This is a genomic window from Bacteroidota bacterium (genome assembly GCA_016699695.1).
Lineage (GTDB): Bacteria > Bacteroidota > Bacteroidia > Bacteroidales > UBA10428 > UBA10428.
In genome coordinates this window covers 2,306,858-2,422,200 of sequence record CP065006.1, presented here as the reverse complement: position 1 = coordinate 2,422,200, position 115,343 = coordinate 2,306,858, and the positions used below count along the sequence as shown (strand labels likewise).

The following is a 115,343-nucleotide window of genomic DNA, read 5'->3' as shown; positions in this document are numbered from 1 at the left end:
GCTGGTATTTGTTCCCAGCAAAAAAATTGCCGACCTTGTTTATGAAAAACTTCAGCCCCAGTTTCCGGAAAAAATAGGGGTTATTCATGGCAACAAATCGCAGAATTTTCGTTTTAATACCCTCGAAAAATTCGAGAAAGAAGAAATCAACATACTGGTTTCCACAGACATTATGGCCCGCGGACTGGATATAACAGATGTAAGCCATGTAATCAACATGAATATACCCGAAAATCCGGGAGATTACCTTCACCGTATTGGCCGAACCGGCCGTGTTCACAAAGCTGGAATCAGTATCTCGTTTACCGATAAGTCGGAGATGGAGTATTTGCAGCAGGCAGAGCAGTTAATGAAAAAAAGTTTGCTCATTAAAGAATTGCCTGCAGAAGTGGAAGTTGCCGAGCTATTGCTACCCGAAGAAGAACCCTCGGTATCGACGAAAAACTACATAAAGGCTCCACGCCTGAAAAGTTCGAAGGGTTCTTTTCACGAGAAAAAGCAAAAAAATAAAAAAGTCAACCTGGGTGGCCCCGGAAGAAAAAGGGTTGATAAACCCTCGAACAGAGGTGCTCAGAAACGAAAAAACAAGAAATAAGGCCCCTGGCCCATTCGAGAATAATTGAAGCATGAGCCTGGAATTGCACGATATTTTCAAAGCCTACCGCAAACATCCCCACTACCCACAGCTAGAGGAACTTCTTGGTTCAAATTCCAGCAAGCCTATCCTGTTGCAAGGATTAAGTGGATCGGCATCCACCATGCTTTTTGCAGCACTCATCGAAAATACTAGAAATTGTCAATTGGGCATTTTCGACGATAAAGATGCTGCTGCCTATTTTTATTCTGATATAAAAAGCGTTTTGCCACAACGGCAGGTATTTTTCTTTCCTTCGTCGTACAAGCGATCAGTACAATATAAACAGGCTGAAAACGGGAATATTATTCTGCGCACGAATGTCCTCAACCGATTGAATGAGTTCAACCAGAATCAGAAAGAAGCTCTCCTACTTTTTACCTACCCCGAAGCTTTGGCTGAAAAAGTTTCGAGCAAAGCTCAAATCGACGAAAACACTTTACACCTTCAGGTAGGGGAAAAAATCAGCATCGACTTTATTCACGAAGTGTTGGATGCCTATGGTTTTGAGCTGGTAGATTTTGTTTACGAACCCGGACAGTTTGCTTTGCGAGGAGGCTTGGTAGATGTTTTCTCTTATACAGCCGAGAATCCATACCGAATCGATTTTTTTGGCGATGAAGTGGAGACCATCCGCACTTTTGAGGTAGAAAGCCAGTTATCGAAAGACAGTTTTGAAAAAATATCCATTTTACCCAACCTCGAAACCCGCAGCGATGGAGAAAAAATCTCTCTCCTTGAGATATTGCCCCCTGAAACTCACATTTGGTGCAGCAACATCGACTTTATTTCCGAAAGAATTAAAGAGATCAGCAAAAACGCACAAACCAATTCCAATTCAGCCGATGCTGATACGCTCTTATCAGGCAAGGATTTTTTGCTTCAGTTAGGCAATTTTCCTACCATCGAATTAAGTAACAAGGCATACTATTCCAAATCGGAAAAATTTATTTTTAATACACGGCCACAACCTGCTTTTAAAAAGAACTTTGTATTGTTGGGCGATGACCTGAAAAATCAGCTATCGAAAGGTTATCTCACAGCTATTTGTTCCGACAACGAAAAGCAACACGAGCGGCTGAAAACTATTTTTGACGACACCCATAAAGGAATCGATTTTAAACCTTTGCACAAAGCCATTCATAGCGGTTTTATCGACGACGACCTGAAAATTTGCTGCTATACCGACCATGAAATTTTCGGTCGTTACCACAAATACCAGCTTCATGGCTACCATTCTGGCAAAGCAGCCCTCTCGCTTCGCGAATTAAAAGACCTGAAACCCGGCGACTACGTAGTGCATATCGACCATGGAATTGGCCAGTTTGGTGGCCTTGAAAGAGTAATTCAGAATGGAAAGGCACAAGAAGTCATTCGCCTTGTTTACCGCGACAACGATGTAATACAGGTGAGCATACATGCCTTGCACCGGATATCGAAATACAAGGGGCAGGATGATGCCCCACCCCGCGTGCACAAGCTGGGTTCAGGAGCCTGGCAGAAACTCAAATCGACCACCAAGAAAAAGGTAAAAGACATAGCCAAAGACCTTATTCTGCTTTATGCCCAGCGCAAAGCAAAGCAGGGCTACCGCTTTTCGAAGGATACTTTTCTGCAGGAAGAACTGGAAGCCTCTTTCATTTACGAAGATACTCCCGATCAGGAGAAAGCTACCCGTGCAGTTAAAGCTGACATGGAAAGGCTTATGCCCATGGACAGGCTGGTTTGTGGCGATGTAGGTTTTGGTAAAACAGAAATTGCCATCCGGGCAGCCTTCAAAGCGGTAACCGACAACAAGCAGGTCGCCATTCTGGTACCAACTACCATACTGGCTCTTCAACATTACAATACTTTTCGCGAAAGGCTTAAAGATTTTCCGTGTACCGTCGATTACATATGCCGTTTGAGAAAACCTTCCGACCAGAAAATAGTGCTTGAGCACACTGCCGAAGGGAAAGTCAATATTTTAATAGGTACCCACCGTTTACTGGGTAAAGACATCAAATTCAAAGACCTTGGCCTGCTCATCATCGACGAGGAACAAAAGTTTGGTGTATCGGCCAAAGAAAAACTCAAAGCCATAAAAGTTGATGTCGACACCCTTGCCCTGACAGCAACTCCCATTCCCCGTACCTTGCAGTTCTCGCTAATGGGTGCCCGCGACCTCTCGGTGATCAATACCCCGCCTCCAAACAGGCATCCGGTAATTACCGAAGTACATACTTTTCATGATGAAATTCTCATCGAAGGAATTAATTACGAAGTTTCCAGGGGTGGACAGGTATTTATCATCAATAACCGCATTCAAAATATTTATGAATTAGAAACTTACATCAGAAAGCTCTGTCCACAGGTTAAAACTGTTGTTGGGCATGGCCAAATGGAAGGTCCTCAACTTGAACAGGTAATGGTCGACTTTATCAATGGCGATTTCGATGTGCTGATAGCCACAGCCATTATTGAATCGGGGCTTGATATTCCAAACGCCAATACAATTTTTATCAACAACGCCCAGAATTTTGGACTAAGTGATCTGCACCAGCTTCGCGGCAGAGTGGGCCGTTCGAACCGAAAAGCTTTCTGCTACCTTTTGGCACCACCGGTTGCTACCTTAACCCCCGAAGCACGACGAAGGCTGAAAGCCATCGAAGAATTTACCGACCTGGGAAGTGGTTTGCATATCTCGCTTCAGGACCTCGATATAAGAGGTGCCGGAAACCTGCTGGGAGCAGAACAAAGCGGATACATAACCGACATTGGTTTCGAAACCTATAACCGTATTCTCGACGAAGCCTTACAGGAATTAAAGGAAAACGAATACAAAGATCTTTTTCAGGATGAAGTATTGCCGGAAACTACCGAAAAAACAAAATTCTCCAACGATTGTGTAATTGATACCGACCTTGAGGTATTGATACCTGAAAGCTATATTGGTAATATTGCAGAACGAATAAGGCTTTACCGCGACATTGATGCCATCAAAGACGAAGAAACTCTTGAGCGATTCAAACTTGAACTTACCGATCGCTTTGGTGCCTTGCCAAAAGCCACTGAAGAACTGCTTAAAATTGTAAGGCTCAGATGGCTTGCCATGGAGCTGGGATTCGAAAAATTAGTACTAAAAAACAAAAAACTGATTCTGTATTTCATTTCAAGCCAGGATTCAGCTTATTTCAATTCACCCGAATTTTCGGCCATACTCCAACAGGTGCAAAAGAACCCAAGCCTGTTTAGAATGAAGGAAGGGCAACAAAAACTTACCCTTAGCGTTGAGAATGTGCGTGATATCGATCATGCCATTCGGATTTTAAACACCTTATTTTTAGCCACCTAAGATATCAAATGAACCTTACCATTGACATTGGAAATACTCAAGTAAAAATTGCCCTTTTCTTAGGCAATAAAATTGTTTCATCCATGCAGATTCAAGAACTCACCAGCGAAACAATAGGAAACATATTAAAAAAATATCCCCAAACCGATAAGTGTATTTTGTCTGCCAGTGGTCTTATTCCTGAAGGTACTGTCGAAGAATTAAAAAAGCATATACCGTATTTCATGCAATTCAACCATCAAAGTGCACTGCCTTTTATTTCGAAATACGAAACACCTGCCAGCATTGGGCTTGACCGACTGGCTGCTGTGGCAGGTTGCATCGATGAGTTTAAAGATAAAAACGTATTAATCATTGATGCCGGAACTGCCATTACCTTTGAGTTTAAGAATAAGCACAACGAATATTTGGGAGGCACCATTTCTTCCGGTTTACGTATGCGCTTTAAGGCTCTGAATGCCTACACCGAAAAACTTCCCTTGCTTGAACCATTGAGCCACACTGAACTTTTTGGAAAAAATACACAAGATGCCATCGTAAGTGGAGTGGTAAACGGAATGGTATACGAAATAACAGGTGTCATCGAAAATTTTGAAAAGATTTACGATAATTTAACAGTGATACTTACCGGAGGAGATGCTCACTTCTTTGAGATTAAACTAAAAAAAACCATATTTGTGCTCCCAAATCTGGTGACTTCGGGGCTAAACACAATACTAAATTACAATGCATCAAATCGTTAGAGGGCTTGTACTCCTGTCTTTTTTATTACTATCGTACAGGGGAACAGCACAGAATTACTATAATACACCTTATACCCGTTACAGCATTGGCGATTTAACCTATTCTGGCTTTGCGGTAAATAAGGCAATGGGGGGAAGTTCTGCAGCCCTTAGGATTCAAAATCAAATCAATTACCTCAACCCGGCCTCTTATACTTCTCAGGATACCAACTCCTTTCTTTTTCAAACAGCTTTTGTAGCCCAAATAGTAAACATCCACACTGAGCAAAGCACCGACCAATCGAACAACATGAACATCGATTACCTGGCCATTGGCTTTCCGATTAATCGTTGGCTGAACCTGAGTGCTGGTTTGGTTCCATTTTCGCGTATTCAGTATAATTTCAACGATATAAGAACAATTCCCGCCGTGGGCGAATCAACTACCTTTGAATACTCCGGATTTGGCGGGTTCAATGAATTTTACCTGGGAGGAGCCCTCACCATTAAAAAAATGTTTTCGGTAGGTATTAATTTAAACTACCTTTTTGGATCGCTCGACCGCACCCAGACTTCCTACCTGACAGAAAATACCAGATCGGCTTACCTAAAAAAATCATCCAATTACATTGCCAGCGATTTTTATTCGAAAATTGGTGTTCAGTTTCATCCAAAAATTGGAGAGAAACATTCGTTCGTGTTGGGCGCTACCCTGGATGCCAAAGCCGATATCGATGTAAAAATTAAAGGAAAGACCATACGCTATAACCCTATTAGTGGAGGAAACACAGTATTTGCAGATAGCCTGGAGTTTTCGATCGACACCCCGGATGCATTGGTATTGCCCAATAAATTTACTTTCGGAGCCAGTTACCAACTCGAAGAAAGCCTTGTAATTACAGCGGAAATGATTACACAGGATTGGAGTGGCACAGATATTGTTCAATCCAGTTTTGAAGCCGGCAAATACCAAAGCTACCGCTTTGGTGCAGATTACATACCGGTTCCGCTGAGTATAAGAACGCGAGAAGAGTATTACAAACGAATTCATTATCAATTAGGAGGATATTTTACAAAAACCTATTTGTACTACAACGGAACCAATATCACCGACCAAGGAGTTACAGCAGGTTTGGGGCTACCGATAAAAAATGCCCGGAAATTATTTACAGGAACAACCTTTAATGTGGCATACCAATATGGTATGAGAGGGACAACAGATCAAGGATTAATTAAAGAGAACTATCATTTTATCACCTTTGGCTTAACATTGCACGATTTTTGGTTTCTTAAGCCAAAATACGATTAACACAAAAAGTATGAAAACCTTATTATTATTTGCAGGAATTTTGGCCCTTACATGGGGAAGTCCATCCGTTTGGGCGCAAAAAGGAAAAGACGATGGTTCGCGATTTGGACATGGCGAAGACAGCGTGAGGTGTGTGACCAATCTTTCTCTCTACCGCGAAAACGTAAAAGGCAAAAACTACGATTTGGCGATCGGTTATTGGAGAATCGTCTTTGACGAATGCCCCAAGGCATCGAAAAACATATACCTCGATGGTGCCAAAATGTATCAGGACCTTTGCGATAAAAACATCGATCAACCTAAAAAAGGAGAATTAGTAGACACCCTTATGCTTATCTACGAGCGTCGGATACAATATTATGGCGAAATCGGTAACGTACGAGGGCGCCAGGGAGCCGACTTGTTGAAATACCGACGTAACGACGATATTCAATATGTGCAACAAGGTTATGATTACCTGAAAGAATCTGTGAGCCTCGAAAAGGAGAAATCATCGAAGGCAGTATTGCCCACTATGCTTTCGGCCTCTATTTCACTTTACAAAGCAAATAAAGTGGATGCCAAACAGGTGATAGACGATTATCTGCTCATTTCGAAAATAGTGGATACCCAAATTGCAGCATCCCCTTCCGAAACCGATCTGAAAGACTTGAAAGGCACTATTGATCTGAATTTCGCTAAAGAAGGCCCCGGCGATTGTGAAACACTCATCGGAATTTTTACCGAAGAGCATAAAACAAAAAGAGAAGATGCTGATTTCTTAAGCATGCTTACTAATCTGCTTAAAGGCCGCAGCTGTACCGATTCTGATCTTTTTATGGTAGCATCGAAGGATTTATACAAACTAAAACCCTCTGCGGAGGCTGCATTGAATATTGCACTCCTATCACAAAATAAGGAGCAATACCAGGTAGCTATAAATTATTACAACGAAGCGATCTCACTCGAAACAGACAACACAAAAAAAGGCGATTATTACTTTAACCTGGCCATTGTTTACAGTAAAAGTAAACAATACAGCAATGCCCGTCAGGCGGCACTTAGTTCTGCCGAGCTAAAGCCCGGATTTGGGGAGCCCTATATACTTATCGGACAACTGTACGCCGAAAGTCGTGAACTATGCACCAGCAGCGATGCAACCAACATACCATCGGCTGTATTTTGGGTAGCAGTAGATATGTTTTACAAAGCCAAATCGGTCGATGCCACCGTTGCCGAACGTGCCGACAAGCTAATTGGTACTTACAGCAACTATTTTCCAAATAAAGAAGAAGCCTTTTTCAAAGGTGTGAACGAAGGCGACACCTATCAAATAAAAGATTGTTGGATCAATGAATCAACACGAGCAAGGTTTAACTAGAAAGTTAATAAAAAACAATTCACTATGGGTGATAGCACAGGTACTTACCTGTGTTATCACCTTTTTTGCTATTTCGTGTAAAAGCGACCTCGAAAAAGTGAATCTCTATGCCTCGGAACTCAACCTTCCGGACCAATCGGCCAGAGATCTGGAAGTAGAATATACCGATACAGGTAAGCTTCAGTTAAAATTTATAACTCCGGCTTTGAAGCGCTATTCGAATATGGAAGAACCTTATTACGAATTTCCGGAAGGCATCAGGGTGGAATTTTACAACGAAAATGCCCAACTTACCTCCGTGATCACTGCCAATTACTCGATTTATAACGAAACAACCCAGATCTGGGAAGCACGCGACAGCGTAGTGGCAAAGAATATTGAAACAGGTGAGCTGGTAGAAAGCGAACAAATGTTCTGGGATCAACCGAAACAGAAAATATACTCCCAGTTGTTTACAAAAATTACTAACGAAGACGGAATCTATTTTGGTGAAAAAGGCTTCGAAGCTGCTCAGGATCTTTCGAGCTATCGCCTGCTGGGATCATCCGGAACAGTGAGGGTACAAGATGAAGAATAACCAAAGGATCAATCGAATTATGGAGATTTTCTGGTTGATTACCGCCTTGCTAACGCTCCTTTCGGGCGTTGTCGGTTCGTTTCGCAGCGGTTTGGGTAACAATTACATTTTTTTTGTACTTTCAGCAATGTCTTTGATAATGTATATGCTTCGCCGGCATCTTCGAATAAGCAACACCAATAAACCAGGTTAAATGGGAAATACCTTTTTACTGATACTTTCGGCCTTTATGCTGGCCATTTTTTCGGGTATTGAGGTAGCATTTGGAGCGGCTAATCATTTGCAATTCGAGACCAAACCTAAAAAAGGTGAATTCAGAACTAGTATATTGCAACTGTTCACCGACAACCCAGAGCATTTTTATTTCAGCCTGGTAATTGGCCAGGTGATTTCGGTAATTGCCTTTTGCCTAAGTGCCACACGAATCTTTCAAACCTATTTTCTACCTGAACAAGCTATAGTACAAAGTATTCTTATTGTAATTCTGCTGATTTTGGTGGTGGGATCATCGATAAATCTACTTACCGAGGTAATAGTAAAACCCTTTTCCCGGCAATATGCCAATGTACTGATTAACACTTTTTCGATACCCTTGCTCTTTGTATTTACAATCTCCATTCCTTTTACCTTCCTCCTGGGAATTCTTACACAGGGTTTTCGCAAATTGCATCAGAATCAGACAGATAATACCGAAGCCTTTCAGGTGTATTTCAACAAGCCAAATCTGGTTTACCTGATGCAGCAAAACAACTCATCGGACCCAAACGAAACCGGCGAAAGTGAAAACATAAGGCTCTTTCAGAATGCATTGGATTTTAGCTCCCTAAAAATTAGAGAGTGCATGGTACCTCGCACCGAAATTGTAGCGGTAGACAAAAACGCAAGCACGGAAGAAATCAGGGAATTATTTTTTCAGACAGGTTTTTCAAAAATACTAGTTTACAATGAAACCATTGATAACATTATCGGATACGTAACCTCGAAATCGCTCTTTAATAAACAAACTAACAACACTTTTCCCCTTATCGATATCTCAATTGTGCCCGAAACCATGCCTGCCCAAAAACTGCTTACAAAGTTTATTCAGGAAAAAAAAGGGATTGCAGTTATCGTGGATGAATTTGGCGGTGTATCAGGAATGCTTACTATCGAAGACATATTAGAAGAAATATTTGGTGAAATAGAAGATGAACATGATACTACTGAATTGGTAACAAAAACCATTTCAGAAAATGAGTATATTTTTTCGGGCCGCCTCGAAATCGATTACCTTAATGAGCACTTTATGCTTCAAATTCCAGAATCGGAAGAATATGATACCCTGGCCGGATTTGTAATAAATGCTTATCAAAATATTCCTGGTCTGCACGAAGTGATCTCTATACCACCATTCGAAATAAAAATTTTGGAAGTTTCTCATACCAAAGTCGAGCTTGTGCAGCTTAAACGAATAGGGTAGCTAGTTTGCTGACATCCCAAACATCCGTGACTTCTGGCGATCCGAATTCAACCGCTTAAGTACCTAAAATCCATCTGTCTGCCGTAATTGCGATCTGCACCAGGCGGAGCGGCAATCGATTAAAATTTAACAGATTATTTTCAAAGAACATGAAACTAAACAAATGAAGCTCCCCGCAGCAAGCTGACGGGGTATCTGCAAAGGATTTTATTTTATTCGCCTCAAGAGGCGGGGTATTTAACCGCACACCCGCTTTCAGTCCCGATGTAAATCAGGATTCGACTATAAAATTTCATTTCGTGAACTCATGAAATTTAAGTCTCACGAATAAAAGATTACCTTCTGTGAATTCTGCCTCACTCCGGGTGCCTGGTAAACCCGTATGACCCTTTACGTTGGAAGGCTTAACTTAACGACCTTTGAGTAAGTACATGCATAGAATTTCTTTACAAATAGCACATTTTTTTCTTGTAAAAACCTTTTAATTGCTATATTCGTGCCTGATTTTTCAAACGTTAAAAAAGTCTATTTCAATGGCAATCATTCAAAAAATAAGAAACAAAGCCGGTCTTCTGGTAGCAGTCATAATTGGTATGGCGCTTTTGGCATTTATCCTTGGTGATATTCTAACCTCCGGCAACCTTTACCTCAATAAAAACAGGACCAATGTAGCTGTGGTGAATGGTAAAAACATCACAATAGATATTTTCCAGCAAATGATTCAGGAGCAGGAAGAGTTGGTAAAAATGCAAATGGGGGTGAACAGCCTGGACGAGCAAGCGCTCAACGAAGTGCGCCAGCGTACCTGGACCGACATGATTCAAAGTCTTTTGTTAGACCGTGAATTTCAGAAATTGGGCCTGAGTGTATCCAGCGACGAGCTATTCGATATGATCAACGGCGAGAACCCTCACCCCTTTATCATGCAGTTTTTTGCCGATCCCAATACCGGCCAGATTAACCGTATGGCCCTTTCGCAATTTCTGCAACAGGTCAATGAGCTGGAACAAGACAACACCCAAAAAATGTTTTGGCTTTACCTCGAAGACCTGATCTACAAAGAACGCAAAAACCAAAAATACAACACTCTCCTTCGTCAGGGGCTTTATACTACCAGCCTAGAAGCCACGCGTCGCAAGCAAGAGATGAACACCAGCGTAAGCATTAGTTACCTGGTGAAGCGTTACAACGAAATACCCGACTCCCTTATTGAGGTGAGTGCAGACGAAATTAAAGCCTACTACAAAGAACATAAAAACGAATTTAAGCAGCAAAAGTCGCGCGACATTCGTTACCTCGTGTGGGAGGTTGTACCCTCGGAAAAAGATTATCTGGATGCCCAGAGCTGGATAAATGAAATTAAACCCGAGTTTGAAAGTATCGAAGCAGAAAATGCTGATCAATATGCTCGGGCAAACTCCGATTTGGCTCCCGACTCGCGCAACCTTACCAGGGCAGACCTCGATTCTGCTCTTAGCAGTTTTGCCTTTTCGGCCAACGAGGGCGATGTGTATGGACCCTATTTCGAAGGTAATTACTACAAACTGGCCAAGCTGGCCAATATAGTCATTCTACCTGATTCAGTGAAAGCCAGTCATATTTTACTCACTGCCCAACAAAACAGCGATGTAGCTGCCATTCGAAAGCTTGCCGATAGTTTAAAAACTCTACTTGAAAAAGGTGCAAACATCAGCGAACTTGCCATCCGTTACTCTGCCGACGAAGCTTCGGCACAAAAAGGCGGCGACCTGGGCTGGTTTAAAGAAGGTAGCATGGTAAAACCATTCAGCGACAGCTGTTTCTACGGAAAGACAGGCCAGGTTAAATTAGTCTATACCAACTACGGAATGCACATTATCAAGATAGAAGGTCAATCGGCGCCATCGAAAAAAGTTCAGGTAAGTGTGCTTGCCCACGAAGTGCGCATCAGCGAGGCCACCGACCAGGATTACTTTGCAAAGGCCAGTGAATTTGGAGCCTTGTACAACACCAAAGAAAAGTTTGACAAAGCCCTTGCCGACCAACAACTGGTGCCTTTTTCGGCCCTGAACCTGCGCGATGATGCCAATACTGTAAACAACCTCGAAAGCTCACGGGAACTTGTGCGCTGGGCATTTTCCAGCGAAGAGGGTACAGTAACCCCAAAAGTGCTTCAGTTTGAAAATAAGTACGTAGTAGCCATACTCGACAAAGCCAGAGAAAAAGGCTTTGCACCAGTGGAAGAAGTAAAAAACTCCATTAGCAATGAAATTCGCAAACAAAAACAAGCCGATCAACTTATTGCTAAAATCGAAGAAGCAAAAAAAGGTGCCAGCGACATCAACAGCATTGCTGCTAAATTAAATACCAATGTGAATACAGCAAGCAACCTTAGGTTTACAGCCTATTCCATACCCGGAATTGGTGTAGAGCCGGAATTGCAGGCAGTAGCTACTTCCTTGGAAGCAGGCAAGCTTTCGTCCCCGATAGTAGGTAACAACGGCGTATATGTGCTCCAGGTCGACACCAAAGATGCAGCAGAAGCTGCCAGCGATGTGATGGCTGAAAAAAGCTTCCTGAACAGAAGCTATGCTGCCCGCGTAAATTACAGTTCGATGAATGTGCTTACCGAACTAGCCGGAGTGGAAGACAACCGCATCAATTTCTTCTAACGAAAATCAATAAAATATTAAAAGCCACCGTAAAAAATACGGTGGCTTTTCTATTTATGTGCTTGAATGGCAGATAAACTCAAACTTTGAACTATTGCAAATAGTTTTAATTTTACGGATATAACAATTCATTTTATTTACACGATGCGACCTGAAGTATTCTTTTTACTTTTCTTACTGAACACTCAGGTTTTTTGCCAGGATAAGACAATAGTACACGGAAGCGTTAGCGACCAACACCATCAGCAGTTACTTATTGGTGCCACGGTATACCTGTCAGGCAGCAATTATGGCAGTCTTACCAACGAAAAAGGTGTTTTCAGCCTGACCCTAAAACCCGGCATGCATAAAATAGTGGCTTCGTACCTCGGATACCGCTCCGATACAATCGAAATAGACACAAGAACCACCAGACACATCGAATTCAGGCTTCAACTTGCCAGCATTCAAGCTGAAGAAATTGTGGTGACAGCCAAAAATAAATCGGAAAATGTAACCGGTATTGAAACCGGCGAAGTAAACCTTACCATGCGCGACATTAAACAACTACCCGCCTTAATGGGCGAAGCAGATTTTATGCGCGTCATACAGCTTACCCCAGGGGTTTCGGCTGCCAACGATGGCAATTCAGGCTTTTATGTAAGGGGTGGTGGTGCCGATCAGAACCTCATACTTTTTGACAATGCCACAGTTTACAATCCTAGTCATGTGTTAGGATTCTTCTCAATATTCAATGCCAGAGCCACTTCGGGTGCCCGGCTCATAAAATCCGGTATGCCGGCAGAATATGGTGGAAGACTATCGTCGATAGTAAGTTTTACAGGCCTTGAAGGCAATACAAGTCAACATAACATTCATGGGAACATTGGTTTATTATCGACAAGCCTTTCCATCGAAGGACCCCTGGCGAATGAAAAATTTACTTATCTGCTGGCAGCCAGGCGCTCATATATCGATGAAGTATTGAAGCCTGCGTTGAGGCCTTTTGTCAACGAGGGCTCAAGTTTTTACAATTATTCGAAATACCATTTCTACGACCTTAATCTCAAGCTTAGCTTTAAACCCGGGCAAAAGGACAAAATTACACTCACAGGATATAAAGGAGCGGATAAATATAGCCTGGAAGAATACCAGCTTGATTTTAATAATAAAATGAGCTGGGGAAATGCATTTGCAACACTTAACTGGACCCATTCTTTCGACCAGAAATGGGTGCTCCATACCCATCTTTCAGTTACCGAATACAATTTTACCCTCGATGCCAGTCAGCGAAACGTAATTGTTGGCTTTTTTTCGGGTGTGAGTGATGTGAGCATGAAAATGGCACTCTCCTATGCAGGTGAGAAGGGTTAAAAAGATATTGTCTATTTTATAAAATATTACGGAATATTTATAAATTTGTAAAAGATAAACTTCCCTAGAATATATCGGTTATAGGCAAAAATCAACAATTCCAAGAGATCATCTATACCTTATTTTCAAACCATAACTAACCCATTTTTGTATGAAAAATCTAAGAATTACTATCGTTTTATTAATAATAACTCTGTTATGCTCCAATATTGCTGGTCAGGAGTATAAGAAAGAATTTAAAACTGATATAGAATCAAATTATCAAAATTTATTAAGATTAATTGATTCCAATGATTACGGTAATGCATTACAACTTCTAAAAAATATAGAGTATAGTGTTCAGATTTTACATGGATTATATTTGGACGAACAGTTATGTCCTTTAATTCTAGGAGATTATAAACTAAATCCTGATACAAGATCAAATGAAATGATTGGAAACAATATTACAATAATTAGAGAGTATATGTTGACCAACTCTGATAACAGTTTTAATGAAGATCAAAAAGTGGAATTAATAATATCAAATAATGATGATATAATAAATAAAATCGCGTTTGAGAATGCGTTTGCTTTCAATTTAATTGACGAAATGGAAAGAAAATATCTGCCAACTGAAATAAAAGGAAACAAAGCATTACTAGTGTTTGATAAAAACAAGAAATTTACAAGCCTTGCAATTGCACTTACTGAAAATACAACGGTCCGTATCACTATTACAGGTAATATTGATTCGAATTTTGCCTATGTTTTGGCAGATTTAATTAATCTTGAAAAGATTAAAATATTTCTACCATAGAATTTTGTTTTTAGGTAATGGTGCCAAAAATAGTTGGTGATTATTTGTTTTAAATTTTGTAAAATACAAGAGTAAATCTAAAGAGGACTTAGGCTCTGCTGGAGAGCAACCTGATAGCAATAAGATTTACCACGGGAATTGGGCCCTGACTAACAATCAGGGCCTTTTTATTCAATTTCTGTGATTATGGCTTAGAAAACTCTTTGGTTTTTATAGTATAAATACCATCTTATAAAGCTTTTACGATGTTCTTTGGATAGTCCTCGGTGTAGAGTTATGTGACTTTTAAGATGTCCAAAAAATGACTCTAATCCATTTGTGGATTTTGGAATTCTGTCATTGTCCAGATAATGGAACATATCAGGCAAAGCCTTCTTAATAACTGTAAATGAACGCCTAACCATTTTATGAGTGTACCAATACCTTCCAGTATCAAAGTTGTAGCTTTTTTGATCTAAGAATTCCTTATGTTTTTCATGCCAGTTGTATAAGTTGACAACCCAATTCCCCCATTGCTCTTTATTCTCAATTTTATGTAACTGGTTTATAATAGTTCTAAGTTCCATACCTGCAATACTCTTGGGGTTCATTGTAAGCCAGATACGACACATTCTTTGAACATGAATAATACACCGTTGAACGGTTACATGTTTACATACTTTACGAATCGCTTTAAGCAGTGATTTATGTCCATCGCATGTTATACTTTCTATTTGGACTCCAAGCTTTAATAGATTTTCCAGGTCTTCTTTCATTTCGTCATACCATTCCCCATCAGTTAATCGATACAACTGTGTGAATTTTATCGTGTTATCTCTGTAAAGAACCAAACAAAGATCTTTACTGAAGTAGGTTCCATCTATCAATAAATTAACCTTCTCTGATGGCTTAACTGCATATACAGGGGATTGTGAGAGATAATAAGAAAACATTCGCTTAAGCGTCCGCTCAGAGTATCCACTGGATTTGCTTATCTGTGGTATCGTTTGTCGTCCAATAACCCAATGCTGAAACCAAACTTTTTGATTTGTTTTCTTTGTAAATAGACTAGCATTAGTGAATAATATACCGCAAAATTGACATTTAAAACGTTGTTTTCCTTGCTGGGTTCCCCATTTGATTACATTCAAACTTTGACATGCCCAACAACGCTTTTTTTTGATGTTTTCATAAATATAAAAGAGTTAACTGAAACAACTTTCAATTAACTCTTTTGTATCTCAATAGTGACAAGGAATAAAAAACTTTTTACCAACTATTTTTGGCCTCTATATCTGTTTTTACAACAAATTCCTTAAGTCAACAATTTTTGCAATTACACTATCCCTTTGTAATTGATTCCTGTCTACAATTTAATAGTGCAACTTAGTTCTACTTTAACAGATTAAACAAAACCCTTGTAAACATTGATATTTCAAGGAAATTCAGTATCTTCAATGCACAGAAAAACAGGCTTATCGTTCCGAAAAATGTTTAATACAACGTAAAAATAATAATCGATATGGAAAAACACTGACCTCTGTAATAGAGCGAGTTAGTGTTCACCTTAATGATTATCAGCATGTATTTTGTAATTCAACAAAGAAGTTCTTTGACAAAGCACAGCAATATTCATTAGGAATAATACAAAGTCAGATGCGCAATATTGAAAGAATAAGCGAAGATTTGGGAGCTAACTACCATCAAATGCAGCACTTTATAACTGAGTCTAACTGGGATCATCGAGTTTTGATAAATCAAGTAGCCCAGGAAGTAAGCCAGGTTTTACCCAAAAGAAAACTTACAGGATTGATTATTGATGAAAGTGGTTGGGTAAAAAAAGGCGACCATAGCGTAGGCGTTGGACATCAATATTGTGGGAATGTAGGGAAACTATCAAATAGTCAGGTTGCGGTATTTGCTTGTTTAAGTAATGGGGATTTTGCATCAATGGTTGATGCCCGACTATACCTTCCCAAGGCTTGGTGTGACGACAAGACAAGATGCGAAAAAGCAGGCGTTCCTGTAAAGCACCGAACATTTAAAACTAAGCTCGAACTGGCATTAGAAATTATTCGCCAGCAAGTAACCAATGGCATCATCTTCGATTTTATTGGAGGCGATGGTTATTATGGTAACGATGTGGATTTTGCCAGCAGCATAGATTTGCTTGGTTATCTGTACATGCTGGATATCCATAAAGACCAAAAAATATATTTGGAACGTCCTGACTTGGCTATTCCCGAGCGAAAAAGCAATAAGGGTCGTGAACCCAAGAAATTAAAAGCAACTACAGACGAATTAAGTGTATCAAAATATTTACAGACTTTAAATGACGAAAATTGGCAGCGTATTAGTGTTCGTAATACAGCCAAAGGAGTTCTTGTAGCTGACTATCATTTTATAAAGCTTTGGATAATCAATAACAGTAAAATGCAAGTAGAGCAAAGGTTACTGGTTATCCGTAAAACGAAAACCAAAGAAGGCAAGGACGAAATAAAATATTCTTTTACCAATGCTAATCTTGAACAATACACTAAGAAAGCTATAGCCTATATGCAAGCACAACGGTACTTTGTAGAACATTGCATAAAAGAATCAAAACAGATACTCGGGCTAGACCAGTTTCAGACACGAAAATGGCTTGCATGGCAACACCAGGTTGCATTAAACTTTTTGGTCTCGTCATTTATTTTAAAAGAAAAATTGCATTGCTTTGATGATTTACCTTTACTATCGGCTCGTGATATTAAAGAATTTATCACTTTTAAACTTTATAAACAGATGACCGAAGAACAAATGATTGATAGAATTTATGACCGGCATTTAAAACGACAGCGTGATATAAATTACTCATATTCAAAATTGTAAATCTGTTAAAGTAGAATTAGGTCAAAATATAGTTAATGATAAGTTCATTGCGGTTGCCGAAAAGCAATTATAGAGTAGGCGTCTTACCAAATCTTATATTTTATGAAAAGTAAACTTTTATTTTTAGCGCTAGCTTGTTCTATAGTCAGCGCAAATTGGGTTCTTGCCCAAAAACCAGATCCAATTGACACTTACATGCAGCAATCAGCAACTGCTTCAGTAAGTGCAGTTCCAAATCCCCCAACTAACCTAATAGGCACTGGCAAACAGGTCGGGGGGCAATCTTCTAGTCCATATGATATTAAATTTACTTGGACAGATAACGCAACGAATGAAACTGGGTATGTTTTTCAAAGATTTTTTACAGGGATATATTGGAATTTTGGTTGTGAAACAGGGCCAAATATCACAGTAAAGGATCATACTCTTTCCTTCCTTCCCCAAGTTACAGAACAATTCAGATTGTTTTCATATACTGGCGAAAAGAGAAATAGATCGCCCTACGCAATTTGTGTTGTGGAAATGCTTAGAGCTGATCTAAGCCTATCCAATGTTACAATAAGTAAAACCACTGCAAATGCAGGTGAAACAATAACTGCAACCTGTCAGGTGAATAATATTGGAACCTATGGTGCTAATTCATCCACTTTAAAAATTTATATTGTAACAGCTAGTGGGGATATAGAATTAGCGTCAATACCAATTCAGGCATTAGCTGTTGGGGCAAATTCAGGAATAAAAAACTCGACTATTACCATACCGTCTAATCTTATGGGTAATAATATCATTAGGTTTGTAGCAGATGCAAATAACAGTGTGCTGGAATTACCCGCTTCTAATAATACTATGGATAAATCAATAACAATTATAAATAAAGATCTAACAATTATTTCACCAAAAATTTCAAAATCTACAATTAATGGAAGTGAAGTAGTAGTTGCATCGTGCAGTGTTAAGAATATTGGAACACAAGCTGCACCTGCATCAACTCTAAAATATTATATTTCAACCACTTCCAATGGTACAACAACGGAATTAAACTCTAGTTCAGTTGGGTCACTTGCAGCAGGGGCAACAAGCTCACATTCAGCAAATATCTCAATTCCTTCAACGTATCCTGATGGCGAATACTATATTGTTTTTTATGCCAACGCAACGGGGGCTTTTCCTGAAAATACTAGCAACAATATATCATCAGTTAAGATAAACTATATCGGCCCAAAACCTGATTTGGCCTTCTCAAGTAATCCAGATTTTAATAACGTTCTTAATGATGCACAAGGGGTACCTATGGTTCCAATAAATACAAATGTTCAAATTAAAAACTATGTAAAAAACAATGGTCCAGGATTGATGAATGATTATTGGGATATTGATTTCTTATTTTCTACTAATACCACCTATGAAGCTGCATCTGATATAGTTATGGGTGGAAGTACTCATTCTCCAATTGGAAATGTAAATGCTACTCAAGAAGTTATTGATAATCTCGCAATTCCTGAATATGGTAATAATGGAACAAAGCTACCTCTAACTTACTACTACATCTTAGGGATTTTGGATCTTCTTGATTATGTCACAGAGCAAAATGCAAATAACAACATAATTTATACTAAAGTACTTCTATATGATCCCTTCAAAACAGCACCCCAACTAAAAGCCGCTAAAGACGAAAATGAGGGTATTGTTGCTTATCCTAATCCAAGTAAGGGGTTGTACACTATTGAATTTGATAACCCTGAATTTTATCAATTAACTGTATCTAATTTATTAGGTCAGATAATTATATCAAAAAATTTAGACGAAAACTCTTATAAGACAGAAATTGATTTAAGTTTGTTTGAAAATGGACAATACATTCTTAGATTGTTTGGTAAAGAATCTGGAAAATCTCTTATTATTGTTAAGCAATAGCTTGTAAATATCAAGAAACTGTCTCAAATATCTGAGGCAGTTTCTTAATTTACTAAGCTACACAAATGCTGCTTTTTAGCCTAACAACTCCTTTACTTTTTGCGAAATTTCTTTGCCATCGGCTTTGCCAGCCAGTTCCTTGCTAGCCACGCCCATTACCTTACCCAGATCCTGGAGGGTTTTTGCGCCTGTTTTTTCGATAATAGCTTTCAGGGCCGTGGTCAGTTCTGCTTCGCTTAGTTTGGCCGGAAGGTATTTTTGTAACACAGCAATCTCCCCCATCTCCTTGTCGAAAAGGTCAGCACGTCCCTGTTCCTTGTAAATTGTGGCGGAATCCTGACGTTGTTTCACCAGTTTCTGAACAATTTTAAGTTCTTCGTCAGAACTTAGCTTCGTTGCAGCACCCTGGGCTGTGCCTGCAAGCAGAAAGGCCGATTTGATAGCCCGAAGCGCTTCGAGGGTAACTTTATCTTTGGCCTTCATGGCCTCCTGAATGTCGTGTGTAAGTATTTCGGAGATGCTCATTTTTAAATTCTTTTAAATGGTTTCATTTAAACACATGCTGCAGAAAAAGTTTCGGCAGAAAAATCAGTCCACCGTATCGTGCAAATAGCGGTTGTTGCTGCTCAGCTTAACGCCTCCTTCTTCCGGATCGTCGATGAGTGAGAATTTCGAAATATTCGACTCCGTTGAAGGTTTCCTGTCTTCGATTTGTATGCGCTTACGTATATAGGCAGGCTGGTTTTCTAGGTCGTCGATATTCAGCTGACGCTCGCGGTGATTCAGTTTCAACTCCTGCATCTGCTCGTAATTGCGTTTAATGCTTTTTACCCGGTTTGCCGCCTTGCGTGCCTCGGGAGATAGTTCAGGTTCTACCCTCTGAGGGCTTGATGAATAACTTTCGGAAGAAAGGTCGAATTCAATGGTTCGTTGCGAAACTATATTCGTTTGAGCCGAGCGTGTCTGTTTCACTTCTCTCACCTCGAAACCAGTTTGGTTTTGAGCCCTGATCTGTTCTTCCTGGGTAAATTGCTTTTCGAGCGGAACCCGGTCGAGTTGCTTTTTGCGGGTATAAAGCTCGGGTATGCTGCTTGTTTCGAAGCCGGTGGCAATAAGGGTAACGCAAAGTGCATCGCCGAGTTTCTCGTCCATGCCATTGCCCCAAATCAGGTCGGCATTGTCACCCGCGCAAGACTGGATGTAATCGGTAATCTGGCCAATTTCGTCCATGGTAGCCTCATTGGCCCCCGAAGTAATATTGATTAATAGGTTACGCGCTCCGGCAATGTTGTTGTCGTTGAGCAAGGGCGAATTCATGGCTTCTTTTACGGCCTCAATAGCCCTGTCGGGCCCGCTGGCCTGCGCCGAACCAAGAATAGCCACGCCTGAGTTGGACATCACCGTTTCCACATCGGCAAAATCCACATTGATATAACCATGCACAGTAATAATTTCGGCAATTCCCTTTGCTGCCACTGCCAAAACATCGTCGGCACGCGAAAAAGCTTCGGAAACACGAAGGTCGCCATACATTTCCCTTATCTTTTCGTTATTGATAATTAAAAGTGAATCGACATGCTTTTCTATTTCCGCAATGCCTTCCATGGCCTGACTAATACGGCGCTGACCTTCGTTGCGGAAAGGAATGGTTACTATGGCTACTGTCAATATACCCAGTTCTTTGGCTGCCTTGGCAATTACAGGGGCTGCGCCAGTTCCGGTGCCTCCGCCCATTCCGGCGGTAATAAACACCATTTTGGTATTGTTCGAAAGCACATCGATTACATCGTCGAGGTTCTCAATGGCCGCCTCACGGCCAATGGAAGGTTTGTTACCAGCGCCCCGGCCTTCGGTAAGCGAAGACCCAAGTTGAATTTTAACCGGCACACCACTGTTGGCAAGGGCCTGGGCATCGGTATTGCAGATAACAAAATCTACATCTTTAATACCCTTGCGGTACATATGGTTCACCGCATTGCTCCCACCGCCACCCACACCAAATACCTTGATGATCGAGGAACGGTTTACCGGCAGTTCGAATTGTAATAAATCTTCCATGGCATTTAATTTTTTGGTACTGTCAGCACAATGTCTTTTGGCAAGTTAAGGTCGTTACTAGAGGCTCAGGAATTCATAGCATTTAATCCATGCTGGCGCCTTTTTCTTCAAATATGTCGTTAAAGCTTCTTTTAATTACATCCATGATGCGCGATGGTTTTTGCCGCTCTTCCGTTTGGGTTACTTCGAATTCTACCACCTCGGGTTGTTCCTCTACCAATTTTTGCTTCATGTTTTGCTCTTTCTGTTCTTTCACCGGCTGGTTCCTTCCTACTTCAATGCCCTTTAGCAGCAAACCTATGGCCGTAGAATACATTGGGTGATTGATGGATTCGAGATGGCTGGAAGCAAGATGTTCGTTCGGGTAACCGATACGCACGTCCATACCGGTGCGGAATTTTACTAATTGCGGAAGGTGTTTCAGCATGGCGCCCCCTCCGGTAATTACAATACCTGCACTTAGTTTGTCCATACAGCCCGAGCTTTCGATTTCGAACATTACCGCATCGATAATCTCTTCCATACGCGATTGAATGATGTAAGCAAGGCTTTTAAAGGATATTTCCTTTGGGTCGCGACCGCTGATGCCCGGAATGGTGACTACTTTGTCTTCGGGAGCCAGGTCGCCCAATGCCATTCCAAACTGGGTTTTAAGCGATTCGGCCTGACGGCTCAATATCGAACAGCCTTCTTTGATATCGTTAGTAACCACATTACCCCCGAAAGGCACCACGGCTGTATGCCGAATGGCATCGTCGTAATAAACCGCTACGTCGGTAGTACCACCTCCAATGTCGACAAGGGCTACTCCTGCTTCCTTTTCATCGTCGGTAAGCACGGCAGCCGAGGATGCCAGTGGTTCGAGAATAAGCTGTTCAACCTTCAAGCCGACTCTGTTTACACACTTTTCAATATTTTTAGCAGAGGCTACTTCTCCTATCACAATATGAAAATTTGCTTCGATGCGCCTGCCCGACATTCCCACAGGGTTTTTTACACCGGTTTCGTTGTCGACAATAAAATTCTGCGGAAGCACATGAATAATTTCTTCGCCCGGTTCAAGTGGAATCTTTTGCATGTCGGCAATAAGGGTCTCGATATCGGCACGGGTTATTTCGTCGCGCTCAGAGCCCAGGTTGAGGTGATTTCTGTTTTTTACGCTTTTAATATGTTGCCCGGCAATGCCTACAAACACATTCGAAAATACAATGCCCGATTGCTTTTGTACCTCTGAAACCGATTCGCGAATGGCGTTTACCGTTTCGTCGATGTTCTGAACTACTCCGCGTTTCACACCTGTAGAAGCAGCTTTGCTGATTCCCAGTATTTCGAGTTTTTTGTTCTCGTTAAGTTTTCCGACCAATGAAACTATTTTGGTAGTTCCGATGTCAATGGCTGCAATGTAAGTTGTTTCCTGCCTCATGGTTGTATGGTGTTTTTTGAACAAACAATCTGATCTTTAAATTTTAAGTTGATATAGAGGTATTGGTTCCAGCCAACCTGGTTGAGCCCCTCTTTGTAAAAAATCTGAAGCTTATCAAACTTTGCTTCATAGTCCTGCAGAGGCCCCAGTAAAATAATATGGGGGCCTACTCTGGGGATAAGCTCATACTCCTTGTTTCGGTTCACATATAACTGCACAATTTGTGCATTCCAGAAAGTATTATTCTGAATGAAATTTGACAATTCGAATAATTCGCGAAGGGTTTTGGCCGATTGCTCAAAATCAGAGTCAAAAATATTGTTAAGCCGCCCTGTTTCAAAGGGGGTTTTTATATATCCGTTGGCCACCAGCAGATGGGGTGTAAATCTTGCTGATGTTGAAAGAACAGTACCTTCACAATCGATGTAATAATGCATGCCTTTGCTATCGATGATTCTTAATACAGGCTCCCGCTGGTTGATTTCGATTGTTAAGCTGCCCGTGCTCGTAGTATAAACTTTACATTCGTGGATGAGAGAATTGGTAAGTATAATTTTTTCGATAGTATCGGTATTAACTTCTTCAATTGGTAATCCCAATACCTTGTGCAGTTTGCGTTCAAGCATTAAAGTAATGTCGCGACCCGCAACAAATTTATTTTGGGCGCTATCGGAAACCACAACTTTTATCTCACCACAAAGCACATTTTCGCGGCGGGAAGAAACAAATCCCGATATGAGAATAAAATAGGCCAAAAGGCCCGTCCACACGGCTATTTTCCTAAACTTTTTCATTTTCAGCCAGATAGTGTGCAATTTCTATTATAAACTGATCGATATCGCCGGCTCCTGCTGTGAGAAGTACCTCAATATTTAGCTCTTTTAAGGTAGAAAGCAAGTTTATTTTTGAACAACGATGCCTGGCCTCAAGGTTCACGCGATTAAAAATGATGTCGGAAGTAACTCCTGGAATGGGTTTTTCGCGGGCCGGGTATATGTCCATCAAAATCAACTCATCGACCTTTGACAGGCTTTCGGCAAATTCTGCTGCAAAATCGCGTGTACGGGAAAACAAGTGGGGTTGAAATACAGCGGTAATCTTTTTACCCGGAAACCAATCGCGCAAGGAAGAAATCACCGCATCCAACTCACGGGGATGGTGTGCATAGTCGTCGATATAAACTACCTTTTCACTCTGATACTGCACATCGAAACGCCTTACCACGCCGCGCATACGAGGCAATGCTCCAATAAGTTTATCAGGGGTGGCGCCAAGCACGCAACTCACAGCCATGGCAGCAATAGCATTTTCGATGTTGGTTTTACCAGGCACTTCAAGTTGCAGGTTTTGAACCCTGAAAAAAGGTGTATTCAATGTAAAACAATAGGCCCCTTTTTCCTTGCGTATATTACTGGCATAAAAATCAGACGACGCATCGTCGAGTGAATAGGTAAAGTACGACAGACCTTCAGGCACCTTCAATTTAACTTTATTATTCAAAACAACGGTTCCGCCCTGCCGAACCTGATTCACCAACAATTGAAAGGTATGCTGAATTTCCTCCAGCCCGGAGTAAATATCGAGATGATCGGCATCGATTGTAGTGATAAGCAAAAACTGGGGAAATAGCTGCAGAAAAGAGCGGTCGAATTCATCAGCCTCCGCTACTACATATTCCGATTTATTGAGTACTAAGTTTGAATTAAAATTTTTCGAAATTCCCCCTAAAAAGGCATTGCAGCCTATTCCCGTTTCATTGAGTAAAAAACTGGTAAACGTAGTTACTGATGTTTTTCCATGCGTTCCGGCAATGGCTATGCCAGTTTGAGAGTTAAAAATCTGACCAAGTACCTGAGCCCTTTTTAATATCGTAAATCCTTTATCCTTAAAAAATTTCCATTCAAGGTGATTTTCTGGAACAGCTGGTGTGAGTACCACCAAGGTTTTTTCCAGCTCGCGAAAAGCTTGAGGAATCAAGTTCGGATTGTCATCGTAATGAATTTCCATACCCATACTTTCCAGCTGCCTGGTCAGTTCAGTAGCAGTAAGGTCGTATCCACCTACAGCAACTCCCTGAGCATTAAAATAGCGGGCCAGAGCGCTCATTCCAATGCCTCCGATACCTAAAAAATACACCCTATGAAAAGAGCCAATATCCATCTATTAAACTTTAATCAAACTAAGCAATTCATCAACAATGGTCTCGGTAGCTTTTGGCCTGGCCAGTTTTAAAGCATTTGAGCCTAACTGCTCCAGGCGGGCAGTATCTTTTATTGTCTGCAGGGCAGTTGGTATCAAATCATTCACTGCCTTGTTGTCGGGCACCATCAGGGCAGCACCTGCATGCACAAGTGCCATGGCATTTTTAGTCTGATGGTCTTCTGCCACGTTCGGTGAAGGTACCAGCAACGAAGGCTTTCCTACCAAACAAAGCTCTGACAAACTGATGGCCCCGGCACGGCTCACAATCAAATCGGCAACATTGTAGGCGAGATCCATGCGGCTTACAAAATCCATTACATGTATATTCTTCAAGTTTTTTGCATCAAGCTGTGTTTTGATATTTTCGTAGTAATACTTCCCTGTTTGCCAGATAACCTCAACGGCTTCTTCGCCTAGTTTGTCGGTTGCAGCTAAAAGTGCTTCGTTAATTGTTCTGGCGCCCAAACTCCCTCCCATGATAAACAATACTGGATTTGTGGTTTGAATACCAAAATGCACTAGTGCCTCCCTCTTAAGATCCTGGTTGATGGGCATTGGACGCACCGGATTTCCGGTGAGAATTATTTTTTCCTTTGGAAAAAACCGCTCCATTTGATCGTATGCAACACATATTTTCTTTGCACGCCTCGAAAGTATTTTATTGGTAACCCCGGCATAGGAATTCTGCTCCTGCAAAAGACAGGGTACACCCAAAGAAGATGCTGCTTTAATAACCGGAGCTGAGGCATAACCTCCAACACCAACAGCCACATCGGGTTTAAACTCCTTCACAATAAGGCGAGCCCTACGTAAACTTTTAAAATAATCGCGAAGCACATAAAAATTTGCGAAGGTAAGCTTTCGTATAAGTCCCCTCACCGGCAAACCAATGATTTTATAACCAGCCGCAGGAACGCGCTCCATTTCCATACGGTTATCGGCTCCTACAAAAAGGAATTCGGTATCAGGCAAACGTCTTTTTAGTTCGTTGGCAATAGACAAAGCCGGAAATATGTGACCTCCGGTTCCTCCTCCACTTATTAATATCTTAAGTTTTCTGCTCATCGGGTATATTTTCATTAGTTGCTTCAGTAGATGCTTCAGTTTCGGCTTTAGGAATGGCATCGGTGCTGCGGCTCACGCTCAATATCATGCCGAGTGCTGCTGCGGTAAATAATATGGAAGTTCCACCCATCGATATAAATGGAAGAGGCTGTCCGGTAACTGGAAACACCCCCACTGCAACAGCCATATTCACCATGGCCTGCAGCACAAGTATCATGCTCAGGCCAAAGGCAAGAAATGCCTGAAAGGTTCGGGAACTCCGGCTTACAATTACCCCGGCCCTGTAGAGAAGGTAGAGGTAGAGAAAGATGACGAAGAAGCCAAAAATAACACCCCCTTCCTCCACAATGATTGCAAAAATAAAATCGGAATAGGGATGGGGTAAAAAGTTACGCTGCACGCTATTACCAGGGCCTTTTCCGAGTATTCCTCCGGTGGCGATGGCTATCTTCGATTGTTCGGCCTGGTAGTTGTCTCCTTCTTCCTGATCCACAAAATTGACAATTCTGTTTTTCCAGGTACCCCATCTTCCCTCCCAATCGGAATTCAAGGCCAGGAAAATAAGCCCCACTATTGCTGCAACGCCAATACCCGTAACCAGGGCCAGGTAAATGGTTCTTACACGGCCCACAAACATCAGAATCATGGAGACGGCAAACAACAAAACGGCAGTAGAAAGGTTAGCCGGCATAATAAGTCCGCATACCACAAAGACCGGGATTATTAAAGGCAGAAACCCTTTTTTATAGGTCTTTATTGTATCCTGCTTGAGCGATAGCAGACGCGCCAGATACATGATTAGAGCTATCTTGGCAAGGTCGGAGGTTTGAAATGTCAAGCCTGTTCCGGGCAGGGTTAACCATCGCGAGGCCTGGTTGAGACTGGTACCAAAAACCAAAGTTATGCCCAACAACGGAATTGAAATATAAAAGAAAAGCTGCGAAAGACGGGAAAAAACCTGGTAAGGCACCAAGTGTAAAAAATAGATTATCAGGAATCCCAGAAACAAAAACGAGACATGCTTAAACAGGTAATAAGCCACATTGCCGGCTCTGTATTTATAGGCCAAAGTGCCTGTAGAGCTGTATACTGCCAGTATGGATATCAGACTCAGCGCAAACACAACCCCCCAGATAACCGGATCGCCTTTAAAATATTTCTTTAATGTTTCTTGCATTCCCTATTTCAGTTATGAAGTATCCTTTTAAAGCTCTCTCACACATTCTTTAAACTGGCTGCCCCGGTCTTCGTAGCTTTTAAATAAATCGAAACTGGCACAAGCCGGCGAGAGTAATACCGTATCGTCCTTCTCTCCAAGTTTATAGGCCTTATTAACAGCCTCTTTCATCGAGCCTGCATCGACAATTATTTCAATTACCCCATCGAAAGCACTGTGAATTTTGGTGTTGTCTACTCCAAGACAAACAATGGCTTTCACCTTTTCTTTCACCAAAGGCAGGAGTTCCGAATAATCATTTCCTTTATCCACGCCACCCACAATCCACACGGTGGGAGTAGTCATGCATTCGAGGGCATACCAGGTCGAATTGACGTTGGTGGCTTTCGAATCGTTGATGAACTCAATACCGTGCACCTTGATAAAACGCTCCAGACGATGTTCAACACCTTTAAAATCCTGGAGACATTCTCGTATAACTTCCTTCTTTATATCCAAAACCCTAGATGCAATGCTGGCAGCCATAGAGTTATAAATATTATGACGGCCTTTAAGCGATAATTCATCAAGGGGTACAGACATCGTATCTTCGTTGACCGAAATCACCATATTTCCGTCTTCTACATGTGCACCTTCCTTTACAACTTTTGTTTGCGAAAATTCGAGTTGTTTGGCACGCAACACTATTTTCTCCAACTCGGAGATGGTAAGCTCATCGTCGGAGCAGTAAATAAAATAATCGTCTTCGGAAAGGTTTTGAGTGATTTTGAATTTGGAATCGATGTAGTTCTGCATGTTATAGCCATAGCGGTCGAGGTGATCGGGGGTAATATTGAGCAGAATAGAAATATCGGGTTTGAACTCGAACATACCATCGAGCTGGAAACTGCTTAATTCAAGCACATAATAATCGTACGATTTGGTAGCCACCTGAAATGCAAAGCTTTTGCCGACATTGCCGGCCATTCCGCAATTCAATCCGGCTCTGCGCAACATGTGGTGCAAGAGGTTGGTAGTGGTAGTCTTACCATTGCTTCCGGTGATGCAAATCTTTTTGGCGCTGGTGTAACGTCCGGCAAATTCTATTTCAGAAATCACAGGTATGTTTTTCTTTTTAAGAGCCAGAACAATATCGGCCTTGTCTGAAATACCCGGGCTTTTTATAACCTCATCGGCACTTAAAATCAAGCGATCGGTATGTTGCTCTTCTTCCCATTCTATCTCGTAGTTAAACAAGATTTCCTTGTAATGTGGTTTGATTTTTCCCAAATCGGAAACAAAAACATCAAACCCCTGTTTTTTAGCCAGTACAGCAGAACCTGTTCCGCTCTCTCCGGCACCGAGAATGACAATGCGCTTTTCCATAGACTACCTTATTTTAAGTGTTACTATTGTTATTACTGCAAGTAGAATACTCACGATCCAAAAACGAGTCACGATTTTGGGTTCGGGATATCCTTTTTTCTGAAAATGGTGATGCAGAGGCGACATGAGAAAAATTCTCCGACCCTCGCCATATTTATTTTTTGTGTATTTAAACCAGCTCACCTGCATCATAACCGAAATTGTTTCGACCAGAAAGATGCCGGCGAGTATGGGAATAAGCAATTCTTTGCGGATAAGAATGGCAAAAACGGCTACAATGCCTCCAATGGCAAGACTGCCTGTGTCGCCCATAAATACCTGTGCCGGGTAAGAGTTATACCAGAGAAAACCCACCATAGCGCCAATAAATGCACTGATATACACCACCAACTCACCAGAGTGGGGTATATACATGATGTTGAGGTAATCGGCAATGATGGTATTGCCCGAAACATACGCCAGGATACCAAGCGTTGTGCCGATAATGGCAGAGGTACCTGCAGCTAGTCCGTCAAGGCCATCGGTAAGATTGGCCCCATTGGAAACGGCAGTAAGGATAAAAATCACCGCCAAAATAAATACTATCCATACAAAAGGCCTGCCCTTCTCGCCAAGAAATCCTATGATACGTGCATAATCGAATTCATTATTCTTTAAAAAGGGAACATTAACCTTGGTCGATTTCACATCGCGCGTAAGGGCTACTATTTGATTTACTTCCGTACCGGTACCTTCTACCACCTGCATTACCGACCTGCCATCGGGATGAATTACTTTTTCCCGAATCACTACATCTTCGTGCAGATACATGGTTAACCCCACTACAACTCCCAACACAACCTGGCCGAGAAGCTTAAATTTTCCGCGTAAGCCAATTTTATTTTTCTTAAATACTTTGATGTAATCGTCGAGAAATCCCACAAACCCAAGCCATATGGTAGTAATGAGCATCAGCACCACATAGACGTTCGTTAAATCGCCAAACAACAAAACAGGAATAAGAATCGAGGTAAGAATAATAATACCTCCCATGGTAGGAGTACCTTTCTTCTGCATCTGACCCTCCAGGCCCAGGTTGCGAATAGTTTCACCAATCTGCTTACGCTGAAGAAAATATATAATGCGCTTACCCACCACGAGCGAAAGTATCAGTGAAGTGATAATCGCCAGGGATGCCCTAAAGGAAATATATTGAAACAAGCCGGCTCCGGGAAATTCAAACTGATGTAAATAATCAAATAAAGCGTAAAGCATATTAAGCGTTTTTGTGTGGAATGTTCGACATAAAAATCTCTGAAATCACCTCCTGGTCACTGAAATGTATTTTTACCCCCATGATTTCCTGGTAATTTTCGTGGCCTTTCCCAGCTACCAGGAGAATATCTCCTGGGCGTGCCATCATGCAGGCAGCCCTGATGGCTTCGCGTCGATCTAATATCGACAAGACTTTAAAGTGCAAGGAACTTTCGACACCGGCCATCATATCGTCGATGATAGATTGGGGGTTTTCGTTCCTCGGATTGTCTGAAGTAAGAATGAGCCTGTCACTTTCGCGGACAGCGATTTTTGCCATTACCGGACGCTTGGTTTTGTCGCGGTTTCCTCCGGCACCTACCACGGTAATAAGCTGCTCATTACCTTTGCGTATGCTGTTAATGGTAGAAAGCACATTGAGTAAGGCATCAGGAGTATGGGCATAGTCCACAATGGCTGTAACTCCATGCTTTGACCGAAGGTACTGGAATCTACCTTCCACTGTTTTTAAAGCACTGAGGTGGGGAAGAATTTCCAAATCACCTTCGAGCAGCAGCGAAGCTGCACCATAAATGGCAAGCAGGTTGCTGACATTAAACTGCCCGATAAGCTGTGTCCAAACTTCAGATTGGTTCAGCAGTATTTTAGTGCCATCGAAATGGCTCTCGAGTATTTTTGCCTTGAAGTCAGATACATGGTTTATGGAATAAGTGAGAACCCTGGCCCGTGTATTCTGTACCATTACCCTTCCGTGTTTATCGTCGATATTTACCAGCGCGAAAGCATCGGAAGGAAGTTCGTCAAAGAATTGTTTTTTGGCTTTAATATAGGCATCGAAGGTTTTATGGTAGTCGAGGTGATCGTGCGTGATGTTTGAAAAAATACCTCCCCGGAATTGCAGCCCGGCAATACGCCGTTGGTCGATGGCATGTGAACTAACCTCCATAAAAGCATACTTACAGCCTGCATCGACCATATCTGCCAAAAGCTTATTCAGGCTCACGGCATCAGGTGTGGTATGCGTTGAATCCAATGCTACCTCACCAATGAGGTTACGCACCGTAGAGAGTAAACCCGATTGATAGCCAAGTTTGGTAAAGAGCTGATAAAGTAGTGTAGCTATTGAGGTCTTCCCGTTGGTACCAGTAACACCTACTAATTCTAACTTCGAAGAAGGATTGCCATAAAAATTGGAGGCCAGATGTCCAATAGCCGCATGCGAATCTTTCACTTTTAAAAAACATACACCTTCTGGCGATTCTTCCGGTAACTGCTCGCACACAATGCAATCGACACCTTTTTCAATTACTTCAGGTATATAAATATGGCCGTCATGCGCTGTGCCCCGAAGTGCCACAAACAAATCTCCTTTGCGCACCTGCCTCGAATCGAAAACAATACGTTCCACAGGCATGTTACCATTGCCAAACAGAGCGAATTCAAAATTGGTTGCTATTTCGTTTAAGCGTTTCATCTTTTAGTTTGTAAAACTCAATTCCAATACTACCCTATCGCCTCTTCGAACCCTGGATCCTGCCGGAATAGACTGCCGGCGCACACTACCCCTGCCACGTACTTCAACTTGTAAACCCATATTCTCGAGCAGGTAAAGTGCATCGCGCAAACCCATTGCAACTGTATTGGGCATCAGATTATTGGCAAGCCTAAGATTATTCAGCCTTATGGCATCATCTACTTTTTGAGTGCTTATCCAGTCGCCTGTTTCCTTACCCGTTTTAGATTTGATATCCAGTTTTTTGAGTGCCAGGAGGGTATAATCTTTATATCCATTCTTTGAATAAGGAAGCTCCACACTATCTGCTTTTTCTTCGTTCACTGCTACTTGAAGGTCCAAACTGGTGGCATACACCTTATTGGCTATTTCAAGAAAAACAGGACCTGCCACTCGGTTACCGTAATACACATTTTTCGATGGGGCATTTACCACCACAATGCAGGAATAACGGGGCGCATTCGCAGGGAAGTAACCCACAAACGAGGCCTGATAGCTCCGTTTGTCGCCCTTGTAACCAAATTGCTTATCGTACAATTGAGTAGTACCCGTTTTCCCTGCAATTTTAAAATTCGATGCTTTCAGATTTGTTGCTGTTCCATGTTCGACAACGCCTTCAAGCATCTTTCGGGCCTTTTTAAGGGTGGAACGGGAACAGATAGAAGGATTGATCACTTCGACAGGAAACCTTTTTTCCACACTACCTCTTCGTTGAATTTCGCTCACGAAGCGTGGCTTAACCATTTTACCATCGTTGGCAATGGCGTTGTAATAAGTAAGTATTTGCAGGGGAGTAAGCTTGAGTTCGTAGCCATAAGACATTTGCGCCAGCGATACACCCGACCAGAGCTTGTCGCCAGGATAATTTATTTGGGGCATCCCTTCTCCTCTGATGTCGATATTCAGCGGGTCGTTTAACCCGAGGTTATAAATCTTATCGACAAAACGAGCAGGCTTTTTGCCATAAGCTCCAGTAATTATTTTGGCCATACCCACATTCGACGATTTTTCAAAAACCTCCTGCACTGTAATCTTGCCATATCCGCCGGTTTCATGACTTTCGTCGCGAATAGTAATGTCGTAATGTTCAAATATCCCGTTGCCTGTATTGATGGTATCTTCCAGATCGATATACCCATCTTCAATGGCAGCCAGTAAAGCAGGTAATTTGAAAGTCGACCCCGGTTCGGTGCTGGCACCAATGGCGTAGTTGTAAACTTCGAGGTATTGATTGTCGACCTTTTTCATATTCACCATTGCCTTTATATCGCCTGTGTTTACTTCCATCACCACCACGCAACCGTAACCTGCATCGTGGGCCACCAATTGCGATAAAAGCGCCCGGTGTGCCACATCCTGTAAATCGACATTGATAGTAGAAACCACATTGCTGCCATCTTTGGGATCAATTTCGCCATCGTCATCAACGGGCATCCATACCCCGCCAGAAAGCTTTTGCATTGTTTTTACACCTTCCACACCACCCAAAAATTCATCATAAGCACCCTCGATGCCGACAATATTTCCCATTTCGCCCTGCGAAGTATATCCTATGGTGCGCAGGGCAAGATTCCCATGCGGATTAATGCGGCGGCTGCGTTCGACAAACATGATACCCCCCTTGTTTCGGCCCAGGCGGAAAATAGGAAAGGTTTTCATTTCTTTCAGTTGAAGGTAGTTTACACTTGCTTTGAGCAGGTAATATCGTTCGCCGTTGCGACGGGCGGTAGTAAACTCCCTGCGATAGGCTGCGGCCGATTTGTCCTTAAACAGGCGCGACATACAATAAGCTAGTGAGTCAATACCTTCGTTGAACACTTCGCGTTTAAGACCAGCGGCTTTAAAATCAATCCTCACCTCATAATAAGGAACCGAACTGGCCAGAAGTCGCATATCGGAAGCATATATATCGCCTCGGTGTGCAGGAATAATAAAATTCTTAATGCGGGTTTCTTCAGCTTTAGCTCTAAGTTCCGGTCCTTCGATAAACTGAAGAAAAAGTAACTTGGAGGCAAGCAAAACTGCAAATGCCAGAATCCCCAGGTACACCAGGCCAATTCGCCACAATATGTCGCGTTTGATAGACATTCTTTAATCTGCTTCAATTTTATAAGGTGGACGGGTAGGCTGTTTCAAACCAAGTCCCCGTTCCTGCACCATATCTTCTACATTCGATGCTTTGCTCAGATTCATTAATTCGGCAGCGGTAGTCAATTGCTCGGCCCTTAAGTTTTTAATCTCTTCCCTTTCCTTTAAAAGCTTGCGGTACATTCGCTCGGCATGGTAATGGTTGCCGATATAAAAAATAGCCAGCATTACCAAAAAAAGAATAAAAGGCAATTGAGAAACAAGGGTTTTACCCGTAAGCAAGGAACCATCGAGCATATTTTTCAGGCTAAGGCTCTTTACTTCGTTTTGTTCGACCGAAGAAGCTACAAACTCAACTTTCGATGACTTTTTCCCGAGCATCTCACTTAATTTTTTTCGGCAATTCGCAATTTGGCACTGCGAGCCCTGTTATTTGTTCTAATCTCTTCTTCACCAGGAACAATTACTTTTTTATTCAATGCCCTGAATACTTCCTTCTTATTGCCATATAAATCAATAGACTCGTCTTTTTCAAAAGATCCGTCACGAATAAAATCCTTTACCAACCTGTCTTCGAGCGAATGATAACTGATAACGACCAATCGTCCGCCTGGTTTTAATACATCCCGAGCCTGAAGGAGCAGACTTTTCAGGTTATCCATTTCGCGGTTAACTTCAATTCGAAGGGCCTGATAGACTTTTGCCAAAAACTGGTTTTCGGCCTGTCGGGGCATGGAGCTTGACAAGGCTTCCAGAAGATCGCGGGTTTGTTCGATAGGTTTCTGATTCCGATAACTGATGAGCTCATTGGCCAATTTGGCTGGATGATTCAGTTCACCATACTCCCTAAAGATTTTGGCCAGCTGCTCGAACGTATAGGTATTCAGTAAATCGAAAGCCGAAAAAGCTGCCTGCTGGTTCATTCGCATATCCACTGGGGCATCGAAACGATAAGAAAATCCCCGGTCGGCCTTATCAAAATGGTGGGACGAAACACCCAGATCTGCCAATAAACCATCGATTGCATCAATTTCGAAATAGTCGAGGAAATTTTTCAGATAACTGAAATTATGGTGTGCAAACAAAAACCTGTCGTCGTCGATCAGATTCTGTTTGGCATCGGTATCCTGGTCAAAGCCAACAAGCTTGCCACCTTTAAGTCTCTTTAATATCTCGCGGGAGTGACCACCCCCTCCGAAAGTTGCATCGACATAAATCCCATCGGGTTTTATGTTTAACCCATCCACACTCTCCTGCAACAGTACGGGTTGGTGATAGTCTGTCATTCTTCTGCTTCGTCTACAAATCCATCCAATAGTTTTTCGGCCATGTTGGCAAAATCGTCGTCGCTTAATTCAATCGCATCATATTTGCCTTTGGCCCATAATTCAATCTTTCCTGGCTGTCCTGCTAAAACCACATCTTTATCGATTCCTACCTCATCTAATAATCGCTTAGGTATTAAAAGCCGGTTACTTGAATCGGCAATGGCCTCGGCCACACCTTTAAAAAACACCCTTAAAAAAGTATTGTGTTCTTTTTTATATGGATTCAATTTTTTTCGCAGGCTTTTTACCTGACGGTCCCACTCCTCGAATGGGTAAAGCACCAGACAACCTTCGAACACATCCTTTTTAATAATAAACTTCGCAGGCTGACCTTCCTCCATTTGCTTGCACAAAGCAGCAGGCAGCATGAGCCGCCCCTTTGCATCGAGCTTACAAATATGGTCGCCAACAAATGTGATCATAGCACAAATAAATTTTGGTAAAACTACAACAAAAATTCCCACATTTTACCATTATTACCCACTTTTTACCACTTTTGTTGAAAACTTCTTTGTAATTGTGAATAAGGAAAAAATCCGTTTTTAATCCATTGACTTACAGTATCAATTCAAATAATTATAAATTAGCATCTGAACCAAGACGGTATTAATCGAATGAACCCATCAACGAATCAAAGCATACAACAGGTCGACATCAAAAAAATATTTTATGAAAAAAACCCTCGTCTGGCTCGCCTTCTACCGGGGTTTATTTACACTTACCTGAGGCGGATAGCCCACGAAGACTTTATCAATAAACTACTTAGGGAATATGGTCATTTGAAAGGGTTGGACTTTGCCAATGCGATGATAAAGGAATTTAATGTACACATTGTGACTGAAGGCGAAGAAAACCTCCCAAAAGAGGGAAGGTTTATTTTCGTATCGAATCACCCTCTGGGAGGTTTCGACGGACAGATAATTATGCATCTTGTGGCCAGGCATTATGGAGGGTTCAAGTTCTTAGTAAACGACATACTCATGAACCTTCGAAATCTAAGTACAGTTTTTATCCCCATCAACAAACACGGAAGACAAGGCATAGAGCTTGCTGAAAGAATTGACGCGACTTTCCGTTCCAACGACCAGATTCTTACCTTTCCGGCAGGTTATGTGAGTCGTCGGGTTAAAGGTCAAATTGTGGACCTCGAATGGCAAAAAAGTTTTATTACCAAGGCACGGCAATACCAGCGCGATGTAATACCCATTCATATGGGAGGTCGAAACTCCGAATTCTTTTACAGACTTGGCACCATACGCAAAAAACTTAGTATAAAAGCCAACATCGAAATGCTTTACCTGATCGATGAAACATACAAACATCGTAACAAAACCATAGTGGTAAAATTTGGGCAACCAATTCCCTGGCAAACTTTCGACCATTCGAAAAAACCAATCGAATGGGCCCGTTGGGTCAAAGAAAAAGTTTACCTTCTCGATGGCGTAAGAACTATTCCTCTGTAGACAGCCTATGCAGGCTGCGAAATATTTTATAAATTTGTGGGATTACTCTGAATAGAACAAATATGAAAGAGCTCATACAGCCGGTGGATAAAAAACTAATCGAAAAAGAACTTACCCCTGATAAGTTCCTGCGCGATACAAACAATGCAGGAAATGAGCTATATGTGATTACCCACCAGGATTCGCCTCACATTTTAAGGGAAATTGGCAGACTGCGTGAATTAACCTTTCGTAAAGCCGGAGGCGGAACAGGGCTTGAGATTGATTTGGACGAATACGATACAAATGATAATCCATACAGGCAATTAATTGTCTGGGACCCCCAGGAGAAAGAAATTCTCGGTGGCTACCGTTTTCATTTTGGCGGATTAATGAGCAGGGACGAAAATGGTAAGGTAAAGATTGCCACTGCAAAACTTTTTCATTTCAGCGATAATTTTTTATACGATTACCTTCCATATACCATCGAGTTAGGACGTTCGTTTGTTCAGCCTACCTACCAATCGACACAGATGGGTAAAAAAAGTATGTTTGCCCTCGACAACCTTTGGGACGGCCTTGGTGCCATTTTAATTAACAACCCCGACTACAAGTATTTCTTCGGAAAGGTAACCATGTATACCGATTTTGAACCCGAAGCGCGCAATCTGATACTTTACTACCTGATAAAACATTACTCTGACCACGAAAACCTGATGAGACCATTCCACCCGCTCGATACCAGGATGGATAGACAGAAGATGGCTTCGATACTCACAGCAGACAACCCGAAAGACGACATGAAAATTCTGTCTTACGAAGTGAGATCAAGAGGTGAAAAAATTCCCCCATTAATCAATGCCTATATCAATCTTTCTCCAAGCCTAAGAACCTTTGGCACCATATTAAACGAGCATTTTGGGTGTGTGGAAGAAACCGCCATTCTGATTACCTGCGCGGATATGTACCCTTCCAAAATTGAAAGACACATCAAATCTTATAAGCCAAAAGCAAAAACTGACTGGCAAAATGGACTAGACCATTTGGACTGAGATGCTACAGTCTGACATACTATTTTTCCTACTAGCTTCTTTTGCAATAAGAATAGTTAATACGCCCTTACATTTCGACCCTCGATAAAATTGATAAAGGATCGGTTAACTACTTTATTGCCTCCCGGTGTAGGATAGTTTCCGGTAAAATACCAGTCGCCTGTGTGATCGGGGCAGGCTTCATGCAGACCTTCAATGGTTTGATATACGATTTTAACCTCAGCACTAATATCTTTGGTTGTAAGCATTTGTGCAATCTTTTCCGAAATCTGTTCATCGGTAAAAGGCTCATAAATTTCCTTTACGTAATTTTTAATCTCCTCTTTGGGTGATTCTTCCTGAGCCTTCGATTTTTTGTATACGTCGTTGATAATATGCTCCAGACCCTTTTCTTTAAGCAATTCAATGGCAGCCCTGAAAGCAACAAAGTCGTTCAGTTTTGCCATGTCGATGCCATAACAGTCGGGATAACGGATTTGTGGCGAGGATGAAACAATAACAATGCGTTTGGGCTTTAAACGGTCGAGAATACGAATAATGCTGTATTTTAATGTGGTGCCACGCACAATGGAATCGTCAATTACAACCAGGTTGTCGACATTTTTCACAATGGTTTTGTAGGTTACATCGTACACATGGCCTACCAGATCATCGCGACCCTCGTCCTGCGAAATAAAGGTGCGTAACTTAATGTCCTTAATGGCTACCTTTTCAACCCTTGGCTTAAGCGAAATGATTTTATCGATTACTTCTTCTGTAATGGTTTGTCCGCAATTAAGCAGGTTGCGTTTTGCATCGTGCTGCATACTGAGTTCCACACCATGCACCATTCCGTAAAAAGCTGTTTCGGCTGTATTGGGAATAAAAGAAAAGACCGTATTCTCGAAATCGCCTTCAACTGCCTTTTTAATGGCAGGAGTAAGCAACTGCCCAAGTTTTTTACGTTCGCGATATATATCTTTGTCGCTACCCCGGGAAAAATAAATACGTTCGAAAGAACAGGACCGACGCTCAAATGGCCCACGGATTTGCTCCAGGTCAACCGATCCGTCTTTTTTCACAATTAATGCACTTCCTGCAGCGAGTTCCTGAATATCTTCTACCGGCAGGTTCATCACGGTTTGAATGACTGGTCTTTCTGAAGCTGCTACCACTATCTCATCATCGTAATAATAAAAAGCGGGGCGTATAGCCCAGGGGTCGCGCATTACAAAGGCGTCGCCATGGCCAATGGCACCCATAATGACATAACCTCCATCCCATTTCTTGCTCGACTCCTGCAAGATATTTCGGATGCTCATTTGGGATTCTATTTCACGCGATATCTCCTGATTACTAAGGCCCTGACGCTTAAAAATATTGAAAAGCTTTTGGTTTTCAGCATCCAAAAAGTGCCCTACATTTTCGAGCATGGTAACTGTATCAATTTTTCCACGGGGATGCTGGCCCAAATCTACCAGGTGATTGAACATCTCGTCGACATTGGTAAGGTTAAAATTACCTGCCAGCATAAGTGTGCGTGAGCGCCAGTTATTTTGACGCACCACAGGGTGGGCATTTTCAATGTTGTTAAGGCCATAGGTTCCATAGCGCAAATGCCCCATAAGCACTTCAGAGGCAAAAGGCAGATGACTTTTAACCCAGGAAATATCTTTTAGCAGTCCCGGTGATTTTTCTTCGGCTTCGGTGAAACTGGCTTTAATGCCCTGAAAAATATCTTGTATTGCAGAAGCCTTTACAGACCGTAAACGATTAAGGTACTCGTAACCAGGTTCAACATCAAGCTTAATGGCAGCAACTCCTGCACCATCCTGACCCCGGTTATGCTGCTTTTCCATTAAAAGGTACAGCTTATTCAGGCCATAACGCCAGGTACCGTATTTCAGTTGATAATATTCTAAAGGTTTTCGTAAACGAATAAATGCGATCCCACATTCGTGCTTAATGTCGTCAGTCATTCAAATTTAATTTTGGATAATTGATTTGTGTCTGTACCAAAAAAGCTTCGGTAAACTGCAATTCTATCTGCTTGCGGAATTTTAATGCTTCCGACTCGCTTCTAAAATCCCCCACATAAATCTTGTAGTTCGGATAAACAAACTTGGGATAAACCGGCACCTCGCTAAAGGCGTAGGAGAATTTGGCCATCACCTGATCGTATTCTGATTTTGCTTTAGGCCCTGAATTTGAATAGATACGAATACGGTAACCTGTAATTCCCTGTAGCTGACTTTTGGTATATTGATGACTTTCTATAAGGCTTTTAATAGCCTCGCTTTGCACTATTATCACTTTTGCTTCCGTCAATGATCTGTCAGTTACCTTATCGATTAGACTTTCTGATTGGGCAAAGGAAACTGTGCACTGTAAAAAGAAAAAGAGGATTAAGAAGAGTTTGAAAAAAAGGGTCACTATGTAAGCTTTTGTCGTGCAAAATTAAGCTTTTTTTTACACAGAAAGGTTTGAAATATCACTTCGCTGAAAAAATGCGTATTTATGCGCAGCCTGCTTTGGGGAACAAACTGCTGGTCAGATTGATAAAAAAATACAAGTTGAGTGACCTATAGCGTAATGCGCTTGGTTTCTTTAATATCTATGGTCCGCTTAACCAGAAATGACTTTGCAGTAATGGTACCTTCGATTCGGATTTCAGCCTTTTGTCCCTGTTTCATATTCATCATAATAAATGCAGCGCCCAGAATATTTGCCAGACGAATTTTAATCGGAAGTTCGTATTCTTTCGCAACATTCCGCTCAATTGCCAAACCCTCGTCCATAATTATTTTACCGATGTAATTCCCATTCAGAAATACCTTCAGGTCGATATCGGAAAAGATAATTTTATGATGCGTAGGATTGTCAACAGGTACTTTTATATGCAATTTAAGGTGGTTGTCTTCAAAACCCTCTAACTTAAACTCGGAAGGATCGCCTATGGAAATTTTCTCGAAATTTCCACATGAAGTCATAAAAACAGCCAATAGTACAACCAGCGAAAGACGAGAAAGAGATACAAAGAATGTGTTTTGCATGGATTATTAATTTTCCGGGGTGTGTTCAAAATACGTTCCAAAATAAAGCATTCTCTTCTCAGTATAAAAGCGCTATGTGCAAATTCTCTGCATTATTATTTATAATTATTCTTGATTACAACACGAATTAGCGCTACAAAAGAATTCTTTTTAATTTTATTGACAATTGAAAATTCATGAAATTATGAAAGTTAGAAAAGCACAAATCGATGATTTTTTCGCCGGAAAACATATAGCCATAGCCGGAGTATCACGTAACCCGAAAAAATTTGGTCATGAAGTGTTCAAAGAATTATTAAAAAATGGATATGACATCCTTCCTATTAATCCAAATGCAGAAAAAATTAATGGTCACCATTGCTATGCATCTGTAGAAACATTGCCTGCGGATGTAGATAGTTTGCTGATAGTTACGCCAAAATTCGAAACTGACCAGGTGCTGCGCAGTGCCCTCAATAAAGGGATAAAGAATATTTGGGTGCAGCAAATGTCTCATACCGATAGCACCTTAAAAATTGCCGAAGAATTTGAGAAAGAGATCATACATAACAAATGCATTTTCATGTTTGCAGAACCGGTGAAGGGAGCACATAAAATTCACCGTGTGATTATGAAACTTTTTGGTCAGTTGCCGGGATAATCTGCTTATTCGGACAAAAATGCCTTGCTTTTTTTTGTAACAAGACTAAACCATAAAGTTTAATTCTGGCGAATAAAGATCAAGCTTTCATCATTGTCCGTAAAGTCTCCATCGCCATTCTCATCGGTGCCACACACAAGTGTATTGCCATTTAGTTCGAAATGAAATGACTCCCAAAACTCAAACAGGTCGTAAAATTCATCGCCCGGAGAATACCACATGACAGAATCGTAAAACTCATTCGACATAAGATCAACAAGCTGAGAACCAAATTGATTGGGTGAAGGAAAAAGATAATCATTATCCACAGTAAAAGTACCCTTCGCAGCGGCAGCTACGGTAAAAACATTTTCTACCGGATAATCCACTTGCCAGTAAAATTCAAAGGTGCCATTGAGTTCATCGTTTTTACTAAAAACCCACCAAAGTTGTTCGGTAGGTATTTCGCCTTCGCGAAGTGTTTCATTCAACCAGCTACCAACAAGCTTGTCGGGAATCTGGTTGTGAGGATCCTCAGCTTCCTTTTTATCGCAAGACAACACAATAAAAAGACACAAAATGAAAGCAACAAATAACTGTTTCTTCATGGTTATGGTCTTTTTTGTTTGGTTAGATAAAGGTACAACGCATGCAAACTGAAGTCAACGAAATGCATTGAATTAAGAGTTTAAAGAATGAACTAATTGAAGAGTCTGTTTTTATGATTTTTGCAAAGAATAATTAAAAAAATAGACTCGAATGCATCATCTTTTGATAACGAATTAGTTTATAAGCATCTGGCTGATAATAATTTTTTGTATTTTGGCGATGAAATAACAAATAGACATGGAAGAACCAACGAAAAAATCTACTCCTTCAACAGAAAAGAAACCTGTCAAGAAAGCAACCCCGACAGCGAAAAAACCAGCCACAGCAGCCAAACCTGCAACATCGAAAGCAATTAAGACTGCCAAGCCAGCCCCAGCAAAAGCTAAAAAGCCAGCAACAAAAAAGGCTGTTACCCCAAAAGCAACTGCCAGCAAAGTATCATCAGCAAAAAAGTCGGCTGTAAGCAAGGCAGCAAGTTCGCCTTCAGAAAAGAAAATGATTGCCGCTAAAAAACCTGCTGCCAAGAAAAGCACAGCTCCAATTTCAGCAGCCAGTAAAACAAAGACTCAAGCACCTGCTCCAGAAGTAAAAAAGAAGGAAGAAAAAGTAATCACAGCAAGCTTAAAGGTCGAAAAGATTAACAAGAAAATTGAAAAAGCTAAAAAGAAAGATGCCGGAAAAAGCGTGCTGTCCCAATTGAAAGAAAAGTTGGAAAAAGCCCTTAAAAAATTGAAAAGACGCGAGGAAAAACTCAATAAAAATTAATTCCTGCTTTTTATTTTTCATCCCATCTGGCCAGGGATCTGCTATTCGAAAAAAAGTAAATTAAAAAGAGAATTTCATTCTCTGCTTTAAAATGCTTTTTGTCTGGTTTTTAGCGTACATTTTCTTTCTATCTTCGTGGCAATTTTAAATAAAACAGAAAATGTACAGAACTCATACTTGTGGCGAACTAAGCCTTTCTGATGTAGGAATAGTAGTTACATTAAGCGGATGGGTGCAGCGTTCGCGCGATTTGGGCGGAATGACCTTTGTGGATCTACGCGACCGATATGGTATCACCCAGCTTGCCTTTAACCTCGAAACCAATGCCAGCCTTTGCGAACAGGCCCGAAAACTTGGCCGCGAATTTGTAATTCAAGCCACCGGCAAAGTAGAGGAACGGCAAAGCAAAAATTTAAAAATTTCTACTGGCGAAATTGAAATTGTTGTGCAGGAATTAAAGGTGCTGAACAAATCGGAAGTGCCTCCCTTTACCATCGAAAACGACACAGACGGTGGTGAAGAAATACGAATGAAATACCGCTACATCGACCTACGTCGCGAATCGATGCGTAAAGCCCTGGAACTTAGGTCGAAAATGGCTATTGAAACCAGAAACTATCTGAGTGCAGAAAAATTTATCGAGGTAGAAACTCCGGTGCTTATTAAATCAACGCCTGAAGGAGCACGCGACTTTGTGGTTCCTTCGCGGATGAACAACGGACAGTTTTACGCGCTGCCTCAATCACCTCAAACCTTTAAGCAATTGCTGATGGTGGCCGGTTTCGACCGCTATTTTCAGATAGTAAAATGCTTTCGCGACGAAGACCTGCGCGCCGACCGCCAACCCGAGTTTACTCAAATCGACTGCGAAATGGCTTTTGTAGAGCAGGACGATATACTCAATACTTTTGAAGGACTTATCAGGCACCTTTTCAGAAGCGTACAACACGAAGAATTTGAAGGCCCCTTCCCAAGGATAAGTTATGCCTATGCCATGGAAAACTATGGCAATGACAAACCTGATATACGTTTCGGAATGAAACTGAAAGAAATCAGCGCACTCGTAAAAGGCAAAGGTTTCCAGGTATTTGACGGAGCAGAATACGTAGGTGGACTTTGCGCAGAGGGTTGTGCTGCCTACACACGCAAACAACTCGATGAGCTAACTGCCTTCGTAACCAAGCCACAAGTAGGCGCCAAAGGTCTGGTTTGGGTAAAATACAACGAAGATGGTAGTCTGAAATCGACAGCGGATAAATTTTATACCGAAGATGACCTGAAACAGTGGGCCAAATTCTTTGATGCTAAACCCGGTGACCTGATGCTTATTCTGGCCGGAGTCAAAGAAAAAACCCTGAATGCACTCAGCGAGTTACGCCTCGAAATGGGAAATCAGCTTGGCCTGCGCAATAAAAACACCTATGCCCCATTGTGGGTTCTCGACTTTCCTTTGCTTGAATGGGACGAAGAAACCAAGCGTTTTCACGCCAAACACCATCCGTTTACGTCTCCAAAAAACGAAGACATAAAACTGATGGAAACTAATCCGGCTGCAGTAAGGGCGAACGCCTACGACATGGTAATTAATGGAGTGGAAGTTGGAGGCGGATCCATTCGTATACACGACCGCCTGCTTCAGAAGCAAATGTTTAAGCTATTAGGCTTTACCGACGAGGATGCTCAGAATCAATTTGGCTTTTTAATGAATGCCTTTACGTTTGGTGCCCCTCCGCACGGAGGTATTGCCTTTGGTTTCGACCGCCTAGTTTCGCTATTCGCCGGTCTCGATTCGATACGCGATGTAATTGCATTTCCGAAAAATAATTCAGGCCGCGACATTATGATCGATACACCCTCAGAAATTGGTAAAGAAGCTCTCGACGAACTATCGCTTCAAGTAGTAAAAAAGAAATAGGAAATAATAATCCATTACCAATCCGGGTGACTGAAAAAAATCTTGTCATCCGGATTTCTTTATATCAGAGAGTATTGAATTTAATAAATAACATATTTTATTCGGCGAACATAAATACTCATTTAGACCTTCTTTTTCTTTATCCAGCAAGTTTATTTTTACTGTATTCTGGCCACTACTTACATTAGGCGAATAAAATCTACCCACTATGAAAAAAGTAATTCTATTTGGCCTATTACTATCAGCTTTATATTTAGGCCTAAATGCCCAGGACGAATTAAAACAAACCATTCGCGGAACAGTGACAGATGCAGTTACCGGTTTTCCCCTGATTGGAGCGAACGTAATAATCGGGAACGCCACTGAACCAATAGGCACGACTACAGACATGAATGGCCAGTTCGAATTGAAGAACATAGCCATAGGACGCCACAACATTGAAGTCAGTTACATCGGTTACCAAAGCCAGTTAATCAATAACCTGCTGCTTACATCAGCTAAAGAATCTGTGGTGACTGTTCAACTCCACGAAAATGCCATTGAAGTAGAAGAGGTTGTGGTAATTGCCGGAAAACGCAAAGACGAAACGCAAAACGAAATGGCCATGGTAAGTGCCCGTACTTTTTCGGTCGAAGAAACAGAACGTTTTGCCGGAAGCCTGGGAGACCCTGCACGCATGGTAGCCAACTATGCCGGGGTAATGACCCAGAACGATTCGCGCAACGACATTATCATCCGCGGCAACTCGCCCAGTGGGGTTTTATGGCGGATGGAAGGTATTGAAATTGCCAATCCAAACCATTTTGGTGCTCAGGGTACTACAGGAGGCCCCGTAAGCATGGTGAACAATAACCTGCTGACCAACTCCGATTTTTTAACCGGGGCCTTTCCGGCAGAATATGGCAATGCCTTGGCCGGAGCATTTGATTTGAACCTACGCTCTGGAAACAACCAGGTCCATGAATTCCTAGGGCAGGTAGGCTTTAACGGTTTCGAACTGGGGGCCGAAGGACCCATAAATATTGGAAAGGGAAAAGTAAAACCATCGTACCTTGCAAACTTCCGTTACTCCACCATGGAGGCTATGAATATGTTAGGCTTTAGTTTTGGTACAGGGGCCGCTATACCCGATTACAAAGATTTTACCATGCTCATAGATATTCCGGGAACAAAATTGGGCCGGTTTAAGGTATTCACCCTTTGGGGCGACAGCTTTATCGACCTGGGTAGAGACCTAAGCGACAGCGTAAGCAACTCGTATAACCTGAGAGGAATGGCTACTGATTTCGGTTCGGGCCTTTGGGTAAGCGGACTCAGCAACACCTATTATGTAAATAAAGATATCAGGCTGAAAACTACAGTTTCTTACCAGACAACCTACTCCAAAGCCAAAGTCGATTCAGCGCATTACGATACTGAATCATTCACGAATTACTTTGGTTCAGAAGAAACTGAAGGAAAACTAAGCTTTTCGACCCAGTTCAGGCATAAATTAAATGCCAAAAACAATTACAGCATAGGATTTATTGGCGACTATTATACTATAAATTACATCGACAGTGTATTGCTTTACGACGAATCGAGGTTTATCGAAACCCTCAATATCGATGACAAGTTGCAGTTATACAGGGCTTATGGACAGTGGCAACACAATTTTAGCAACAACTTTACAGCTTACCTGGGGCTGCATACCCAATACTTGCCGCTGAATGACGAAGTGACCCTTGAACCAAGAGCCTCGGTGCGTTGGAATTTTACGAGAAATCAAAGCATAAATGCTGGCATTGGAAAGCACAGCCAGATGCAAAGCCGATCGACCTACTTTGTTCAATCTGAGAACCTACAAACAGGAGAGTACTATTTAACCAACACCAACCTGAAGTTCTCGAAAAGTAACCACTATGTGTTAGGGTATAATAACTTGCTTACACCAGATTTCAGAATAAAACTTGAAACCTATTACCAGGAGTTATACGATATACCTGTGAAGGAAAACTTCCCGGAATTTTCGACACTCAATACTGGTGATAATTTTGGTGGGCCTGCCGAAGATAGCCTTGTAAACGAAGGTACTGGGCGCAATTATGGATTGGAATTGACAGTGGAAAAATTTCTGAGTCGTGGATTTTATACCCTCTTTACTGCTTCGGTATTCGACTCGAAATACCAGGGCTACGATAAAGTTTGGCGAAACACTGCATTTAACGGAAAATACGTTTTTAACCTTTTAGGTGGCTATGAGTACAAGATAAGCAAACGCGGAACATTTACTTTCGACCTAAAAACTGTGTGGGCAGGCGGGAAACGTTATGTGCCTGTAGATTTGGAAGAATCGGAATTGATGGGAGAAGATGTGCGCAATTGGACAAAAGCCTACGAGAACAAATTCGACGACTATTTCCGCACCGATCTTCGGTTTGGATTTAGACTGAACGGAAAAAAGCTAAGCCAGGAGTGGGCCATAGATTTGCAGAATGTATTTAATTATCAGAGCGTATTTATGGAATTTTACGACCCCAATGAGAATGAGATTTATTATGTATATCAGCAAGGTTTTCTTCCAATGTTTCTCTATCGCATTAACTTTTAAACTAATTTGTCGGTTAAATGGCATTTGGTAAAAAGAACCCTATGGTAATATTGATCCGCTTTTAAAGTATGAAAAAAGAGAAACTGAAATACCCACTTTTTATTATCCCATTAGTGGGTATTCTCATTTGCCTTATTTTTCCGAACCACCACGAGCAAGAAAATAAATCTCAGCTTTATGTAATGCTTCACTCTGTAATTATTACTTCCGGCATTTGGGCTGGCGTGTTAAGCATTGTAATTTTTCTATGGAAAAAATACCCCTGGGAACGTTACCCTTTAAAGCACCTGATTATTGAAATTATTCTTGTACTGATTTATACTAATAGCTTTGCCATAGGTCTTTTTTACATAGAACGTGCGTTAGGTATTCTTAAAGAGGTAGAAAATTTATATAGAGATATCATATTCACCAACCTCATCACTTTTCTGATTACGGCTATACACGAGGCGATAGAGTTTTACTCGCAATGGAAAATACACTTTTCGAAATCGGTTAAGCTCGAAAAAGACAACATCGAAGCACGATACGAATCGCTAAAATCGCAGGTTAACCCGCATTTTTTGTTCAACAGCCTCAACAGTATCAGTCACCTGGTGCATGAAAATCAGCCTGCCGTGGATTATATCCAGAACCTCTCTGACTTTCTGCGCTACACATTAAAAAGTCGCGATACAGAGTTGGTGTTGGTGCGTCACGAAAGCGAAATGCTTGAAAAATACCTTCAGCTGCAAAAGGTTCGCTTTGGTGAGAACTTAAAAATCGAAATGGATGTGCCTGAAAAGTATTTTCACTATGCGTTGCCGCCACTGGTACTCCAAATGCTTATCGAAAACAGCCTGAAGCACAACATCATTTCAAAAGAAGATCCCTTGATTATTAAGGTGCAGGCCAGAAATCAGGTAATAATTGTTGAAAACAACCTGCAGCGCAAAAATCCTGAATTTTCAACCGGACAGGGTATTAAAAATATCATCGAGCGCTACCGCTTTTTTACCGAAAGGGAAGTGGAAATAATCGAAACTCCCTCTATATTTAGGGTAATAATTCCCTTGTTGCTTGTCGAATTATGATTACAACCCTTATTATTGAAGATGAACAACCAGCAGCCCTTCGATTGGAGAAGCTACTCAAGGAAATTAGTACCGACATAGAAATTGTTGATAGGTTAGACAGCGTAAAAGCATCGGTAAGCTGGTTAAAAACGCATACACATCCCGACCTGGTAATGCTGGATATTCAATTGGCCGATGGAATAAGCTTCGACATTTTTAAGCAAATACAATTGGATAGCTTTGTAATCTTCACCACTGCCTATGACGAGTTTGCCATAAAAGCATTTGAATTGAACAGCATCGATTACCTTCTAAAACCCATCGATAAATCGAAGCTGGAAGCAAGTTTGAAAAAGTTTGAAAGAATGCGGTTGGTTTCGCCGGTAATTTCGATGGATGCCTTGATCAATACACTCTCGTCGAGAATTACACAATTTAAGAAACGTTTCGCGGTAAGTGTGGCAAACAAAATTAAATCGATCGAAACAGCTGAAATAAGCTTCTTTCAATCATCCGAAAAAAGTACTTTTCTGAATACCCGCGAAGGCAGGAGCTTTGCCATTGACTATTCGCTGGAAAAGCTTGAAGAACTCCTGAATCCTGAAGAGTTTTTCCGGATTAACAGGCAAACCATGGTGGCATTTCGTGCTATTGAGAAAATGAATATCCTTTCGAAAAGTCGCATCCAACTTTACCTCGAAGGTTCCAAAGAAGAATTTTTGGTAAGTACAGCGAAATCGCACACATTCAGGCTTTGGTTAGATAAATAAGCCCCACAATCTTTACTCTGGTTAAAACGAATACCCCACTAACAGCGATATTTCTCTTCCTTTGTAAGGCAACACATCGTAATTTCCATCGTACCAGGTTGTTGCCACATTCAGCCTTTCGTTGAGTAGGTCATGCACGCTCAGTTGAAGTTTTAACCCGGGCAACAGGTTGTTCACTACAAGGCCGGCACCAAAAATGACCTGTGCATCGATTTCTTTGCTGGTTCCATTTCCATTGTAAGCCCATTTTTCGCTAGTATACATGGCGTTGGCACTAGCGGCAATTTTGGGGGTAATTTGGAAAGTATGGTTCGTATAGAGTTTTATATCTGGTACCGATAGAAGTTCAAGCCGCGTAGGGTACCCTGACTGATTGTCGGGTGTGATGTAAGTATCTCCTCCTTTCGGATCCTCGTAACTGTAGGCATAAGGATTATTATGGGAAAAGAAAAAAGGTGAGATATGTGAATAATTGAGCAAACCACGGTACTTTTTTCCCTGGTAACGTGCTTCGAATTCTAACCCACCAGTACTGATTTTACCACCGTTATCGGAATACAAATCGCCATTGAGGTAATTGTATCTGAATTCAATGATGCTATCGACCCACTGGTGATAGGCATTTATTTGCAGCATTAATTTACTAAAAAGTTTAATCCCCACTTCTGCTTCAAGAATCTGGGTTGTTTCAGCACCTACACCAGAGCCAATGCGGGAAAACATATTGGTATCCGGATTTATTCCATAGCGGCTAAAAGCATTGTTACCCACCTGGGGTGCACGAAAAGCACTGCTGTATAGCATTTTGGCATTGATGGTTTTACCAGAAAGAGTTACCCCTGCTTTTGGGTTAAAGCGAGAACCATACAATTCGTTGATATCGTATCGCATGCCGGCTACAAAAAAGAGTTTGTAGAGCTCGAGCGATAACTTCTGTTTTACCTGGGCAAAAAAGGCTCCGTTGGAAATCAGAATCTGGTCTTTCCCCTCCTCGTTGATTGACTTGCGTAAAAAATCTACCGGATTGGACGGGACGGGCCTGATAATTTTTGAATAATCGCCAGCATATTCTCCTCCGGCAATAATTTCGGTACCATTCGATTGATACAAGCCATAAAGTGTAGGTTTGAATCGCTGTGTTACTACTTCTTCCCGCACCACATCGCGTTTATAAGGAAAACTGTAATGATAATTCAACACAGGTACCAATTGTAATTTCTGTCCTACATGAAACGCGTGCTTTAATTCAATTCCAATGGTTGAATAGGTGTATTCCACTTTGCGTGCAGCTGTGCCCTCTTCGATGCTTTTGTAAATGCGGTCAGTGTCAGAAGAATCTGCCATAAGCGTATCAACCGAGAATTTTCGCACCTGCTTGTTTTTATATTGGTTCAAAACAAACTTAAACTCAGTATTGTTTCTGAATACTGCGCTTCCTGTAAGGTTTACCGAGGATAAACCAGCCGATGCTTCATTGTGCAAAAAAGTGGCGTTATCGCCTATATAAGAAGCCATGGCATCGCTGCGACGCGCTTTCCCAGCAAAACCCAGTAAAGAAAGTTCTGTATCGCCCACCTTTTTAGCAGCAGAAAAACCTAAATCGTAGTGTCCATATGTAGAAGGCAGCCAGCCTGCGCGTGCAGCAACAGTGAGTCCATCTTTTTGATTTTTGACATGGGTAACAATATTGATCACAGCCAACTCGGCAGTACCTCCATACATTACCGAACCGGGCCCGCGGATAATTTCGATGCGTTCCACCAGATGCACCGGTAACTCGTTGCCTAATACAAAGGAGCCAAAATACAAATCGGACAATTGCAATCCGTCTATCATAATCAGAGTGCGGCCTTCGAAGCCATACAAGCCGCGGCTGGTAAAAGTGGTATAATCGTCATCTTTTGCAATATTCATTCCGGGCACCATATTTAGCACATCCACCAGGTCGCGACAGTGATTGTCTTCTATATCCTGCCTGGTAATTATGGTAAGTATGCTGGCAGATTCGGAGCTCTTTTCGGGATTTTTGGAAGCTACCGAAACCTGAATGTTCAACAGCTCTTCAAGTGTTAGGTTAAAAAGGGTATCCATATCTTGTGAGCGGACAGTTGGAACTATTGAAAACAAGGCTATTGCTAACAGGAGAGTTTTGAGGGGATGTATTTGGAATTCCTTGTTCATTCTTTTAAATGTGGTGAGGTTAGAATCGGTAGGCCGCTTTTCTCAGGGCTTCCAATGATTTAATAGGACTTGGTGGATTTAATTCGCCAGCCAGGAATTTGTAAATTTTCACCCTTATTTCCAGCGCGGTGCGCGTATCGTAAGTTGAATACAACCAATAAAATCAATTTGCTCATTCCATTCAGAATAGATTAGCTTAAGTTATTAATTATCATCGAATATAACAAAAGGTTAAAGAGTGGAACTGCTATTTTTATCCGGACAGTAAGTTAAGCTAAAATGCTTAATTTAACGGATATGAGACAAAGAAGAAGATTTGATCGTGAGTTTAAACAGATGGTTATTGAACTCAGTTATAATCGGGAAGACATATCTGCACTGGCATCCGAACTGGATATAAGTGCCGATCTGATCTACCGATGGCGAAGAGAGGCAGAGCTTCATAGAGGTGCGAGCTTTCCTGGTCAGGGCAATAAGATTCTGACCGATGAGCAAAAAGAAATCGCAAGATTAAAGAAAGAGCTTCGTGATGCACAGCTAGAGCGCGACATCTTAAAAAAAGCTGTAAGCATTTTCTCCAAGAACGATGGCAAATATTCCAGTTTATAAGGTTAAATGACTCCATATTTCCCATTGAGAAGATGTGTAAAGTATTAAAAGTAAGCAGGAGTTCATATTACAGTTGGCTGATTCGTAAGCCCGGGAAGCGGGATATCGAGAACGAAGATTTATCAAATCGCATAAAAAGGATTTACGAGTTCAGCAAAAAGACCTATGGCAGCCCCAGGGTTACAATAGCACTTTTGGAAGAAGGGATCCCTGTGTCAAGACAAAGAGTAGCCCGGTTAATGAAAAAACAACATTTGCAGAGCATTATTCGTAAGAAGTGGGTTGTTACAACTGACTCCAGACATCATTACCCTGTGGTGGAAAATAAGCTCAATAGAGACTTTACGGTGACCAGAAGAGCGCAGGTGTGGGTGTCGGATATCACTTATATTAAAACCTGGCAAGGGTGGCTCTATTTGACGGTTATAATAGATCTTTATGATAGAAAAGTAATTGGTTGGGCATTTAGCAGATCTTTAAAGGCAATTCATACAACCATTCCGGCCTGGATGATGGCGGTCAGGAACCGCCCTATAACCCAGGTGCTTATTTTTCATTCTGACCGTGGTGTTCAATATGCCTGCAATGAGTTTAAAGAATTACTCGCATCCTACAAACTTGTCGAAAGAAGCATGAGCCGTAAAGGGGATTGTTGGGATAACGCTGTTGCTGAAAGTTTCTTTAAGACACTGAAAGTTGAGCTTGTTTATCAAAACAGTTTTAAAACTTTCGAAGAAGCTCAATTGTCTGTATTCGAATACATTGAGGCATGGTATAATGTAAACAGGATTCATACGACAATAAAAACATCAATAAGAAACAAAAAAGAGATTTTAATAAATCAATTAGTGGCTTAATAAAATGTCCGGAAAACTATTGCAGGATCAAAGCTACAGTGCAAAAAATACCCTAAATTCGACCCAAATTTGCAAATTGAGTGAACAATCAAACCATTCCCCGTAATGCCTACCCTGCCCTTTTTTCTGGCTTAATGTTGCTGGGGGTATCACCCATACTCATTAAGCTGGCAGATGCACCAGGCATAATAACCACTTTTTACCGTATGCTTATTGGTGCTCTGGCACTTACCCCAATCTTTCTGGTGGCCTTTTTTCGCGGTAAACTCCTCCTGCCGCGGCGAGGTATGTTGTTTGCAATACTGGCGGGCGTATTTTTAGCCACCGATATGGCATTCTGGACAAGCGGCATCATGGCCAGTAATGCTACCCTTCCTACACTTACAGGCAACCTGGCTCCTATTTGGGTTGGCATAGGCGCTATTCTTTTTTTTAAGGAAAAACAGAATGTCTGGTTCTGGGTTGGGGTAATATTGGCAGTAATTGGCGTAATGTGCCTCATCGGGAAAGACATTCTCTCTCCTGGGGCAACGCTGAAAGGTATCGTCTATGGACTATTTGCAGGTATTTTTTACAGTGGGTACCAGTTATGCACCCAACCTGGTCGAAAACACCTCAACACCCTTGCCTTTTTGTACCTCAGCACAGTAGCTACTACGGTAACTTCCTTTATTTACGCCTTGTTTTTTCAACTCGAATTTACCGGGTATTCCACCCAAACATGGGGGTACTGGCTGGCTATGGGCTTAGGAATTCAGGTTGCCGGTTGGTTCATGATTAATTATTCGCAAGGGCATTTACCGGCTTCGGTTGTATCTCCCACCCTGCTGGGCCAACCGGTAATGACAGCCATTATTGCCACTTTTATGTTAGGCGAAATTTTTTCACTCTGGCAAATTACCGGAGGCATTGTTATCGTAGGGGGAATTTACCTGGTGCATTTCACACGCGGCAAATGAAGCTCCCCGCATAAAGCTGACGGGGTATCTGTAAAGGATTTTATTTTATTCGCCTCAATAGGCGGGGTATTTACCCGCGTACCCGCTTTCAAATAAAGTGTTTACAAACCGGAGCTGAAGGATACTAATTTTTGGGTGAAACTTCTCCACGAAAGTTCTTCTTTCAATTTCCTGATATTGCTCCGGAATTTTTCGGGTTGGCCTGCCGAAAAATAATCTTTCAGCGCCTGAGCAATCAAGCCTGGTTCGCAAGCCTCGGCAATAATTCCTGTTTCGTTATGTTTCACAATTTCATGCAAGCCACCCACTTTGGTAGCAACCAGTGGCAATTCGAAATGATACGATATGGATGTAATTCCGCTTTGCGTAGCCGATCGGTAGGGCAACACACACACATCGGCTGCCGAGAAAAATACAGGCACTTCTTCGTCGCCTATGTAGCGGTTAAAGAGATATATGTTGTTTTTCAAGGATGAACTTTGAATGAGTAGCCGGTATTTTTCAAAATCATCATAAGCCTCCCCGGCAATGACAAGTTGATAGGAATCGTCGAGCTTTTCGAATGCCTGCAAGAGTACATCAAGGCCTTTGTATTTTCTGATGATTCCAAAAAATAAGAGTGTCTTTTTCCCGGATTTCAACCCAAGCAGGGACTGGGCTGCAAGCTTATCGACTTTAGCTCCGAAGTGGTCGTAAAGCGGATGTGGCAAATAGGTATAGCGGGCATCGGGTTTCAGACTAAGCAAATCGGCAGTTACCGAATGGCTCATGGACACAAAACCTTTGTTGCGTTTTAAAAAGTACTTGGTAAATGCTGTATCAAAAAACCGCTTTTCGTGTGGAATTACATTGTCGAGTATGGTAATAACTTTGCAATGTTTTTTCATGCTTCCAGCAACAAAGCCCAGCGATGGCCCAAAAAAGGACATCCAATACTTCATGATAAGCAGGTCGGGCTGAAATTTTTTAATCGCCCGTGCTGCAGAGTAATAAGAAATTGGATTGATAGTATTTAACACCCGATGGCTTTCAATTTGAATTGCCTTGTCAGCCTCGGTGACATATTGCGTTTCACCGGGGAACAAAAAACCAGGATATTGAACAGAAAAGGTAAAAGCCTTCACCTCATGCTCTTTTTCAAGTTCCTTGTAAATGGAGGCATTAAACTGGGCAATACCACCACGATAAGGGTAAAAAGTAGAAAGCAGGGCTATTTTCATATCAGGTGTTTTAACGATTCGAGAGCTTCGAAGGCTGTTTCAGGCAACAGGTCGTGCATGCAGTTTCTTTCTCGCTTGCAGGTATTGCCGTAAAAACAGTCGCAGCCAGACGAAGGCTCAACAATTACACCACGCTTATAAAGTTCAAATTCGTGCTTGTTAAAAATGTTGTTGAACAGCACCATGGGCTTCTTTAATCCGGTAGCTATGTGCATCATCATTGATACCTGGGTTACAATGGCATCGCAGTTCGAAGTAAGTGCAATAAATTCTGCGAGCGAAAAAGTACCCGGATAAAAAGCTCCTGTGGCTTCAGACAGGGAGCGGTTCTGAGAGTCTTCTGCAGGGCCTCCAAGCAACACAGGGTAATACCCAGCACGGGTCAACAAGCCAATAAACGAAATCCAATAATCTTTGGGCCACAGGCGTGTTTTCCAACGTTCGCCGCAACCGGTGTTAAGTCCTATAATCTTTTTGCTACCCGCCTGTACCTTCAACACTTCCCATTTTTGAGCATACTCCTGGTTGTAATTAAGCAGGTAAGGCTCACCCTGAAAATCCAAATGACAGATTTCAAAAATCTCTTCGAGGTAGCTTTTGGTATTTTCTTTTGATACACCATCGAAAAGACCGGTAACAATTTTATGCTGTGCGGCAGGGGTTGCGGCATCGAGATGATTGTTGTTTAAAATAAACCCATACTTTTCGCTGGCAGAAACTTCAGCAAGCAAAGCAATGGCCTCGGGGTCTTTGTCGAGGTTAATGGCAATATCGAACCGACTGTTTTTTATTTTGTAGTACGAAAGGAAATCGAAAGTATAAATTTGGTTGATTTCTTCGGTAGGCAATACATCGGAAAAATGAGTAAGCCAGGTAATGTGGCATCCGGGATAAAGCTTGCGGTATTTTACCGCCAGGGGTGTAGAACGGATTACATCGCCGATGGCACCAAGCTTGATAATGAGTATTTTTTTTGAAAAAGGAAGGTATTCGTCACAACTGTTGCAGATTTTGTTTCTCAACTTATTGGGTTGACAGGGAATATGTCCCCTGAAGTACCTGCAATCGAACTTGATAGATTCGAACATAATGGCTTGATAGTTTTATGCCGCAAAGATAATTTTATTTCTGTGCTCTCGTAAAAATTGCTGTGGTTGGTTGCAGGAGAGCCAAAAAAGAAAAACAGCACTTCAGAAAGACAACTTCCACTAAGATTTAATCCCCTATAAAGAGAATTTTTAGTGGTTGCAGATAAGGATGAAGGACCTGCCTGTTGCCCTCGACAGCCACAGGCTGGAAACCACTTTCAATGGCAGCCATCACCTGACTGAGTTTTTCCTTCGCCATCTCTTTCTGGTCGGCTGTGAGGGTAGAATCGTTGTCGATGGTTCTCAAAGCATCCTGATATTCGGGCATTCCTTTTTCTTCGAGCATGATGGCAGCATAGCTTACTACAATGGTCCAGGTAATGGAAATCCATTCGGTGAAATCGGCATAGCCATGTTTCTGGACAAGGGTATTCCCTTCTTCGTATCCCTCGAGAGAGGCCACAAAGGCATCGAAATCGTTGCTAATGCCAATCTCATAACCATGCTGTTCGAAATCTGCTTTAATGGCAGGGTAGCTCGAAATAAACTTGTCGACATCGGAACTTTTCAATTCAACTTGCGGTTCAATGCTCTTCTGCGACCAAGCCAGACTAAAAGTGGAAAGTAACAATATCCCTAGTAATATTTTTGTGTTCATGATGTAGTATGGTATTGGATTAGTTCTACCGGTGAAGATAAAAAAAATGCCGGAAGTCATCGCTTTCTGATTAAAATATAGACGGCAGTATTTGGAGATAAAAATTAAAACCTGTTTCTTTAATTTGAAATATTTCTACCACTTAAATCCTTTTATTATGGAAGCTTCAAAAGTTGACATGTTTTTAATGACCCATAGCAAATTCTTCGAAAGCTATCAAATCCCAGCCATACGAGAACGCATGCTCGCTGCAGACGATTCAAGGTTTACTATGCTGCATTCAGCAGGATTTAAAGACCCTACCATTTCAATAATTGTTTCTTTATTTGCTGGAACATTTGGTATTGACCGCTTTATTATTGGCGATACCGGACTTGGAGTCGCCAAGCTTTTAACTTGTGGGGGCCTTTATGTATGGACCATTGTAGACTGGTTTTTAATCATGGGCCGTACGCGCGAGGTGAACATGGAAAAACTTCAAACCATTTTATAAAAGTGAATGAATAGGAACAGGTTGTATTTACTGGTAATGGCTTTTGCACTGGTCGGTTACAGCCTGGTTTTTTTTCAACTTTTTTACACAAACCCAGCCCAGGAGATAAGGAGCTTGTGTTTTTTTAAGGCAGTAAGCGGACAGCCTTGTCCTGCCTGCGGTACTACACGCTCGGTAAGTTTTTTGGCGCAAGGCAACTTAACAGCTGCTTTACTCACGAATCCCTTAGGGTTTATTGCAGCTTTATTGCTGATAGTAGCACCTGTAATGGTTATTTTCGATTACTTTCAGAAAAAAGACCGATTTTTAAAACTTTATGTGAAGGCTGAGACACTACTTAAAAAACCAACAATTACAGTCCTAGCCATTGCAATGGTGCTGGCAAACTGGATCTGGAACATAGTAAAACAATTATGATAGAAATAAAGGATTACCCTTATAAACCTAACGAAGCCGAAGCCGAAAAAGCTTCGAATGCCTACCTAATGTCGCTGGTGGCTATCATTGCCGGATTGCCACTACCAATAATCAACCTTATAGCTACCCTTATTTTCTTCCTGAACAACCTTAAAAGCAGCGGCTTTGTAAAGTGGCACTGCAAGCAGGCATTGTTTTCGCAACTAGGGGTTTTTTTAATGAACAGCACGGCCATTGTATGGGGTTTGAGCATAGTTTTTAAGGATAATCCGCTTACCAACAATTACATTGCCTATGTGATTACTGTGATTATTTTTAACATTCTTGAATTAACAGGCACCATCGTTGCTGCCATATACACTCGTAAAGGCCAGCATGTAGAATGGTGGTTTTTCGGCCCGATGGTTAACATTCTTCAAAAACAATAAAGCATGAATCTGAAGACACTTAGACAGTTTGTGATTTTATTCGGAGCATTTTTTCTTATTTGGTTTGCCCTGAGTCGCATTGAATTTATTAAACCAGAAACAACTGAAAAACTATCGAAACAAAAAGAAGAAACCCTTGGCAAACTATTTATCGATCAGGTACTCTCGCAAAACGACACCTGCAGGACCGATTCAGTAGTTTATACCATACGAAACCTGATGAAACACCTGTGCCGCAGCAACAACATCGATACACAATCAATCCAACTCCATCTTATACATCACTCTGAGATAAATGCCTATGCCTTACCGGGCAGGCACATAGTATTGCATTCGGCATTGGTGCAATACTGCAACAACCCGGAAGAACTCACAGCCGTGCTTGCACATGAAGTAGCCCATATCGAAAAAAACCATGTAATGAAAAAGCTTACGCGTGAGGTAGGAATAGCCCTATTAACAGCCGTAATAAGTGGTGGAAATAACGGCGAAATAGTTGGTGAAATGGTGCATACCCTTAGCTCCAACCATTACAGCCGCGAACTCGAAAGCGAAGCCGATGCAACAGCAATAAAATACCTTGTACAAGCGGGAGTAAATCCTCTGGGCTTGTCCGATTTCTTATTCCGTCTTTCGAAAGATCAGGATCAGCTCATTTCAATACCTTGGATCAGCACGCACCCTGAATCGAACAAAAGAGTAGCTGAAATACTCGAGCTTAGCCAGACAGAGCAATACACTGAGCAAGCTATAATTGATAGTGTAGCCTGGGCTTCAATAAAAAATATGCTGGCAACGGAAACGGAATACTAACCCTGGTAAGCAAATCCTGTTCAAATTAAAAAAGGCCAATAAACAGCCTATGGAACCCGAACTGTTTTCTCATGAATATTTTATGCAGCAAGCCCTTAAAGAAGCTATGCTGGCCTACGATCGTGATGAAGTACCTGTGGGTGCTATAGTGGTAGCCAACAATCGGATTCTGGCCCGCTCACATAACCTCACCGAAACCCTGAACGATGTAACTGCCCATGCTGAAATGCAGGCCATTACCGCAGCAGCCAATGCACTGGGTAGTAAATACCTCAACGAATGCAGCCTATATGTGAGCCTCGAGCCTTGTGTGATGTGCGCCGGTGCTTTGTTCTGGGCGCAGGTTGGTGAAATTGTTTTCGGGGCTTTCGATTCCAAACGCGGATACACCCTTATAAAACAAGGCCTCCTGCATCCAAAAACAAGAGTGGTGCAAGGAATTATGGCACAAGAAAGTGAAGCGCTTTTAAAGAGGTTCTTCCAAAAAAAAAGATAAGCTGTTTTCGTTCCCGCAACAAGAAAGGCTACATAAGGCCAAGCATTTTCTCCAAGGCATGGTATTCAACTCCATGCATCAACTTTAACTGTTTTACCTCTTCGAGCGCCGATTGATCAGGCTCAGAATCCGACTGATGCAGTACTCCTGCAATCATTACGTTTTTTGGGGTGTGCTCAGTAGAAATAAATTCAAAAACTTTTGTTTTATAAGCATACGCTTCCAGAATGCGTGCCCTGATAGCATCGGTAAGCATTTCTGCCTGACGCTCCAGGAGAATACCATGCCGGCTGATGAGTGATAAAATATTGGTAGGTTTAAGCTGTTGCCTTATTTGCTTGTGACAGCATGGGGCACACAGAATAACCTTTGCTTTTGCAGAAATGCCTTTAAAAATCGCCTCATCGGTAGCGGTATCGCAAGCATGTAGTGCAATAAGCATGTGAACATCCTCCACCGGAGTGTCTTTTATAATTCCCTGCTCGAAAACAATATCCTCAAATCCACACTTCTTTGCTATTGAATTACAGGCAATCACCAGTTCTGAGCGAAACTCAACCCCTGTTACATGAGCCTCGACTTTTCGGGTATTGATAAGGTAATCGTAGAGAGCAAAAGTAAGATATCCCTTTCCGGAACCCATATCCACTACCTTGAAAGGGCCTTCAATCTGTATAGAGCGCAGCATGGTATCGACAATTTCGATGTACTTGTTTATTTGTCTGAATTTATCGTTCATGCTCGGTTTAACCTTGCCGAGTGAATCAACCAAACCAAGAGCTTCGAGGTAACCACCAGATACCGGTTCAATCATCCGCACTTTTTGTTTGTCGTGCTGAAGATTTTGAACCTGAACCGTAGGGGGTTCATTTTTTATAAGCTTCGAAGTATCGTTTTTGTATTTGACAAGGTGCCAGACTTGCTGGCTGGTTTGAAGTTCTGCCTGTATCAAACTTTTTTCGATTAAATCTTTTATGGCTTCCAAAGCCTCCTCGAAAGTATAGTTTTTGGTTAAATCGCGTGTGGGATAACGATAAACAAAACTAAGCATCAAGCCCTTTTTAATCTGAACAGGTTTTATGCTCACAGATTTTAGCTCTTCTTTCTTGTTTCGCTTGTCCGATAGATTAAGCTTAATAAAGGACATATCGGCCAAAGAAGATTGAAGATGGGCTAAAAAAGCCTGATAGTTTTTATCGTTGTCCATGCTTACTGTATAAGTAATTAATAATTCGAATAATGTAGCGTGGTAAAAGTAGCTATTCTAAAGCAGAAACATCTTGTCATATGTTTTTAATACCCTTTTTCCCATTCGCAGAGCTTCATGTGTGTTTGATTGATTATTAGACTATGGCCCTTTCATTTTCAGAATTCATTATATTTGGCAACTCAAACCCTGCAATACAATCACCTATGATCATAGATAGCAAGAAACGGGTAATCTTCATCCAGCTCCGAAGACTCTTTACACTGTTAGGCTTTATTGCTCTTGTTTTAGCCATAATATTATTAGGAAAACTTCCGAACACCTTTCTGGGACTGAACAAATACCATTGGGCCATCCTGGTTGGATTGGTCTATGGACTGGTCTTAATTATCGATTCGCTCCATGAATTCCATTATATCCATTACAACGATGAATCTAACCTGATCGTATTGCGGTATTACTCATTGGCTTATGCCAACAAGAAGAAAAATTCCATCGAAATTCCCAAAACCGAGTTTATTTCATTTACTTATAAAAGCAGCCTGCTGGGAATTAAAAAAAAGCTTATACTCCGAAGGTATTTTAAAGATATTGAGGCCAAGTACCCGGCTGTTTCTTTAAGTATTCTGTCGAAACAGGAACTTGCAGCCTTGCTCTACTCGCTAAACTCAAATTCCAAATCGCCCAAATAATTTAATACCCTTTAATGGACAAAAGTTTGCTCCATAAGGTCGCCCTTTCCCTTATACCCAATATAGGCCCTGTATTGGCGCGTAAACTGGTAGCATACCTTGGGAGTGTCGAAGCTGTTTTTACTGAAAATAAAAATCACCTGTTAAAAGTTCCGGGAATAGGAAATGGCATACTTGCGCGTTTCAATCGCGAAGCAGTATTGCAAATGGCCGAAAGAGAACTTGAATTCCTTCAGAAAAACCAGGTAAATTGTTTGTTCTACCTCGATGAGGGCTATCCGAAACGGTTAAAAGAATGCGACGATTCGCCCGTTGTGCTTTATTATAAAGGCGAAAATTGTTTCGATGCCAGGCGAATTATCAGCCTTGTAGGCACTCGCCGCGCCACACATTATGGCGAACATGCCTGCCGGCAACTGGTAACAGAGCTTGCAGTGCTTTTTCCTGAACTTGTAATTGTAAGTGGCTTTGCTTATGGCATCGACATCTGTGCCCATAAAGAAGCCTTGAATGCCGGCCTCCGAACCATCGCCGTTTTCGGGCATGGAATTGAACAAGTATATCCGTCTGCTCACAAAAAATACCTCAATCAGATTATCGGTCATGGTACCATTGTCTCAGAATTTCCTTCGCAACAAAAACCCGATCCCGGCAACTTTGTTAGCCGCAACCGTATCATTGCCGGGTTATCCGATGCCACCATTGTGGTTGAATCAGGCGAAACAGGAGGCTCTCTCTTAACGGCCGATATGGCGCTTTCGTATCACCGCGATGTATTTGCCTTTCCGGGAAGAGCCGGAGACATACTCTCCAAAGGCTGCAACAACCTTATTAAAAAAAACATGGCAGCCCTTATCGAATCGGCAAGTGATGTACTTTATTTTATGAAGTGGGATGCTGAAATGAAACCACAAGCCGTGCAGAAAAGTCTCTTTGTCACTTTAACACCCGAGGAAGAAGCGCTTGTGAAAGCATTATCGGGCCAGGATTCCCTCTCGCTCGATCAGCTTGCCCGAAACCTTGGGAAACCAGTCTCGCTGGTATCTTCCATCCTTTTAACTCTCGAATTCTCTGGCCAGATAGTATCCCTTCCCGGAAAACATTTTAAACTCGCCTGAGACACTGCCCTATTCAGCAAAAAAGAAAATGAAGAATTAGTAAGGCAAACTTTTCTACTTTTGAGAAAAAATTTTTATGCTCCGCTTTGTCGATACACACACTCATTTATACCTGCCCGATTTTGATATCGATAGAGATGCCTGCCTGAAAAATGCCCTTGATGCAGGAGTCGACAGGATGATATTGCCCAATATAGATAGCCATAGCGTTGAAGCCTTGAATCAACTAACTGAGGCTTATCCTCAAAACTTTTTTCCGCTCATGGGGCTGCATCCAACTTATGTAAAGGAAGATTATTTAAACGAACTAAATTGTATTTTCACGCATCTCGAAAGTGGCAAATACAAAGGGGTAGGAGAAATTGGATTAGACCTCTATTGGGATCAAAAATATCTGAAGGAACAAACAGATGCTTTTTTAATGCAAATAAACTACGCCATCGAAAAAAAACTTCCGGCAATAATTCATGTGCGCGATGCCTTTGACGAAACCTTTAAGGCGCTTGAAAGCCTAAAAGCAAAAAAAATCGAGGGAATCTTCCATGCTTTTACCGGCAATCTGGAACAAGCCCAAAAAGCCATCGAAATGGGCTTTCTGATTGGCATTGGGGGTATTATCAGTTTTAAAAACACCCATTTGAAAGAAGTAGTCAGGAACCTTGACCTAAATCATCTTGTACTCGAAACAGATTCTCCTTACCTTGCGCCTGTTCCATACAGAGGAAAACGTAACCAAAGTAGTTACCTGCCTCTTGTGGCAGAATGTATAGCTGAGCTAAAAGGTTTAAGGGTCGAGGAAGTAGCCTTGGTTACAACAAAAAATGCCGAAAGGATCTTTCAATTATGATTTCGATACATCCGACAATACTAATAATCTATACCGGCGGAACCATAGGCATGGTGCGCGATCTGAAAGATGGCTCGCTAAAACCCCTGCCCTTTAACCACATTATGGACGAAATTCCTGAACTGGGAAAATCGCATTTTCGTCTTTCGTCCTATACCTTCGATCCTCCGCTGGATAGTTCGAATGTGAATACCGAAACTTGGGAAAAGATAGCCACCGTAATTGAAGATAACTACAACCGATACGATGGATTTGTAGTGCTGCATGGCACCGACACCATGGCCTATTCGGCATCGGCCCTTAGTTTTATGCTCGAAAACCTGGGGAAACCGGTAGTATTTACCGGCTCTCAACTTCCCATAGGTACCCTGCGGACCGATGCAAAAGAAAATTTGATTTCAGCGGTAGAATTAGCCGGGGCCCATCAACGTGGCGAACCCTATGTGCCTGAAGTTTGTATCTACTTTCAAAGTAAATTATACAGGGGCAACCGCACTTCGAAATACAATGCCGAAGAATTCAAGGCTTTTCAGTCTTATAACCTTCCTGCTTTGGCAGAAATTGGGGTGCACATCCGCTACAACCACCATTTAATCCTAAGGTCCAAAAGCGAAGAACCCTTTCGGGTAAGTAAAAAACTGAACACCGATGTAGTTATCCTTAAATTATTCCCCGGAATACAACACAAAACGGTACGTGCACTACTCAATATCGAAGATTTAAAGGGAGTTGTGTTGGAAACATTTGGTTCTGGCAATGCCCCTACCATTGCGTGGTTGAAAGATGAACTCAGCCTGGCTATTGAAAAGGGCATTGTTGTTCTGGGGGTCACTCAATGTGCCGAAGGTACGGTAGAATGGGGAATGTATGAAACCAGCCTGGCCTTAAAAAATGCTGGTGTGATTAGCGGACGTGACAGCACCACCGAAGCAGCACTAACCAAGCTCATGTACCTGTTAGGTAAATGCAGCAGCCATGAGGAGGTTAAAACTTTGCTCAATCAATCAATACGGGGAGAAATAAGCCTTTAACAACTTGTGTTTTAAATTATTTTAGTAAATTGCGCCCCGAAAAAAAACGGGCATGGGCCCATTAAAATATTGGAGAGGTGGCCGAGTGGTCGAAGGCGCACGCCTGGAAAGTGTGTTCATGCCAAAAGCGTGACGGGGGTTCGAATCCCTTCCTCTCCGCAAACAATGAAAGGAAACTTTTGTAAGATTAGCTATTCGGGTAGGTAAAAATTAGAATACGTTCAATTTGAGGCTATAATAATTAACAACAAACTTGCCAGAAAAGCTTAATTAAATAAGCCTGCTTTGATGCTAATCTCGCAAAAACATGTATTTTTGTTACTCCCAAAAAAAAGAGCAATAGATATAATATCAATTTCAGGAATAAATTAAAACCATATCGAATAAGAGAAAAACTAATAAATTAATGTCATGAAAAAATTATTTGCATTTTTAGCTGTAATGGGGATACTTTTCTTCGGAGTATCTAACACCTTAAACGCTCAGGACGAGCCTACCACCCAGGATACAACACAAGCTGTTGAGCAAGCACCTGTTGTTGAAACAGCCCCTGTTGTGGCAGAAGAAGAAGCTGAACTTCCTGCTCCCTTGCACCAGCAATTTAAGTCTAAATTTATCCAGGGTGGTCCATTATTTATGGCTCCTATTTTGCTTTGCCTTATCTTCGGATTAGCTATTGCCATTGAAAGAATCATTTATTTGAACCTTGCTTCTACCAACACCGAAAAACTGTTGTTGAAAATCGAAGCCGCTTTGAATGAAGGTGGAATCGAAGCTGGTAAAGAAGTATGCCGCAATACCCGTGGACCAGTTGCCAGCATATTCTATCAGGGTTTGGATCGTATCGACGAAGGTCTGGAAATAGTTGAAAAATCAATTATTTCTTACGGAAGTGTTCAAATGGGTCTTTTAGAAAAAAACCTCAGCTGGATTTCTCTTTTTATTGCACTTGCCCCAATGCTTGGGTTCTTAGGTACCGTTATAGGTATGATTCTCGCATTTGACAATATTGCCGCAGCTGGCGATGTTAGTGCTACCATTGTAGCCGAAGGTATTGGTATTGCCCTTATCACAACAGTGTTTGGTCTTATTGTAGCTATGTTCCTGCAGGTTTTCTACAATTACCTTCTTGCCAAAATCGACACCTTGGTAAGCAAAATGGAAGATTCATCTATCTCACTGATGGATATTCTTGTAAAGTACAATCTCAAAAATAAATAAGCAATGCAAAAAATATCTTCGATAGTATTCTACATAATAGTAGCTATCTCGGTCGCATTAGCTCTAGCCTTTTTTTTAGGTGGCAATGTAACCGAAGGTACGGGACTTGTCACAGATGATGAACCGCGCTTTACAGCCATTGGCCTGTATTGGAGCTACTTACTGTTTGGCATAGCCATCCTATTAACTATAACTTTTGCTTTTTTCCATATTATTACACATCCAAAAGCCATTAAAGGGGCATTAATTGTATTGGTGTTAGGTGGGGCACTTGTTGCTATCTCCTATGCTTTATCAGCTGACATTTCAAGCGATATTCAAAAAATGCCAAATGAGTCCCCAGCTATTCTTAAATGGACGGGCACTGGATTGTGGGCAACCTACATTTTGGGTGGAATTGCCCTTTTGGGTATTGTTGTATCGGAAATTTACAGGGCTTTTAACTAGGCCTGAAAAATTTCAGAACTAAATTATAAATTATATGGCTAGAAGAGAAATACCGGAAATCAATGCAGGATCAATGGCAGACATCGCCTTCCTCCTCCTGATTTTCTTCCTGGTTACCACTACCATGGATACCGATTCGGGCATTGTGAGGAAATTACCTCCTATGCCGGAGACAGACAATAATGACGATATTGAAATAAAGGAGCGAAACGTATTTGTAGTGCTGGTTAACCGCGATAACCAATTATTGGTAGAAGGTCAGCTAATGCAGCTAAATGATTTACGTGAAGCCGCCAAGGAATTTATTTTAAATCCGAACAACGACCCCAATTTACCCGCGCTTGAACCAATAACCGTGGACTATTTTGGAACAGTGAATGTAACAAAAAAACACGTGATATCGCTTCAAAACGACAGGGGCACCTCCTTTAAAACCTATATCAGCGTTCAGAACGAACTGGCAGCCGCTTATAACGACCTAAGAAATGAATTAAGCTTGCGTCAGTTTGGAAAAAAATACGTTGAGCTGGACTCTGAAGATGAAAAGGAGAAGGAGATGATTGATGCCATTGAGGAAGTTTACCCAATGAAGATTTCGGAAGCAGAACCCAAAAACGTGGGAGGATAAGATTATGTTAGCAGGAAGATTTAAACAAAGAGGTAAGAACAAGGTTCAAGCCCTTTCAACTGCATCGCTGCCCGACATTGTATTTATGCTTCTTTTCTTTTTTATGGTTACTACCACCATGAAGCAAAATAATCCTTTGGTAAAAGTGCATGCACCGGTAGCAAACCAGATTAAGAAACTCGATAACAAATCGCTTGTAAGTTATATTTACATTGGTTTGCCAACTAATTCGAAATTTGGAAAACTTCCACGCATACAGCTGAATGATGCGTTTGCAGAACCTGAGCAAATACGCGAGTTCATTGCCGCCGAGCGTGAAAGACTTTCGGAAAGCGATCAGCCAAAAATGACTGTTTCGCTTAAAGTAGACCGCGATGTGGAAATGGGTATTGTTACCGATATCAAGCAGGAATTGCGCAAGGCTAGTGCTCTTAAAATCAATTATTCAACTGCAAAAGGAGACCCTCTTGCCAGAGGATATTAGCATTAATTTTTTCATTCGATATACAAAGGGCCTGTTTTAAAGGCCCTTTTTTTATTCACCTATTTGTATAGATCTACCATTCTCCTGTGGAAACAAAAAAAATGCATCTCCTTTGGAGCTGCATTTCTTTATATTTTTTGGCAATTAATATAGCGAGATTCTATATTCTCGAGGCAATCCAATCGCCTACTTCTGAAGTTTTGTGCGGCTTTTCTTTTGAAATATCCTCTGTAACCACACCTGCCTGGAGTGAAGCCTCAACGGCATTACGTACCACTTTTGCTTCATCAATAAGGTCAAGCGATTCAAGCAACATGGCAGCAGAAAGAATGGTAGCAACCGGGTTGGCAATGTTTTTGCCAGCAGCCTGAGGGTAAGAACCGTGTATGGGCTCAAACACCGAGGTATGAATACCAACCGATGCTGAGGGTAACAGTCCCAGGGAACCGGTAATTACCGAAGCTTCATCGCTAAGTATGTCGCCAAACATGTTCTCAGTAACCATTACATCAAATTTCTTAGGCCACTGAATCAGCTGCATGGCTGCATTGTCGACAAACATATAATCTACTACGATTTCCGGATAGTCTTTCTCCATAGCCTGTGCGGTTTGTCTCCACAAACGAGAGGTAGCAAGCACATTGGCTTTATCTACCACGGTGAGTCGCTTATTTCGCTGTGCTGCATAATGAAAAGCAAGCTTTAAAATGCGTTCGATTTCTTCTACTGTATAGGTGCAGGTATCGAAAGCTTTTTTCAAATCTTCTGACCGGCCTTTTTCTCCAAAATAAATACCGCCTGTAAGTTCACGCACCACCACCATGTCTGCACCTTCGACAATGTGCGTGCGTAGCGGGCTTTTCTCAATTAAGGAGGCAAAGGTAGAAACAGGACGAATGTTGGCATACAGGCCTAATTTTTTCCGCATGGCCAGCAAACCTTGTTCAGGACGAACCTTTGCAGTGGGATCGTTGTCGAAACGGGGGTGGCCGATGGCACCAAACAACACGGCATCGGAATTCATGCATACCTGATGAGTTGCTTCCGGATACGGATCGCCCAGCTCATCAATGGCAGCAGCACCAACAGGTGCATAGGTGTAAACAAACTTGTGATTGAATTTTTTTCCAACGGCATTCAATACTTTAATGGCCTGTTCCACTATTTCCGGACCAATTCCATCGCCCGGCAAGACACCAATTTTAAAATCCATTCTGTATAGTTTTATTTATTCTCAATAATATTCAACATTTTCATGGTGGCATTGATGGCCGAAACCGTCTGGTCAGAATCGAGTCCGCGTGTTCGGAACTCCTTGCCACCATTGCGCCAGGTAATAACTGTCTGAACAAGCGCATCGGTTTTACCTCCTGGTGGAATGGAAACCGCATAATCGATCAGACGAGGCATCTCTTTGTTAAGCGATGCATATATCTTTTTAAGCGCCTTCACAAAAGCATCGTATTGCCCGTCACCCACTGATGTTTCTTCGTAACTTTTCTTACCAATCTGAATTTTAAGTGTAGCTACCGGACGCAAACCATTGGCGGTAGATAAACTGTAGTTTAATATCCTGATATCGGTTTTAATGGATTCGCTGCGCAGCACATCGGAAATGATGTAGGGCAAATCTTCCTGGGTTACCGTTTCTTTCAGGTCGCCCAGTTCGATGATACGCTTTGTAACCTTTTTCATCGATTCGGCATCGAGTTCAATACCCAGTACTTCGAGGTTCTTTGCTATATTGGCCTTACCTGAGGTTTTTCCCAAGGCATAAGCGCGTGTTCGCCCGAAACGTTCGGGGAGAAGGTCATTAAAATAAAGGTTATTTTTTTTATCGCCATCGGCATGTATGCCGGCAGTTTGTGTAAACACGCTGTCGCCAATAATAGGTTTATTGGGTGGAATGCGAATGCCTGAATAGGTTTCTACCATGCGGCTCACGATATTCAGCTTCGATTCATCGACATTCATTTCGTAGTGGAAATGATCCTTCACAATGCCAATAACACTCGAAAGGGGCACATTTCCAGCACGTTCTCCCAGCCCGTTGATGGTGGCGTGAAAACAGTCTATACCAGCCTTAAGAGCGGCATACACATTGGCCGGAGCCAGGTCATAATCGTTGTGGGAGTGAAAATCGAAATTTAAATCAGGATACCTCTCTTTAATTATTTTGCAAAAGGTATAGGTTTCATCCGGATTCAATATACCAAGTGTATCGGGCAGCATAAACCTCTGAATGGGCTGATTTTTAAGCTTGTCGATCATAAAAAAAACATACTCCTGCGAATTGCGCATGCCATTCGACCAATCTTCGAGGTAGATGTTTACTCGAACGCCCTGGCTGGAAGCATAATTTATTTCTTCGATGATTTCCGCAACATGCTCTTCGGGAGTTTTAAGAAGTTGTTGGCTAACGTGCTTAAGAGAACCTTTTGTAAGAAGATTAATAACCTTACACCCTGATTCCTTAATCCAATCGATTGAAACATGATTATCGACAAAACCGAGCACTTCGATTTTCTCCAGGTCGTGATGTTTTTCAGCCCAGGCGGCAATGCGCTTTACAGCTTCCCGCTCCCCTTCCGATACTCTCGCTGAAGCAATTTCAATGCGGTCTACTTTCAGATCTTCGAGTAGAAGTTTTGCAATACTAAGTTTCTCATCGAAGGTAAAGGACACTCCCGAGGTTTGTTCCCCATCGCGGAGTGTGGTATCCATTACGGTTATTTTCATTTCGTTTCCTGCTAAAAAATATGGATAATAAACTGCCCCTTATCCCTTCGTTGTAAAGTTACTAGAACGCAGGGCAGTTTACCGCAATTTCTTAAAGGCTTACTGGTCTGTTGCGCTCAAAGGCCTCTATTTTTGATTTATTGCTAAGCAGATAATCAATGTCATCGTACCCATTCAGCAAGCATTCTTTTTTGTAAGCATTAATTTCAAAGCTTTCGGATTTCCCGGTTTCGAGTAAAACAATTTTTTGGTCCAACAGGCTCACCTCAACCTGTGTGTCTGGATCGGCCTGAACTGCATCGAAAAGCTGTTGTAAAAAACCTGCAGATACCTGAACTGGCAAAAGACCATTGTTAAGGGCATTGTTTTTAAAAATATCGGCAAAAAAGCTGGAAACAACCACCTTAAACCCGTAATCGGCAATAGCCCAAGCAGCATGTTCGCGACTCGATCCGCTGCCAAAGTTTTTTCCGGCCACTAAAATAGTGCCCGAATAGGTGGTATTGTTCAACACAAACTCTTTTACAGGCTTATTTTGTTTGTCGTACCGCCAGTCGCGAAAGAGGTTTTCTCCAAAACCATCGCGGGTGGTGGCTTTCAGAAAACGCGCCGGAATAATCTGATCGGTATCAACATTTTCAACCGGAAGGGGTACACAGCTCGATTTTATTGTGGTGAATTTCTGAGTTGACATATCTGATGTTTTATTGTAAACAATATTCTATAAAAATTCGCGAGGGTCGGTAATTTTACCACGAATAGCTGCGGCTGCTGCGGTAAGCGGACTGGCCAACAAGGTACGGGAACCTGGTCCCTGGCGGCCTTCGAAGTTCCGGTTTGAAGTAGAAACTGCATACAGTCTTTCAGGTACCTTATCGTCGTTCATGGCCAAACATGCCGAGCATCCGGGTTGACGCAATTCGAAACCCGAAGCGGCTAATACTTTATCCAAACCTTCCTCGATAGCTTGTTTTTCAACCTGCTTCGATCCGGGAACAATCCATGCCACCACGTTCGATGCCTTTTTATGGCCTTTTACAAACTCTGCAAAGGCCCGCAGGTCTTCTATACGTCCGTTGGTACAGCTACCTACAAATACATAGTCGATGGGTTTGCCAATCATGGCCGAACCTGCTTCAAAATTCATGTACTGAAGCGATTTTTGGAAAGTTGCCCGCGTAGCATCTTCGATAGAATCCAATGTAGGAATAGATTCACTAATTCCAAGACCCATTCCGGGGTTGGTTCCATAGGTAATCATTGGCTCAATGTCGCTTGCATGGTAGTTCAACTCCATGTCGAATTTGGCATCGCTGTCGGACTGAAGAGTTTGCCAATAGGCATACAATTTATCCCATTCTTCACCTTTGGGTGCAAACTCACGGCCCTTAATGTATTTAAAGGTTACTTCGTCAGGAGCGATCAGACCCCCACGGGCACCCATTTCGATACTCATGTTGCATACCGTCATTCGACCCTCCATAGAAAGGCTGCGGATGGCCGAACCGGTGTATTCGATAAAATAGCCAGTTCCACCACTTGCTGAAATTTTTGAAATAATGTACAGGATGATGTCTTTGGCTGTTACACCTTTGCCAAGATTTCCATCGACATTGATGCGCATGCGCTTTGGTTTTGGCTGCAAGATGCACTGGGTAGCCATTACCATCTCAACCTCGCTGGTTCCAATACCAAAAGCAACGCTGCCAAAGGCACCATGGGTAGCAGTGTGCGAATCGCCACACACAATAGTCATACCGGGCAGGGTAAGCCCAAGCTCCGGCCCCACTACGTGCACCACACCCTGATAAGGATGATTTAGTCCGTAATGCCTGATTCCGTGTTTTTCTGTATTACGGGCAAGGGTTTCAACCTGGGTTTTTGATAGTACATCTTTAATGGTAACATGCTGATCTTTTGTAGGTACGTTGTGGTCGGGAGTGGCCACTGTTCTTTCGGGTCTGAACACTTTAATGCCACGCGCATCGAGGCCTGCAAAGGCCTGAGGACTTGTAACTTCGTGTATCAGATGCCTGTCGATATACAACACGCTGGGGCCGCCCGCGATTTCGGATACTACGTGAGCATCCCAAACTTTGTCGAATAATGTTTTTCCCATTTTTTATTATTAAAAATTATATACTTTAATAAGTTTATATTGAAAGTCAGACGCGATTACAAATTTAGTATCTGCTAAACAATTTTATTGATCGCATCGATAAACGCTTCGACCGAAGCGGTAATAATGTCGGTATTGCCTGAAAAACCATAATAGATTTTTCCTTTGTTCTCAATTTGCACATGTACCTTACCTACATCATCGCTACCTTTGGTTATTGCCTGAACGATATATTCTTCGAGCTTAACTTTATGCATCACCATTTTTTTAACGGCTGAATAGGCAGCATCTACCGGTCCATTTCCTGCTTCAGTAGCCGAAAATTCTTCGCCGTTAATATCAAGAACCACGGTTGCCATAGGTATGGTTGAGGATCCAGCTAAAACCTGAAGATGCTTAAGCTCGATGGAGCGTTTTTCACCTATGTGTTTATTGCCCACCAAAATTTGAAGATCCTCGTCGTTCACACCCTTTTTCTTGTCGGCCAGTTCAAGAAAATCGTCGTAAATCTTGTTCAATTCTTCTGTTTCGAACTCGTAGCCTAAAAGTTGAAGACGATGTTTGAGGGCTGCCCTGCCGCTTCGGGCAGTGAGATCTATACTTGACTCGCTCACTCCTACCTCAACGGGGTCAATAATCTCGTAATTCTCGCGATTTTTCAATACCCCATCCTGATGAATGCCAGAAGAGTGGGAAAAAGCATTTTTGCCTACAATGGCCTTGTTGGGCTGCACGGGCATATTCATCAGTGACGAAACCAGGCGGCTTGTTTTATAGATCTGGCGTGTATTAATTCCTGTTTCGATTGCCAGATTCTTGCGGCTTTTTATGGACATTACAACCTCTTCGAGCGAAGTATTTCCGGCACGTTCACCAATACCATTGATAGTAACTTCAACCTGACGGGCACCATTTAAAACACCAGCCAGTGTATTGGCAGTAGCCATGCCCAAATCGTTATGACAATGGGTAGAAATAATGGCTTTATGAATATTGGGTACGTGATCGACAAGGTATTTTATTTTTTCGCCAAATTCATGTGGGAAACAATAGCCGGTGGTATCGGGGATATTCACCACCGTAGCACCTGCTTTAATAACTGCTTCGATTACCCTTGCCAGGTAAGCGTTTTCTGAGCGGCCTGCATCCTCTGCATAAAACTCTACATCTTCAACGTATTTTTTTGCATACTTCACAGCAGCAATGGCACGTTCTACAATTTCGTCTTCGTTGGAGTTAAGCTTGTACTTGATATGGTAGGGAGAAGTACCTATTCCAGTATGAATGCGACCACGTTTTGCACTCTTGAGGGCTTCGGCAGCCACATCAATGTCCTTCTCAACGGCACGGGTAAGCGCACAAATGGTTGGGTTCTTTACGGCTTTTGAAATTTCTACTACCGATTTGAAATCGCCTGGGCTTGAAATAGGAAACCCGGCTTCGATAATATCAACACCCAATAATTCAAGGGCTTTAGCCACTTCAATTTTCTCTACGGTATTCAGCTGACAACCAGGCACCTGCTCACCATCGCGTAAGGTTGTATCGAAAATGTACAGTTTCTCGCTCATTGTATTTGTTTTAGGTTCTGCTTTTGTTTTATTTCTTAAACAAGTCGGTTTCCAAAAAAACCAAACAATTAAAAGTGCAAATCTTTATAAAAGCGAGAGGGCCAAACTCTTGGAGAATGGCCCTCGTATATTTTTTCTTTTCTACATACAAACCATTCTCATCCGGGATAAATAATACCGAGAAGGAGGATAATAGAAAGTATGCTGGTCAATAATTTCATATTTCATTTTCAATGATTGCAAATTTACTGATAAAAATCAGATTTCAAAGTACCTGAGGCATAAAATTAACCTATTCTGAATTTATCTTTATTCAGAGCATTTGCATTACAGCCTTTATATAAGCTTAAGAAATCAGCGAAAAATATCGTCAAAAAGAAAATCCAAAACACGGAAAACTATTTTACAATAAGCTTGAAACCTTTCCCATGTATGTTCATAATCTCCACTGAAGGATCGGATTTAAGGTATTTACGCAATTTGGTAATATAAACATCCATGCTGCGCGCATTGAAATAATTGTCGTCGACCCAGATGGTTTTCAATGCAAAATTCCGTTCGAGTATGGCGTTTTTATTAATACAAAGAAGCTTTAAAAGATCGGACTCTTTGGTAGTGAGTTTTTGCTCCACACCATTGTGAGAGAGTACTTGTTTGTCGGAATAAAATAAGAATTCTCCAATGGCAAACTCCATCTGGCTTGTAGGTTGAAAGTGGGTCCTTCTTAAAATGGCTTCGATACGGTATACCAGTTCCTCCATGCTAAAGGGTTTGGTTATATAATCATCGGCACCGGCCTGAAATCCGCTTAGAATATCCTCCTTTTGCGACTTCGCGGTCAGAAAGAGGATGGGTATGGTGGAGTTTAGCAGGCGTACCTCTCGTGCCAAAGTAATCCCATCTTTCACAGGCATCATAATGTCGAATATGCACAAATCGTAATGCTCTTTGATAAAGCTTTTATAAGCCTTTTCGCCATTAACAAACAAATTGGCATCGTAGCCTTTGGCTATAAGGTATTCGCGCAGGAGCGACCCGAGGTTTTCATCATCTTCGGCAAGCAACAGGCTGATTTTTTCCATAGTTTTATTTATTTAAAGGAAGCCAGAACCGAAAGGTTGACCCCTGTCCGGGTTCACTTTCAAGCTCTACTCCACCTTTATGTATTTCGATTATTTTCTTCACGTAGTTAAGTCCCAGGCCAAAGCCCTTTACGTTGTGTAAATTTCCGGTAGGAACGCGATAGAACCGGTCGAAAACCTTTTTCTGATTGGCTCTGCTGATTCCAATTCCATTATCTTTTACACTTACAAAAACCTGTTGCCCTATATTACTGGTTTCAATGTAAATTTCAGGATTCGAAGGTGTAAATTTAATTGCATTGTCTATAAGATTCGAAATTACATTGCTCATGTGCACCGGGTCTACGCTTACCTGCCTATTGACAGCATGCAGTGAAGGAATAAGCAATCCTCCCTTTGCATCAATTTGCAATCGGAAGGTACCAACTACGTTTTCGATCAGATCGTGTATATCGACAGTTTTGATATTCATTTCCAATTTGCCTTTATCAATACTGGCAATTTGCAATACTTTCTCAACCTGGTGCCCGAGGCGCTTGCTTTCCTGCAGAATAATGGTCGAAATCCGGTTCAAATTTTTCGCAGCGTCGGGGATGGATGGATCTCCCAACATTTGCGAGGCAAGAGAAATGGTTGAAATGGGTGTTTTGAGTTCATGAGTCATATTATTGACAAAATCGTTTTTAATTTCCGACAAATGTTTCTGCCTGAAAATAACAAACAAGGTAAACCCAAATGTAAATACTATAAGCATCGTAAGCACACCGGATGAGATACCCATAAATGCCATGGAGCGAAAAATAAAATTTCGTTTATCGGGAAAATACACTTCAAGATAATAGCTGGCAGGCATAGGTTCATCAGGATACAATCGGACCTTATAAACCGAATGCTCGTTTAGTGGTTTGAAGCCTTCTGAAAGAAAATACATTTCATCACTACCGGTACTTAAGGCAAATTCGAAATTGGAATTAATGCCAAAATCAAGCAAAACTTCACTTAAAATGGATTCTACCTCCGTTACATCGAGCCTGGCACGTATATCTGGCGATTGATTCATAATTCGCCACAAAACGCGGTTAATGTACCTTTGTTTCTCCAGTAAAACTTTCCGATGTTGCTTGAACATTGCATCATAATCGATGCTATCACTCTTAATCGATGAAATCTGATTGTTGTCTATTGATTTATCCTCTTCGTGAGTAGCAGTCCGTTGGTTAATTTGTGCGGAATCTTTTGCAAACTGCATCCAATAGGTGGCAGAATTCTGTATACCCGCCGTGGGATAAAACTCTTTAAGCAGGTAATTGTAGGTCTCCTGCTGTGCTATTACATCTACCACCTCTGTAAGGGCAGTATGTACCATCTGGTCGAACTGATTTTCTTTTACGGCATAGGCATTTCGAATCCAGTTAATCTGAACCGTAATTAGACTAAGTAACACGAGGGTCATTACCAGGCCAAGTCCGATGATAAGGCGTTTGTTCATTTCCTACAAATGTAATAGGCTGAAAAAGAATGCCCTCATAGTTTAACAATTATTAACAGACCTTAAGGGATCTTAACACATGTTTACCCTATTTTTGAATCATCAGAAACACGGAAGGTACTGCTTCCAAACTCTGAAATTCTTTTCATAGGTTTTATTAGGTTAGGGTTAAAAAAAAGAGGGAACAATGTTCCCTCTTTTTGATTTTATCAGGCTCCTGCCGCAATCCTTTTTTGCACCACGCTTTTTAAAGACAATACCTTTTTAATCTGAAAAATAAGTTCGCTATAGCTCACAGGTTTGCTCAGATAGGCATTACACCCTGCTTGCAGGCAGGTTTCCTTGTCGTTTTCCATGGCATGTGCCGAGATGGCAATGATTGGCAAATCGGGTCGAATGTGTTTAATGTATTTAGTAGCATCAATGCCATTTAATTCGGGCATTTTAATATCCATCAATATCAGGTCGACAGACTGATTGTTTTCGGCAAGCTGAATGGCTTCGGCACCTGTGTTGGCCCGGATAATCCCAACTCCTGTAGGACGCAAGGCTTCTTTTATATAAAGAAAATTGGCATCCTCATCTTCGGCAATGAGTAGGGTTTTTGAAGCCAGGCTTATGGCTTTCCTTAAGGGTGAAGACTGTGCAACAGAAATTTCCGGTTTAGGCTTGCCTGGCAAACAAGGCAGGTAAAAATAAAAAATGGAACCTCTTCCCGGGGTAGAGCTGACAGCTAGATTTCCGCCTAACATCGATACAAGATTCTTACTAATAGCCAGTCCAAGTCCACTGCCAGCATTTTGACTAATCGGAATGCTATCAACCTGGGCATAGCGGTCAAAAATTTTCGATTGCATGGTATACGGAACTCCTATTCCTGTATCCTTCACAAAAAAATAAATCAAATTATCGCTCGAAAGCTTGTAGCCGATTTCAATAGTTCCCTTCTCGGTGAATTTAAGAGCATTGCCAATTAAGTTAGATAAAACCTGTTTTACGCGTTTAGGGTCTGTACTTATCACAAAGTCCTTTTCGTTTTCCGGAATGTATAGCAACAATTTGACTTTGTTGTCTGATTGCCTGTGAATCAAGGTTTCATAAACCTGCTTAAGGTCATAAAGCCATTCCGAAACCACCGAATCTTTATAGCTTATTTTAAGTTTCCTTGATTCAATTTTTGCCAGATCCATCACATCCTCAATAATACCCAGCAGATCGTTGCTGCTTTTTTTGAGCATATTCATGTACTCCATCCTGCTTTTCTCAGGAAGCGATACAGTGGAAAGCAACTCCGAAAAGCCTACAATGGCATTCACGGGAGTGCGGATTTCGTGCGAAATATTTGCCAGGTAATCGATGCCTTCGCTTCTGTTGGCCTTAAGCCTGTTCTTTTCTTCAATAATATCTTGTTCGCGTTTTTTCCAGGTTGTCAGATCGATAAAAGAAACTAAAATATGTGCAGATGCACGAAGCTTTCTCAAACCTATAAGCACATAATAATCCTTGTCGTCTGTAGTAAGCGATACCTCGAAATTACTTTGTTCGTACTTCGAAATTCTGAACTCGTCAATTTTGGCATGCAAGCTTTCCTTTTCGCGTATACGAATGTTGCGGTTAAGTTTGCCGGTTTCTCTTTCAAACAGCGAAGGAATAAACAGCCTGGCCTCCTTGTTGTGCTTAACTACCCTATGAAAGGTATCGACCATAATGCAAGGTAAGGGAAGACTTTCGAAAAGAGAATTATAGGTATGCGAATCGATGTAAGGAGATTGGCTCACTTCGTTGGTCTTGTTCGCACTGGCCGACCAAAGTCTGATAAATGCTACTTCTATGCAATCGAAAGACTTATCAATTTGCCTGAAAAAGGAAGTTTTTTGAGAAGTAGGCAAACTCCCTTCGCAAATCAACTCCTCGTAAGTGCCTCTGACAACTTTTAAAAAAGAAAGAAATACATGCGCTTCTATCTGGCTTTGACGACACATATTTACAACATTCCGGGCATAAGTAGTATATTCAGAACCTTCGGATTGTCTTATATTACTAATGGCATTTTCCGGTTTTAATGTCTGAAAGTCGTTAAACAACAATGCAGACAAACTGCTTACTGTTTGTTTCCATCCAAAATTAATAAGCGAGCGGCTTTCGTGCTGGGTATACTGTTTGGCAGATGAGAGAATTTTCGATATAATCCAATCCTCATTCTTCACCAAAATCTGGTTGATCTTTTGTTCGTGAATCATGGCAATGGCGGCAAAAAAGGTATTTACTAAAGATACCTTAACTACCCTCCTTTGCAAATTAGCAACGAATGATATTATTTACCCTGCCTGAATGAGATAAATCACTGCATAAATGGGCAAAAAGGCTTATCCAACAAGCAGAGAAAAATATTTGGAGAAAAGAATATTCGTAATAATTACCGAAGATATTAGCTTCTACTGTGCTGAAATTAACTTATTGAGGTTAGTAAGTGTTTCTGTGGCAATTGGCACAATAAGGCTGAACTGAGGATTAGTCTTTAAGAGAGTCAGGCATTTCTCAGAATATATTGCAGCTTCTTCGCCTGAGAAAATAAGAATATAATCGAAGTTGGCGTGAGATGCAAGCAGCACATGCTGATTTGTCTTGTTTTTCACCAATACTACTCCTGGCAGATCATCGAAAAAATACTTAAAACAAGGGAAACAAATCTGCTTTGCTTTTATTTCCTTCACAATTGGTTCAGAAAGGGCAAGTTTGATGCGTAAAGTATTATTTAACAAAAGGCTTATCTGAAACTCGGTTTCTGAGCTCACCAAACCGATGGCCAATTGTTTTGACAAGTGAGTTTCAGAAAGATAATGTTTCTTAGGCTTTGTCATATCTCAGGATTCGATGTGCATAAGCGCCTGTCGGGCTGCATTTTGTTCGGCTTCCTTTTTGCTGTTGCCTGTGCCCATACCAATTATTTTATCAAACACCATAAGGTGTGAAATAAATACAGGATGCTTACCTCCGGGAGAAGTATCTTCACGGCACGAAAAGTTAAGCTCTTTTTTATTTTTCTGGCTCCACTCGATTATTCTGCTTTTGAAATCGATTTCAGTTTCGGCAAGCTTTTTTATGTTGATATGGTAGTTGATAATTCTTTTAAGCACAAAGCGTTTTGTGCGCTTATAACCTTTATCGAGATAAATGGCTCCAATCAGAGCCTCGAGGGCATCGCCAAAAACGGCATTGTGGTTGTCGTTCGAAACTTTTGAAATGATCAGATTGCCAATGCCCATTTTAATTGAAATCCGCTTTAATGTTTCGCGGTTTACTATTTTCGAGCGTAGCTGAGTCAGAAACCCTTCATCCTTTAAAGGAAAACAATTATAAAGATGTTCGGCAATAATGCTATCGAGAATAGCATCGCCGAGAAATTCCAGACGTTCGTTGTTTAATTTTGGGTTGTTATAAACCTTTACCGCTGCCGACTTATGTACTAATGCTAGCTGATACAATTCAGGCTTTCCGGGCTTGAAACCAAGAATTTTTTTGAATTGCGCACGAGTCTTTCGATCGGGGTTAAGGATCTTTTTTTCCGATTTATTAAAAAAAAAAGCGGACAAGGCTAATTGGTGTATTTCTTATAAATAGCAGAAGTGTTGTGTCCACCAAATCCAAAAGTGTTGCAGACAGCCACATTCACTTCGCGTTTTTGAGCTTTTCCAACAGTAAGGTTCAATTTTGAATCAATCGCTGGATCAAGATTCTGAAGGTTGATTGTTGGTGGTATGATTCCGTTTTTAATGGCCAGAATAGAAGCGATAGATTCTACTGCACCTGCTGCACCAAGCAAGTGGCCAGTCTGTGATTTTGTTGCACTGATATTCAGTTTATAGGCATGTTCGCCAAAAACTTTTACAATTGCTTTTGTTTCAGCTATATCACCAAGTGGGGTTGATGTTCCATGCACGTTGATGTAATCTACATCGGTGGTTTTCAGATTGGCATCTTCGAGAGCCCTCCACATTACATTGGTAGCTCCTAAACCTTCCGGATGTGGAGCTGTAAGGTGATAGGCATCGGCGGTAAGGCCTCCACCAACTATTTCGCAATGAATGGTGGCACCACGCTTGATGGCATGCTCATATTCTTCGAGAATCAGCACTCCGGCACCTTCACCCATGACAAATCCGTCGCGCGACACATCAAAAGGACGTGAAGCGGTTTTATACTCATCGTTGTTGGTAGAAAGAGCCTGCATGGCATTAAATCCGCCTAAGCCAGGTTGATTGATCGAAGCCTCTGAACCTCCTGTGATAAACACATCGGCTTTCCCCAGACGGATGTAATTAAAGGCATCGATAATGGCATTGTTGGAAGTAGCACAGGCTGAAACAGTGGCAAAATTGGGGCCTCTGAACCCATATTTCATCGACAATTGCCCTGCGGCAATATCAATAATTAGTTTGGGGATGAAGAAAGGATTAATGCGTGGCATTTCAGGATTTTTGAAATAGCCTTCCATTTCTTCAAAGATGGTGGTAAAACCACCAATACCCGAACCAAAGATCACTCCGGCCCTGTCAAGGTCAAGTGTTTCAAGATTCAGTGCTGAATCCTTCATTGCTTCCTCGGCAGCAACCAGGGCAAACATTACAAAGAGGTCAATTTTCCTGGCTTCTTTACGGTCGAAGTGATCCTGGGGGTCAAAGTTTTTAACCTCACAAGCAAACTTAGTTTTAAAATAGGTCGAATCGAAACGGGTAATTTTATCGGCTCCGCTGGTACCTTTTACAAGGTTTTCCCAGAATTCAGAAACATTGTTTCCAATGGGTGTCAATGCACCTAATCCGGTCACTACTACTCGCTTTAACTCCATAATTTAAACTGGTTAAGTTTCTTGTTCAGCAAAAAGATTTACTTTACGTTTTCTTGAATGTAGTTGATTGCATCACCTACAGTACCAATTTTTTCAGCTTGGTCATCCGGAATTCCAATGTTGAATTCTTTTTCAAACTCCATAATCAGCTCAACTGTATCAAGCGAATCGGCACCCAGGTCGTTAGTAAAACTAGCTTCAGGGGTTACTTCACTTTCGTCAACACCAAGTTTGTCAACGATAATTGCTTTTACTCTGGAAGTAATGTCAGACATAATACTAAATTTAAATTTATACTTTGGTTCAAATTTTAAAGGTGCAAAGAAATGCAATATCTGAAAAAAAACAAACAAAAAACTGGATTTAATATTTTAAAAATGTCTTTTTTTGTATTTGAGCCTAATATTGATCATTGGCTTTTCTGGTATTAAAAAAATTGAATATGAATAAGATAGCAATCTTTGCTTCCGGATCGGGAACCAATGCAGAAAACATTGCACTTCATTTCAGAAATCACCCATCGGTTGTTGTTGATTCTATTTATTGCAACAAGCCAGATGCTTTTGTGTTACAAAGAGCAGAAAGACTAGGTATTCCGGCCTTTTTGTTTCAGCGCGAAAGCTTTTACCAGAGTAGCGATCTTTTGGAAACACTTCAGCAGAGAAAGATTGACTACCTGATTCTTGCAGGCTTTTTATGGCTGATCCCTGCTTACCTGATTCAGGCGTATCCGCAACGAATTATTAACATCCATCCGGCACTTTTACCTAAATATGGTGGCAAGGGCATGTACGGCATGCATGTACATGAGGCCGTTAAAAATTCTGGCGATAAGGAAACTGGTATCAGCATACACTTTGTGAACGAGCATTACGACGAAGGAAACATCATCTTTCAGGCCCGGTGCGCCATATCTCCAACAGATTCACCAGCCGCGATTGCTGAAAAGGTGCATCAACTCGAATATACCTATTTCCCGCAAACAATAGAAAAGGTTATTTTATCAGGTAAGTACCAACATTAGTTTTCTCTAAAATTTATTATCATGAATTTATTCGACAAAAGAAACGTTAACAGACATTGGCGCAACAACCTTATTTTGCTGTTGTGCATTCTTGTTTTGTTTTTTATAGTGCCATCGTTTCAGCTGGCCACAGAAATTCCATTCGTGTTGGCTATTTTGTATTCGCTGTTAGTTTTGAGCAGCACGTTTGCTATCGATTATGTTTCGGCAGTAAAAAAAATCCTGCTCATTATTGGGTTGGTAGTTATTATAACAATTTGGGCAGATGTGCTGACAAACTTGCAAATTATTCGCTCATTGGCTTTAATGTTGCTTATCGTGTTTTTGTTTATCATTACCATTTCCTTAATCATTCACGTTTCGGTAAGTAAGAGGGTAAATACCAACATTATTTTCTCGGCCATAAATGGTTACCTCTTGCTTGGAATTATAAGCAGTCTTGCACTATTGATCATCGATGTTTTTAATTCCAACCCTATTCTTACCAATCTAAGGCCGAATAATCTATCGGATTATGTTTACTTCAGCTTTGTTACCCTTACCACCCTTGGCTATGGAGACATGGCGCCAATCTCGCCCGCAAGCCGGGTGTTGGCTATGATGCTGGCTACCACAGGTCAGCTATACATTGCCATATTGATTGCCATGCTTGTAGGAAAGTATTTAAACGGTAATAACAAGAAAAAAAAGAAGAAGGAATCGAAGTTTTAATAAATCCCTGAAGGGTCTTATCAATTATCTAGAGAAGCGTAAAAATTTCTGAACATCAACCGGTTCTAGTGGTTCTTTAAAAGATTAAGGGTTACTACTTTTACCGAATCGAATGCACTTTTATTCTCCTCTAAAATGGGCTCTACAGGCGGTGCTTCTACTGAAAGTGGATTCACAGGATGACCATTTTTGTAGAACCTGAAGTCGAGGTGAGGGCCGGTTGAAAGACCGGTTGAACCTACATAACCAATTAAATCACCCTGCTTCACATAAATGCCTGCTTTAATACCTTTTGCAAATCCTTTTAAATGTAGGTATGCAGTAGTATACACACTGTTGTGCCTGATTTTTATCGAGTTACCCCCTCCTTTATTGTAGCCATAGTCAGCAGCAATAATTTTACCATCGCCTATGGCATATACAGGCGTTCCAGCCGGTGCGGCATAGTCTACCCCGTGATGAGGACGGTGTATTTTCAATACCGGATGAAGCCGGCTATGTGAAAACCCAGAACTGATGCGTGAAAAACGTAAAGGAGCTTTGAGGAAGGCTTTTCGCAGGCTGTTTCCTTCGAGATCGAAGTAGCTTTCGACCTGGTTCTGAACAAAGGGAACCGCATAAAAATCTTTTTCTGCATGCCTGAAATAGGCCGCATGGATTTTTCCACAACCTAACGAAATGGTATCTACAAACTCCTCATCGCATACAACACTAAAGCTATCTCCCACCTGAAGTCCGAAAAAATCGATGCTCCAGGCATAGATGTCGGAAAGATCGTTAGCCAGCATTGGATTAATATTGGCCGATGTCATCGCATTCCAGAGCGAAGTTTCAATCTTACCGCGATAATGCTGTCTTACCACGTCTACTTTTTTACGGCCATTTGTGGCCCAGACACTGTCGAAAAAGCAAACCATATTATAATCGACCAGTGTATGCTCGTACACAAAATACCGCAAGGTACGAGAGGTGTCTTTATCGAAGAAAAGCACAAACTTGTTTCCTGCGCGTACTTTTCTCAAATCGAAAGTATCGGAAGGAATGGTTAAGAGTGCCTGAAAAGCTCCCTCAGGTAAATTATAGGCTTTAAGCAAATTTCCTAAAGTCTGGTTAGGCTTGATTCTACCCTCCTCTATGTTGAAAGAGTCAAGTGAAATTCCATAAAGTGTAGGAATATCAATTACTACACTATCAGCCGGTTCACTGGCCTTCATTTTGCCAAGTGGAATACGATGGTAGGTGTAATAAATGCCAAATACAATCAGACCTACCAACACCAATAAAACAGGAATAAGAATTAAGACTCTTTTTTTCATGCAACAGTGAATTTTAGCTAAAATGGCTCAGAATTGCCAGCAATACAATAATATTTATTAACCATTTCAGGGTATCAGGTTAAAGTAAAAGCAAGTCATGCCTACTTTACTACAATGTTTATTATTTTGCGCGGAACTACTACCACTTTTACCACCTGCAAACCTTCGAGGTACTTTTGCGATCTCTCGTGTTCGAGTGTGGCTTTTTCAATGTTAGCAGGCAGCTCATCGATCGGAAATTCGAGTTTAAACCGCATTTTACCATTAAACGAAACAGGGTATTCAAAGCTATCTTCTACAAGGTAGGTTTCGTTCACCTCTGGCCATGCAGCAAAAGCGATGCTGTTGGAGTTTCCATAAAGATTCCATAACTCTTCGCTCATATGAGGGGCAAAAGGAGCCAGAATGCGAATAAAACTCTGGGCAGTATCTTTAGTTACCTTTCCTTTCTTAAGAGCCAGGTTGGTAAATATCATAAACTGAGAAATGGCCGTGTTAAATTTTAGTGCTTCAATATCCGATTCAACCTTTTTAATCGATTGATGGAGTGCTTTTAAAACCTCCCTGTCTTCTTCTCCTTCAAACAGATTGTCGAGTTCGGAGAAAAATCTGAATGCACGTTGCAGAAAATTATACACTCCCTTCACACCGGTATCGGTCCAGGGTTTGGTAGCATCGAGGGGGCCCATGAACATTTCGTATAACCGAAGGCTATCGGCACCGTAGCTGGCAACCACGTCGTCTGGATTCACAACATTTTTGAGCGATTTCGACATTTTTGCCACAATCTGATTCAACTCTTCGCCCGTTGATTTATGATAATACAAGCCTTCACGTTCTTCCACCTCATCGGAAGGCACCTTGGAACCTGCAGCAGTTTCGTAGGCAAAAGCCAGAATCATTCCCTGGTTGTAGAGCTTTTGATAAGGTTCGTCTGTTGAAACAATTCCAAGATCGAAAAGTACTTTGTGCCAGAACCGGCTGTATAATAGATGTAGCACAGCATGCTCGGCGCCGCCAATATACAGATCAACCGGCATCCAATAGTTTACAGCCTCCTGCGAAAAAGGTTCCTGGTCGTTCGCTGTATCGATGTAGCGAAGGTAATACCAGCACGATCCGGCCCATTGCGGCATGGTGTTGGTTTCGCGGCGAAACTTACCTTTTTTATCTTCTCCAAACAGCCAGGCTGTTGAATTGGCAAGAGGCGATTCGCCATTGACGCCGGGTTCAAATTTCTCCAGCTCAGGTAAAGTCACAGGCAATTCCGATTCCTCTACCAATTCAATGACACCATCTTCGTAATGTTTCACGGGAAAGGGTTCTCCCCAATAACGCTGACGGCTGAATAACCAATCGCGAATTTTATAATTCACAGCTCCCTTCCCCAATCCACTTTTCTCGAGCCATGCAGTGATGCTTGCAATTCCTTTTTCTTTGCTCAGCCCGTTTATGTTTATTCCTTTCGATGGGTTTGCCGAATTGATGTACAATCCATCTTCGGTCCAGCAGGCTTTACCGGCAAGCACTTTTTCGCGCAACTCGCTGCTGGCCGAGGCTGGATCGAGAATACAAACAACCGGCAGCTTGTAAACTCCCGCAAATTCAAAGTCGCGTGCATCATGAGCTGGCACAGCCATAATGGCTCCTGTGCCATATCCCATCAACACATAATCGGCTACCCATACCTGAATTTTTTGCCCGGTAACCGGATTAATAGCAAAACGTCCTGTAAATACTCCCGTTTTTTCTTTAGCTAATTCGGTTCTGTCCAGATCAGATTTCAGGGAAGCCTGTTGTATGTAATTTTTAACTTTAAGGATTTCGCCGGGCAGGGTAATTTTATCGAGCAATGGATGCTCCGGAGCAATTACCATATAAGTGGCCCCAAAAAGTGTGTCGGGACGGGTAGTATACACTTTGAGTTTTTCCTGCAGCCCTTCAAGTTCAAAATCGACCTCGGCACCAGTGGAACGACCAATCCAATTGCGTTGCATGTCTTTCACACCTTCAGGCCAGTCCAGATTATCGAGTCCTCTTAACAATCTTTCGGCGTAATGTGGTATGCGAAGCATCCATTGTTTGAGGTTTTTGCGCACAACTTCTTTGGTACCACATTTTTCATGCGAGCCATCGTTAAGCACCTCTTCGTTCGCACACACGATTTTGCAAGTATTGCACCACCATACTTGTGCATTGTCGTAGTAGGCCAGCCTTTTCGAATCGGTATAGGTTCTTACAGCAGATGGACCCTGGGCCTTTATTTCTTCTGGCACTGGCAGTTCGCTAATGTGCCTACCTTTCTGAAGGCTGGCATCAAACCAGGTATTGTAAAGACGCATAAAAATCCACTGTGTCCACTTAAAATACTTCGGATCGGTGGTATTGATTTCACGGTCCCAATCATAGGCCAAGCCCAATGCCTTGATTTGCCGGCGGAAATTATCGCAATTGTTGCGGGTAGTAATGGAAGGATGAGTACCGGTTTGAATGGCATATTGCTCAGCGGGAAGCCCAAACGCATCCCAACCCATGGGGTGCAATACATTAAACCCTTTCATACGTTTGTAGCGGCTTACAATGTCTGTGGCTGTATATCCTTCGGGGTGACCCACATGCAAACCACTGCCTGAAGGGTAGGGAAACATATCAAGGGCATAGAATTTCTTCGGATTGGTATAATCGTTATGGGTTTTAAATGTTTTATTCTTTTCCCAGTAATCCTGCCATTTCTTCTCAATTTCGGTAAATCGGTAATCCATGCTCTGTAATATTTATTGGTACCCTTTGCGACCAGGTTTGTTTATTTTAGCCACAAAAGTAAAAAAACTTGTTACAATCGGATAAAAAGAAAACTACCTGCTAAAGGAAAATGAAATGTACTCTTAATGTTTACGGTTGATAAGGTATACACCTGTAAGCACAACAGCCATAAAACTCAGATGTATCCAGGTAATAGTTTCACCATCCATAATACCCCAGATGATTGCAAAAACGGGGATGATATAGGTAACCGACGAGGCAAATACTGCAGAAGTGTAACGTATCAGGCTGTTCATAAACAACATCGCAAAGGCGGTTCCTACAATGCCCAAAACAGCCAGGGCTGCGAAATGATAAGGCCAGCCGGGCGACTGGAGTACAGGCCCAAAATCAGAGACCAGCAGAAAACCAAGGGCAACTGGTCCGACAAAGAAAAAAGACAAGGAAGTAATCTGAACCCCCTTGAGATGAGTGAGGTGAGTTTTCACCACATTGATGTTGATAGCGTATAAACTGGTAGCCAAGACAATAAAAAAAGCATAACTGTTGACGTTTTGTAACGAGACATTGCTTCCGGAAGCAATAAGACCTAAGGCACCCACAAAGCCCAATATAAGTCCAAGAACTTGCATCCATCGGGTTTTGGTTTGGTGAAAAAGCAAACCAACAATAAGCGTAAATACGGGAGTTAGCGAATTCAGCATACCAGCCAAAGCGCTATCGATTCGTGTTTGGGCTTTGGTAAACAGAAAAGCAGGAATAAGACTGCCAAAGAATCCAGCCACCATTAGGTATTTAACATCTTTTCTTCTGAGGGATCGAAGATGAATAATGGAAAGAGGAAGAAGCACCAGCGAGGCCAAAAATATACGAATACCGGCAGCCTGTTCGCTTGAAAAGCTTTTTAAGCCAATTTTCATGAGAATAAACGAACTACCCCAAATAAATGCCAAAAAGAGCAGAATGCTATACTGAAACCAACGTTTACTCCAGATCATGCTTTTTTTTGGTGAAGCTAATCCAGTTTTAGATAATATAAGATTACAAAAGACTAAAAAATTTCCAACTCGAAATAAAATAATGCCTTTAACCCTTTTCCTGAGGAACAAAGCACCTGCAAAACAAAATCGTACACAGTAAAACTCGAAAGTTTGCAAAAAATGCTAAATTTGCGCCCTGTTTTGGCCCCATAGTTCAATGGATAGAATTTCAGATTCCGGTTCTGACGATTTGGGTTCGAATCCCGATGGGGTCACGAAATAAAACTAAAGAGGAATTTGTTTCCTCTTTTTTCGTTTATAATCACCACATCGGGTTCATGAAGCGAAGCGGAACTAATCCCGATGGGGTCACGAAATAAAACTAAAGAGGAATTTGTTTCCTCTTTTTTCGTTTATAATCACCTCATCGGGATCATGCAGCGAAGCGAAACTAATCCCGATGGGGTCACAAAATTAAACTAAAGAGGAATTTGTTTCCTCTTTTTTCGTTTATAATCACCTCATCAGGATCATGCAGCGAAGCGGAACTAATCCCGATGGGGTCACAAAATTAAACTAAAGAGGAAATTTGTTTCCTCTTTTTTCGTTTATAATCACCTCATCGGGATCATGCAGCGAAGCGAAACTAATCCCGATGGGGTCACGAAATAAAACTAAAGAGGAAATTTGTTTCCTCTTTTTTCGTTTATAATCACCTCATCGGGATCATAAAGCGAAGCGGAACTAATCCCGATGGGGTCACAAAATTAAACTAAAGAGGAAATTGTTTCCTCTTTTTTTATGCCTTAATTTACGCGATCGTTTCCATGCTTATGGTAAAAACAATAAAGGTTTACCAATCTTTATCGGCCAGTAACATTGATTCTTCAGAAAGCCTTTTCCCCAAATAACGGTCGATAAAGTAATGCACCAGATAAATGAGCGGCGTAAGCAGAATGGCAATACCAACCTTGTAGATGTATTGCACCAGGCCTACATCAAACACTTGCTTCAGGCTCCAGTTGCCCAACACAAAAAAAGCAATAAACAAAATAAGAAAACTATCGATTAGCTGCGAAACGATTGTAGATCCTGTAGTTCTGAGCCAAAGAAAACGATGCTCTGTAAGACCTCTCAGGTAATGAAATACATACACATCCACAAGCTGGCTCACCAGAAAAGCTGTTACCGAACCAATGACAATTCCAATACCCTGGCTAAATATAACATTGTAAGCCAAATTGATATCAAAATTATTTTCGACCCCATAAGCTAGGTTGGCATCAAGCCAGAATGAAGCGGGAGGTGTTTTTGTACCCAAATAAGTCATAACAGAGGCATAGAGTATAACGCCAGCACTGATAAAGCTGATTCGCCTGACACCCTTTTTACCAAAATATTCGTTTAAAATATCGGAGGTAATAAACACCAGTGGCCAGATGATAACCCCGATGCTCATATTGATTTGCAAGTCTGAATTTTCAGGAAAATTAAACAGGTCGTTTATGCTGAATATCTTCACCCCTATAAACTGGGCCAATATGGCATTACCCAAAAAAAATGCACTCAGGCCTATATAAAGCAAGAATAGTTTTGAAGAAATTGTTTTAGAGGAGCCTGCCATGATGGTTAGTTAAGAATACAATCACATTAACAACGATTCTGTCTGAAAGTTTTACTAAAAATTCAAAGTCAATTTAGCCCATGATCGTTGATTGACAATGGTTATGAAAAAAAATCCTGAAATGCTCCCTTTTAATGAGCAAAGCCATCTATACCAAAACCTATTCGACTTTGGCTTGTTTACCAAATAAAAAACATGGCCAATAAGCCCCGCTTTACCAACAGCTTAATCCTCGAAACATCGCCCTACCTGTTGCAACATGCCCATAACCCGGTGCAATGGAAGTCCTGGGGAGAAGAAGCTCTTCAGCAGGCTAAGCTCGAAAATAAATTACTGGTGATAAGCATAGGCTATTCGGCCTGCCATTGGTGCCATGTGATGGAGCACGAGAGTTTTGAGGACCTTGAAGTGGCTGAACTGATGAATCAATACTTTGTCAGTATCAAGGTTGACCGCGAAGAAAGACCCGATGTAGACAATGTATACATGAATGCCATACACCTGATGGGCCAGCGCGGCGGATGGCCGCTTAATGCAGTGGCATTGCCCGATGGCAGGCCCATATATGCTGCAACCTACCTACCTAAATCACAATGGATTAACCTATTAAGCCAACTGCACGAAATACACACAAATCAACCCGGTCGTCTTGAAGAATATGCCATCAACCTTACGAATGGTTTAGAGGAGCAGAAAAACCAATTAATCCTTTCCTCTGAAAATAAACTAAACCCCGATTTACTAAATGAAATAGTAAGCCAATGGACCCGGTATTTCGATTTTGAATGGGGAGGTCACAAGGGAGCACCTAAATTCGTGTTGCCCAATGCCCTTAGTTTTCTTCTAAAATACAATCTGTTCGTCCAGAACGAACCAATTAAAGCCTACCTCGAAACAAGCCTCGACGCCATTGCAGCAGGAGGGATTTATGATCATCTGGCAGGCGGATTTGCCCGCTATTCGACCGATGCAGAATGGAAAGTACCGCACTTCGAAAAAATGCTTTACGACAATGCCCAATTGATTGCTCTCTATTCCGAAGCCTACCAAATTTACAAAAAGCCGCGTTACAGGCAAGTCGTAAACGAAACCACTCATTTTTTAATAAACGAACTTGCAGCATCAACGGGTGGTTTTTATGCCGCGATTGATGCCGACAGCGAAAACATGGAAGGCCGCTATTATGTCTGGACCTGGCAGGAACTGGAAGCTGCCCTAGGCGAAAAACTTACCAAATTTGCATCGACCTACAAGCTTTCAGAAGAAGGAAACTGGGAGCACGGTTACAACGTTTTGCACACGGAATTAAATGTCGAAACTCAAACTCCCTTCTTAGCTGAATGCTTTGAAATATTGCTCGATGCTCGAAAACATCGGCCCAGACCAGCTACCGACACAAAAGTAATGACAAGTTGGAATGCTTTGCTGGTTTCGTCACTGGCGAAGGCTTACATTGTTTTTCGCGATGATATGTACCTTCATACAAGCCTCAGCCTGGCCGATTTTCTGCTCGAAAATATGACCGCCGATGCAAATGAAGTTTTTCGGATTCGCACTTCAGACAAGCAGATAGCCGGTTTTCTGGACGACTATTCCCTGCTTGCCCAAAGCCTTATCGACCTTTACAGTGCCAGTTTTGAAGAAAAGTATCTATGGCATGCCAGAGGTATAACCGAAAAGATGTGTACATTATTCTTCGACACAGAAACCGGGTTTTTCCGATATGCTGGTCAGCAATCGGAAAGTCTGTTTTCTTCGAACTTTGAAACAAGCGACAATGTGATACCCTCTTCCAATTCGGTGGCCGCCCATGTACTGCATGAGCTTGGGATTTATTTCAATCGACCCGATTGGATTGAGTTAAGTTCCAGGATGCTGGAAAAATTGACAGATAACCTTGCTGCACAAGGTCCATACTATTCGAATTGGGGAATACTGGCCCTTAAAAAACTTTTCAGCTGGCCCGAAGTGATAATTACCGGTCCGGATGCGATTATTCGGGCACAACAATTTGAAGAATTGCAGAACAACATCCTGGTTGCTGCAAGTCAAAAGAATTCGCAGTTACCTATCATGAAGGACCGGTTTGTTGAAGGCAAATCATTGATTTACGTATGCCATCAGCAAAGCTGCCTGCTACCGGTTGAATCGGTGGAAGAAGCCCTCCGTCAACTGAAGCCTTAATCGAGTTTAAGTACGGCAAGGAATGCTTCCTGTGGTACTTCCACATTGCCTACCTGGCGCATACGCTTTTTACCCTTTTTCTGTTTCTCGAGCAGCTTGCGCTTACGGGTAATATCGCCACCATAACATTTTGCAGTAACATCTTTTCTTACAGCTTTCACGGTTTCGCGTGCAATTATTTTGGCCCCAATGGCTGCTTGTATGGCAATATCGAATTGCTGACGTGGAATGAGTTCCTTCAGCTTTTCACAGATTTTCTTTCCAAAGCTGTAGGCATGCCCTTTGTGTATAAGTGCCGAAAGCGCATCGACCATTTCGCCGTTTAAGAGAATATCAAGGCAAACCAGGTCGGCCTCTTTGTAACCGGTAACATGGTAATCGAAAGAAGCATATCCTTTTGAAATACTTTTTAGTTTATCGTAAAAATCGAATACAATTTCAGACAAGGGCATTTCAAAGGTAATCTCTACCCTGTCGGTAGTGAGGTATGATTGATTTTTAAGAATGCCCCTTCGGTCGATACAAAGATTCATGATAGACCCCACGTAATCGGCATGGGTAATAATCTGGGCATAAATATAAGGTTCATCGACCTGCTGTATTTTGGTTACATGGGGCAAGCCGGAAGGATTGTGTACATCAATCCACTCACCGTCTGTTTTTAATACTTTAAAGGAAACGTTGGGTACCGTAGTAATTACATCCATGTTAAACTCGCGATCGAGACGTTCCTGAACAATTTCCATATGCAGGAGACCTAAAAAACCACATCGGAATCCGAAACCCAAGGCTGCGGAACTTTCGGGTTCAAAAACCAGCGAGGCATCGTTGAGCTGAAGTTTTTCCATTGAGGCACGCAGGTCTTCATAGTCGTCGGCATCGACAGGGTAGATTCCGGCAAACACCATGGGCTTCACATCTTCGAAACCCTCAATGGCCTTTAGGCATGGCCTTGCTACATGGGTAATTGTATCGCCCACCTTCACCTCGGGTGATGTTTTGATGCCCGAAATAATGTAGCCCACATCGCCTGCGCTCAGTTGGTTTCTGGCTTCGGGTTTAAGACGCAAAACACCAACCTCATCGGCATAGTATTCTTTTTTTGTGGCATAAAATTTTACCAGGTCGCCCTTTTTAATGGTGCCATTCATTATTTTGAAATAGGCAAAAATGCCCCGGAAGGAATTAAACACTGAATCGAAAATGAGTGCCTCAAGTGGTGCATTCACATCACCTTTTGGAGGAGGTATCAGGTGAATTATTGCGTCGAGAATGGCTTCCACACCAAGTCCTGATTTGCCACTGGCCTCAATAATATCAGTGCGTTCACAACCAATCAGGTCCACAATCTGATCTTTCACTTCTTCGGGCATGGCATTTTGCATGTCCATCTTATTCAACACCGGGATTATGGTTAAGTCGTGTTCCAGGGCCAGGTAAAGGTTAGAAATGGTTTGCGCCTGAATGCCCTGGGTGGCATCTATCACAAGCAAAGCACCCTCGCAGGCAGCAATAGACCGTGAAACTTCGTATGAAAAATCTACGTGACCAGGAGTGTCAATCAGATTGAGCTTATAATCTACACCTTCGAATTTATAATACATCTGTATGGCATGACTTTTAATGGTAATGCCCCGCTCCCGCTCCAAGTCCATATCGTCCAAAACCTGGTCCTTAAAGTCGCGCTCGGAGAGTGTGCCCGTTTTCATTAAAAGTCTGTCGGCCAGCGTACTTTTCCCATGGTCGATGTGGGCAATAATGCAAAAATTACGTATGTTTTCCATCTATCTCTATTTCAATTCCAAATACTTCAAGGGTAAATATTTCTTAAAAAAGAATGTGTTTTTCAGCCAACAAATATACCCAATTAAAGCAAAAAGATTTCGACCTCTATTGAATTTCAGGAAAGCATATCAAAAAGTTGATGAGAATATCAGAAAGGATTTTACCTTATCCATATTTATAGGCACCAATTCTTTCTTTCAATACAGTAAAATCTCACAAAAGCCTTATATTTATAACGTATTAACCAAATAACCAAACGGCATGAACTCAAATACACTGAACGACAAAAAAGTGTTTGATATTAGTCTTAAGTTAATTCTCATTCTAATCATCTCATTTTTATGTGTCAGAATCATCCTTCCCTTTCTTGTTCCCGTATTGTGGGGAGTTATTCTGGCAATCACCTTGTATCCTTTGTATAAAAAGTTCTCAATTGCCATGAAGGGTAATAAAGTCATCCCCAGTCTCATCATCACCCTGGTTTTATTGGCAATTTTAATCCTTCCCTCTTATTGGTTAATCGCATCATTGGCCGAAGAAGGTAAAAACCTGTTCCAGGCTATACGCGACAATACACTTGTAGTAGCACCACCCGAGCAAAAAGTAGCCGATTGGTTTTTAATCGGCGAACCCATTTATAAAGCATGGCAATTGATAGCAGATAACCTCGAGGCCGGCCTCTACACATACCGCGAACCCCTCTTAAAGTTGATTGAAAAATTAGGAAGTTCATTCTTAAATTTCACCTCGTCTATTCTTATGTTTGTTTTATCGCTGATTATTTCCGGAATATTTTTAGCTCATACTGAAAAATCAGAAAAATCGGCTAAAGTATTTGCCAACCACCTGCTTGGTAGTGCAGGAGACGATATATTACAATTGGTTGTGCAAACGATTCGGAATGTGGCAAAAGGTATTTTGGGAGTGGCCGTGATACAATTTATTCTCATGGGAAGCTGCCTGATTATGGCCGATGTACCCCTGGCGGGTTTGTGGGCATTTTTGGTTTTAATACTGGCCATTGTGCAGTTACCACCCACCATCGTTGGAATACCCGTGATAATTTATCTCTATTCGGTAAAGGAACCTTTCCCGGCAACATTGTGGACTATTCTGATTTTGCTGATTTCGCTAAGCGACAATTTTCTGAAGCCATGGTTGATGGGAAAAGGGGCTCCGGTGCCCATGCTGGTTATTTTTCTGGGAGCCATTGGTGGTTTCATGATGATGGGATTTATAGGCTTATTTACCGGAGCAATGATTCTTTCCATAGGCTATAAATTAGCTGGAATGTGGTTGAGCTCAGAAAAAAAAGAGGCTTAGAATCTCTGAATCCTTTTTAGAAACCATAAAGTTTTGATTCATTGTTCATTTTTCAAGGTATCAATGCCTTCGAATTACACTTCAATAAACCTAATGCGTATAAGTCGAATTTCAAACTTCTTTTTGGTCGGACTAACACTTTTCCTGAGTCTAATCAGTAATGAAATGATGTATGCACAAACCCGCATCGAAGTAATAACAAGAACTATCTCATTAAATGAGGCTGTTCAGCTTGCCATGCTGAATAGCCTGGAGCTTAGTATGGTGCGCAAAGACAGTGCCGAGGCTGAGCAAAATATCCTGAATGCCAAAATGGCCCGGGCTCCCTCACTGGGTGCAGGAATGAACTACAACTATATTGGAAATCCGGTGATATACCGCGATTTTTATTCGAATGATACAAATATTAGTTACTACAATCATCAAGGCGGATGGAACATTTCTGCAGGATTTCCAATTTACATGGGGGGATCCATACAAACCCGGATTGAACAGGAAAAAATACAAAGCCAAATCCAGAACGAAATTCTTAAAATGACTGAAGCACAGGTTAAGCTTACTGTTATTAGCCAGTTTTACATCCTTTATAAATTGTACCGCGAAGTTGAAATTATAGAAGAGAACATTAAAAATGTTAAAATCAACATTGCCAAGATAGAGTCGAAGGTTGCGAATGGACAGAACATTATCAGCGATTTGACACGTACCGAACTCCAGCTCTCGAATTTTGAGATTTCTGTTTTTATAGCTTGGAACAACATCGATTTATTAAGCAATTATTTGTGCCTGTTCACCGGAATAGAAAGTTCGACGCGCCTGGTTCCGGCCGATGTAATTGTTCAGATTCCACAAGACACACTCGTATACGAACAGTGCCTTGAAGAAGCCTTTACCAACCGGAATGAAATAAAACAGGCTGAATATCAGAAATACTATTCCGAACTTTCGTTACGAAGGACAAAAAATGCCTTATATCCCCACATTACCGGTAATGCCATTTACAATTCCGAATTACCCGTTCCGGGAACTTTCCCCCCACAATCAGACATTCTCAATTACTGGGCAGTTGGAGTTGGGGTATCGTACAATATTTCGAGCTGGTACGATTTAAACCACCGAATACAGGCCAACAAAATACAAATAGAAAAAGAAACTATCAATATTGATAGGGTCAGGAACACAATCGACCAGGAACTTAAATCAGCCTATGTGCGTTTTATCGAAAGCAAAAAGAACATCGATTCGTATTTGAAGAATGTAGAACTGGCGCAGATAAACTATAAAATTGTTAAAAGCAAATACGACAATGAATTTGCCCCCATTATAGACATGATTGATGCTGAATTGCAACTGAACGAAGCAAATCTTTCTCTCAATAATGCTATAATCGATGCCATTAATCAGTATTACAACCTGCTCTATTCAATGGGCAGACTTAATTAAGCCAGGATGGAGGAAACTAAAACAACAGGAACCGAAAAAGCTGAGAACAGAAAAAACCGAACCATAGAGCGTACTGCCGGAGTTTTCTTACTAGCAGGACTCATCTGGATTTTTTTTATTGCCTTCGATGTGAGCAGGCATGTTAAAACCAATAATGCCCAGGTTGAGGCCAACATGGCCTCGGTGAATGCCCGGGTGTCGGGTAACATACTTGAAATCAGATTCGATTCTTACCAGGAAGTAGAAGCCGGAGATACCCTGATAGTACTGGACGATTCGGAATTTCGAATAAAGGTAGCACAAGCTCAGGCCGATTTAAACATTGCCAGGGCTAACTTGTCTATTACAGAACAATCGGTTATAACTTCCTACGCTCAAATGGAGGCTGATGTGGCAAAAATGAAAGGAAATACCGCAAGTCTCGAAAAGGCTACAAGAAATTACGAACGGTACGAGAATATGTTTGCCGATTCAGCAGTTACCCGCAACCAATTCGACCAGGTTATTGCCCAGCTAAAAACCGAACAGGCATACCTCGAAGCAAGCCAACAAGATGTACTTGCAAGTAAATCGATCACGGAACAAAATAAGCGTAACCTTGAGTCGAACCAGGCTACCATCCAAAGAAAAGAGGCCGATTTAGCAGCAGCATGGTTGCAGTTATCCTATACCTGCATCACAGCACCCATGGATGGCATTATAGGGGAACGGACCATACAACTGGGCGAACTTGTATCGAATAACCAAACTTTGGCTACTATTGTGCAAAGCAACCAGAAATGGGTCATTGCAAATTTTAAGGAAACACAGCTTGATAAAATAAAAGCTGGCAAAAAAGCAATTATCAAAGTCGATGCACTTAATGGAAAAAAATACAAAGGAATGGTCACCGAGTTAGCTCCTGCAACCGGAGCCAAATTTTCGATGATAGAACCCGATAACTCTACAGGAAATTTTGTAAAAATCACTCAACGTATTCCGGTTAAGATTGAATTTGAAGCCCCTGCCGAAGAACTTGATGCCATTAAGGCAGGTATGAACGTTTCTGTAAAGGTTAAAAAATAGAGTAAATGGGTTGGAACAGGGGCGAATTGTTAAGGATAACGGGCCTATACCTGTTAATTGTGCCATTCCTGAATGTGCTGAATGCCACAGCCTATGAAAATGCCCAGATACAAGGTTATTTCGGTGTATCTTCGACCCAGTTTATGTACATGAACCTTATTCCGGTATTTACTCTTATTGCCGGAATTCCTCTGGCTCTTGAAATTGCCAAGCAGATTAAATTGCGTACCCTCTTGTATACCGTAATCATTTTTTCGTTGGTGTTAAACAGTGCCTCGGCTTTTGCTCCCAATTTCTATCTGTTTATCCTATTCCGCTCGCTGCTTGCCTTTTTATCGATTCTGGGAATTTTTGGAACTCTGTTCCCTATCATCATGCGTTATAATCCGGCATTTAACATGGCTATTTTGTATGGCATTGTTCAGTTTATAATACAAGGAAGTAGCCTATTATACAAATATTTTGGAGCTCAGGTGGCACATATATACGATTGGAGAACATCCCTTATGATGGTTAACTTGAATTTCCTCCTATGTTTTGTGCTGACGCTAGTATTCGTAAAAAAGGATGTTGCCCCCTTAAAAACGCCATTCCGATTCGATTTCAGAGGCTGGCTAATCCTGATTCTCTTTTTCACCCCAATACTTTTTCTTACAGCAGAAGGACAAATCAGAGAATGGTATTCCGACAGAGGAATTAAAATGGCAACTGCCCTAATTCTTATAGTTATTGGCATTTATGCCATTCATTTAAAGTTTTCGCAAAATCCGCTTATCGATTTCAAAGTTTTTAAATATAAAAATGTAGTAATCGGAAGCGTGTTCTTTTTCCTGATTGGCGTGTTGAACAATACGGGGTCTGTAATATTAGGCTTTATGTCAGGTATACTTGGTTTCGACGACCTTTACCAGGCCCGAACCCATCTTACAGTTTTTGTAGGCATTCTCATTTCTATCCCTCTCTGCACCTGGCTGTTGTACAAGCGGGTGTACCTTCGGATAATATCTGTGGCCGGATTTCTGGCTTTTGGAATTTACCACCTGTTAATGTTTTACAGGTTCTATCCCGGAATTGGTGCAAAAGATTTTGTATTGCCACTCATATTCAAAGGAATAGGAATAGGATTTTTATATGTAATAAGCTCCTTGTATATTTCCGAAAATGTCCCCAAACCTATGAGTACCTCGCGTATGATGAGTGGCCTGATTGCTCGCAACGTGATTGCTATCTTACTTGGCTCTGCGATACTAGGCACTGTAATTACCCGCCTTACCTTAAACCACACAACCGGAATCAGTCAACAATTAAATGAGGGAAATCCTCAGGCAGTTTCGAAATACAACCAGGTTAAAAATTTGGCCTTGCTAAGCGGAGAGCAGTGGACCGAAGCCGAAAAAGCGGCCGACAATTCACTTCGGTCCGAAGCAAACAATACAGCCAAAATGTTGGCTTATAAAGACATTTACCTGGCCATGGCCATAATCAGCCTCATTCCCATACTACTAATTCTGTTAATGGGCATGGGCAAACGTGCCGTTGGAACAATCGAAGTGGAACCTATACCCATTTAGTGCTAATAAAAAACCTATTCTCAGCAGGTTTTTAAATAATAGATTGATAATTTTAAAAAACCATGCCTTCACATGATACAAATATTTGAAGTCGATTTCGAAAATAAGCTGCACACCACTGCCGTGGTTGATTTGATGAATCATTACATGCAGGACGAAATGGGAAATCACCCACCGCACACCAACGAAAGTGCAAAAAGGCTGATCGAAGGTTTAAAAAATCATTGCAACAAGCTTTGCGTCTTGGCCGAGGAGGATGGAAATTTCGTGGGCCTGGTAAACTGCTTTATTAGTTTTGGCACTTTTGCTGCCCGGCCATTTATCAATGTGCACGATGTAGTGGTGCTGGAAAGTGCACGAGGCAAAGGTGTAGGCAGGCTCATGCTTGAATTTGTTAGCAGCAAAGCCCGCGAAATAGATTGTGCCAAAATAACCCTCGAGGTAAGAGAAGATAACGCAACTGCCAAACATCTTTACAATAAACTCGGTTATAAAGAAGGCAATCCACCCATGCACTTCTGGACAAAATACCTCGATTAAAAGCCTCCAATACTCCGATATAAATACCAGGGATTTCCTCTATGACTTATGAAGTGGCAGTGTTACTGCAATTTAATTTAACCTCTAAGCTCAAACCTCTGTTTTTCAAACATATTGAATAGGTTTGTTTTGCTTTTAATATATTTTGTGTATCTTAAACCTTACGAACCTTGGCAAGGTGTTTTTGGATTTGAGGTTGGAAAATCACTAAACTATTGCGATATGATTTATTTCTCGGACGAGGAATTAGACAGGTTAATCACCGAAGATGTTCCTTATTTCGATATGACAACTCGTTTGACCCGCTTTGGCAGTCAGCTTGCCCGCATACAGTTTTATACCCGCGAGGCTACTGTAATTTGCGGCACCGAAGAAGTAATGCGTTTATTTGCGAAACTTAACATCACCCCCACCCTGATGACCCTGAGCGGTGAATACATCGAAAAAGATGTGAAATTTCTCGAAGCAGAAGGATTGGCCAAACACTTGCATACTTTATGGCGTATCTCAGCCAATCTCTTAGGTTATGCCAGTGGCATTGCTACCTGTACAAAAGAGATGGTAGAGGCTGCAAAGTCGCAAAACCCGGACATTATAGTTTCAGGAACTCGAAAAACAATACCGTATACCCGAAAAATTGTAGCCAAAGCTATACTAACCGGAGGAGGTAATATCAACCGCCTTAGTTTATCGGAAAATATTTTACTCTTTCACAATCACTATAAATTTCTAGGTGGGTTAAATGGCCTGCTAAAAAAATTTGATCAGCTTAAAAAAGATGCAGCTGGCAAGCCCATTGCGGTGGAAGCAAGCAACGGTGCCGATGCACTGGCTCTTTGCGAAGTGCCCGTAGATGTCATTCAGCTCGACAGCATGGAGCCTAATGAAGTGAAAAGCATGGTTGACCAGATGAGACAAATTAATTCGCATGTTAGAATAGCTGTTGCCGGAGGAATTAACCTTGGGAATATCAAAGAATATGCTGCCACAGGAGTTGATATTATTGTTACTTCATTCCCGAATAATTGCAAACCTGCCGAGTTTAAAGTTGAAATCGAACCTATGATAGATTAGTGAACTGGAGTTTTTCGAAATAAAGAACATAACTGGTTTGGTCTTTAAATCTGCAATTCAAGTCATTGTTGCTTTTTAATTACATACACAGCATGAGATAGAACTATTGGCAATACTGCCAACAAAATCGCACCTGCTGCAAGCAAAAAGTGCCAAAAACTCAAACCAATATGGTAATAAAAACCGGCTAGCCATTGAGGTATTACAAGGTAAGAGACAACAAAGGCTGTAATTGCGGCTGGTATCAATAGAATAAGGTTTCTAAGGGAAATCACAAACACCAGATTTTCTGTGCCGGCACCTAATATTTTTCGGATAGCTACTTCGCGCGACTGCACTACTGCCCGGTTGGCTATTAAACCAAAAAATCCCAGAAAAGATAAAAAGAGGGCAACCACCGAAAACACAATGAAAAACCTCCCCAAACGAGAGATGGTGTCATACTTCAGGTTAAAATCCTTGTCGAGGTAAAAATGAACAAAAGGATATTCAGGGGCATATTTATACCAAACCTGCTCAATGGCAGCAATAGTTTTAAGCATATCGTCTGAATTGGTTTTTACACTCAGATATCCCTCCCAGTTTCCAGGCATTAAGCAAATAAGGAGCGGTTCAATTTTTTTTTCAAGACTCTGAAAGTGAAAATCTTCCAATACTCCTATTACTTTATAACTATGTCCGGGTCTATTGCCAAAGCCAGGTTGATACAATTCGGCATCCAACGGATAACTCAAACCCATTTTATCGGCAGCGCTCTGATTGATCAAACAAGCTAGGGTATCGCCTGAAACATTTTTGTCGAAGAATCTTCCTTGCTTAAGCCTAAGCCGATAAGTATTAACAAACTCATACCCCACAAATAATTGATTAAAAAGAAGCGCAGCATCCTCTTTAGTGCCCTTTAATCGAAATGTGTTTAAATTAAAATCGCGGCCGGGAATAGAATTGGAATGTGATACCTCAGACACACCTTCAATGCTTTTAATTTCCTGTTTAAATACCTGCAGATTTTCGCGCAAAGCATCAGAACGTCTGATTATCAATATATTGTCCTTACTAAAACCTACATCACGGGTTACCATAAAATTTAATTGGGCAAATACCACAATAGTGATAATAAAGATTAAGATGGTAACCGAAAACTGCAAGAAAACAAACAAAGTGCGCATCCGGCTGATCGTGTTTCTGTTTTCTTTGTTTCCATCTAATACATTCAGAATATTCAGTTTCGAAACAAACAAGGCAGGGTAAGTGCCCGCAAGAATTCCAATAACAAGGGTAACTAAAAGAATAAGTGCCACAGAACGTATATTCTGAAACAAAACAAATTGCAATGAAAGATTAAAAATACGGTTAAAAAAGGGCAAAAAGCCCTCAGCAAGTAAAAGAGCCAGTGTAAGTGCAATTAAACAAATCACAATCGATTCTACCAGAAATTGTACAATCAGGTGTCGCTTTTCGGCACCGGCAATTTTCCTGATAGCTACTTCCTGAGACCTTCTGGAAGAATTAGCAGTGGATAGATTGACAAAATTCAAACAGGCAATAAGCAGAATCAGCCCGGCCAAAAAACCGAGCAAACGCACATAAATAGCTTTGCTATTAGGTTTTAATTCCGATTTCAGGTCAGAATATAAATGAATAGAAGAAAGCGCTTGTAAACGAAAAATGTACTTATCGTCAGATTGAAATACATCGGTCATTACACTAACCAATTCTGGCCGGATATACTTTTCAAAAAGACTGTTGGCAGCCATTTCGACACTATCTTTAAGGCTGGCATTCTCTATTCTCAGGTAAGTATATACATTATTCGACCCCCATGTTGTTGATAGCAAATAATCGTAAGTACTCAGTGAAGCCAGCATATCGAAATGTATATGCGAATAGGATGGAGGATCTTTTGCTATTCCGGTTACTGTATAAGGTTTCTCCTTTATTTCTACTTTGAGTGTTTTACCAATTAGATTTTTTGTAGTGCCAAAATGCCTCATGGCAGCCGATTCGGTAAGCACAAGGCTGCGTGAAGCGACTAGCATGGAATCTATTTTGCCTTCGACAATTTCAAAGCCATCGAAAAACCGAAAGAAATTGGAGTCGACAAACAAAATATTGTCTTCGTTAAAACGGACACTATCGTTTGATACCAACCAGGCTCCCAGGCGGGTAAGTCGGGTAATTTCAGCAATGGCATTAGATTCTGTTTGAAGGTATTTGCTCATAAGTGCACTGCTTGTGGCACCTTTAAAATCCTGGCCATGCAGACGGCCCTCCAAAGTAACGCGATAAATTAAATTGTGCGAAGTATGGAATCGGTCGTAACTCTTTTCATGATTGATAAACAAAATAATTAGAAGCGTGCAGGCCATACCCACCGCCAGCCCGAGAATATTCATAGCAGACGAGAAACGATGGGCGGCAATATTTCGGAAAGTAGCCAGAATAAAATTGAGAATCATACCTTTAAAGTATTCCGATTGATTTTTAACAATAATAATACCATAACTATCAACAGGTTACTTATGTGGTATTTAGTTATTTGGCTGCAGATATATAACTGTTCATCCCTGAACATACATGTTCGAAACCGAATAATTAAAGCCTCAGTTAGTTAGAAGGTTAAACTTGGTTCCAATGGCATCGGCAATATCCTCTCCATCCTCGAGCATCTTGTCGTCTCCATCGTCGTAATACCAGTCAACCGACAGATTAAAACCTTTATTCTTTAGCTCCATCAGACGTTCGAGCAAAACAAGGATATATTTTTGCGAAGCCGAGTTGCAGTAATCGAGTTTAAAAACCAATCGGATGGTTCCGGGCTGAATTGTAACTGACCCTTCATTCAAGGAATCGACCCAATCGATAGCCTGCTGATAAAATAAACCTACATTTTCCGGCCTCGATACTCCTTTAAACTGCATGGAAAGGTTAGCCGGATTAAAGTCTAAAGCCGGGGTGTAATCGGTAGCACTTACAATTAATCGTTTCATTCCAAAGGTTATTTTTTCAGGTAATATTTCAATTCAATTACAATTGATGCGAAGCGTAATTCGGTAATAATCATATGTTTCGCTAATCTCGTGAAAAGTAAAATTGATTTTACGATCGGTAATTTTTGCCATTTCCACTATGCCAAGGCCAGCTCCTCCTTTTTCCGAAAACTGACCATTGGTAATTATCTGCTTGTATTTATCTTTTACACCCTGCTTGTCGAGCAGAGCAGTTTCCTCCAATCTCATCTTCAGCTTTAAAGCATCGGCCTTTAATACTGGATTTCCAACCGAGATGGAAATACTATCGCTAAGTCGTGAAATGGTAATTTCAGGAGGGAAGTTTTGGAGTAACCCTGTTTCGTGCTCAAAATTTTCGTGATATTTTAACACATTCTCAAGGGCTTCTATCATCACCATCAATACCTTTTTGTAAACCGATTGCTTTACATGACGCTCAAACATAATTTCCTTGAGTTCACTAATAAGGTCGCCAATGGTATCGTAAAGAATGATTCCTTTGTAATGAAGATATATTTCTTTTTTCGAGCTGTTCATTTTGGCCTTTAAAAACTCGTATCAAGATACAAATATTCTTTTAATTCTTAACCTCACGAAGCCTTTTGACTTTCGTACCCCAGGTCTGGAGGTAGCTTCAATTGCTGGGAGGCCAATACAGCCAATCGGTCGCACCTTTCATTGCCGGGTATGCTGGCATGCCCTTTTATCCATTGAAAATGAACCTTATGCTGGCGATATACTGATAAAAAACGAAGCCACAAATCGGGATTTTTCTTTCCTTTAAAGTTTTTCTTTTCCCAATCGAAAAGCCATTCCTTTTGCACCGCATCGCACACGTATTTTGAATCGGAATATACTGTGATTTGGCTGCCTGGATTCTTCAACGCTTCCAATCCAACAATTACAGCCAGCAATTCCATACGGTTGTTGGTGGTAAGCCTGAAACCACCCGAGAGCTCTTTGTAATGCTGGCCCGACTGGAGAATTACGCCATAACCTCCGGGGCCAGGATTACCGCTGGCAGCTCCATCGGTATACATAATAATCTCAGCCATGATGCGGTAAAACAATACCCGTATTGGATAAAAATAGCTTGATAGAAACCGCGAGAAGGATTATTCCGAAGAATTTCTTAAGAATTTGTATTCCTGCTCCACCCAGATATTTTTCAAAAAAGCGGGTCGATTTCAACACAAAATAAACAAAAACAATATTGAGCGTGAGAGAAATCATTATTTCAAGTAAGCTATATTCGGCCCTTAGCGAAATTAAAGTAGTCATGGAGCCGGCGCCTGCAATGAGCGGAAAAGATAAAGGAACAATACCCACCATTTTCGAGGGTTCGTATTTAAAGAACTCATGCCCCAGAACAAGCTCAAGCCCAAGAAAGAATATTACCAGCGAACCTGCAATGGCAAAGGACGAAAGGTCAACACCGAATAATTGCAAAAGATGCTCACCCAAAAAGAGAAAGAGGAGCATAATAATATAAGCCACTGCAGAAATTTTAAAAGGAGCAAAAGTGCCGATAGACTTCTGTTTGATGTTGATAATGATGGGTATAGAACCCGTAATGTCGATTACTGCGAACAAAACCATAAAAGTCGACACTATATTTACCAATTTAACTTCCATTTTTTACTGATTATTAATCTGTTAGTAATTCCCTGTTTCAGGGTACAAAGTAAATTTAAAAAACCCAACAAGCAAACTTGCCTCAAAAAATATAACCCGAGAAAAACTTGCTGCCAAAACAATCTTTTTTCAGACTTAAACTAAAAATCGAGTGAAGTTTGTGCATCGAGCAGCTTGAAACTGCGACGGTGGTAATTGGTAATACCATATTGAAGAATGGCTCTGCGATGCTCTTTGGTAGGATACCCTTTATGCACCGCAAAACCATATTCAGGAAATTGCTGGTGAAGTTGTACCATAAAATCATCGCGGCTTGTTTTAGCAAGCACCGAGGCAGCTGCTATGGAAAAATACAGGCTATCGCCTTTCACAATGCAGGTATGCGGTATCTGCCGATAGCTGTAAAAGCGGTTACCATCGACCAGAATATGCCCTGGCTGAACTTTTAATTTTTCAAGTGCCAGGTGCATTGCTTTGATGGAGGCTTTTTGAATATTCAACAAATCAATCTCGGTGTGATCGACAAAAGCCACTGCATAATCTACTGCCTCTTTTTCAATTTCGGCGCGAAGCTGTATTCGTTTCTTTTCAGATAACTTTTTGGAATCGGTCAATACCGGACTATAGTAATCGGGCGGCAGAACCACAGCAGCAGCAACCACCGGGCCTGCAAGGCATCCTCTGCCTGCCTCATCGCAACCGGCTTCTAAAAGCTCCGCAATAAAATAGGCTTTGAGCATACATGCAATTTCTACCTCAAAAATGCAATTATCTGCCTACAAGTCCTAATTTCTTTTTAAATAGCCTTGCTAGCCTTAATGTGTTGCTAATAATGCGAACAGGAAATCAATACAAATGAAGCTCCCCGCAGCAAGCTGACGGGGTATCAGCAAAGGACTTTATTTTATTCGCTTCAAGAGGCGGGGTATTTACCCGCGCACCCGCTTTCAGTCCCGATGGATTTAAATAGGGATTCTGACTATAAAATTTCATTTCGTGAACTCATAAAATTTAAGTCTCACAAATAAATCGCTATTTTTGAAATTAAAATAAGCCCATTGAAGAAGCGTTTCGTCGAAAACCTGGCATTCTTTTTTGCCCTCAACCTGCTCATTAAACCCATCTATGTTTTTGGCATCGACCGTGTGGTACAAAATACCGTGGGAACTCTCACTTATGGCAGTTATTTTCCCTTGTTTAACCTTGTTCTGATTTTTCAGATTTTTCTTGATTTGGGCATTGAGAATTATTCCCGAAAAGAAATTGCACATAATCCGGGTTTAAGTCATCGGCTTTTATCGGGATTGCTGGGAATGAAAATCCTCTTAAGCCTGCTTTTCATATTGGTTTTTTCAACTGCCGGATTTTTTGTTTTACCCTCCTTACACGAATGGCAATTGTTTGTAGTGATCATCATCAACCAAACCCTTGCTTCGTTTATTTTATTTCTACGGGCCAACATGGGTGGCCTGCAACTCTTTAAGTCGGAAAGTATTATTTCAGTTGTCGACCGTTTTGCAATGATTCTGATCTGCGGCAGCCTGTTGCTTATTCCGGTTACCAAAAACCAGTTCCGGATCGAATGGTTTGTGTATGCCCAATTTGCCGCCTATTTATTGAGTTTAAGCCTTAGTTTGCTTATTGTATTGCATAAAAGCCGAAAGATATCCCTGAGCATAAAATGGAAGCATTACATTCCCTTGCTTCGCCAACTGAGTCCCTATGCATTGCTTTTATTACTTATGTCGGTATACTATCGCATCGACTCGGTATTTCTCCGTTACCTCTTGCCCGATGGCAGGGAACAAGCAGGAATTTATGCACAAAGCTTTCGCATTGTAGATTTTCTGGCCAATTATGCACTTATATTTTCGCTAATTCTTTTACCCACTTTTTCTAAACTGTTGCGCGAGCGCGAAGAAATAAGCTCTCTGCTAAAAACCGCCCTTTTGATTTTATTGGTACCTGCAGCCTCTATGTTAATAGCACTGATTTTCTACCGCTATCCTTTGTTTCAGTTTCTTTATCCGGGCAGCCCTTCAGAATCGGCCGATATTTTTATGATTCTAACACTAAGCTTTATTGGAATGTGTATCAGTTATACTTTCGGAGCGCTGCTTACGGCCAATGGAAACCTAAAAGAGCTTATTGTGATGGCATTTGTTGCAGTTGGTATCAGCCTTACGCTTAATATACTACTTGTGCCATTGCTTAAAGCAACCGGGGCAGCTATTGCCAATGCCAGTGCACAATTATTTGCTATTGTCTACCACATTGTGGTGGTGAAAAAAAAGTTCATTCTAAAAACTGACTGGAGCCTTCTGATAAGAGCCAATATATTTATTGTTTTCGCACTGGTTTTTGCCTATCTCATCTTGCACTCAAATTTGGAATGGATACCCGGAATCATCCTTACTGTAGTTTCTATTCTTATTTTGTCCTTGTTCAGTCAGCTGATTAAAATCTCGCAATTGGTTTCTTTTATATTGACCTACCTTCCGCGAAAAGATTTATCAACAAGCTAAAAAAGCTAAGCCATAAAAAGAAAGTAATTTACTAGATGCTTGTCAACCTGCAATTTACCAAACTACAATAATAAAAAAAGCCCTGAAAAACAGGTTTAGCGGCTGTAATTTGTTAATAAATAGCATTTTGCCGTGGTTTGAATAGTGCGTAATTTCGAAAAGCTCATTTGCCATTGCCGCAATTACATGAAAAGAAGGTCAGCCACAGAAAACAGCCTGAAACGCATCAACCGGAGGTCGATACTGTTTAATCAGCGCGAACTTAAAGCGATTGATCACTATTGCGAGCGTTTTAAAATTGACAACCGTTCGAAATTTATGCGCGAAGCAATTATTACCGAAGTGCTTAAGAAATTCGAAGACAACTATCCGACCCTTTGGGATGATCAGCAAATGAGGCTTTTTTGAACTCGCAGCTATCGGTAAGCCATTTCAGAGCACAATTTCGTACCAACTGCCCCAAACAAATTTTCCCTCGCCGGCATATTGTCTGAACTTTACGAGCTTAGCAGCCAGATCGATTTCTTTCCAGCTAATCTCCATTGCACCAGAAGCAGTTAAGTTGGTAATGTAACCCTTGGTTTCTTGTCGAATCGCCTCTGCTTGCGTGTAATTGATTTTTTCTTTCACATGAAATTTGGCTCTTTGCCGTTGAAGCACTTCTTCGAGTTTTTCATTTTCAAATACAAGCAGGCTAATTTCCTGATAGCGCATCACACTTCCCCTGTAGGGAGGGAGCGATTTGCCTCGTTCAAGCTTTTCAATGTCTTCCCAAAGCATGGGCCTCTCTTTTTTATTCACCAGCATTTCAGCTGTCTCACCCGTCTGATCGTCTTTAAAAATCACCTGACGGTAGGGCCCATTATCCTTATCCACACCGATTAATCCAAAACCTACAATCCGAACAAATCGCTCATTCATCGGTACAATATCAATTTATGCAAGTTTACAAAATCGTTAAAAAGTATTAAAGAAGCGAGGCGCTATTCTATCAACATAGCATACAACACATTACTTATCAGTAGATTAATTAAATATTCAAGTTGCCATTGAAAAGAAAACAATTTCGAAGGTTTCTGATTAAAACTTTTTACTTTTGTTTTTTCAACCCAAGAAACAGCTATTTGCATGGCAAATAAAAATGAAAAGCCCTCATTTTTTGATAAACTAAAAGATAAATACAGGCTCTCTTTATACCGTGACGAATCGTATGAAGAAGTGCTGAATCTTCGGCTATCGCGCATGAATGTATTTGCCCTTGGAGGCACTGCCCTTTTTATTTTCCTGGCCATAGTAGTCTCACTCATAGCCTATACTCCTATCCGTGAGTTTATTCCCGGCTATCCCGATGAAAACACACTTCGCACCATTGTTATGAATGCCCATCGACTCGATTCGCTGGAAAACGAACTTCAACGTCGCGACCGCTATTTCGATAACATGCGCACCATTATCACCGGAGGTGTCCCGAACAACCACGAAAACCCTGGAGATACATCGAAAAAATACACCGACATTACTTTTTCAAGATCCATCGAAGACAGCATGATACGCCAGCGCTTCGAAGACGAAGTGGGTTTAGAACTTTCGGCATATAAACACCGCGAACATTTTGTGCCTATCTCGCAATTGCATTTCTTTCCACCCATCAAGGGCATTGTAACCAACTCGTTTCAATCGAGTAGCAACCACTTCGGCACCGATGTGGTTACCGGAGCTGATGCCGCTGTTAAATCGACCCTCGACGGAACAGTTACTTTGGCCGCCTGGACGCTGGAAACCGGCTGGGTAATTCAAATACAGCACAGCAACAACCTGCTTTCGATATATAAACACAATGCCGAATTATTGAAGCGTGTAGGCGACTATGTGCGGGCCGGCGACCCAATAGCCATTATTGGCAACTCTGGCGAACTCACCACGGGTCCACATCTGCATTTCGAACTTTGGTACAATGGCATGGCGCTCAACCCAGAAGATTATGTTTCGTTCTAGGGTATGGCACCTTCCAACAGAGATATGAAAAAGCATATTGCCATTCTCGGATCTACTGGTTCAATCGGAACACAGGCATTGGAAGTAATTGAAAAAAATCCGGATACTTTCAGTCTGGAGGTGCTTACAGCCCAAAAAAGCTCCAAGCTTCTTATCAGCCAGGCGATAAAATTCATGCCCAGGCATGTGGTAATTACCGAAGAAGATAAGTATTGCGAAGTTTGCGATGCCCTTCGAAATTATCCCATACAAGTGCATACCGGAAATGAAGCCCTGAATGAAATTGTGCGACTTGATACAATAGATACGGTATTAACTGCCCTGGTGGGTTACGCCGGACTTTTTCCAACCATCAGCGCCCTTGAGGCAGGTAAAAACATTGCATTGGCAAACAAGGAAACCCTTGTAATTGCCGGCGAACTCATTACTGCGCTTGCCCGCACGCGTGGAGCTGCTATCTACCCGGTCGATTCGGAACACTCCGCCATTTTCCAATGTTTGGCAGGTGAAAACCACAACCCTTTTGAAAAAATTTACCTCACTGCTTCCGGTGGTCCCTTCAGAACCTTCACCAAAGAGGCCTTGCAAAAAGTAACGAAGAAAGAAGCCTTAAACCACCCCAACTGGTGTATGGGGGCCAAGGTAACCATCGACTCGGCAAGCCTTATGAACAAAGGGCTTGAAGCTATCGAAGCCAAATGGTTGTTTGGCCTGCAGCCTGATCAGATTGACGTAATTGTGCATCCGCAGAGTATTATTCATTCCATTGTTCAGTTCACCGATGGCTCAATGAAAGCCCAGATGGGATTACCCGATATGCGATTGCCCATACAATATGCCCTCGGGTTTCCGAACAGACTTAATTCCGATTTTAAACGATTCAATTTTCTCGATTACCCCAACCTTAGTTTCGAATTGCCGCGCCGCGAGGTGTTCCGGAACCTCGACCTTGCTTTTGAGGCCATGCACCTGGGTGGCAACATGCCTTGTATTATGAATGCAGCCAACGAGGTAGCCGTAGAGGCATTTCTAAACGATCGTATTGGTTTTATGGATATCCCGGATTTAATTAAAAACAGTATGACCCAGATTTCCTTTCAGGCGCACCCATCGTTGAGCGATTATGCCGAGACCGATTGCGAAGCGAGAAAATACACTGCCACACTTATCAAGTAATAGTTCATGCAATTTATCCAATTCAAGCATAAAAATCTTATTTTTGCACCGGTTCTTCGCAAACTGGTGTTTGTATCATGGCCCTTGTAAAGTTCCTTGTTTAGTATTCATTTTAAATTACACCCCATACGGATGGAGACCTTAATAAAAATTGGACAACTGCTCTTATCACTCTCAATATTAATTGTTTTACACGAATTGGGTCATTTCCTTTTTGCCCGGCTTTTTAAAACCCGTGTCGAAAAGTTCTACCTGTTTTTTGATGCCTGGTTTTCACTTTTCAAAATAAAAAAAGGCGATACTGAATATGGCATTGGATGGCTGCCCCTGGGCGGCTATGTAAAAATATCGGGCATGATAGACGAATCGATGGACAAAGCACAACTTGCCAAACCACCACAACCCTACGAGTTCAGATCCAAAAAATCATGGCAAAGGCTGCTTATCATGCTGGGTGGGGTTATTGTCAACCTCATTCTGGGGTTTGTAATTTACAGCATGGTGCTTTTTACCTGGGGTGAACAGTATATCCCGAACAAAAGCTTAAACGGCGGAATATGGGTCATCGATTCGGTCATGCATTCTACAGGTCTGCAAACCGGCGATAAAATAATCTCCATCAACGGAACAGAGCCCGAGCGCTATTCTGACATTCTCGAAGAAATGCTCTATGGTGGAACCATGCTGGTTGATCGGCAGGGCCAGCATGTAGAACTAAGCATCCCCACCAACCTGGCAGGTTTAATATCCGATAACCGCATTCTTAACGAAGGCCTTCTCCTTTCTCCCCGTATTCCATTTTTAGTGGGCGAAATTCCTGCCGATTCACCCAACAAAAATGCAGGCCTTAAAGCGCTCGATAAGGTAGTGGGCATCAACGGTATCCCAATGCAGTGGTACGACCAGTTTAAACCAGTGTTAGATAGCCTGAAAGGAAAAACAGTAAGCCTATTGGTAGTACGTGACAATTCTGAAATTAATCTGGATGTGACTATTAGCCAGGATGGTTTAATTGGGGTGCAGATAATCAGCAGCCTATACCAGCTCGAACAACTCGGCTACTTTGAGTTTGTAACCTACCGTTATACTTTTTGGCAAGCCATCCCTGCCGGGTTTGTAATGGCCCGCGATAAGCTCCAGTCTTATATCAGGCAGTTTAAACTTATATTTAATTTCGATACCGGGGCTTACAAGGGAATTGGTGGATTTAAAGCCATTGGAGGTCTTTTCCCTCCGGTATGGCACTGGCAGAGCTTCTGGGAACTCACAGCATTTCTTTCGCTGATGCTTGCTTTTCTGAATATTTTGCCCATTCCTGCACTCGATGGAGGGCATGTATCATTTCTGATATTTGAAATGATTACCGGAAGAAAACCGGGAGATAAATTCCTTGAATATGCTCAGATTGTGGGCATGGTTCTTTTATTGTTCCTTCTTTTGTATGCAAACGGAAACGATGTGTACAGATGGATCCTTAAGCTGATGGGCAGCTAAAAAATCTTCTCAATATAAATTGAAATTTAAATTTACCTATTATGATAAACCTAATCGCTTTTGGTCAACTAGGGGCTACCGAAATCATTCTGATACTTTTAATCGTATTATTGCTTTTTGGTGGACGTAAAATTCCTGAGCTAATGAAAGGGCTTGGAAAAGGTATGCGTGAGTTTAAAAAAGCTAAAGACGGCGATGATGAGCCCACGTACAACTCAAGCAACAAATTGCAAAAAGAAGAATAGTTTTTCCCGGTGTCTGCTTTTTGGGATCCAATCCATTGACGCCTTGTATTATCTTTGGGGTAATCCTAACAGAAGTCAATAAATAAAAACAGGATTTATGAAATACAGGATTCTAACATGGATTTTAATGCTTTCGATGCTTGGCATTTCCTGCCATAAGGGTGCAGTAAATCAAATTGTTTTACCAAGCATAACGGGTGCCATGTACGATGTGGTGATAATTATGTCTACACCAAACTGGGAATCGGAACCAGGAGAAGCCCTGCGCACCGAACTGGAAAAACCCATTGCAAGTCTGCCGAGAGACGAACAAATGTTTGACCTGATATGGATGCCGCACGAAGGCTTTTCGCAGGCAGTAAAAAAGCAACGGAATATACTTATCACGAAGATAGGTCCAGACTACAAACCAAAAATCACTTTCCAACGAGATATTTGGGCAAAAAAACAATTAACTATTCAGATAATGGCGCCCAACAGCGAGGAGTTTGTAAAACTCTTCGAAGAAAATGCGCCTGCAATCGAACAACAAATTCATCAAGCCGAGCTGGAGCGCTTAAAGGACAGCTACAAAAAAAGCCAGGAAGCCTCGATAAACGCCCATTTAAAAGAAAAACATTTTATCGATCTGATTGTACCAAAGGGATATACGATCAATGCAGAAGGAAAAGACTTTGTATGGCTCGACAACAGACACCGTGATGTGATAGAAGGCGTGCTTATATACTACTATCCCTATACCGACACCAATACTTTTACGAATAAGTACCTTCTCGACAAACGCAATCAATATATGAAGCTGCATATACCCGGGGAAGCAGAAGGTTCTTACGCGCAAACCGAAATGCGCTTTCCGGTAACAACTTCGGAATTTATGCTGAACGGGAAACGCTTTACCTACGAAATGAGAGGCCTTTGGCATATAGTGGAGGGTAATGCCATGGGTGGTCCATTTATCAGCATCACTCAAGTAGATGAGGCCCGCCAGCGGGTAGTTACCCTCGATGCCTTTTTATTTGCTCCCACCGACGACAAACGTAACTTATTGAAAAGACTGGAGGCGATAATTTACACCCTGAATTTTATTGAACCGACCGAATAACGATTCACCAGAACAGCCACAATTTTTCGATGTTAATATCTGCCTTTAATAGCAGTAGTATTCTCACCCGTTTTTACTATTTTTAGCCCTTGTTGCGCAATAGGAATGGTCAATGCAAAACTAAAACCTATATTATGCCGGAATAACCTTGCCTGCATGATTTCGGTTTAATTTCCTGACCTTTCATTTTTCTAAAGTTGATTTTATACGCAACCTAAAAATAAAATAACCATGTCCTAAAATCAAATGACGCCCAACATCTTGGCGGAAAAGAAATTAGGAAAATGAAAGAAACCAGTTTTTACCTAACGGAAACAAAATGAAAAACGATAAAATAGTAGTTGGAATAACCCAGGGCGATATCAATAGCATCAGTTATGAAGTAATTATTAAATCGCTGATGGATACCCGTATGTTGGATGTATGCATTCCGGTAGTGTATGGTTCTCCAAAGATAGCCGCTTACCACCGCAAGGCCATCGATATGGAAAATTTCAGTTTCAATATTGTGCGTTCGGCTAGCGAAGCCAATGCCAAAAAAGCCAACATTGTAAACTGCATCGACGAAAATACCCGGGTCGAATTCGGTAAAATAACTCCCGAAGGCGGCGAATCGGCCTATCTGGCATTGGAAAAAGCCATTGAAGAGCTGAACGAAAAAAAAATTGATGTGCTGGTTACTGGCCCCATCAACAAGCAAAACATACAAAGTAACAAGTTTACTTTTGCAGGCCATACCGAATACCTGCAATGGAAGTATCAGGTCGATGAAGTGCTGATGCTCATGGTAAACGATTTTTTCAGAATAGGTGTCGTAACCGGCCACATACCACTTGCTCAGGTAAGCAGCCAGATCACCACCGAAAACGTGCTTACCAAAATACAAATACTGAATAAATCGCTCATACAAGACTTTGGTATTCGCAAACCACGCATTGCAGTGCTAGGTCTAAACCCCCATGCCAGCGACAACGGTCTTTTAGGGCACGAAGAAAAAGATGCGATTATTCCGGCCATTGAAGCCGCCCGCGAACAGAACATGCTTGTTTTTGGCCCCTTGTCAGCCGATGGATTTTTTGGTTCCAGTGCATACCGCAAGTTTGATGGAATTCTTGCCATGTATCACGATCAGGGTTTAATACCATTTAAATCGATGAATTACGATGGCGGTGTAAATTTTACTGCCGGATTGCCAGTTGTGCGCACCTCACCTGCCCATGGCACTGCTTTCGAAATTGTTGGTAAAAACGAAGCTTCGCCCGATTCGATGCGAAAAGCCATTTATCTAGCTTGCGACATCTACAAAGTACGGAAAGGACTTGAAAAGCTTATGGAAAATCCATTAAAAGCCTACGATACGCACGATCTTTAATCATCCTAAAATAAAGCTTCCTCCAACATGTACGAATACATAAAGGGAACAATTAATCACTTGACTCCTGCTTCGGTGGTAATCGAAACAGGAGGGGTAGGCTATTATTTTCACATTTCGCTCCATAGTTACTCTCAATTGTTTCAGCAAAAAGAAGCCAAGGTATATGCCCATCTTGCTGTTCGCGAAGATGCCCATATCTTGTATGGCTTTTCCTCACTCTCTGAAAGAGAATTATTCAGGCTGCTCATTTCGGTTTCAGGAGTCGGACCCAACACAGCCCGCATGATGCTCTCCTCCTTACCGCCTGATGAAGTGAAACGGGCTATTGCCCAGGAAGACTTAAACACCCTGAAAACCATCAAAGGAATTGGTATAAAGTCGGCTCAAAGGATCATCATCGATTTAAAAGACAAAATCGAACTGCAAACAGAAGATCAACAAATGATTTCGCCTGTATACAATACTTTAAAAAATGAAGCGTTATCTGCTTTGGAAGTGCTGGGTTTTGTCAGGAAAAATGCTGAAAAAGCAATTGATAAACTGATAGTGGCCGAACCACAACTTACTGTGGAAGCCTTGATAAAAAAAGCACTTAAAATATTATAGATTAACATCGCTCTCTGGTGCACCCGAACAGAAACCTGACAAGAATCAACAAGCCTGGCTTTTTCCTTGCGGCCATCCTGCTGCTCAGGTGCCTGCTACCGTTTTCACAGGTATCCGCTCAAACCGAGGAAGGGCTGCATTACCCGCTCGAAAGCAAATACAACTTTCCGTTTTCTACCTCAGGTGTAGTTTCGCCCATGCTCATGCCGCCACCCTCTAATGTAACACAAACAGTGGTGTACGACCCGGCTTCGAATTCGTATGTGTTCAGCGAAAAAATTGGTAGCCTTAACTACCGCCCACCTTCGCTGATGAATTTCAATCAATATCAAAACTACCAGCGTAACCAGGCCAAAACAGATTACTGGCGCAGCAAATCGCGCGAAGAATCCGGTGCAGGGCCCGATTTCATGAAAGGCTTCAGGCTGGGCAACCAATCAATCGACAAGGTGTTTGGTAGCGAGGGTATCACCATAACTCCACAGGGAAGTGCTGAGCTTATCTTTGGCTATGCCATCACTACCAACCGTAATCCTTCGATACCGGTGAATAACCAGCGAAATGGCTCCTTCATATTCAAAGAAAAGATTATGATGAATGTGACCGGAGCCATAGGAGACAAGCTACAGGTGGGCCTCAACTACAATACCGAAGCCAGTTTCGATTTCGAAAACAAAACCAAGCTCGAATACTCAGGCAAGGAAGATGAAATTATTAAGAAGATACAAGCGGGCGATGTGTCGTTTCCT

Annotated in this window: 103 protein-coding genes and 2 tRNA genes (2 of these 105 running past the window's edge); 56 read left to right on the top strand and 49 right to left on the bottom strand. The window is 41.6% G+C overall.

The window, feature by feature from the left end:
• From IPM71_10260 to IPM71_10215, 10 genes are all read left to right on the top strand, one after another.
• Positions 1-595, top strand: partial view of a DEAD/DEAH box helicase gene (locus tag IPM71_10260; protein ID QQS52816.1) — the 3' end only. It extends 680 nt beyond the left edge of the window; only the last 595 of its 1,275 coding nucleotides appear in the window; its start codon lies beyond the left edge, outside the window; the stop codon is at positions 593-595.
• 37 nt (positions 596-632) lie between these two features.
• The gene (gene mfd, locus IPM71_10255; protein ID QQS52815.1) at positions 633-3,968 is read left to right on the top strand and encodes a transcription-repair coupling factor; all 3,336 of its coding nucleotides are present in this window, start codon (positions 633-635) and stop codon (positions 3,966-3,968) included.
• Positions 3,969-3,976: 8 nt separating this feature from the next.
• Positions 3,977-4,711, top strand: coding sequence for a type III pantothenate kinase (locus IPM71_10250; GenBank protein ID QQS49992.1), 735 nt, complete (start codon positions 3,977-3,979; stop codon positions 4,709-4,711).
• A complete protein-coding gene (locus IPM71_10245) occupies positions 4,695-5,999 on the top strand; it encodes a hypothetical protein (protein ID QQS49991.1) in 1,305 nt (434 codons plus the stop codon). Before IPM71_10250 ends, IPM71_10245 begins: the two co-directional genes overlap by 17 nt.
• Before the next feature lie 10 nt (positions 6,000-6,009).
• Positions 6,010-7,359, top strand: a complete 1,350-nt coding sequence (locus tag IPM71_10240) for a tetratricopeptide repeat protein (protein QQS49990.1) — start codon at positions 6,010-6,012, stop codon at positions 7,357-7,359.
• A gap of 28 nt (positions 7,360-7,387) precedes the next feature.
• Positions 7,388-7,936, top strand: coding sequence for an LPS export ABC transporter periplasmic protein LptC (lptC, locus tag IPM71_10235; GenBank protein QQS49989.1), 549 nt, complete (start codon positions 7,388-7,390; stop codon positions 7,934-7,936).
• A gap of 193 nt (positions 7,937-8,129) precedes the next feature.
• The gene (locus IPM71_10230) at positions 8,130-9,395 is read left to right on the top strand and encodes an HlyC/CorC family transporter (GenBank protein QQS49988.1); all 1,266 of its coding nucleotides are present in this window, start codon (positions 8,130-8,132) and stop codon (positions 9,393-9,395) included.
• Positions 9,396-9,928: 533 nt separating this feature from the next.
• Positions 9,929-12,046 carry a SurA N-terminal domain-containing protein gene (locus IPM71_10225; GenBank protein ID QQS49987.1) on the top strand — a complete coding sequence of 706 codons (2,118 nt, stop codon included), beginning with the start codon at positions 9,929-9,931 and terminating at the stop codon, positions 12,044-12,046.
• A 144-nt stretch (positions 12,047-12,190) separates the two neighbouring features.
• Positions 12,191-13,399: a TonB-dependent receptor gene (locus IPM71_10220; protein ID QQS49986.1), complete on the top strand. Its 1,209-nt coding sequence runs from the start codon at positions 12,191-12,193 to the stop codon at positions 13,397-13,399.
• Positions 13,400-13,550: 151 nt separating this feature from the next.
• Positions 13,551-14,198 (top strand): hypothetical protein, encoded by a 648-nt coding sequence (locus tag IPM71_10215; GenBank protein ID QQS49985.1) that lies wholly within the window; start codon positions 13,551-13,553, stop codon positions 14,196-14,198.
• 191 nt (positions 14,199-14,389) lie between these two features.
• Here IPM71_10215 and IPM71_10210 read toward each other — a convergent pair whose 3' ends face one another.
• Positions 14,390-15,328 (bottom strand): transposase, encoded by a 939-nt coding sequence (locus IPM71_10210; protein QQS49984.1) that lies wholly within the window; start codon positions 15,326-15,328, stop codon positions 14,390-14,392.
• Positions 15,329-15,833: 505 nt separating this feature from the next.
• Between IPM71_10210 and IPM71_10205 the strand changes: the two genes are divergently transcribed.
• Both IPM71_10205 and IPM71_10200 read left to right on the top strand, forming a co-directional pair.
• On the top strand, positions 15,834-17,048 hold the full coding sequence (locus tag IPM71_10205) for an IS701 family transposase (GenBank protein ID QQS52814.1): 1,215 nt from the start codon (positions 15,834-15,836) through the stop codon (positions 17,046-17,048).
• Positions 17,049-17,150: 102 nt separating this feature from the next.
• Positions 17,151-18,962 carry a T9SS type A sorting domain-containing protein gene (locus IPM71_10200; protein QQS49983.1) on the top strand — a complete coding sequence of 604 codons (1,812 nt, stop codon included), beginning with the start codon at positions 17,151-17,153 and terminating at the stop codon, positions 18,960-18,962.
• 75 nt (positions 18,963-19,037) lie between these two features.
• Here IPM71_10200 and IPM71_10195 read toward each other — a convergent pair whose 3' ends face one another.
• From IPM71_10195 to IPM71_10130, 14 genes are all read right to left on the bottom strand, one after another.
• The gene (locus IPM71_10195) at positions 19,038-19,487 is read right to left on the bottom strand and encodes a GatB/YqeY domain-containing protein (GenBank protein QQS49982.1); all 450 of its coding nucleotides are present in this window, start codon (positions 19,485-19,487) and stop codon (positions 19,038-19,040) included.
• 63 nt (positions 19,488-19,550) lie between these two features.
• On the bottom strand, positions 19,551-21,020 hold the full coding sequence (ftsZ, locus tag IPM71_10190) for a cell division protein FtsZ (protein QQS49981.1): 1,470 nt from the start codon (positions 21,018-21,020) through the stop codon (positions 19,551-19,553).
• An 82-nt stretch (positions 21,021-21,102) separates the two neighbouring features.
• Entirely contained in the window at positions 21,103-22,443 is a 1,341-nt protein-coding gene (ftsA, locus tag IPM71_10185) for a cell division protein FtsA (GenBank protein QQS49980.1), read from the bottom strand.
• Positions 22,440-23,237 carry a hypothetical protein gene (locus IPM71_10180; GenBank protein QQS49979.1) on the bottom strand — a complete coding sequence of 266 codons (798 nt, stop codon included), beginning with the start codon at positions 23,235-23,237 and terminating at the stop codon, positions 22,440-22,442. The genes ftsA and IPM71_10180 overlap by 4 nt, the downstream gene beginning before the upstream one ends.
• Positions 23,224-24,603 (bottom strand): UDP-N-acetylmuramate--L-alanine ligase, encoded by a 1,380-nt coding sequence (locus IPM71_10175; protein QQS49978.1) that lies wholly within the window; start codon positions 24,601-24,603, stop codon positions 23,224-23,226. The genes IPM71_10180 and IPM71_10175 overlap by 14 nt, the downstream gene beginning before the upstream one ends.
• Positions 24,604-24,606: 3 nt before the next feature.
• A complete protein-coding gene (gene murG, locus IPM71_10170; GenBank protein ID QQS49977.1) occupies positions 24,607-25,710 on the bottom strand; it encodes an undecaprenyldiphospho-muramoylpentapeptide beta-N-acetylglucosaminyltransferase in 1,104 nt (367 codons plus the stop codon).
• On the bottom strand, positions 25,694-26,887 hold the full coding sequence (locus IPM71_10165; GenBank protein QQS49976.1) for a cell division protein FtsW: 1,194 nt from the start codon (positions 26,885-26,887) through the stop codon (positions 25,694-25,696). The genes murG and IPM71_10165 overlap by 17 nt, the downstream gene beginning before the upstream one ends.
• Before the next feature lie 27 nt (positions 26,888-26,914).
• Positions 26,915-28,252, bottom strand: coding sequence for a UDP-N-acetylmuramoyl-L-alanine--D-glutamate ligase (murD, locus tag IPM71_10160; protein ID QQS49975.1), 1,338 nt, complete (start codon positions 28,250-28,252; stop codon positions 26,915-26,917).
• Positions 28,253-28,255: 3 nt separating this feature from the next.
• Positions 28,256-29,506: a phospho-N-acetylmuramoyl-pentapeptide-transferase gene (locus IPM71_10155; GenBank protein QQS49974.1), complete on the bottom strand. Its 1,251-nt coding sequence runs from the start codon at positions 29,504-29,506 to the stop codon at positions 28,256-28,258.
• Between the two features lies 1 nt (position 29,507).
• Complete coding sequence (locus tag IPM71_10150; GenBank protein ID QQS49973.1) at positions 29,508-30,980, bottom strand: UDP-N-acetylmuramoyl-L-alanyl-D-glutamate--2,6-diaminopimelate ligase; 1,473 nt, start codon at positions 30,978-30,980, stop codon at positions 29,508-29,510.
• Between the two features lie 3 nt (positions 30,981-30,983).
• Positions 30,984-33,107 carry a transpeptidase family protein gene (locus IPM71_10145; protein QQS49972.1) on the bottom strand — a complete coding sequence of 708 codons (2,124 nt, stop codon included), beginning with the start codon at positions 33,105-33,107 and terminating at the stop codon, positions 30,984-30,986.
• A gap of 3 nt (positions 33,108-33,110) precedes the next feature.
• Entirely contained in the window at positions 33,111-33,488 is a 378-nt protein-coding gene (locus tag IPM71_10140; protein ID QQS49971.1) for a hypothetical protein, read from the bottom strand.
• Positions 33,489-33,493: 5 nt separating this feature from the next.
• On the bottom strand, positions 33,494-34,393 hold the full coding sequence (gene rsmH / locus IPM71_10135) for a 16S rRNA (cytosine(1402)-N(4))-methyltransferase RsmH (GenBank protein ID QQS49970.1): 900 nt from the start codon (positions 34,391-34,393) through the stop codon (positions 33,494-33,496).
• Entirely contained in the window at positions 34,390-34,857 is a 468-nt protein-coding gene (locus tag IPM71_10130; GenBank protein ID QQS49969.1) for a division/cell wall cluster transcriptional repressor MraZ, read from the bottom strand. Before IPM71_10130 ends, rsmH begins: the two co-directional genes overlap by 4 nt.
• A 192-nt stretch (positions 34,858-35,049) precedes the next feature.
• Between IPM71_10130 and IPM71_10125 the strand changes: the two genes are divergently transcribed.
• The gene (locus IPM71_10125) at positions 35,050-35,898 is read left to right on the top strand and encodes a 1-acyl-sn-glycerol-3-phosphate acyltransferase (GenBank protein ID QQS49968.1); all 849 of its coding nucleotides are present in this window, start codon (positions 35,050-35,052) and stop codon (positions 35,896-35,898) included.
• Positions 35,899-35,960: 62 nt separating this feature from the next.
• Positions 35,961-36,929: a GNAT family N-acetyltransferase gene (locus IPM71_10120; GenBank protein QQS49967.1), complete on the top strand. Its 969-nt coding sequence runs from the start codon at positions 35,961-35,963 to the stop codon at positions 36,927-36,929.
• 56 nt (positions 36,930-36,985) lie between these two features.
• On the opposite strand, the gene IPM71_10115 is transcribed toward IPM71_10120, so the two are convergent.
• The 3 genes from IPM71_10115 to IPM71_10105 all read right to left on the bottom strand — a co-directional run bounded on the left by IPM71_10115 (position 36,986) and on the right by IPM71_10105 (position 39,961).
• Positions 36,986-38,887: an amidophosphoribosyltransferase gene (locus tag IPM71_10115; GenBank protein QQS49966.1), complete on the bottom strand. Its 1,902-nt coding sequence runs from the start codon at positions 38,885-38,887 to the stop codon at positions 36,986-36,988.
• Positions 38,880-39,236, bottom strand: coding sequence for an SPOR domain-containing protein (locus IPM71_10110; GenBank protein QQS49965.1), 357 nt, complete (start codon positions 39,234-39,236; stop codon positions 38,880-38,882). Before IPM71_10110 ends, IPM71_10115 begins: the two co-directional genes overlap by 8 nt.
• 254 nt (positions 39,237-39,490) lie before the next feature.
• Positions 39,491-39,961 carry an LEA type 2 family protein gene (locus IPM71_10105; GenBank protein QQS49964.1) on the bottom strand — a complete coding sequence of 157 codons (471 nt, stop codon included), beginning with the start codon at positions 39,959-39,961 and terminating at the stop codon, positions 39,491-39,493.
• Positions 39,962-40,145: 184 nt separating this feature from the next.
• Here IPM71_10105 and IPM71_10100 point away from each other — a divergent pair, with 184 nt between their 5' ends.
• Positions 40,146-40,601: a CoA-binding protein gene (locus tag IPM71_10100; protein QQS49963.1), complete on the top strand. Its 456-nt coding sequence runs from the start codon at positions 40,146-40,148 to the stop codon at positions 40,599-40,601.
• A 59-nt stretch (positions 40,602-40,660) separates the two neighbouring features.
• Here IPM71_10100 and IPM71_10095 read toward each other — a convergent pair whose 3' ends face one another.
• Both IPM71_10095 and IPM71_10090 read right to left on the bottom strand, forming a co-directional pair.
• The gene (locus IPM71_10095; GenBank protein QQS49962.1) at positions 40,661-41,188 is read right to left on the bottom strand and encodes a hypothetical protein; all 528 of its coding nucleotides are present in this window, start codon (positions 41,186-41,188) and stop codon (positions 40,661-40,663) included.
• Between the two features lie 174 nt (positions 41,189-41,362).
• Positions 41,363-41,713: a hypothetical protein gene (locus IPM71_10090; GenBank protein QQS49961.1), complete on the bottom strand. Its 351-nt coding sequence runs from the start codon at positions 41,711-41,713 to the stop codon at positions 41,363-41,365.
• Here IPM71_10090 and IPM71_10085 point away from each other — a divergent pair.
• The 5 genes from IPM71_10085 (at position 41,685) to IPM71_10065 (ending at position 48,284) form a co-directional block, all read left to right on the top strand.
• On the top strand, positions 41,685-41,954 hold the full coding sequence (locus IPM71_10085) for a hypothetical protein (protein ID QQS49960.1): 270 nt from the start codon (positions 41,685-41,687) through the stop codon (positions 41,952-41,954). The two genes, IPM71_10090 and IPM71_10085, sit on opposite strands and share 29 nt — an antisense overlap.
• 160 nt (positions 41,955-42,114) lie before the next feature.
• A complete protein-coding gene (aspS, locus tag IPM71_10080; GenBank protein ID QQS49959.1) occupies positions 42,115-43,869 on the top strand; it encodes an aspartate--tRNA ligase in 1,755 nt (584 codons plus the stop codon).
• A gap of 208 nt (positions 43,870-44,077) precedes the next feature.
• The gene (locus IPM71_10075; protein ID QQS49958.1) at positions 44,078-46,459 is read left to right on the top strand and encodes a TonB-dependent receptor; all 2,382 of its coding nucleotides are present in this window, start codon (positions 44,078-44,080) and stop codon (positions 46,457-46,459) included.
• Positions 46,460-46,527: 68 nt separating this feature from the next.
• Positions 46,528-47,532: a histidine kinase gene (locus tag IPM71_10070; protein ID QQS49957.1), complete on the top strand. Its 1,005-nt coding sequence runs from the start codon at positions 46,528-46,530 to the stop codon at positions 47,530-47,532.
• A complete protein-coding gene (locus IPM71_10065) occupies positions 47,529-48,284 on the top strand; it encodes a response regulator transcription factor (GenBank protein QQS49956.1) in 756 nt (251 codons plus the stop codon). The genes IPM71_10070 and IPM71_10065 overlap by 4 nt, the downstream gene beginning before the upstream one ends.
• A gap of 21 nt (positions 48,285-48,305) precedes the next feature.
• Here the strand turns inward: IPM71_10065 and IPM71_10060 are convergent, their stop codons facing one another.
• On the bottom strand, positions 48,306-50,465 hold the full coding sequence (locus IPM71_10060; protein ID QQS49955.1) for a TonB-dependent receptor plug domain-containing protein: 2,160 nt from the start codon (positions 50,463-50,465) through the stop codon (positions 48,306-48,308).
• A 279-nt stretch (positions 50,466-50,744) separates the two neighbouring features.
• Between IPM71_10060 and IPM71_10055 the strand changes: the two genes are divergently transcribed.
• Both IPM71_10055 and IPM71_10050 read left to right on the top strand, forming a co-directional pair.
• Positions 50,745-51,931, top strand: a protein-coding gene (locus tag IPM71_10055) for an IS3 family transposase (protein QQS49954.1) whose coding sequence is annotated in 2 segments (ribosomal slippage) — positions 50,745-51,030 and positions 51,030-51,931 — 1,188 coding nt in all. Because the reading frame shifts where the segments join, the coding sequence is not laid out codon by codon here.
• 80 nt (positions 51,932-52,011) lie between these two features.
• A complete protein-coding gene (locus IPM71_10050; protein QQS49953.1) occupies positions 52,012-52,890 on the top strand; it encodes a DMT family transporter in 879 nt (292 codons plus the stop codon).
• Between the two features lie 101 nt (positions 52,891-52,991).
• Here IPM71_10050 and IPM71_10045 read toward each other — a convergent pair whose 3' ends face one another.
• From IPM71_10045 to IPM71_10035, 3 genes are all read right to left on the bottom strand, one after another.
• The gene (locus IPM71_10045; protein ID QQS49952.1) at positions 52,992-54,110 is read right to left on the bottom strand and encodes a glycosyltransferase; all 1,119 of its coding nucleotides are present in this window, start codon (positions 54,108-54,110) and stop codon (positions 52,992-52,994) included.
• A complete protein-coding gene (locus IPM71_10040; GenBank protein ID QQS49951.1) occupies positions 54,107-55,198 on the bottom strand; it encodes a glycosyltransferase family 9 protein in 1,092 nt (363 codons plus the stop codon). Before IPM71_10040 ends, IPM71_10045 begins: the two co-directional genes overlap by 4 nt.
• A gap of 127 nt (positions 55,199-55,325) precedes the next feature.
• On the bottom strand, positions 55,326-55,856 hold the full coding sequence (locus IPM71_10035) for a hypothetical protein (GenBank protein ID QQS49950.1): 531 nt from the start codon (positions 55,854-55,856) through the stop codon (positions 55,326-55,328).
• Positions 55,857-56,013: 157 nt separating this feature from the next.
• Here IPM71_10035 and IPM71_10030 point away from each other — a divergent pair, with 157 nt between their 5' ends.
• From IPM71_10030 to IPM71_10010, 5 genes are read left to right on the top strand one after another with little or no spacing between them, the layout of a single operon-like run.
• Positions 56,014-56,349, top strand: a complete 336-nt coding sequence (locus IPM71_10030; GenBank protein ID QQS49949.1) for a TM2 domain-containing protein — start codon at positions 56,014-56,016, stop codon at positions 56,347-56,349.
• Between the two features lie 6 nt (positions 56,350-56,355).
• On the top strand, positions 56,356-56,766 hold the full coding sequence (locus IPM71_10025) for a DUF2752 domain-containing protein (GenBank protein QQS49948.1): 411 nt from the start codon (positions 56,356-56,358) through the stop codon (positions 56,764-56,766).
• Positions 56,763-57,194 (top strand): DUF4870 domain-containing protein, encoded by a 432-nt coding sequence (locus IPM71_10020; protein ID QQS49947.1) that lies wholly within the window; start codon positions 56,763-56,765, stop codon positions 57,192-57,194. The genes IPM71_10025 and IPM71_10020 overlap by 4 nt, the downstream gene beginning before the upstream one ends.
• 3 nt (positions 57,195-57,197) lie before the next feature.
• The gene (locus IPM71_10015) at positions 57,198-58,007 is read left to right on the top strand and encodes a M48 family metallopeptidase (protein ID QQS49946.1); all 810 of its coding nucleotides are present in this window, start codon (positions 57,198-57,200) and stop codon (positions 58,005-58,007) included.
• A 49-nt stretch (positions 58,008-58,056) separates the two neighbouring features.
• The gene (locus IPM71_10010; protein ID QQS49945.1) at positions 58,057-58,503 is read left to right on the top strand and encodes a nucleoside deaminase; all 447 of its coding nucleotides are present in this window, start codon (positions 58,057-58,059) and stop codon (positions 58,501-58,503) included.
• 28 nt (positions 58,504-58,531) lie between these two features.
• Here the strand turns inward: IPM71_10010 and IPM71_10005 are convergent, their stop codons facing one another.
• Positions 58,532-59,710, bottom strand: coding sequence for an SAM-dependent methyltransferase (locus IPM71_10005; protein ID QQS49944.1), 1,179 nt, complete (start codon positions 59,708-59,710; stop codon positions 58,532-58,534).
• Positions 59,711-59,916: 206 nt separating this feature from the next.
• On the opposite strand from IPM71_10005, the gene IPM71_10000 reads away from it, so the two are divergent.
• The 9 genes from IPM71_10000 to IPM71_09960 all read left to right on the top strand — a co-directional run bounded on the left by IPM71_10000 (position 59,917) and on the right by IPM71_09960 (position 66,178).
• Positions 59,917-60,402: a hypothetical protein gene (locus IPM71_10000; GenBank protein ID QQS49943.1), complete on the top strand. Its 486-nt coding sequence runs from the start codon at positions 59,917-59,919 to the stop codon at positions 60,400-60,402.
• Positions 60,403-60,416: 14 nt separating this feature from the next.
• Positions 60,417-61,520, top strand: coding sequence for a DNA-protecting protein DprA (gene dprA / locus IPM71_09995; GenBank protein QQS49942.1), 1,104 nt, complete (start codon positions 60,417-60,419; stop codon positions 61,518-61,520).
• 76 nt (positions 61,521-61,596) lie between these two features.
• Positions 61,597-62,367: a TatD family hydrolase gene (locus IPM71_09990; GenBank protein ID QQS49941.1), complete on the top strand. Its 771-nt coding sequence runs from the start codon at positions 61,597-61,599 to the stop codon at positions 62,365-62,367.
• Complete coding sequence (locus IPM71_09985) at positions 62,364-63,398, top strand: asparaginase (protein QQS49940.1); 1,035 nt, start codon at positions 62,364-62,366, stop codon at positions 63,396-63,398. The genes IPM71_09990 and IPM71_09985 overlap by 4 nt, the downstream gene beginning before the upstream one ends.
• A gap of 71 nt (positions 63,399-63,469) precedes the next feature.
• A tRNA-Ser gene (locus tag IPM71_09980) sits at positions 63,470-63,557 on the top strand.
• A 252-nt stretch (positions 63,558-63,809) separates the two neighbouring features.
• Entirely contained in the window at positions 63,810-64,619 is an 810-nt protein-coding gene (locus tag IPM71_09975; GenBank protein QQS49939.1) for a MotA/TolQ/ExbB proton channel family protein, read from the top strand.
• Positions 64,620-64,622: 3 nt separating this feature from the next.
• Positions 64,623-65,066, top strand: coding sequence for a hypothetical protein (locus IPM71_09970; protein QQS49938.1), 444 nt, complete (start codon positions 64,623-64,625; stop codon positions 65,064-65,066).
• Positions 65,067-65,100: 34 nt separating this feature from the next.
• Positions 65,101-65,694, top strand: coding sequence for a biopolymer transporter ExbD (locus IPM71_09965; GenBank protein QQS49937.1), 594 nt, complete (start codon positions 65,101-65,103; stop codon positions 65,692-65,694).
• 4 nt (positions 65,695-65,698) lie between these two features.
• Complete coding sequence (locus IPM71_09960) at positions 65,699-66,178, top strand: biopolymer transporter ExbD (protein ID QQS49936.1); 480 nt, start codon at positions 65,699-65,701, stop codon at positions 66,176-66,178.
• Between the two features lie 160 nt (positions 66,179-66,338).
• Here the strand turns inward: IPM71_09960 and leuB are convergent, their stop codons facing one another.
• The 12 genes from leuB to IPM71_09900 all read right to left on the bottom strand — a co-directional run bounded on the left by leuB (position 66,339) and on the right by IPM71_09900 (position 80,302).
• Complete coding sequence (gene leuB, locus IPM71_09955; GenBank protein ID QQS49935.1) at positions 66,339-67,391, bottom strand: 3-isopropylmalate dehydrogenase; 1,053 nt, start codon at positions 67,389-67,391, stop codon at positions 66,339-66,341.
• An 11-nt stretch (positions 67,392-67,402) separates the two neighbouring features.
• The gene (locus IPM71_09950) at positions 67,403-68,902 is read right to left on the bottom strand and encodes a 2-isopropylmalate synthase (GenBank protein QQS49934.1); all 1,500 of its coding nucleotides are present in this window, start codon (positions 68,900-68,902) and stop codon (positions 67,403-67,405) included.
• 106 nt (positions 68,903-69,008) lie between these two features.
• Positions 69,009-69,611 (bottom strand): 3-isopropylmalate dehydratase small subunit, encoded by a 603-nt coding sequence (gene leuD / locus IPM71_09945; protein ID QQS49933.1) that lies wholly within the window; start codon positions 69,609-69,611, stop codon positions 69,009-69,011.
• Positions 69,612-69,638: 27 nt separating this feature from the next.
• Positions 69,639-71,036 (bottom strand): 3-isopropylmalate dehydratase large subunit, encoded by a 1,398-nt coding sequence (leuC, locus tag IPM71_09940; protein QQS49932.1) that lies wholly within the window; start codon positions 71,034-71,036, stop codon positions 69,639-69,641.
• A gap of 74 nt (positions 71,037-71,110) precedes the next feature.
• Positions 71,111-72,607 (bottom strand): 2-isopropylmalate synthase, encoded by a 1,497-nt coding sequence (locus tag IPM71_09935; protein ID QQS49931.1) that lies wholly within the window; start codon positions 72,605-72,607, stop codon positions 71,111-71,113.
• A gap of 398 nt (positions 72,608-73,005) precedes the next feature.
• A complete protein-coding gene (locus IPM71_09930; GenBank protein QQS49930.1) occupies positions 73,006-73,689 on the bottom strand; it encodes a response regulator transcription factor in 684 nt (227 codons plus the stop codon).
• Positions 73,690-73,693: 4 nt separating this feature from the next.
• Entirely contained in the window at positions 73,694-75,178 is a 1,485-nt protein-coding gene (locus IPM71_09925) for a HAMP domain-containing histidine kinase (protein ID QQS49929.1), read from the bottom strand.
• Positions 75,179-75,387: 209 nt separating this feature from the next.
• The gene (locus tag IPM71_09920) at positions 75,388-77,475 is read right to left on the bottom strand and encodes a response regulator (protein QQS49928.1); all 2,088 of its coding nucleotides are present in this window, start codon (positions 77,473-77,475) and stop codon (positions 75,388-75,390) included.
• Between the two features lie 138 nt (positions 77,476-77,613).
• Positions 77,614-78,039: a hypothetical protein gene (locus IPM71_09915; GenBank protein QQS49927.1), complete on the bottom strand. Its 426-nt coding sequence runs from the start codon at positions 78,037-78,039 to the stop codon at positions 77,614-77,616.
• A gap of 3 nt (positions 78,040-78,042) precedes the next feature.
• On the bottom strand, positions 78,043-78,663 hold the full coding sequence (gene rnc / locus IPM71_09910) for a ribonuclease III (GenBank protein QQS49926.1): 621 nt from the start codon (positions 78,661-78,663) through the stop codon (positions 78,043-78,045).
• A 110-nt stretch (positions 78,664-78,773) separates the two neighbouring features.
• Entirely contained in the window at positions 78,774-80,027 is a 1,254-nt protein-coding gene (gene fabF, locus IPM71_09905; GenBank protein ID QQS49925.1) for a beta-ketoacyl-ACP synthase II, read from the bottom strand.
• Positions 80,028-80,065: 38 nt separating this feature from the next.
• The gene (locus IPM71_09900; GenBank protein QQS49924.1) at positions 80,066-80,302 is read right to left on the bottom strand and encodes an acyl carrier protein; all 237 of its coding nucleotides are present in this window, start codon (positions 80,300-80,302) and stop codon (positions 80,066-80,068) included.
• A 167-nt stretch (positions 80,303-80,469) separates the two neighbouring features.
• Between IPM71_09900 and IPM71_09895 the strand changes: the two genes are divergently transcribed.
• Together IPM71_09895 and IPM71_09890 are read left to right on the top strand one after the other, a co-directional pair.
• Positions 80,470-81,051, top strand: a complete 582-nt coding sequence (locus tag IPM71_09895) for a phosphoribosylglycinamide formyltransferase (protein ID QQS49923.1) — start codon at positions 80,470-80,472, stop codon at positions 81,049-81,051.
• Between the two features lie 21 nt (positions 81,052-81,072).
• A complete protein-coding gene (locus tag IPM71_09890; protein QQS49922.1) occupies positions 81,073-81,762 on the top strand; it encodes a hypothetical protein in 690 nt (229 codons plus the stop codon).
• Between the two features lie 65 nt (positions 81,763-81,827).
• On the opposite strand, the gene IPM71_09885 is transcribed toward IPM71_09890, so the two are convergent.
• The 3 genes from IPM71_09885 to IPM71_09875 form a co-directional block, all read right to left on the bottom strand.
• Complete coding sequence (locus tag IPM71_09885; GenBank protein QQS49921.1) at positions 81,828-83,078, bottom strand: peptidoglycan DD-metalloendopeptidase family protein; 1,251 nt, start codon at positions 83,076-83,078, stop codon at positions 81,828-81,830.
• Between the two features lie 101 nt (positions 83,079-83,179).
• Positions 83,180-85,840: a leucine--tRNA ligase gene (locus IPM71_09880; GenBank protein ID QQS49920.1), complete on the bottom strand. Its 2,661-nt coding sequence runs from the start codon at positions 85,838-85,840 to the stop codon at positions 83,180-83,182.
• 123 nt (positions 85,841-85,963) lie between these two features.
• Positions 85,964-86,839, bottom strand: coding sequence for an EamA family transporter (locus IPM71_09875; protein ID QQS49919.1), 876 nt, complete (start codon positions 86,837-86,839; stop codon positions 85,964-85,966).
• A 185-nt stretch (positions 86,840-87,024) separates the two neighbouring features.
• On the opposite strand from IPM71_09875, the gene IPM71_09870 reads away from it, so the two are divergent.
• Positions 87,025-87,096: transfer RNA gene (locus IPM71_09870), tRNA-Arg, on the top strand.
• A gap of 578 nt (positions 87,097-87,674) precedes the next feature.
• Here IPM71_09870 and IPM71_09865 read toward each other — a convergent pair.
• Positions 87,675-88,445, bottom strand: coding sequence for a queuosine precursor transporter (locus IPM71_09865; GenBank protein ID QQS49918.1), 771 nt, complete (start codon positions 88,443-88,445; stop codon positions 87,675-87,677).
• A gap of 195 nt (positions 88,446-88,640) precedes the next feature.
• Between IPM71_09865 and IPM71_09860 the strand changes: the two genes are divergently transcribed.
• The gene (locus IPM71_09860) at positions 88,641-90,629 is read left to right on the top strand and encodes a thioredoxin domain-containing protein (protein QQS49917.1); all 1,989 of its coding nucleotides are present in this window, start codon (positions 88,641-88,643) and stop codon (positions 90,627-90,629) included.
• On the opposite strand, the gene lepA is transcribed toward IPM71_09860, so the two are convergent.
• On the bottom strand, positions 90,626-92,413 hold the full coding sequence (gene lepA, locus IPM71_09855; protein QQS49916.1) for an elongation factor 4: 1,788 nt from the start codon (positions 92,411-92,413) through the stop codon (positions 90,626-90,628). The two genes, IPM71_09860 and lepA, sit on opposite strands and share 4 nt — an antisense overlap.
• A 262-nt stretch (positions 92,414-92,675) precedes the next feature.
• On the opposite strand from lepA, the gene IPM71_09850 reads away from it, so the two are divergent.
• From IPM71_09850 to modD, 6 genes are all read left to right on the top strand, one after another.
• Positions 92,676-93,737 carry an AI-2E family transporter gene (locus IPM71_09850; protein ID QQS49915.1) on the top strand — a complete coding sequence of 354 codons (1,062 nt, stop codon included), beginning with the start codon at positions 92,676-92,678 and terminating at the stop codon, positions 93,735-93,737.
• A gap of 165 nt (positions 93,738-93,902) precedes the next feature.
• The gene (locus IPM71_09845) at positions 93,903-95,180 is read left to right on the top strand and encodes a TolC family protein (GenBank protein ID QQS49914.1); all 1,278 of its coding nucleotides are present in this window, start codon (positions 93,903-93,905) and stop codon (positions 95,178-95,180) included.
• Positions 95,181-95,186: 6 nt separating this feature from the next.
• Complete coding sequence (locus IPM71_09840) at positions 95,187-96,245, top strand: HlyD family secretion protein (protein QQS49913.1); 1,059 nt, start codon at positions 95,187-95,189, stop codon at positions 96,243-96,245.
• A 5-nt stretch (positions 96,246-96,250) separates the two neighbouring features.
• Complete coding sequence (locus IPM71_09835; protein QQS49912.1) at positions 96,251-97,816, top strand: MFS transporter; 1,566 nt, start codon at positions 96,251-96,253, stop codon at positions 97,814-97,816.
• Between the two features lie 72 nt (positions 97,817-97,888).
• On the top strand, positions 97,889-98,356 hold the full coding sequence (locus IPM71_09830; protein ID QQS49911.1) for a GNAT family N-acetyltransferase: 468 nt from the start codon (positions 97,889-97,891) through the stop codon (positions 98,354-98,356).
• 222 nt (positions 98,357-98,578) lie between these two features.
• A complete protein-coding gene (gene modD, locus IPM71_09825) occupies positions 98,579-99,430 on the top strand; it encodes a ModD protein (GenBank protein QQS49910.1) in 852 nt (283 codons plus the stop codon).
• A gap of 62 nt (positions 99,431-99,492) precedes the next feature.
• Here the strand turns inward: modD and IPM71_09820 are convergent, their stop codons facing one another.
• From IPM71_09820 to IPM71_09795, 6 genes are all read right to left on the bottom strand, one after another.
• Positions 99,493-101,889: an ABC transporter permease gene (locus IPM71_09820; GenBank protein QQS49909.1), complete on the bottom strand. Its 2,397-nt coding sequence runs from the start codon at positions 101,887-101,889 to the stop codon at positions 99,493-99,495.
• Between the two features lie 144 nt (positions 101,890-102,033).
• Positions 102,034-102,420, bottom strand: a complete 387-nt coding sequence (locus IPM71_09815; protein QQS49908.1) for a DUF1987 domain-containing protein — start codon at positions 102,418-102,420, stop codon at positions 102,034-102,036.
• A gap of 33 nt (positions 102,421-102,453) precedes the next feature.
• Positions 102,454-102,978 (bottom strand): hypothetical protein, encoded by a 525-nt coding sequence (locus IPM71_09810; protein QQS49907.1) that lies wholly within the window; start codon positions 102,976-102,978, stop codon positions 102,454-102,456.
• Positions 102,979-103,031: 53 nt separating this feature from the next.
• The gene (gene rnhA / locus IPM71_09805; protein QQS49906.1) at positions 103,032-103,496 is read right to left on the bottom strand and encodes a ribonuclease HI; all 465 of its coding nucleotides are present in this window, start codon (positions 103,494-103,496) and stop codon (positions 103,032-103,034) included.
• Positions 103,489-104,076 (bottom strand): MarC family protein, encoded by a 588-nt coding sequence (locus tag IPM71_09800; GenBank protein QQS49905.1) that lies wholly within the window; start codon positions 104,074-104,076, stop codon positions 103,489-103,491. The genes rnhA and IPM71_09800 overlap by 8 nt, the downstream gene beginning before the upstream one ends.
• Positions 104,077-104,216: 140 nt before the next feature.
• Entirely contained in the window at positions 104,217-104,816 is a 600-nt protein-coding gene (locus tag IPM71_09795; protein QQS49904.1) for a ribonuclease HII, read from the bottom strand.
• Positions 104,817-105,134: 318 nt separating this feature from the next.
• On the opposite strand from IPM71_09795, the gene IPM71_09790 reads away from it, so the two are divergent.
• The gene (locus IPM71_09790; protein QQS49903.1) at positions 105,135-106,601 is read left to right on the top strand and encodes an oligosaccharide flippase family protein; all 1,467 of its coding nucleotides are present in this window, start codon (positions 105,135-105,137) and stop codon (positions 106,599-106,601) included.
• Positions 106,602-106,787: 186 nt separating this feature from the next.
• The gene (locus tag IPM71_09785; GenBank protein QQS49902.1) at positions 106,788-107,009 is read left to right on the top strand and encodes a hypothetical protein; all 222 of its coding nucleotides are present in this window, start codon (positions 106,788-106,790) and stop codon (positions 107,007-107,009) included.
• A 24-nt stretch (positions 107,010-107,033) separates the two neighbouring features.
• On the opposite strand, the gene IPM71_09780 is transcribed toward IPM71_09785, so the two are convergent.
• Positions 107,034-107,522 (bottom strand): hypothetical protein, encoded by a 489-nt coding sequence (locus tag IPM71_09780; protein QQS49901.1) that lies wholly within the window; start codon positions 107,520-107,522, stop codon positions 107,034-107,036.
• Positions 107,523-107,729: 207 nt separating this feature from the next.
• Here IPM71_09780 and IPM71_09775 point away from each other — a divergent pair, with 207 nt between their 5' ends.
• The 8 genes from IPM71_09775 to sprA all read left to right on the top strand — a co-directional run.
• Positions 107,730-108,596 (top strand): M23 family metallopeptidase, encoded by an 867-nt coding sequence (locus IPM71_09775; protein ID QQS49900.1) that lies wholly within the window; start codon positions 107,730-107,732, stop codon positions 108,594-108,596.
• Between the two features lie 24 nt (positions 108,597-108,620).
• Entirely contained in the window at positions 108,621-109,772 is a 1,152-nt protein-coding gene (locus IPM71_09770) for a 1-deoxy-D-xylulose-5-phosphate reductoisomerase (GenBank protein QQS49899.1), read from the top strand.
• A gap of 132 nt (positions 109,773-109,904) precedes the next feature.
• The gene (rseP, locus tag IPM71_09765) at positions 109,905-111,266 is read left to right on the top strand and encodes an RIP metalloprotease RseP (GenBank protein QQS49898.1); all 1,362 of its coding nucleotides are present in this window, start codon (positions 109,905-109,907) and stop codon (positions 111,264-111,266) included.
• A gap of 41 nt (positions 111,267-111,307) precedes the next feature.
• The gene (gene tatA / locus IPM71_09760; protein ID QQS49897.1) at positions 111,308-111,511 is read left to right on the top strand and encodes a twin-arginine translocase TatA/TatE family subunit; all 204 of its coding nucleotides are present in this window, start codon (positions 111,308-111,310) and stop codon (positions 111,509-111,511) included.
• A 97-nt stretch (positions 111,512-111,608) separates the two neighbouring features.
• Entirely contained in the window at positions 111,609-112,613 is a 1,005-nt protein-coding gene (locus tag IPM71_09755) for a DUF4837 family protein (protein QQS49896.1), read from the top strand.
• A 319-nt stretch (positions 112,614-112,932) separates the two neighbouring features.
• Entirely contained in the window at positions 112,933-113,985 is a 1,053-nt protein-coding gene (pdxA, locus tag IPM71_09750; protein QQS49895.1) for a 4-hydroxythreonine-4-phosphate dehydrogenase PdxA, read from the top strand.
• 27 nt (positions 113,986-114,012) lie between these two features.
• Entirely contained in the window at positions 114,013-114,594 is a 582-nt protein-coding gene (gene ruvA / locus IPM71_09745) for a Holliday junction branch migration protein RuvA (GenBank protein ID QQS49894.1), read from the top strand.
• Positions 114,595-114,611: 17 nt separating this feature from the next.
• Positions 114,612-115,343, top strand: partial view of a cell surface protein SprA gene (gene sprA / locus IPM71_09740; GenBank protein QQS49893.1) — the beginning only. 6,705 nt of this gene lie beyond the right edge of the window; only the first 732 of its 7,437 coding nucleotides appear in the window; it begins with the start codon at positions 114,612-114,614; the stop codon falls past the right edge of the window.

Bases quoted from the DNA above. Each gene is read 5' to 3' on its own strand.
- IPM71_09950 (QQS49934.1), bottom strand. From the start codon at position 68,902: ATGGATACCACACTCCGCGATGGGGAACAAACCTCGGGAGTGTCCTTT.
- IPM71_10000 (QQS49943.1), top strand. From the start codon at position 59,917: ATGATCATAGATAGCAAGAAACGGGTAATCTTCATCCAGCTCCGAAGA.
- ftsA (QQS49980.1), bottom strand. From the start codon at position 22,443: ATGAGGCAGGAAACAACTTACATTGCAGCCATTGACATCGGAACTACC.
- IPM71_09800 (QQS49905.1), bottom strand. From the start codon at position 104,076: ATGGAAGTTAAATTGGTAAATATAGTGTCGACTTTTATGGTTTTGTTC.
- lepA (QQS49916.1), bottom strand. From the start codon at position 92,413: ATGGAAAACATACGTAATTTTTGCATTATTGCCCACATCGACCATGGG.
- IPM71_10060 (QQS49955.1), bottom strand. From the start codon at position 50,465: ATGAACAAGGAATTCCAAATACATCCCCTCAAAACTCTCCTGTTAGCA.
- IPM71_10200 (QQS49983.1), top strand. From the start codon at position 17,151: ATGAAAAGTAAACTTTTATTTTTAGCGCTAGCTTGTTCTATAGTCAGC.
- IPM71_10195 (QQS49982.1), bottom strand. From the start codon at position 19,487: ATGAGCATCTCCGAAATACTTACACACGACATTCAGGAGGCCATGAAG.
- IPM71_10145 (QQS49972.1), bottom strand. From the start codon at position 33,107: ATGTCTATCAAACGCGACATATTGTGGCGAATTGGCCTGGTGTACCTG.
- IPM71_09925 (QQS49929.1), bottom strand. From the start codon at position 75,178: ATGAACAAACGCCTTATCATCGGACTTGGCCTGGTAATGACCCTCGTG.
- IPM71_09900 (QQS49924.1), bottom strand. From the start codon at position 80,302: ATGTCTGACATTACTTCCAGAGTAAAAGCAATTATCGTTGACAAACTT.
- IPM71_09795 (QQS49904.1), bottom strand. From the start codon at position 104,816: ATGCTCAAAGCCTATTTTATTGCGGAGCTTTTAGAAGCCGGTTGCGAT.
- IPM71_09970 (QQS49938.1), top strand. From the start codon at position 64,623: ATGCAAAAAATATCTTCGATAGTATTCTACATAATAGTAGCTATCTCG.
- IPM71_09810 (QQS49907.1), bottom strand. From the start codon at position 102,978: ATGAACAGCTCGAAAAAAGAAATATATCTTCATTACAAAGGAATCATT.
- IPM71_10015 (QQS49946.1), top strand. From the start codon at position 57,198: ATGAATCTGAAGACACTTAGACAGTTTGTGATTTTATTCGGAGCATTT.
- IPM71_09880 (QQS49920.1), bottom strand. From the start codon at position 85,840: ATGGATTACCGATTTACCGAAATTGAGAAGAAATGGCAGGATTACTGG.
- IPM71_10245 (QQS49991.1), top strand. From the start codon at position 4,695: ATGCATCAAATCGTTAGAGGGCTTGTACTCCTGTCTTTTTTATTACTA.
- IPM71_10240 (QQS49990.1), top strand. From the start codon at position 6,010: ATGAAAACCTTATTATTATTTGCAGGAATTTTGGCCCTTACATGGGGA.
- IPM71_10220 (QQS49986.1), top strand. From the start codon at position 12,191: ATGCGACCTGAAGTATTCTTTTTACTTTTCTTACTGAACACTCAGGTT.
- IPM71_10115 (QQS49966.1), bottom strand. From the start codon at position 38,887: ATGACTGACGACATTAAGCACGAATGTGGGATCGCATTTATTCGTTTA.
- leuD (QQS49933.1), bottom strand. From the start codon at position 69,611: ATGTCAACTCAGAAATTCACCACAATAAAATCGAGCTGTGTACCCCTT.
- IPM71_10005 (QQS49944.1), bottom strand. From the start codon at position 59,710: ATGGACAACGATAAAAACTATCAGGCTTTTTTAGCCCATCTTCAATCT.
- IPM71_10130 (QQS49969.1), bottom strand. From the start codon at position 34,857: ATGATCACATTTGTTGGCGACCATATTTGTAAGCTCGATGCAAAGGGG.
- IPM71_10155 (QQS49974.1), bottom strand. From the start codon at position 29,506: ATGCTTTACGCTTTATTTGATTATTTACATCAGTTTGAATTTCCCGGA.
- IPM71_10180 (QQS49979.1), bottom strand. From the start codon at position 23,237: ATGAAAAAGTTTAGGAAAATAGCCGTGTGGACGGGCCTTTTGGCCTAT.
- murD (QQS49975.1), bottom strand. From the start codon at position 28,252: ATGGAAAAGCGCATTGTCATTCTCGGTGCCGGAGAGAGCGGAACAGGT.
- IPM71_09835 (QQS49912.1), top strand. From the start codon at position 96,251: ATGGGTTGGAACAGGGGCGAATTGTTAAGGATAACGGGCCTATACCTG.
- aspS (QQS49959.1), top strand. From the start codon at position 42,115: ATGTACAGAACTCATACTTGTGGCGAACTAAGCCTTTCTGATGTAGGA.
- IPM71_09895 (QQS49923.1), top strand. From the start codon at position 80,470: ATGAATAAGATAGCAATCTTTGCTTCCGGATCGGGAACCAATGCAGAA.
- IPM71_10085 (QQS49960.1), top strand. From the start codon at position 41,685: ATGATTGCCGCTAAAAAACCTGCTGCCAAGAAAAGCACAGCTCCAATT.
- IPM71_09935 (QQS49931.1), bottom strand. From the start codon at position 72,607: ATGAGCGAGAAACTGTACATTTTCGATACAACCTTACGCGATGGTGAG.
- IPM71_09960 (QQS49936.1), top strand. From the start codon at position 65,699: ATGTTAGCAGGAAGATTTAAACAAAGAGGTAAGAACAAGGTTCAAGCC.
- IPM71_10030 (QQS49949.1), top strand. From the start codon at position 56,014: ATGGAAGCTTCAAAAGTTGACATGTTTTTAATGACCCATAGCAAATTC.
- IPM71_10250 (QQS49992.1), top strand. From the start codon at position 3,977: ATGAACCTTACCATTGACATTGGAAATACTCAAGTAAAAATTGCCCTT.
- IPM71_10150 (QQS49973.1), bottom strand. From the start codon at position 30,980: ATGAAACGCTTAAACGAAATAGCAACCAATTTTGAATTCGCTCTGTTT.
- IPM71_09755 (QQS49896.1), top strand. From the start codon at position 111,609: ATGAAATACAGGATTCTAACATGGATTTTAATGCTTTCGATGCTTGGC.
- leuB (QQS49935.1), bottom strand. From the start codon at position 67,391: ATGGATTTTAAAATTGGTGTCTTGCCGGGCGATGGAATTGGTCCGGAA.
- rseP (QQS49898.1), top strand. From the start codon at position 109,905: ATGGAGACCTTAATAAAAATTGGACAACTGCTCTTATCACTCTCAATA.
- IPM71_10175 (QQS49978.1), bottom strand. From the start codon at position 24,603: ATGGATATTGGCTCTTTTCATAGGGTGTATTTTTTAGGTATCGGAGGC.
- IPM71_09830 (QQS49911.1), top strand. From the start codon at position 97,889: ATGATACAAATATTTGAAGTCGATTTCGAAAATAAGCTGCACACCACT.
- IPM71_09975 (QQS49939.1), top strand. From the start codon at position 63,810: ATGAAAAAATTATTTGCATTTTTAGCTGTAATGGGGATACTTTTCTTC.
- ftsZ (QQS49981.1), bottom strand. From the start codon at position 21,020: ATGGAAGATTTATTACAATTCGAACTGCCGGTAAACCGTTCCTCGATC.
- IPM71_09865 (QQS49918.1), bottom strand. From the start codon at position 88,445: ATGGCAGGCTCCTCTAAAACAATTTCTTCAAAACTATTCTTGCTTTAT.
- murG (QQS49977.1), bottom strand. From the start codon at position 25,710: ATGAGCAGAAAACTTAAGATATTAATAAGTGGAGGAGGAACCGGAGGT.
- IPM71_10095 (QQS49962.1), bottom strand. From the start codon at position 41,188: ATGAAGAAACAGTTATTTGTTGCTTTCATTTTGTGTCTTTTTATTGTG.
- IPM71_10140 (QQS49971.1), bottom strand. From the start codon at position 33,488: ATGCTCGGGAAAAAGTCATCGAAAGTTGAGTTTGTAGCTTCTTCGGTC.
- IPM71_09845 (QQS49914.1), top strand. From the start codon at position 93,903: ATGATGTATGCACAAACCCGCATCGAAGTAATAACAAGAACTATCTCA.
- rnhA (QQS49906.1), bottom strand. From the start codon at position 103,496: ATGGCTGAGATTATTATGTATACCGATGGAGCTGCCAGCGGTAATCCT.
- IPM71_09850 (QQS49915.1), top strand. From the start codon at position 92,676: ATGAACTCAAATACACTGAACGACAAAAAAGTGTTTGATATTAGTCTT.
- IPM71_10020 (QQS49947.1), top strand. From the start codon at position 56,763: ATGATAGAAATAAAGGATTACCCTTATAAACCTAACGAAGCCGAAGCC.
- IPM71_09775 (QQS49900.1), top strand. From the start codon at position 107,730: ATGGCAAATAAAAATGAAAAGCCCTCATTTTTTGATAAACTAAAAGAT.
- IPM71_10045 (QQS49952.1), bottom strand. From the start codon at position 54,110: ATGAAAATAGCCCTGCTTTCTACTTTTTACCCTTATCGTGGTGGTATT.
- IPM71_10225 (QQS49987.1), top strand. From the start codon at position 9,929: ATGGCAATCATTCAAAAAATAAGAAACAAAGCCGGTCTTCTGGTAGCA.
- IPM71_09915 (QQS49927.1), bottom strand. From the start codon at position 78,039: ATGACAAAGCCTAAGAAACATTATCTTTCTGAAACTCACTTGTCAAAA.
- IPM71_10065 (QQS49956.1), top strand. From the start codon at position 47,529: ATGATTACAACCCTTATTATTGAAGATGAACAACCAGCAGCCCTTCGA.
- dprA (QQS49942.1), top strand. From the start codon at position 60,417: ATGGACAAAAGTTTGCTCCATAAGGTCGCCCTTTCCCTTATACCCAAT.
- IPM71_09860 (QQS49917.1), top strand. From the start codon at position 88,641: ATGGCCAATAAGCCCCGCTTTACCAACAGCTTAATCCTCGAAACATCG.
- IPM71_10230 (QQS49988.1), top strand. From the start codon at position 8,130: ATGGGAAATACCTTTTTACTGATACTTTCGGCCTTTATGCTGGCCATT.
- IPM71_09785 (QQS49902.1), top strand. From the start codon at position 106,788: ATGAAAAGAAGGTCAGCCACAGAAAACAGCCTGAAACGCATCAACCGG.
- IPM71_09885 (QQS49921.1), bottom strand. From the start codon at position 83,078: ATGAAAAAAAGAGTCTTAATTCTTATTCCTGTTTTATTGGTGTTGGTA.
- modD (QQS49910.1), top strand. From the start codon at position 98,579: ATGATTTATTTCTCGGACGAGGAATTAGACAGGTTAATCACCGAAGAT.
- leuC (QQS49932.1), bottom strand. From the start codon at position 71,036: ATGGGAAAAACATTATTCGACAAAGTTTGGGATGCTCACGTAGTATCC.
- tatA (QQS49897.1), top strand. From the start codon at position 111,308: ATGATAAACCTAATCGCTTTTGGTCAACTAGGGGCTACCGAAATCATT.
- IPM71_10070 (QQS49957.1), top strand. From the start codon at position 46,528: ATGAAAAAAGAGAAACTGAAATACCCACTTTTTATTATCCCATTAGTG.
- IPM71_10205 (QQS52814.1), top strand. From the start codon at position 15,834: ATGCGCAATATTGAAAGAATAAGCGAAGATTTGGGAGCTAACTACCAT.
- ruvA (QQS49894.1), top strand. From the start codon at position 114,013: ATGTACGAATACATAAAGGGAACAATTAATCACTTGACTCCTGCTTCG.
- IPM71_10105 (QQS49964.1), bottom strand. From the start codon at position 39,961: ATGCAAAACACATTCTTTGTATCTCTTTCTCGTCTTTCGCTGGTTGTA.
- IPM71_10075 (QQS49958.1), top strand. From the start codon at position 44,078: ATGAAAAAAGTAATTCTATTTGGCCTATTACTATCAGCTTTATATTTA.
- IPM71_09930 (QQS49930.1), bottom strand. From the start codon at position 73,689: ATGGAAAAAATCAGCCTGTTGCTTGCCGAAGATGATGAAAACCTCGGG.
- IPM71_10010 (QQS49945.1), top strand. From the start codon at position 58,057: ATGGAACCCGAACTGTTTTCTCATGAATATTTTATGCAGCAAGCCCTT.
- IPM71_10120 (QQS49967.1), top strand. From the start codon at position 35,961: ATGAAAGAGCTCATACAGCCGGTGGATAAAAAACTAATCGAAAAAGAA.
- rsmH (QQS49970.1), bottom strand. From the start codon at position 34,393: ATGACAGACTATCACCAACCCGTACTGTTGCAGGAGAGTGTGGATGGG.
- IPM71_09820 (QQS49909.1), bottom strand. From the start codon at position 101,889: ATGATTCTCAATTTTATTCTGGCTACTTTCCGAAATATTGCCGCCCAT.
- IPM71_10040 (QQS49951.1), bottom strand. From the start codon at position 55,198: ATGTTCGAATCTATCAAGTTCGATTGCAGGTACTTCAGGGGACATATT.
- IPM71_10035 (QQS49950.1), bottom strand. From the start codon at position 55,856: ATGAACACAAAAATATTACTAGGGATATTGTTACTTTCCACTTTTAGT.
- IPM71_09770 (QQS49899.1), top strand. From the start codon at position 108,621: ATGAAAAAGCATATTGCCATTCTCGGATCTACTGGTTCAATCGGAACA.
- IPM71_10025 (QQS49948.1), top strand. From the start codon at position 56,356: ATGAATAGGAACAGGTTGTATTTACTGGTAATGGCTTTTGCACTGGTC.
- IPM71_09780 (QQS49901.1), bottom strand. From the start codon at position 107,522: ATGAATGAGCGATTTGTTCGGATTGTAGGTTTTGGATTAATCGGTGTG.
- IPM71_09875 (QQS49919.1), bottom strand. From the start codon at position 86,839: ATGATCTGGAGTAAACGTTGGTTTCAGTATAGCATTCTGCTCTTTTTG.
- IPM71_10165 (QQS49976.1), bottom strand. From the start codon at position 26,887: ATGCAAGAAACATTAAAGAAATATTTTAAAGGCGATCCGGTTATCTGG.
- IPM71_10215 (QQS49985.1), top strand. From the start codon at position 13,551: ATGAAAAATCTAAGAATTACTATCGTTTTATTAATAATAACTCTGTTA.
- pdxA (QQS49895.1), top strand. From the start codon at position 112,933: ATGAAAAACGATAAAATAGTAGTTGGAATAACCCAGGGCGATATCAAT.
- IPM71_10100 (QQS49963.1), top strand. From the start codon at position 40,146: ATGAAAGTTAGAAAAGCACAAATCGATGATTTTTTCGCCGGAAAACAT.
- fabF (QQS49925.1), bottom strand. From the start codon at position 80,027: ATGGAGTTAAAGCGAGTAGTAGTGACCGGATTAGGTGCATTGACACCC.
- IPM71_09890 (QQS49922.1), top strand. From the start codon at position 81,073: ATGAATTTATTCGACAAAAGAAACGTTAACAGACATTGGCGCAACAAC.
- IPM71_09985 (QQS49940.1), top strand. From the start codon at position 62,364: ATGATTTCGATACATCCGACAATACTAATAATCTATACCGGCGGAACC.
- IPM71_09840 (QQS49913.1), top strand. From the start codon at position 95,187: ATGGAGGAAACTAAAACAACAGGAACCGAAAAAGCTGAGAACAGAAAA.
- IPM71_09815 (QQS49908.1), bottom strand. From the start codon at position 102,420: ATGAAACGATTAATTGTAAGTGCTACCGATTACACCCCGGCTTTAGAC.
- IPM71_10125 (QQS49968.1), top strand. From the start codon at position 35,050: ATGAACCCATCAACGAATCAAAGCATACAACAGGTCGACATCAAAAAA.
- IPM71_09965 (QQS49937.1), top strand. From the start codon at position 65,101: ATGGCTAGAAGAGAAATACCGGAAATCAATGCAGGATCAATGGCAGAC.
- IPM71_09990 (QQS49941.1), top strand. From the start codon at position 61,597: ATGCTCCGCTTTGTCGATACACACACTCATTTATACCTGCCCGATTTT.